The following is an 85,129-nucleotide window of genomic DNA, read 5'->3' as shown; positions in this document are numbered from 1 at the left end:
AGGTCAGTTACGTGTTACTCACCCGTGCGCCACTCAGTCCGAAGACTGCGTTCGACTTGCATGTCTTAAGCACGCCGCCAGCGTTCACCCTGAGCCAGGATCAAACTCTCCATAAAATGGCTCAAGCGTCGGTCCGCTCGCGGACCGTTCGTTGATTAGTGTTCACCCCAGGCCGAAGCCTGGTGCCTCTGAGCCTCGCGGCTCTTCACGAGTCTGGAGAAATCCCAAGGGACTTCCGCTCATACCACCCTGTCAGGTGGCCCTGCTCTCGCATCTCTTCACCTGTCATGCTGCCCGCCTCGCTTGAGGCTCAGAAAAGATACACCCCCTCCCCCATCCTGTCAACTCCCCCCATCCCTCCGCTCCACAAACGGTGAAAAGCCTGCCTGGAAAGGCCCTTCAGGTCGTCCTGGCCTCATGTCGCCAGTTCACCAGCGGGCATACTGGGGCATGTTCCGAGTTGAGGCTGCTGAAATCCTGCTGGTGCGCCTGCCGCTGAAGTTCCGCTTCGAGACGAGTTTCGGGGTGCAGACCGAGAAGCTGGTGCCGCTGCTGGTGCTGCACGGGGACGGCGTGCAGGGGGTCAGCGAGGGCACGATGGAGGCCGCGCCGATGTACCGCGAGGAAACCATCGCCGGGGCGCTGAGCCTGCTGCGTGAGGTGTTTTTGCCGCGCGTGCTGGGACGCACCTTTGCCAACCCCGAGGCGCTGGAGGCGGCCCTCGGCGGCTTTCGGGGCAACCGCATGGCGCGGGCGATGGTGGAGATGGCGGCGTGGGACCTGTGGGCGCGGACGCTGGGCGTGCCGCTGGGCACCCTGCTGGGCGGCCACAAGCGCGAGGTGGAGGTCGGCGTGAGCCTGGGCATCCAGCCCGACGAGGCCGCGACGGTGGACGTGGTGCGGCGGCACGTGGAACAGGGCTACCGCCGTATCAAACTGAAGATCAAGCCGGGCTGGGACGTAGGGCCGGTGCGGGCCGTGCGCGAGGCCTTTCCCGACATCCGCCTCACTGTGGACGCGAACAGCGCCTATACCCTGGCGGATTCGGGACGGCTGGCGGCGCTGGACGCCTATGACCTGACGTATATCGAGCAGCCGCTGGCGTGGGACGATCTGGTGGACCACGCCGAACTGCAACGCCGCCTGCGCACGCCGCTGTGCCTGGACGAGAGCGTGGCCAGCGCGCAGGACGCCCGCAAGGGCCTCGCGCTGGGGGCGGGCCGGGTTATCAATATCAAGGTGGCGCGCGTCGGGGGGCACGCGGAGGCGCGGCGGGTGCACGACGTGGCCCAGGCGTTCGGTGCCCCGGTCTGGTGCGGCGGAATGCTGGAAAGCGGCGTAGGCCGGGCGCACAACATCCACCTCTCGACCCTGCCGGACTTCACGCTGCCGGGCGACACCAGCAGCGCCAGCCGCTACTGGGAGACGGACGTGGTGAACGAAGCCCTGGAAGCGACAGATGGTTTGATGCCGGTGCCGCAGGGGCCGGGCATCGGCGTGACGCTGAACCGGGACTTTATCGCGGGGCGGGCGGAACTGGACGAGGAGTACCGGGCTTGAGCGAGCCGAACACGCGGGCCTTTGTTATCCGGGACGTGACGGACCCCTGGGCCATGCGCGCGCTGGAGGACGTGCAGGTGCAGGCCTGGGGCTACGCCGACCGCGAGGTGCTGCCCGCGACCATGTTCCGCATCGGGGCACACACGGGCGCGATTGTGCTCGGCGCATATCCGGCCCAGGGAGACGCCGCTGCTCTCCCCTTCGGCCTGGCCTACGGGTTTCCGGCGCTGCAAGGCGGACAGGTCTGGCACCATTCGCACCTGCTGGCGGTGGGGCCGGGCTGGCGCGGAAGCGGGGCCGCCGTCGCCCTGAAGCTGGCGCAGCGGGAGCGGGCCTTGGCGCAGGGCCTGACCCGCATGACCTGGACCTTCGACCCCCTGGTGGCGCGCAACGCCCGGCTGAACCTGGGCAAGCTGGGGGCGCGGGCCGTGAGCTACCACCCCGACTGGTACGCACTGGGGGAGGATCGCGAGACGGCCTTTCCCGCCGACCGCCTGGTGGTGGAATGGGACCTGACGCGGCCACACGCCGAACGACCCGCCCCCCCTGCCCAGGGCGAGCGGGCGCTGGAGGCGGCGGGGGACCTGCCCGGCCCTTCCCGACTGAACCTGAGCGGGGAGCGGGTATTGGCCGAGGTGCCGACACAGGCCGACCGCCTGCCCGAAGCGGCCCGGCTGGCCTGGCGGCTGGCGTTACGGGAGGTGCTGGGCGCGTACCTGGCACGGGGCTACGCCGTGACCGACCTCGCGCGGGAAGGCGAGCGGGCCTTTTACGTGCTGACGCGGTAGCCCACTCGCTGGTGGCTGGCCGCTGGCTGCCCTCCTGGCAGGCGCACCCAGCGGGAGGCACAAAAACAGGCACCCCAGGGGATGCCCGTTCTGCCTGCCGGAGCCTCAGTAGGTGGCGTTGAAGAAGGCCGTGTCGCTGACCCAGTCCTGCTGCGGGACGGGCTGCTCGACCGGGTTCACCACGATGCTGAGGGCCTGGGCGAGCTGCTGGCTGCCCTTGGCGTTCACCTGCGCGAACGGCTGGCCGCTGCGGAAGGAGCTGAGTTCGGAGAGGTCGAGCGGGCGGCGGCTGGCGACGACCAGCACCTTGTTCAGGCCGGGGTTGCCGCCCACGTTGAACACGAAGTTGTCGCGCGGGGAGGGGAAGGTGCGCACCTCGCCCTTGCGGACGTAGTTGCTGCCGCCCAGCCGGTTGGGGAGAATCTGGTCCACGCTGCCGTCGGGGTCCACGTAGAAGAGGTAGACGTAGGCGTTCTCGTTCACGCTGACCGAGACGCGGATGCGGTCGCCGATGCGGTAGTTCGGCGTGCGCGAGCCACTGGCGTCACGGTCCACCCAGACGCGCGCCTGGAGGCTGGTCTGGACGGGGTTCACGATGATGCTCTGGGCGCTGATGACGGGGGCGGCCAGGGCGGGGGCGGCGAGAGGCGCAAGCAGGGAAGCGGTCAGGGCGAACAGGATGGCGGGCTTCTTCATGGCGTCTCCTTCAGCGGGATACCGGGGACCGGGTTACGTCCCAGTGCGGGAAAACCGGTGGTCCGCTGCTGAAGTCAGCCTAGGCTCCCCCGCCTGACGTTGGGTGAAGCCCACCTGACGGAACGTGAGCCGGGATAGAATTGGGCCTCATAGAGGCAGCGGCCAGCCGTCGGCCGGGCGCAAAAGAGCCGGGGCGGAACACTTGAATGTTCCGCCCCGAAGGCCAACAGGTGGCAGGGATACCAGGATTCGAACCTAGACAAACAGATCCAAAATCTGTTGTGCTGCCATTACACCATATCCCCAGATCAACACAGTCCCCGCTCAGCATGTGTTGCCGCTTCTGCTGAAGCGCAAGAGAGTATAGCCACGCCGCTGAGGTGGGGTCAACCGCCGGGGGCCGCTGCTGCCCCGGCCTTCTCGATGACCGTCAATCCGGCGAACTTGAGGAGCAGGCGCTTCTGCCCCACCCCCGGAAAATACGCCAGCACCTCGCGGCGGTCCCCCTGGCCGAAGCCCTGGAGAAACACCCCCTCCCCGAACTTGGCGTGGCGGAGTCGCAGAGGCTCGGTGGTGCTGACCGCTCGCTGAAGCTCGCGGCTGGGAATGCCCAGGCGGGCGCTGACCTCGGGAAGCGAGAGGCCGTGCAGGTCGAGCAGTTCCCGCGCCTGAAGGGGCCAGGACGCGGGGAGGGCGGGCACTTCGGGCAGCGTGACGGCGTCCGGCTCGGGCTGCGGCGCGATTTGCACGCCCAGCAGGGCCTCCAGAAAGGCGCGGGTGGCGGGCTTGTCGGTGGGCCGCCGCTCGCCGCTGGCGAGGAAAGGCGCGTAGCAGCGGCTCACCGCGATGCACTCGTAGCAGCCGTGCGGTTCCTTGCAACACGTCTTGGCCGTCAGGTCCAGCGCGCGGCGCAGCAGGTCGTCCATGTTCTCGAAGGCACGGCGGCTAACGCCCAGGCCGCCCAGCCAGTCGTCGTAAAGGAAGAAGTAGTTGTCGCGGTCGGAGCGGAAAGCGCCTGCCAGATCGTTCTCGTCGCAGGCCACCCGCTCGGGGGTGAGCTTCTGGAGGAGGTGCTTGAGGGTGTGCGCGACGGCGGTGGGCTGCTCGGTGGCGCGGGCGTCCACGCCGACTTCCAGGGCCGAGGTGCGGAAGGGCGGGAGTTCGAGCGGGTCATCGTAGAGATGCTCGGAGAGCTTGTGGTCCTGCATCCTGTCCTGAATGCGGCCCCCGCAGCTCCGGCAGACCCGCTCGGTGGGGTCCGGCTCGCGGTCGCAGCCGGTGCAGACGCGCTCGAAGACCTGACGCATCATCATGAAGCCGGTGTAGCGGCGGCGAATGACCACCTCGCCGTGGCGGTAGGCCAGGGGGCCGCGTCGCACCCATTCGCCCATCTTCACCGGGCTGACCTCGATGGAATACAGGCCGCGCGTGAAGAGGTTGGCGGCGTCGAACTTTTCCACCAGAATCGCGGTCCCCGCCGGATGTTCCTCCCAGCGCGTCACCTTGTAGCCCTGCCCGTCCAGTGTGAAGACCGCCCCCTCGTGCTTCTCGGTGAGCGCGTAGTGCTGGCTGGGGGATTCGAGCGGCGCGTCGAAGGCGCGGTGGCCCTTCTGCACCCAGTCACTTTCCTCAATCACCGCGAACTTGGCGCTGCCCTCGCCGCGCAGGTTCCAATATTTGGGGCCGGGGCCAACCTCGGCGGGGAGGCCCGCCGCCTTGAACTCCTCGTTCGCGCGGGCGCGGTGGCGGGGGGAGAGGTAGGGATTCTCGGCCTCCACGACGGCCTTTTCAATCGGGCCGGTGACGAGTTCGCGGAAGTTCCCGGCGTTGGAGTAGAAGGCGTCCACCGGCTGCGGCACGCCCTGTTCGTTCAGCGCGGGGAGGTACAGCACCAGGCCCGGCGCGACCCGGCCGGCGCGGCCCGCCATCTGCCGAAAGGCCATCCGCGAGCCGGGATAGCCGTCGATGATGACCACTTCCAGGTCCCCGATGTCCACCCCGGCCTCCAGCGCGTTGGTGGCGAACATCACGCCGCTGCTGGCGCGGCGGAACTCGGTTAGGCGGCCCTCGCGGTCGGAGGTGCCCGCCATGTAGAGGTGGACGTGGCTGCGGTAAAGGGGCTGCGCGCGGTAGGTCGAGTACAGCCGGGCGGCGCGCGAACGACCCCGGAAAAAGGCCAGAACCTTAAGGTTGCGCTGGATGCTGGCACTCACCACCGCGTCCCAGAAGCGGCGCGGCTGCCCCCGGTGGTCCGCGAGGTAATAGCGCTTGCCGTGCCGGGCCGCGCCGGATTCGCTGACCTCCACCGCATCCACGCCCACCAGTTCCCGCGCGAACTCGGCGGGGTTGCCGATGGTGGCGGTGGACAGCACCACCTGGGGATTTGCGCCCAGCGCCCGCGCAAGGTCGAGGAGCCGCCGCAGCATCCCCGCCACCTCGCTGCCGAAGCCGCCCCGGTAGGTGTGCGCCTCGTCCAGCACGATGAAGGAGAGGCGACGCAGGAATTCGCGCACGCGCGGCTGGGTCAGCGACCAGTGCAGCTTGTCGGGCGTGGCCGTCACCATCCGCACGTTCTCGCGGAAGACCTCGCCGGGTTGCGCCCCCCCCTGAAAGGCCCCGATGTCCCAGCCAAACTCCCCACGCTCGCGGAAGGCGCTCAATTTGTCGCGCTGGTCCTGGCCCAGGGCCACCAGGGGATAGACGAAGAGGGCGGTGGCCTGTGGGTCGCGTTCCAGCCGCTCAAAGACGGCAGGAAAAAAGGCCCCCGTCTTGCCGCTCGCCGTCGGCGTGGTTACGATGACATGCCGACCATCCCGCATCAGGCGGTACGTCTCGGCCTGGTGGCTGAAGACCTCCGGGAAGCCGAAGCCGCGCCGCACCGCCTCCGACCAGCCCAGGTCCGCCGCCCTGAGGGTGCGGGCGGGGGCCGCCTCGTCCTCGTGGAGGAGGGCCGCGCCGCCGCCCAGGATGTCGCGCAGGAACCCCTCCAGCCGGGCATAGGGGGAGCGGGCGGGCAACACGCTGTTCAGTGTAGGGCGGGGAGGGCCGCGCGGGGGAACCGAGGTGACGATGTGGGGCCTGTGCGGGGAGGCGCGCGGCCTAGGGCGGGGCGCAGAAAGGTTGCCGCCTTTTGGCAACCTTGCCGAGCGAAGCGAGTAACGCAGAAAGGGCGGCGCGCAGTGGAGTGGACGCCTGAAACATGCGGCAACGCAACGGAGCGCCGTCCTAGCATGGGGCATGGACCCCACCTCCCGCTCCTTCGACGACGCCAAACGCCTGGGCGATGCCGGGGAGGTCGCCGTCGCGCGGCTGCTCGCCCGGCACCGGGAGGCCCTGCCCTTCCGAGACGGCACGCCCCTCGCCCGCGTGGTGGTGCGGGTGGACGGGCGGGTGCGCCGCGCCGTGAGCGAGCAGGTGCTGGGGGTGGAGGTGCGGCTGGAACCCCGCCCACGGCAGGAGCAGGTTTACGGGGATCTGGAACTCTGGAGCCAGGGCGGGGAGGGGCGTACGCTGGAGGTCAAGTCCGAGCAGTACGCGCTGGCCGACTTTCCCGCGCCAGCAGGCAGTCGCCGGACAGAGAACGTCGCCTTCGAGACGCATGACCTGATCTCGCCAGAGGCCTACGAGCAGCTCTGGGTGCGCGGCGCACGGCGGGGCGGGAGGCTGCCTCCTCCACCCGGCACGCTGGCGTTCGACGCTCCGACAGTCCCGGAGTGGTTCACCTGCGAGGGCGGCCACCTGCGCACCCGGGCCGACTGGCTGCTGCACCATTTCCAGCCCAGCGGCCTGGGCGTGATGCTCTCGCTGGGCCGCATCCGGCAGGCCCTGCACGCGGGCGGGCTGCCTGCGCCCTGGTACGCCTCCTGCACGCTGATGCGCGGCAGCCAGGCCCGCTGCCTCACGCCCGGCGGCGAGGGCATCAAGTACTACACGGTCGGCAAGCTGCTGAACGTGGCGGAGCTGGAGCGGCGCGGGTACGCTCGGCTGTACGTGTAGGCCCGCCTTCCCGGGCTACCTCACCCGATTACATCACCGAGTCGCTGTCACGGATCAGGATCGGCAGGTGGAAGGCCGCCGGGAGCCACTCTTCCTGCATGTGGATGGCCTGCGGGGGACAGGAGCGCAGACAGGCCATGCAGCTCGTGCAGGCGGAGAGGTTCAGCAGGAGCTGCACGCCCCCTTCCGGCTTCAGGTCGCGGGTGATGGCCTGGGTCGGGCAGACGTTGGCGCAGACGGGGCAGTCGATGCAGGTGTCGTCGACCAGGGGCGCGGGCCAGTGAACCCCGGCATCCGGGGCCGGGGCGGGCACCAGCGTCCGCGCCCGCCAGCGCCATTCTTCCGGGGTGCGTTCTTCCGGCTGGCTCCAGTCCACGAAGGGCAGGGGCCGCTCGGGAAGCGCCTGCGCGACCTGCTGCCGCCCCGCGCGCAGCAGCTGGGTAAAGGCCCCGCGGCGCGACACCCGCACGGCCCGGTCACGGTCTTCCGGCGTGGCCTCGCGCACCGTGACCCGTGCGGGCTGCCCGGTCGCGGCCCGCAACGCCTGCGCCTCCCCCGCCACGCGCCGGAGCCGCTCGGGCACGTCGGGCGCGCCCACGGGGCAGGTGCGGCAGTCGCCGTGCAGCAGGGTCAGCGGCGTGTCCCATGCTCCCGCCGCCGACACCAGGGCGGGCGTCACCCAGCCCAGGCAGGCCAGCGTGGGGCCGCCCGCGCCGCTCTGCGAGCAGGTGAGGCTCGCCTCCCCCCCCGCGGCCTGACCCGCGTCGCGCACGCTCTGGAGAGGCGCGGTCAGGTCGTATTCCAGCGCGCCGCTGGGGCAGACCTGCACGCACAGGCCGCAGCCGGTGCAGGCCTGGGGGTCGATTTCGATACTGCTTCCCAGCGGGCCGAGGCGAATGGCGTCGTGGGGGCAGGTGGCGTGGCAGGCGTCACAGCCACCGACCGCCTGACGCTCCAGCAGGCAACGCGGTGCCGTGTAACGCGGCAGCTGGTTGCCGTACTCGCCCAGACGGTTCAGAACGCCTTCTAACATGCGGCGAGTCTAGCGGCGGGGCGGCGGGACAAGTGGAAGTTCGGTCCGGCTGGCGGGCGCAGCCCTTCAGGGACGGCGCGTCGGCACCCACAGGGTGATGAACAGGATGCCCGCCAGCCCCACCAGCGCCCAGGCCACCTGTCCGGCCAGCACCGGAATCCGCGGCAGGCTCCAGCCCACGGCCACCACGATGCAGGCGCAGGCGATCCACTTGGCCCGCAGCGGCATCCCGCGCCCCTCGCGGTAGTCGCGCACCAGCTCACCCACGACGGGGCGCGACAGCAGCCACGCCTCCCATTTCGGGTTGCCGCGCGCAAAGGCCCCCGCCGCCAGCACGAACCACACCGTCCCCGGAAAGCCCGGCAGCAGCAGGCCCAGGAACCCCAGGCCGGTCAGCACGAAGCCCAGGACCACCCACAGCGGCCGCACGACGGTGGAAGGAGGAGAGGAGGAACCGTTCATGCGCCCAGGGTACGGCCCCGCACCGCTCAGGTCTGTGGGGGCAGGAGAAGAATGCCGTCCTCGTCGGCGTACACGTGGTCGCCGGGGTGGATGGTCACGCCCGCAAAGGAAACCGGCACGTCCCGCTCGCCCAGGCCGCGCTTGGCACTGCGGCGGGGGTGGGACGCAATCGCCTTGATCCCGATGTCCAGGCCCGCCAGTTCGCCCGCGTCCCGCACGCAGCCGTTCACCAGAACGCCCGCCCAGCCGCTGCGAACACCCATCTGCGCCAGCATCCCGCCCAGCACGGCGCAGTTCAGGCTGCCGCCGTTGTCCACCACCAGCACGCGGCCCTGGCCGGGTTCCTCCAGCGCGGCGCGCACCAGCGGATTGTCGTCCTGTATGCGCAGGGTCACGGCGGGGCCGTGAAAGCGCGGGCGGCCCCCGTACTCCCGCAAGAGGGGGGCCAGCACGGGTGCGTCCGGGTGCGCGTCGCTGAGGTCGGTGGTCGGGGTGAAGGTGGGGTCGGGCGGGGTGTCGGTCATGGCGGCCTCCTGGGGCGATTGAACCACGGCCGCCACCGTAACTCGCCAGGTGACTTCAGGAACGCGGGAAGGGCGCGTGGGTGTCTGCGTCGTGGATGCGGCCCGCGTGCCCGCTCAGGAAGCCGCCGTCGTAGCCGCGCCGCCACGCCATCAGTTCCGCCAGGATGCTCAGCGCCACCTCCTCCGGGGCCTCGGCCCCCAGGCGCAGGCCCACCGGCGAACGCAGGCGCGCGAGCTGTCCGGGCGTGAAGGTGACGCCCTGCGCCTCCAGGTCACGCAGCAGGTCCTCCGCCCGCGAACGGGGACCCAGCACGCCCACGTACTCCGCGCCCGATTGCAGCGCATGGGCCAGGCACACCCGGTCGCGGTCGAGGTGATGGTTCATCACGATGAGGTGGGCGCGGCCCCCGGGCGTGAAGCGGTGCAGGTCCTCCGGGGCGAGGTCGTGCAGGGTCGCGCCGGGAAACCGGCCGGGCGTCAGGTAGGCGGGCCGGGGGTCGATCACCTGCACGTCGTAGCCCAGCGCGTGGGCCTGGGCAGCCAGTGGCACCGCGTCATGGCCCGCGCCGTACAGCACGAGCTGGGGTGGCGGCACGTTCACGTCGATAAAGACGGGGGTGCCGTCCGGAGCGGCCAGGGTCGCGGCGCGCGGTTCGCGCAGGCCCAGGCGCTCGCGGGCCGCCTTCAGGGCGAAGGCGTGCAGTGCCCCTGCCGGCAGGGCACCCGTGACCTGGCCGTCGGGCGTGACCAGCAGGCGGCCCCGGCCCACCAGCGGCACGGCCAGCGCCGCGGACCGGCCCTCCGCCAGCGCCGCGAGCCAGCCCGCCGTCACCGGGTCCCCTGGGTCCACCCGCTCCACCCGCACGTCCACGCTCCCGCCGCAGCCGATACCCAGGCCCCAGGTGGCGTCCTCCGAGAGGTCGTAGTGGGTGAGGGCGGGGAGGCCCGTGCGAATCACCTCCAGCGCCACCTCCACCACCTCGGCCTCCAGGCAGCCGCCCGACAGCATGCAGACCTGCGAGCCGTCCTCCAGCACCAGCATCCGGGTGCCCTCGCGGCGGTAGGCGCTGCCCTGCACGCCGACCACGGTGGCCAGGGCGGCCCGCTGGCCCCGCGACAGGGCCGCAGTCAGCGCCAGCAGCAGGGCGCGCGTCTCGGCAGCGTTCACGTTCCCCAGAGTCTGCCGCGCCGGGCCGCCGGGAGCAAGCCCGGAGCTTACGAACGCCTCCGGGAACGGGCCAGACCTCCTGTCTCCCTCATCCCTGGCTCCCTTAAACCCCCCCTCACCCGCCCCACGCGCCAGCGCCGGACAATCGGCCCATGCTGGACAACATTCTTCATCAGGTGCGCCGCAGTGCCGAACGGGTCCAGCGCCGGGGCGAGGAGCTGACCCAGAGCGCGCGCCTGCGCCTGGAAGTCTTTCAGCTCGGCCGCGAGCTGGAGGGGCTGTACACCCGGCTGGGCCGCGCGTACCACGCCGCGGCCGACCTGGAGGTGCTGCGGGGCCTTCAGGACGACATCCGCCGCGTGGACGAGGAAATCAGCGCCCGCGAGCGCCTGATTCAGGAACTGGGCAGCGAGGGCGGGGAGCAGGAAACAGAGTTCACGCCCGCCCCGGTGACGGCGATGCGGGAGGTCCAGGTGCCGCCGCGCCCGTCCACCCAGACTGAGCCGAATATTCCCGCCGCCACCCCCCGCCCCCAGGAGACGACCATGACCGACCGTGACAGCGACCGCCCCGTGCCCACCACCCCCGACCCAACGGTCGAGTACAGCGACGATCTGCTGGTGCCCGGCGACGCCACCGCCAACCAGGGCGACGACCTGGGGCGGGAAAGCCGCGAAAAGGCCTTTACCCACAAGCACCAACTGGAAGAAGGCCACAACGCCAGCAAGAATCCCGATCCCCTCGACCTGTAGGCCGGAGCCGACGGGGGGCCGGACCAGGCGTGGGTCCGGCCCCGTCTGCTGCCGGGCTTGAGAGGCCCCACATCCGGCTCACCCGCCCTCTGCTGTGATGAACGCATGACGACGCAGCGGGAACCGGCGAGCGGGACATTGATCGAGGTCCGGGGGGCCTGGCACGGCGAGGTGGGCGACCCGGAACGGCGCTTCGCGGGAGTGGTCACGGCGTCGGGTCGGGCGGACGTGCGGCCCGGCGTGTCCGCGGTCGTGACCTATCATGCCGCCCACAGCCGGACACCGGGCGCGAACCAGCACGGCACCTACACCCTGGACGTGGGCGGGCACGTTCTGCCGCTGATGGGCTTTACCTGCCACGACACCGGCATGACGGGCCGGGAGGGCAACGACGACACTGCCGAGGCCACCTGGCACGCCGTGCTCCTGCCCGGTTGACCCCGGCTACAGGTCGCGGCGGCTGAACTGCCACATAGCGAGCAGCACGGCCAGCAGCGCGTAGACGGCGGCCCAGATGATCATGGCCGGCGGGGTGGGCGCGCCGCCGAAAAAGGGGTTGGCCCCGCGCGTGACCTCCCCGAGCTGGCGCAGGACATCCGGTTGCAGGTGGTAGCTGGCCCCCAGCCACAGGGCATTGGTGGGCATCAGCGTGTTGGCGACCCGGCCCAGCGTGGTGAGGGTGGGACTGGCGGCAAAGGTGCCGATGGTCGCCAGGATGCCGCCCGCGAAGCCCGCGCCGTACAGCACGAACACGCCGATGCCGTTGGCGAGGGTGGTAAAGAGCGTGCTGCCCAGCACCGTCAGGGCCGTGATCAGCATGATGGCGAGCAGGATCAGGGCGGTGGCGGGCAGGGGCGCGGGCGGCAGGAAGCCGGTGATCAGGAAAATGCCACCCAGCAGGGCCGCGCTGACAAACGCCACGTACAGGACATTCACGGCCGTGAAGCCCAGCCAGCGCCCCAGCACGAGCTGCGCGCGGCTGATGGGCCGGGCGATGATCGACTGCATCACGCCGCTCTCGATGTCGCCGCTCACCGCGCCCACCGTAGACAGCACCGCCATCAACGCGCCCAGGAAATAGACCAGGTACATGCCGAACATCGCCGCGTACATCACCGGGAGATTGGCCGCGCCGGTCACGCTGCGGCCCTCCAGCCCCGCGTCCAGGGCGCGCTGGTCCAGGGTCTGTTCCAGCCGTAGCACGCCGTACAGGTAAAAGCCCAGGAAGGCCGCCGTCAGCAGCAGCAGCACGACCACCAGCCGCTTGCGCACCGCCTCACGCAGCGACAGTTCCGCGATCAGGAGGGCATTACGCACGGGTCACCTCCCGCCCGGCGGCTGTCTCGGGCGTGTCCTCGATCAGTTCGAGGAACAGCGTTTCGAGGTCCGGGCGGCGCGGCGTGAGGGCGTACAGGCGCGCGCCGTGGGCGTGAACGGCCTCGGCCAGGGCGGGCAGCGCGTCCTCGTGGGTCAGCCAGAGTTCCACGTCGGCGCGGCCCGGCGTGTGGGTGTCGGTGTGCCGGACTTCGCCCAGGCGGGCAAAGGCGGCCAGCAGCTCGGGGGGGAGGCGGTCCACCCGCACGTCCACCGGCAGCACGCCGCCCATCAGTTCGCGCATGCTGCCCTGCCGCAGCACCTGCCCCGCCTTGACAAAGGCCACCCGGTCACACACCTGCTCCACCTCCGCGAGCAGGTGCGAGTTCAGAAAGACCGTCACCCCCTCGGCGCGCAGGCGTTCGATGATCTCGCGCACCTCCACCCGGCCAATCGGATCCAGCGCGCTGGTCGGCTCGTCCAGAAAGACCAGCCGTGGCCGCGCCAGGATGGCCCCCGCCAGCCCTGCCCGCTGAAGCATCCCCTTGGAGTACCCATCGAGGGCTTCGCGGCCCCGCCCCCCCAGGCCGACCGTTTCGAGCACCTGCGGCACCCGCACCCGCAGTTCCTCTGCCGCCAGGCCCGCCAGGCGGCCATGAAAGTGCAGGAATTCCTCGCCGGTCATCCAGGTCTGAAACCGGAACTGCTCGGGCAGGAAGCCCAGGCGGGCGCGGATCGCCGGGTCGGAAGGCAGGCCGCCCAGCACCCGGACCTCGCCGCCCGAGGGACGCACCAGACCCAGCAGCATCTTGACGGTGGTGCTCTTGCCCGCCCCGTTCGGCCCCAGGAACCCGAAGACCTCGCCCTCCCCCACCGTCAAGGTCAGGCCATCCACGACCGCCCGGCCCCGGTACACCTTGCGTAAGTCCCGCGTCTCGATGGCCGCCACTTGCCCAAGCATAGAGATCCCAGCATAGAGGGACGCGGTGAAGGTGGCGTGCATCAAAAGCTGCAATGGGGACCCGCGCGGCCCTTTTCCCCCCCAACCCCTTCATTCGGGTGATAGCTCTCTGCCACCACTTCCGAGAGAATAGACTGCATGAAATCTGTCCGCCGTCCGGGGCCGGCGAGCATACCGTCCGATGCGCCCCCACCGCTTCTGCGCGCGCTGTCCGAGGCCCGGACCGATGTGGCGCGCGCCTGGGCATACCTGGCGCTGGCCCGGCATTACCGCCACCATTCCCTGCCACTGGCGGCCAGCCTGGCGCATGAGGCATTGGACGCGGCACTCCGGGCGGCGGCCCCGGACGCGACGGTCGAGGTGCTGTCCGGCCTGGCCTTTATCGAGGTGGCGCAGGGCCGTCAGGAAAAGGCGTTCGAGCACACGGCGCTGGCCCTCGATCTGGCACGGGAACACGGCCTGCACCATCTGGAAGCCCGCGTCCGCAACAACCGCGCGATTGCCCGCCTGAACGCCGGGGACGTGCTGGGCACGCGGCGCGACCTGCTGGACGCGCAGGGCCTGGCCCGCACGCTGGGGGACGTGGTCGACCAGGCGCACGTCTACGTGAATCTCGCGTATCTGGAAAACGTGTCAGGGCACTATCCGGAGGCGCTGCACCAGCTCAGCCTGCTGGAGAACCTGCTGCCTGACCTGCCGGAGCAGGAGCAGCCCGCCCTGCGGTCCTACCTGTACGAGAACAGCGCCCTGACCTACCTGAATATCGCGCGGCAGGCCCACGAGCGGGACCGCCCGGACGTGGAGGCCCAGGCCCGCGCCAGCGCCTATGCGGCAATCCAGGCCAGCTACCGGATGCTGGCCGTCCGGCCCGATGTCCTGATGGCCCTGTCCGTGGAGGCCCACGCGGCCCGGCTGGCCCTGCTGGAAGGGGACCTGGAACGCGCCCACGAACATGCCGCCGCCTCCCTGAACCACCACCACGAGCTGGGCCAGCAGTCGTACCTGGACGCCCACCTGGCAATGGCCGAGGTCAGTGCCGCGCGGGGGCAGAGCACGCTGGCCCATCAGCACTACCAGAACGCGCTGGACCTGGTCCGCGGACAGGGCCGCGCCCGCGAGACGCAGGAGGTGCTGCGGGCCATCGCCCGGCTCTACGAGCAGGAGGGCAACCTGGCAGGGGCACTGGAAACCTACCGCAACGCCCTGGAGCGCGCCCACCGCACCCTGGAGCGGCTGACCCACATCGAGCAGCGCAACGAGGACCTCGCGCGCGAGCTGCGCCAGGCCCGTGCCGAGGCCAGCACCTGGCAGGACAGCGTGCGCCGCGCCGAAGCCCTGGCCCGGCAGGACCCCCTGACCGGGCTGCTCAACCGCCGCGGTCTGCAAGACGCCCTGGCCGAACTCGACGACGAGAGCGCGCCCTTCCTGCTGGTCATGTTCGACATCGACCACTTCAAGGCCGTGAACGACCGCTACTCGCACGTGGTCGGGGACGCGGTGCTCCAGTCGGTCGCGGGCCAGCTCGTGGCCAGACTGCCCGAGGACAGCCTGCTGGCCCGCTACGGGGGCGAGGAGTTTGTGCTGGTGCAGGAGGGCGTGGACCCCACCGAGGTCCCGGCCCTGGTCGAGGGGCTGCGCCAGGCCATCGAGGCCCACGACTGGTCCGCCCTGCTGCCGGGCACCCGCCTCACCATCAGCATCGGCTACACGCTGACCGGCGACACCGACGACCAGGCCCTGCGCGCCGCCTTCGAGCAGGCCGACGAGCACCTCTACCGTGCCAAACGGGCCGGGCGCAACCAGGTCTACCCGCCGGTGCTGGTGCTGCGGTAACTGGTGCTGGGGTAAAGGGCGGGGGCCGCACGGCGAACGTCGTCCCGTGCAGCCCCCCTGTCTGCGTCCTCAGCGGTTCAGAATCTCGTCGATGCGGTGGATCACGTCGCTGCCGAGCTTCACGCCCGCCGCCTTCACGGTGTCCTCGATCTGCCCCACGCGGGTGGCCCCGGTGATGACGCTGCTGACGCCCTTTTGCCGCAGAATCCACGCCAGGGCGAGCTGCGCGCGGGTGATGCCCAGCTCGTCCGCGATGGGCTTCAGGTCGCGGACCTTCTGGACATTCTCGTCCGTCAGGAAGTTCTGGCCCCAGTTCTCGTTCTCGGTGAGTCGCGCTCCCTCGGGGCGGCCCTCGTCGTACTTGCCGGTCAGCAGGCCCATCGCCAGCGGACTCCACACCACCAGACCCACCCCCGCCTTCTCGGTGTAGGGCAGGATCTCGCCCTCCACCCGCTCGCGGCGCAGCATGGAGTATTCGGGCTGCTCGGTGACGGGCGCGTGCAGGCCGTGGGCGCGGGCAAACTCGACCGCCTCCGCGATGCGCGCGGCGGGCCACATGGAAGTGCCCCAGTACAGCGCCTTGCCATCGCGGATCACCTGGTCAAAGGCCATCACGATCTCGTCCATCGGCACGTTCTCGTCGTAGCGGTGGGCGAAATAGATGTCGAGGTAGTCGGTGCCCAGGCGCTTGAGGGACTTGTCGATGCTCTCCAGCACGTGCTTGCGCGACAGGCCGCGGTCGTTCACGTCGTCGCTCATGGGCCAGTAGACCTTGCTGGACAGCACCAGCGTGTGCCGGGGCACCTCGCGCAGCACCGCGCCCATCATCTCCTCGGACTTGCCGCGCGCGTACACGTCGGCCTGATCGAAGAAGTTCACGCCCTCCTCGTAGGCCTTCAGCACGATGTCACGCACCATCTGCTGGTCGTTGACGTTGTGCCCGAAGGTCACCCAGCCCCCCAGCGCCACTTCCGAGACTTTCAGGCCACTTCTGCCCAGATTGCGGTATTCCATGCCCAGTACTTTATCCGGTAAAGCATGAAAGGCCAGCAGATGGAGGGGAGATTAAGAGCCTATTCGGCGGCCCCCCGGCGGCGATGTCCGGCGTACCACTGCGGCTGCGTCCCGTCCAGATCCGTCACGCCGTACAGCTCGGCCAGCTCGCCCACATCCAGAATGCGCCCGCTGTGGCGGGACACCTGCGGGTCGCGGGCCAGGGCCACGATGCCCCGCGCCGCGTAGTGGGGTGTCTCGGTCTGCCCGGCCAGCTCCTGCTCGGTGTGGTGCTGGAGCATCAGCTCGGTCCGCATCCAGCCGGGCGCGACACCCACCACACTGATGCCCCGGTCCCGGAGCTTGTGCCCCAGCGCGTAGACCAGGCGGTTCTTGGCGGCCTTGCTCACCTCGTACCGACTTGCTCTGATTCCAGAACATCCGGGAAAAACACCGGATGTTCTTCCATCGCCGCCAGCCGGTATTTTCTTATTCTCGCTTCGCTCGGGTTCGTCTCCGACTCACCTGAAGTTAGTATCGTAGGGCAGCCAGCCCGGCGGCTCGTCGGTATGCCAGGTGGTGGAGACGATCAGGCCCCGTTCCTGCTTCCCCATCAGGTGCCTCAGCGCCAGCAGGCTGGTGACGTAATCGCTGTAGGCCCCAGCGAGCAGCATGTTCCGCAGCCCCTCCAGCGGTTCGTCCCAGACCTCCGGCCCGCCGCCCGCGCCCGCCCCGCCCTCATGCGCCCCCCAGGCGTTGTTGACCAGCACGTCCAGCCGCCCGAAGGTATCCGCGATATGCCGGATGACGGCCTCCACCTGCGCGGAGTCGGTCTGGTCGCACCCCAGTGGCGTGGCCTGTCCACCCGCCGCGCGGATAGCGTCGGCCGTGTCGTCCACCGTGGTGTCCGGCAACGCCGCCACGGTGCTGTGGCCGCGCGTGCTGCGCGCCGTGACAACCACGTGTGCGCCCGCCGCCGCGAGTTCCAGCGCCGCGGCCCGCCCCAGCCCGCGGGACGCGCCCGTGACCAGGGCGACCTGGCCGGACAGGGGGAGGGGGCTTGTTGGTGTGTCCATCTGTGTGACTGCTTCCGTCATGGGTGGTCCTCCGACAGTTCTGATACCGACTGGCTCTGATTCCAGAACATCCGGGAAAGCGCCGGATGTTCTAGGCGGCCACAGGCTCAGGGGCGGCCCCTCGCCTTTCTTGCCATGAGAGACGTAGGCTCACCCGCTCGTCGTCCATCGCCGCCAGCCGGTACTTTTTGCTGCTCGCTCTCCTGCGCCGTCGTCGTGAACGGACGCCCCTGGGGACGCCACTCCTCAGCTGTGCCAGTCCGCTCGGTTGATTCCCAGGAATCAACGCAATTTGGTATGAAACAAAACGCCGGGGGCCGGGCACGCGCGCCCGACCCCCGGCCAGCCGCCGGGCTTACCGCTCGCGGCGTCCAGCGTTTTCCACCTGCTCGTCGATGGCGATGCTGGCCATCAGCACCACCTTGTCGCCGTGCTGCTCGACTTCCACGCTGCTGTTTCCGGCGGGAAAGTAGCGCTTGACGACTTCCAGCAGGTCGTTGCGCAGCGCGTCCACCTTGCCGGGCGGAATCTGGGCGCGGTCGTAGGCCAGGACCAGTTCGAGGCGGTCCTTGAGGGTGTCCTTGCTGCGCTTGCCCCTGAGCCAGGAAAACATCTCAGGCCCTCCCGCCGCCGAACAGGCGACGCCAGACGGCCCAGAACCCTTTGTCTTCCTCGATCAGCTTGGGGTAGGGCACCTCCTCGCCCTTGAGGCGGCGGGCGGTGTCCAGAAAGGCCTGCCCCGCCTTGGACTTGCCCAGCACGGCGGGTTCACCGACGTTGGTGCTGACCAGAATGCCGTCGTCTTCCGGGATGATGCCGATGGGCTTGACGCCCAGGATTTCCAGGATGTCGGCCTCGCTGAGCATGTCGCCGCTGGCGACCATCTTGGGGCGCAGGCGGTTGATGACCAGCCGGATCTCGCGCACCTGCTGGGCCTCCAGCAGCCCGATGATGCGGTCGGCGTCACGCACGCTGGAGACTTCGGGGTTCACCACGACGAGCGCGCCCTGGGCGGGGGCCGCCGCCGTCTTGAAGCCCGACTCGATCCCGGCGGGCGAGTCGATCAGCACGCGGTCGAAGCCCTCGTCCTCGATCAGCTGTCGCACCACGTCCTTGAACACCTCGGGGTCGAGGGCGTCCTTGTCGCGGGTCTGGGAGGCGGGCAGCAGGTACAGGGTCTCGACGCGCTTGTCGCGGATGACGGCCTGCGAGAGGCGGCATTTGCCCTCCAGCACGTCCACCAGGTCGAAGACCACGCGCGATTCCAGACCCATCACCACGTCGAGGTTCCGCAGGCCCACGTCCACGTCGATGACCACGACCTTCTCGCCCAGCTTGGCGAGCGCCGCGCCGATATTTGCGGTGGTCGTGGTCTTGCCCACGCCCCCCTTGCCCGATGTGACAACGATGACCTTGGCATTCATGCTGCCGAGCAGTGTACCGCGCAGGAGGGGGCGGGGCGGATGAGCCTGCCCTGGCCCCAGGGTGTGACGCCCGCCCTATCCGCCGGTGCCCCGCGCCCTGTACACTGCCCGGTTGAGTCTCGCGCCCGGCGTGTTCCCACGCGGCGGCGCTGCGTGTGGAGGAACACCGATGACGATGGAAGAAACGCTGCCCGCCGTGGCAGATAGAGTTGGGGCAGAGGCCAGTCTGGCGGCCCCGAAGGTCGGCTTCATCAGCCTGGGCTGCCCCAAGGCGCTGGTGGACAGCGAGCGCATCCTGACGCAACTGCGCGCCGAGGGCTATGAGGTCGCCCCCAGCTACGAGGACGCCCAGGCCGTGATCGTGAACACCTGCGGTTTCATCACGCCCGCCGTGGAGGAATCACTCAGCGCGATTGGCGAGGCGCTCGACGCGGGCGGCAAGGTGATCGTGACCGGTTGCCTGGGCGAGCGCCCCGACAAGATTCTGGAGCGGCACCCCAAGGTCGCGGCGATTACCGGCTCGGAGGCGATGGACGAAGTGATGGGCCATGTGCGCGAGCTGCTGCCTACCCGGCTGGACACGTTCACGGGGCTGCTCCCGGTGGCCGCGCCGGGGATGCGGCAGGGCGACCGCCTCGCCCCCAGCGTCAAGCTCACGCCCCGGCACTACGCCTACGTCAAGATCGCGGAGGGCTGCAACCACACCTGCGCCTTTTGCATCATTCCCAAGCTGCGCGGGCGGCAGGTCAGCCGCGACGCGGGCGCGGTGCTGTACGAGGCCTACCGCCTGGTCGCGGGCGGCACGAAGGAACTCATGATCATCTCGCAGGACACCTCGGCTTATGGGGTGGACCTGCGCTACCGCGAGTCGGAGTTCCAGGGCGGGCAGGTCCGCGCGCACCTCACCGACCTGGCCGAGAAGCTGGGCGAGATGGGCGCGTGGGTGCGGATGCACTACGTCTACCCCTACCCGCACGTGGACCGCATCGTGGAGCTGATGGCCCAGGGCAAGATCCTGCCCTACCTCGACATCCCCATGCAGCACGCCGCGCCCCGGATTTTGCGGCTGATGCGGCGGCCCGGCGCGGGCAAGCAGCTCGACACCATCCGCCGCTGGCGCGCGATCTGCCCGGAACTGGTGATCCGCTCCACCTTCATCGTGGGCTTTCCCGGCGAGACGGAAGAAGAGTTCCAGGAACTGCTGGACTTTCTGGAAGAGGCCCGCCTCGACCGCGTGGGGGCCTTTCCCTACTCGGACGTGGAGGAGGCCGACGCGAACGCCCTGCCCAACCCCGTGCCCGAGGAGGTCAAGCAGGAGCGCCTCGCCCGCTTCATGGAGGTCGCCCAGCGCATCAGCACCGAGAAGCTGGCCGAAAAGGTGGGCCGCGTGCTGGACGTGATCATCGACGAGTTCAACGACGACGAGGACGACCAGCCCGGCACCCGCCTGATCGGCCGTACCAAGGGCGACGCGCCCGGCATCGACGGTCAGGTGTACCTGTACGCGGGCGACTTCGCCGGGCAGGTCAAGATCGGGGACATCGTGCGGGCACGCATCGAGGACAGCGACGAGTATGACCTCTACGGCGAGGTGGTCGCCCGGCCCGAGTGGCGGCCCAACGTGCCGATGCTGGGGCATTTCGGCAAGCATTAGGCTTCCCGCGGAAGGCGGCGGGAAGCGTCGAACCGTCAAAAGGTCTGACGGCCAGAATGCAGGCCGCGGCGAAGTGCCAAGCGGTCAGACCGTTTGACCGTTAGACCCCCGCGTGTGCCCTGCCCAGGCATCGCAGCGGGCACCCCCCGCCACCAACCAGAAGAGGAGGCGCGGGGGACCGCAAGCCCACTGTCAGACGGCGCGGCCTAGACTCTGGCCGTGAGCCTTGACCTCCTCCTCGTGGTGTTCGCCGGCGTGCTGGGCCTGCTGGTCGGGTCCTTTTCCAACGTGCTGATCTGGCGGCTGCCGCGTGGGGAGAATGTCGCCTTTCCGCCCAGCCATTGCCCGCAGTGTGACCACCGCCTCGCCCCGCGCGACCTGGTGCCGCTGGGGGCCTGGCTGAGCCTGGGCGGAAAATGCCGCTACTGCCGCGCCCCCATCAAGACGCGGTATCCGCTGGTGGAGGGACTGACGGGCCTGGGCTATGCGGTCATCGCGGCGCTGTTCCCCTTCACGACCTACGGGGCGGGCACGCTGGGCCTGTTCGTGCTGTTCACGCTGCTGCTGGTGGCGAGCGCCATCGACCTCGACACCTACACCATTCCCGACGAGCTGACGCTGCCGGGGGTGGCGCTGGGCCTCGCCTTTGCTGCGCTGAACACCCGCTCGGGGGCGGCGGAGGCCGGACTCCCCACACTGGGACAGGCCCTCCAGGGGGCGCTGCTGGGGGCGGGACTGCTCGTTACCATCGACCTGCTGGGGTCGTGGGTGCTGCGGCGCTTCCGCGAGCGGCAGTACCCGGAAACGCCCATCGGCTACCAGCAGATCAGCCTGGGCCTACTGGCGGGCGCGTGGCTGGGGCCGTGGTGGGGGCTGGGCGTGGCCCTCGCGTCCGCCGCGGTCAACCTCGCCGCACGGCGGGCCGTCCGTATTCCCGAGATCGTCACGCTGGGGGGCTTCCTGGTCAGCGTGATGCTGGGGAGCACCGGCTTCGGCCCCGGCCTGATCCTGATGGTGCAGGGCGCACTCGCGGCGGCGGGTGGAGCGGCGCTGGTCGCGGGCGTCTATTGGTGGCTGCGCCGCGAACCGGAGGCCGAGGAGGACGCCCCCTTCGACCCCAGCGCGATGGGCTTCGGGGACGTGAAGCTGGCCGCCGTCATCGGCGCGTTCCTGGGCTGGGAGCGGCTGCTGGTGGCCGTGGTGGTGGCCGTCTTCGCGGGGGCGGTGTTGGGCCTGGCGCAACTCGCCCTGCGGCGCGAGAACCGCGTGAAGTTCGGCCCGTACCTCGCACTGGGGGCGGTCGTGGCGCTGCTGTGGGGCGGCGGCATCGTGGCGGCCTACCGGGGGATGCTGGGGCTGTAGGAAGCTGTCAGCCGTCCGCCCTCAGCCGCGCAGGGAAGGCATTGCCACCGCCTCCTCTTCCTCGCGCGGGGGCTGGGCCTGCGCTCCGCCCCGGCGGGGGCGGGGACCGATCGGCACCGGGACGCCGATACCGTCTTCGCCCTCTTCACGGCGACGGCGAGAGGGGGACGGCTCAGCACGCGCGGAACCCGTCCACGTCCACTTGAAGCCTGAGCCGCCGATACGGCCCAGCAGCGCCCGGAAGGAGAATCGAGTCATGGGCCACCGTACTCGGCGGCTGGCCCCGGCGTCTCCCCCTCCCCTTCCATTTGACGGTCAGCGTCGGGCACAGCGACCACCGTCACCCGCTGCCCCTGCCGCACGCGGTTCAGGCGCACGTCGGCGCACGCTGTGACCTCGACCCCGGCGGCATTCGCGGCGTCCTGGGCAACGGTCTGCACGAAGAGTTCCATGTCGCGCACGACCGGGTGCGCGATAAAGGCGTCGATGTAGCTGTCCAGGCTGAACAGCTCCAGCAGCCGCTCGCCCGCCACGTAGCGCAGTGTCAGGGTGCTGCCGGGCGCGGGGTTGTGGCTGGCAGGGCACAGCTCGGGCAGGTGCAGGACATGCTCGACGACCGTGTGCAGCCCCGGCTTCGCGTTGGGGATGGTCTTGAGGCGCTCGGCGGGAGGGGTCATCAGGCGGCGGCGCGGGCCACGTGCCGGACCCGGAAGGCGAACAGCGCGGCGATGGTGTACTTGGCGAGGATGTCCGCGAAGATGATCTGTGCGATGTCGCGGCTGCTCATGTCGCCGTAGAAGGCCAGCAGCGTGAAGATGATGGAATCGAGCGGCACGCTGACGGCGTTGCTGGTCAGCACCCGCGTCCACCAGCTTTTCTGAATCAGGCGCTGGTACACGGCGGTATCGGCCAGCTCGCCCACTAGAATCGCCAGGAACGACGCGCCGACAAAGCGCCAGGGCGTGCCCAGCAGCAGCGCGGCCACCGTGTTCACCAGCAGCGCCGCCGCGATGGCGAGGTAAACGGCCCTGAGGCCTCCCGCCCGGTGAATGCGGTCGCGCAGCGTGAAGACCGCCGCGAAGAAGATGGTCCCCACGCTCAGCAGCCCGAACACCGGCAGCGGGATGAACTGGTTCAGCGTGACGTTGGCGAGCAGGATGCTCGCGGCGTAGAGGGCAATCAGCAGCACGGGCATGCGGCCATTGGCGGAATAGGTCATGGCGTCCTCCGGCCACGGCGACAGAACAGGTCACGGGCCGCCCCAGAGGGTAGCAGAGAGGGCCGCCGCCACTGTGGCCTGTCCTCCTGGCCGTTCTTGCTGGCGCTCGCCCGGAACTGGCTGCTGGTCCTTCCCTGCTGTCCTGGGGAACCCTGGAACCCTTGCCCTTCGCGGCCACCCGAACCGAACGGGTCTGCGTGGTCCTTGGCCTGCTGGGGGCTGTCCTCCAACTGCTGGTCCTGTGGATCAATCTGGGCTGGAACGGTCCAGCGGCGGCATGAGCACCTCGGCGCGCAGGGTGCGGGCCAGCCCCCGGAACTCGGCGTCGTGGGCGGGGCTGGTCCAGGCGGGCGACTGCACCAGCAGCAGCGCCGTGACCTGCGACGGGTCGGGCAGGCCCGCGCCGGGAGCCGTCATGCGCGTCAGCGTCACGCGCGAAAGCACGTCGGGCGCGAGCAGCGGCGCGAGTTCGGTGCGGGTCCGGGCGAGGTCGAAGCCTTCCGCCACCGGCAGCTCGGCGTGCCAGTGGGGATAGAGGCAGGTGTAGTCCCACACCCGCCCCGCCCGCAGGCCCAGCCCCGCCCAGTTGCCGGGGCGCACCCGCGTAGGGTCGCCGCTGAAGCTGGCAAGGTCGTGGTGGCTGTCCACGTTCAGCACGTCCTGGCCGGGCCAGCGCTCCAGCCAGGCCCAGGCGTCCGCGTGCGAGAGGGTCACGGCCGCCGGAAGCCCCCGGTAGGCTTCCAGCGCCTCCCAGCCGGGGTAGAGGGGGAAGTCGTGTTCCAGGGCCGACCAGCCCGGCGCAGTCGGGTCCCGCTTGAGGGCGCGCTCCCACCACGCCCCCAGCCGGTCATGCTCGCGGTCGCGGGTGCCCCAGATAGGCGCGTCGAACACCAGCGGCACGCACCCGCTGAAGGCGTCCCAGTCGATGCTTAGGAGCATGGGAACCCCGGGAGGGAAAGGAAGGGGCAAAGCACGTTCCGAGTATGAGGTGACCTGAGAGCAGGAACAGTGGATTACCGGAGTAACCGGGGACGGGGCCACCCTGAAGTGTTTCCCTTGACTCTCAAGTGGCCTGAGACTTCACACTGGCATGCGGGAGGTGAGGATGAAGCTGCTCTCGATTGGACAGTTCGCGTCCCTGGTCGGCCTCAGCGTCTCCGCCCTGCGGTTCTATGCTGACAGCGGCATTCTCCTGCCCGCCCAGATCGACCAGGACAGCGGTTACCGGTACTACACGCCGGAACAGATTCCGCTCGGCCAGCGGGTCGCCGACCTCCGCAAACTCGATCTGCCCCTAAACGAATTGAACGACCTTCTCAGCGGTTCCCCGGAGCAGGCCACGACCATTCTCGAACGACATGAGCGCCGCCTGGTCGAGCAGTTTCAGAGAAAACGCGAACTGCTGCTGGAGGTGGGGGAACTGCTGAATGGCCGGCGGGTGCTGCCAAGCGTCGAAGTCCGTTACCGCCGCTGGCCGTCGCAGCATGTCCTGAGCCTCACCATGAATGCCGAAGCCGAGAGCTTCAACACCCAGTACCGTCAGAGTGTCTGGGCACTGCACCAGCACGCGCAAACTGCCGGAGTTCGGGTGCAGGGCATGGACTTTGGCCTCTACCACGCGCAGGAATATTTCAGCGGCCCACTCCAGACTGAGGTTTGTCTGCCCGTGGCCGAGCCACTGGGTGGCCAGGGCCGCATCCGCTTCATGACCCTTCCTGACACCCCCGTGGTCTGCGCCCTCCACCGGGACGACTGGCGCACATTCAGCGCCACCTACGCCGCCATCTACCTCGTGGCCAGTCAGGACGGCTATCAACCTGGTTCGTCCTACACCCTGGACACCCCAGACGGTACCGAACTCGGATTCCTGCTGACCTGAACTTTCCTTCCACGACCCGGCACTTCCCTTCCGGAGAGGTTCCTTATGCCCCTGAACGTCACGCCCGACGCACTCCTTTCTGCCCCCTTCAACCTTCAAGCCAGCGAGCTGCCCCCGCTCACCGAAGTCACCGTCACCGCCGAAACGACCGATATCCACGGTGAGGTGTGGCGCTCCTGGGCAAGCTTCAGAACGAGCGATGACGGCCAGCTCGATCTGGCCCACAGTCCTGCCTTGGACGGCAGCTACCAGGGGACCGACCCTTCCGGTCTGATCTGGAGCTTGCGACCTCGCCCTGCCCTGTTCCCGGCGTTCTTCGAGATGCCGCCAGGCGGATATGACCTGACGCTATCCCTCCTGATTGGCGAGCAGGAACAGGACAGGGCGACCACCCGGAGGCTCTCTCGCTGGCCTGATCTTCAGGTGCAGGATGTCCGCGAAAACGGGCTGTACGGTCAACTCTTCATGCCAGCACCCGGACGGGAACTGCGCGGAGCCTGTCTCTGCCTGGGGGGTTCGGAAGGGGGCCTGTATGACACCGTGGCCGCCCTCCTGGCGTCTGAGGGCTTTGTAGTCCTCAACCTGGCCTATTTCGGCGTGCCGGACTCTGGTCTTCCTGCCGATCTGATCAATCTTCCCCTTGAGTATTTCCATGACGCCATCCGCTGGCTGCGCGCCCGGCCTGAAGTGGTAGGCCGCCGCATCGGGGTCACTGGCGCTTCCAAGGGGGCAGAAGCTGCCTTACTCACCGGGTCCATGTTCCCGGAAGAAGTCGGTGCCGTGGCCGCCATCGCTTCTGGCGGCCTGGTCTTTGAGGGCATCGACCGGACCGGGCAGTTCCCAGCAGGTCAGCGGATGTCCTCGTGGTCCCTCGGCGGCGACCCCCTCCCCTACATTCCGTACCGGGCGGACTGGCAGGCGTTCTTCGCCGGACCAGGCCCCTACAACATGACGCCCATTCACCGGGAAGCAGTGGCGCGGGCTTCCAGAGAGGAAATCGGGGCGGCGACCATTCCGGTCGAGAGGATTGCTGGGCCAGTCCTGCTGGTCAGTGGCGGCGAGGACCAGGTCTGGCCTGCCACAGAATTGAGCGAGGTTGCGCAGTTCCAACGTGAACAGGCGGGGTTACCCGTACAGCATCTCGCTGACCCCGCCGCAGGACATTCGCTCAGCCTGCCTGGGCTACCCACCTACGTCTCGGTTCCCTGGACGGCGATGGGCGGTGAGGAGCAGGCCAATGCTCACTTGCAAGCGCTGGCCTGGCAGGCGAGGGTAGAAACGCTCAGTGCGGTCTGGAAGTAGAACCCGTTCCTCGGTCGCGCAGCGGCAAAAGTGACCCTTCCGAGCCTCAGGGCCTCCCAGCCTCCACCGGCGCGGCCCGCCGACTGTGGTCCGGCCTTCAGGCTGTTACACTCTCCCCCACCGCATCGAAATCCAGGCGGGCTGGGGGCGGAAGCCCAGTCGCTCGTTCAGGGCCAGCATGGGCACGTTGGTGCTGGCGTTGTTGGTCCAGATGCTCCGCGCCCCGCGCTGCCGGGCCACTTCCAGCGCGGCCAGCTTTAGCACGAGACCCAGCCCCTGACGGCGGAAGGCGCGGCGGGTGCCGGTCAGGCCGGTGTTCAGGCGGTCCGGGTCGGCGGGGTCGGTGTACAGCTCGGTCAGGGCGGCGACCTCACCGGTCGCGTCCACGGCAAGTAGCACCCCTTCCGCCAGAAACTGCGGATGCTCAACGCGCTGGCGAAACACGTCATAGAGGGTGGGGGTGGCCTCACCGGTGCGGGGCACGTCCTCGCGGGCCTCGGCAAAAGCGGCGTGGTAGGCCCGCCAGGCGGCGTCCTCGCCCCGTTCGGCCACCAGTTCCGCGAGGCTCACCACCCGCAGGCCGTCCGGCAGGCGGGCCGTCCCGGTCCAGGGGGCGGGGTCGAAGGTGCCCAGGTCCAGCACGTTGTCGAAGAAGCGCATGGCCTCGCTGAAGCCGCGCCGGGCCAGAAAGGCCAAGTCACCCGGACGGTCCTCATATGCCCCGGCCAGGACCTCCCGCGCGCCGCGGGCCTTCAGGTGGGCCTCCAGCGCCCCGGCCAGCGCGCGGCCCACCCCCTGCCCCTCCGCCTCCGGCCGCACCATCACCTCGGCCCAGTAGCGGTCGGGGTGGAACATGCCGGGAATCTGGTAGACGGCGGCCTGCCCCACCGCCTGCCCGCCGCGTTCCGCCACCAGTTGGAACAGGTGCGGGCGCAGCGGGTGGGTGCGGAGGTCCCGGACCTCGTGGGCGAGCAGGTCGGCGGTCATGGGGTGCCGCGGGTTGGCCGCGCTGATGACGGCAGCCAGGGCCGGGTAATCCGCCTCGCCCGCCTCCCGCAGGTGGACGGTCAAGGCTGCTCCCCCAGCCGCAGTTCGTAGCGCAGGTGGGTGGGGCCGCGCCGGAAGCCCAGGCTCTGGTTCATGCCCAGCATCGCCACGTTCGGGGGGTCGTTGAAGGTGCGGATCTCGCCGCCACCGGCCGCCGCCAGGGCGCGCATCGCGGCCACCTTGAGCGCCTTGGCGATGCCCCGTCCCCGGTCCTCCCGCCGCACGCCGGTCATGCCGATGTAATAGAACCCGGCGGGATTGCGCCCCAGCGTGGAATAGCCGACGTAGGGGCCGGTGAGGGGATCGTCCAGACCGGGCCGCAGCGCCACGAAGGAGAGTTCGGGCGCGAAGGTGGGGTCTTCCAGTTCCTGCTTCACCCAGGCCTCGAAGGGCCGCCGGGTCAGGGTGTTGCCCATGGGCACGTCCTGAAAGAGCAGCCAGTCGAGTTCCCACAGCCGCCGGTTCCGTTCGGGGTCCGCCGCCAGGTCCGCGACGCTGCGGAGTTCGACGCCATCCGCCGCCACGTCCGCCAGCAGGCCGTCAAAGGCGTTCAGGTCCACCTCGCGCGTGTTGAGGCGCGACTCGTAGCGCTCCCAGGCCACCCGGAAGCCCCGCCGTTCCAGAAAGGCGCGGCCCGGCGCGTGGTGGGGCTGGTCGGTCAGCATCGTCCGCACCTCGCGTGCCCCCCGCGACTGCACCCGCGCGAGCAGTTCGGCATACAGCGCGCTCCCGATGCCCTGCCCCCGCGCCTCGGGGTGAACACTGAGGTTGCCCCAGTAGCGCCACTCCTCGAAGGCGAAATCGTCGTGGCCGACGCGGCCCACGCCCACCACACGCCCGGCCTGTTCCGCGACCGCCTCGGTCAGGAAGAGGTCCGGGTCAGCAGCCTCGTCCCACACCCGCAGCAGGTCGGGTGTGACGGGCCATTCCGGGTCGGCGGCAGACAGGGCGGCGGCGGCCTCCGGGTAGTCGCCGGGTTTGCGGGGCGCGCGAAGCACGAAAGCGGGGTCGGGCATGGCCCCATCCTGAACTGCCGTCCCGCGCCATGCATCGGCCACAGCGCCTACCACCGGGGCCTATCCTGGGGCGCATGAACGAACGCATGAAGCTCCTGCTGATCGTGCCGCACCCCGACGACGAGGTGTACGGCGCGTCGGGCACGCTGATGGACCTGCTGGAGGAGGGGCACCGCTGCGGCCTCGTGACCCTCACGCGCGGCGAGGCGGGGCGCACGCTGGGCCTGTGCGACGGGCCGGAGGAACTCGCCCGGATGCGCGCGGTCGAACTGCGGGCCTGCCTGGACGTGATTGGCCTGCCCACCCACGAGCAACACGAGTTTCCCGACAAGCACCTCGCGGAGCAGCCCCTGGAGGCGCTGGTGGAGGTCGCGCGGGAGGCGATGGGGCGGCACCAACCCGAAATCGTGCTGACCTTTCCGCCCAACGGCAGCAACGGCCACCCCGACCACGTGACCACCCACCGCGCCGTGCGGGCGGCCTGGGAAAGCCTGCCGGAAGGGGAGCGCCCCCGCCTGTGGTACTACGCCAGCGACACGCCCCCCGAAAACGAGGCCCTGCGCGCCGCCTGGCTCTCTCCCAACCTGCGCCGCGACGTGGGCCACCGCGTGAGCCGCAAGCTCCAGGCCATCGCCTGCCACCGCAGCCAGGCCCTCAGCACCGTGGACTTCATCCGCAAGTTCCCCGAGCGCATCACCGAGGAGACGTTCCACGAGGTGGGGGCGGAGGCCTGAAGAAGCAGGCATGACAGATATGAAAAAGAGCCTGGGTTCAACGCCCAGGCTCCTTGCTGCGAGGGGATGATCAGGGCAGCTTCTTCGCCATCTCCAGGTGCCCGGCGACGATAGGCTGCGTCTTGGCGGCGTAGGCCAGGGCCTGGGCATCCTTGCCGATGCTGCGGTAGGTCTGGATCAGCTCCAGGGTCATGCTGTGGCCGCTGACCTGCACCTTCTTGTACATGGCGTCAAAGGCCGCGCCGGAGAGGGTGCTGAGCTTGTTGTATTGCAGGCGCTGGTCGGCCCCCGGCTTGTCGGTCAGGCGCACGCCCTTCATGGCGGCGATGTTGTTCAGTTCGGCCTGGGCCTGGGTATGCGCCGTGATCATCATCTGGGCAAAGGCGCGCACCTGGGCGTTGCTGCTCTTTTGCAGCGCCAGTTGCGAGGTCTGAATCTCGGTGAGGTTGCTCATGGTCATAACTTCCATGAACAGCACGTCGGTGTTGTTGGACACCTGGGCGGTGCTGACGGGACCCATCGGCATCCCGGCCATGCCGCCCGCCTGCGCGGTGGGGAGAACGAGGGCCAGGGCCAGCGCCGGAAGCATCAGTCTTTTTTGCATGGGAAAACCTCCAGAAAGGAACTTCACCCAGCCTGACACTCTGGCCCGCCCGGTAACAACGCTGCGCCTTCATCTGCCCCAGAGCGCCTGTGAAGGAAGCATTGCGGTTCGTGCTACGCGAGCGAGAAGGTACGTTTCCCTACAGCACCCGCCTCAATCTTCCCACTCGCTCACGGGGATGAACTCCACGCCCTCGCCCTGGGTGGCCGTGACGTTGTAGCGGGCGTCGAAGCGCACGACCAGTTCGCCGCGGTCGAAGTGCTGCGGGCTGACGACCGGTTTGCGGAAGATATATCCGCCGTCCTCGTCCACGCCGATGTGCGCGGCCTTGGTGAAGCGGAATTCCACCACGTCGCCGTGCCGCAGGGTGCGGACCCGCACGCGGAAGGTCTGGGCATCCTCCTGCTTCACGTCCGGGTTGCCGGGTTTTTTTCTGCCGAAGAGGTTGAACATGCTTGCTCCTGTGCGCAGTACGCAGGACGCGGTGCGCGGGAAAAGAAGGTTAGGCCGCGCACTGCCTCCCGCGTCCTTCTTTACACCTCTTGCAGCAGCCGCGTCAGCAGGCGCACGTGGTCGGGCCAGCGGTCGAGGCGGACGTGTTCGTGGGCGGCGTGGGCACCGTCGCCGGGGGCACCCAGGCCGTCGAGGGTGGGGGCGATGGGCGCGGTGAAGTTGCCGTCGCTGCCGCCGCCGACCACCTCGCCGCCGACCTCGAAGCCCAGGTCACGGGCGATGGCCTGTGCCTGCGCGAAAAGACGTTCCGTCTGCGGGCCACGCTCGAAGGGGGGACGGTTGAGGCCGCCCTCCACCTCCAGCCGCACCCGCCCGTCCTGGGGCTTCAGGGCGTGGATGGCCGCCGTCACGCGCTCGCCTTCCGCCAGGGTGGAGACGCGCACATCCACGTCCAGCACGCATTCGGCGGGCACCACGTTCACGGCGCTGCCGCCCTGAATCAGACCGACGCTGACGGTGGTGCCCAATTCCGGGTGGGCCAGGGCCTGCACCGCCAGCACGGCGCGGGCGGCCTCGGTAATGGCGCTCGCGCCCTCCTCGGGCTTGTTGCCCGCGTGCGAGGCGACCCCGTGAAAGGTCAGCCGGAAGTCGCCCACGCCCTTGCGGCCCACCTTCAGCGCGTGGCTGTCCGCGACGGGCGGCTCGACGACCAGCACGGCGCGGGCACCCCGGGCGGCGGCCTCGATGGCCTCACGGCTGCTCAGGCTGCCGATTTCCTCATCGGGGGTCAGCAGCACCTGCACGCCGCCGCGCGGCCACCCGCCCTGCGCCGCCTGGTTTCTTAGCGCCCGCAGGGCGTAGAAGGTGCCCACAATCCCGGCCTTCATGTCATAGGTACCGGGGCCGTACACCCGGTCCCCCTCCACCCGGAAGGGCATCTTCTCCAGCGTACTGTGGGGCCAGACGGTATCGGCGTGCATCAGCACCAGCACCGGCCGCTCCGCCCCCCCCTCCTCCACACCGAAGCTGAATTGCCGCGTCCCGCCGGGCAGAGCGCGCGCCCTGGCTCCCAGCTCGCGCGCCCAGCCTTCCACCACATCCATCACGCGACCCACGGCCGCCAGGTCGGTGGAGGGCGACTCGATCTCCACCAGGGCGCGCAGGTCAGCGAGCATGGCCTCAAGGTCAAGCTTCATGCCGCCCATGCTACCCGCCGCTCCTAAGAAAACCGCCCCGCGGGAAAGCGGGGCAGAGAGGAGCGCGGCCGTGGGTCGAGGCTTCAGGCGAGAAGGGCCACCTGCTGCGGGTCGGCCTTGAGGACCGTGCGGCCCTTGAGATACAGGTCATTCAGTGCCTGTGGTCCGAAGATGCGGGCCAGGCGGGTACTTGTGAGTTCAATCGTCCGGCCCGATACCTTCAGGCGAACAATGTCGATGGTTCCGGGCACCCAGGTACAGAGCAGTTCGTGCATGAAGTTCCCCCAGTGAAGGAGCGGAGTGGCAGAGCACGTGCAGGAGGAGGAGGAAAGCCGGAGCTTCAGTAACACCAATGTAGGTTTTTTCTCTCTGGGAAGGGCAAGAAGGGGCACCCCCCACCTTGAGCGAAGGCTCATGAGGCGGCGCGGGGCGGCAGGTTCTTGTCCCTGGAGGAAGCGGGGCACGGCCCTAGCGCACACACCACCAGTTGGCCTGAAGCCGCCGCCCCTGCTCGTAGACCAACCGGCTGTCGTCCCAGGTCGCCTGGAGGTGCGACCGCAGCGCCTCACTCTCGCGGCGGAGTTGCCGCTGGTAGCAGCTCAGGGTACGGGTGTACTGCACGTCCGTGAGTTGGGGCGGGGCGAGGTTCATCGGTGAGCAGCGTAGCAGTGCAGCCCCACGCCTGATGTCCCCCGCCAGGGTGCTCGACAGGCCCCGAATGCGCCCGGTTCTGTGCTTGACTACGCTATGTCACAGCCCCACGTGCCCGGCCCGGAGAGTCTGCTCGCCCTCCAGTTCCCGTCCGACCCGCGCGTCAGCCCCGACGGCCAGTGCGTCGCCTTTGTCCTGTCGCGGGTGGAGGAGGAAGACGCCCAGCGGCCCGACCCCGACTTTGCCCGCCCCCGCTACCGCTCGCACCTCTGGCTGTCGGACGGCGGGGCAGCCCGGCAACTCACGCACGGCGAGGGCCGCGACAGCTCGCCCCGCTGGTCGCCGGATGGGCAGACGCTGGCCTTTGTGCGCGAGGCCGGGGGAGGGGCCGGAAAGCACAAGGGCCAACTCTTCCTGCTGCCGCTGGGGGGCGGTGAGGCGCGGCGGGTCACCTCCTTCCGGAACGGCGTGCAGGACGTGCAGTGGAGTCCCGACGGGCGCTGGGTGTCCTTCCTCAGCACCGGCGACGACGAGGACAAACGCGACGAGCGCGGCGAGGCCCGCGTCATCACCCGCCCGCGCTACCGCTTCAACGGGCGCGACTGGCTGCCCGAACGCCCCGCGCGGCTGTGGCGCTACGACGTGCAGGAAGGCGAGCTGCACGAGTGGCTCGCGCCGGAGGTGGAGGTCACGACCTACGCCTGGTGGCCGGACAGCCGGGGCGTGTTGCTGGTGTCCAGCCCCAGCGAGGAGGACGCCGTGCAGTGGCGGCAGGAGGCGGACACCCTGCTGCTGAGCGGCGAGAGAACCCGCGTCACCCGCTGGAACTCGGCCATCAACACCGTCATTCCCCACCCCGACGGCGTGCGCTTCGCCCTGGTGGGCCGCCCGGAGGGCAAGGGCAGCCCGGAGGACGCGCACCTCTTCCTGGTCGAGGGGGACGGGAGCTGGCGGCGGCTAGACGTGCAGTCGGGTGAGGGGGATTGGGACCGCCCCATCGGCAACGTGGTGGGCGGCGACTGCCACGTGGGGGCCTTCCCCGACCGCCCGGTGTGGCTGGACGGCGAGACGTTGCTGGCCCTGAGTACCGTGGGCGGCAGCTGCGGCCTCTTCCGCGTGGGGCTGGACGGCACGGTGACGCCGCAGGACCACCAGCCCGAGGCGGTCATCTCGGCCTTCACCGCCTCCGGGGGCGGCGTGGCCCTGATTCGTGAGCGGGCCGACCGCTTCCCGGAGGTGGAACTGAACGGTAGGCAGGTCACGCGGCTCCACGAGCGTCTCCCCTTTCCCGCCCGGACCCCGGCGCGCGTGACCTTCGGGAACGAGCTGGGCGAGGGCGAGGGCTGGGTGCTGCTGCCCGGCGGCGAGGGGGCGACCCCCGCCCTGCTGAGCATCCACGGGGGGCCGCACACCGCCTACGGGCACGCCTTCAGCCACGAGTTCCAGCTTTTCGCGGCGCGGGGCTACGGCGTGTGCTACGGCAACCCGCGCGGCAGCGTGGGCTACGGGCAGGCGTGGTCGTCGGATATCTTCGGCCGCTGGGGCACGGTGGACATGGCCGACCTGCTGGCCTTTTTCGACGCCTGCCTCGCAGCTCACGGGCGGCTGGACGGCACCCGCACGGGCGTGATGGGCGGCAGTTACGGCGGCTACATGACCAACTGGATCACCGGGCACACGGACCGTTTTCAGGCCGCCATTACCGACCGCTCCATCTGCAACCTGCTCTCGTTCGGCGGCACCTCCGACATCGGGATGCGTTTCTGGGACGATGAGCTGGGCCTGAACTTCCACCGCAGCGCCGACGCCCTGAGGCTGTGGGACATGAGTCCGCTGAAATACGTGGAGGAGGTCCGCACGCCCACCCTGATCGTCCACTCGGTGCTGGACCATCGCTGCCCCATCGAACAGGCCGAGCAGTGGTACGCGGCGCTGCGCCTGCACGGCGTCCCCGTCCGCTTCGTGCGCTTTCCCGGCGAGGACCACGAACTCAGCCGCTCGGGCAGGCCGGACCGGCGCTTGACGCGGCTGGAGGAGTACCTGGGCTGGCTGGACCAGTGGCTGCAAGTGGCCGAAGGCAAAGGGCAGATGGCGCAGGAAGTCGGCGCGTAAGCGTATAGAGCATTTGTCAAAAAGACCCCCTCACCCCTTGCTCCGCAAGGCCCTCTCCCACCCGGGGAGAGGGTCAAAAAACGAAGCCATCTTGACGACAACTGCTCTCAGCAGCCCAAAGGAAAAGGCCGGGAGATGTATCCCGGCCTTCTGCCATCTGCCTTCCGCGCCTCTTACTCCTCGTCGCGGCGCTTGTTGCCCCAGCCGCGGTCGGCGCGGGCGCGGGGACGGAACTCGCGGTCGCCGGAGCTGTCGCGGTCCTCGCGGGGGCGGAAGCCGCCCTGCCCGCCCTGACCCTGACGGTCATCACGGGGACGGAAGCCGCCTTCCTGGCGGTCGCCACCACGGAAACCGCCACGGTCGCCGCCGCCCTGGTAGCCACCACGGTCTTCACGCGGGCGGAACCCGCCGCCCTGGCGGTCCTCGCGGGGACGGAAGCCGCCACGGTCGCCGCCGCCCTGATAGCCGCCGTCGCGGTCGCCGCGGAAGCCGCCACGGTCGCCACCACCCTGGTAGCCACCACGATCTTCACGGGGACGGAAGCCGCCTTCCTGGCGGTCGCCACCACGGAAGCCGCCACGGTCGCCGCCGCCCTGGTAGCCGCCGCGGTCTTCACGGGGGCGGAACCCGCCGCCCTGGCGGTCCTCGCGGGGACGGAAGCCGCCCCCCTGGCTGCCCTGGCTCTCGCGCAGTTCGCGCATCTCGCGGCGCAGGCCACGGATTTCCTTGCCCTGGGCCTCGAGCATCTCCTTCATCTCGCCCAGCAGTTGCAGCAGGTCGTCGGCGTCGATGTACTCGTCCTCGCCTTCCTCGCCGCCTTCCTCACCCGCGCCCACGTTGCCGCTGTCGAGCGCGGCGAGGTGGCCCTCCTGCTGCGCTTCCTGAGCGTCCAGCACCGGGTCCTCGTCGGGTTCGCCCGCAAGCTCGGGCAGGATATCGCGCAGTTCCTCCGGGGTCTCGTTCGCTTCCGGGTTGTGCTGCCTGGTGTCGTCGGTCATGCTGTTCCTTTCCCTGCGCCCTCTGCGCGTTCTGGGCCACTTGGCCCCCGCGGACGCGCAGGCGTACCCCGCAGTCTATCACTCCGCTTCCTGTGGGGCGCACCGCGCGGCAAGCGGTCACGGTCCCGTCACCCCACACTTCTATACTCGCCTCCATGAAGCGTGCCCTCTCCCTCCTGGTCCTCATGGCAACCGCCACGGCGTGCGCGCAGGGAACGACCCGCGCGGTGAACATCGGCCTGGGCTACATCCCCAACGTGCAGTTCACGCCCTTTTACGTGGCCGACAAACTGGGCTACTACCGCGCCGAGGGGCTGAACGTGAAGTTCCAGCACGGCTACGTCTCCGAGCTGATGCCGCTGCTGCTTCAGGGCAAGCTGGACTTCATTGTGGGCGACCCCGAAGACGCCATCTTCGCCCGCAACCAGGGCGCGCCCGTGAGGTACGTCATGGCGATGTACCAGAAGTCGCCGGTGACGGTCTTCAGCCTCAAGCCGCTGCGCAGCGCCGCCGACCTGAAGGGGCAGACGGTCGGCATTCCGGGCACCTTCGGCAGCAGCTACGCGGCCATCCGCGCCCTGCTGGACAGCGCGAACCTGCAAGAAGGCCGCGACGTGCGCCTGGCCTCCATCGGCTTCACGCAACTCGACGCGGTACGGGCCGGGCGAGTGGACTCGGCCGTGGGCTTCGTGAACAACGAGGTCGTGCAGCTTCGCGCCGCCGGGCAGAAGGTCAACACGCTCGACCTGTCGGGCGCGTACCCGATGGTCGGCGTGGGCCTCATCACGCTGGACAAGACGCTGGGCGGCGACCTGGCCCGCAAGGTGGTCCGCGCCTCCCAGCGGGGCCTGAAGTTCACGGTGGCCGACCCCGCCCGCGCCTTCCAGGTCGCGCAGCCGATCTTCGGCAAGGGCGGCGGCACCCTCGCCATCCTGAACGCCAGCACGCCGCTGATTCAGAGCGCCTACACGCGCGCCAACGGTCTGGGCGCAAGCGACCCCGCCGCCTGGCAAAAGGCCGTGGCCGCCCTCGTCAAACAGGGCAGCCTGCCCGCCGGGATGAAGGCGGAGAACTTCTACACCAACAGCCTGGTCAGCAAGACTGTCCGCTGAGGCACGGCACAAGGAGCACAAGGAAGCGAGGAGGGGCCAGGCCATTCCGGCGTCCCCTCCTCGCTTCCTTGCTGCGGTTTCCCTGGCGTTACTTTCTGTCGCCCTTCCGGTCATCGCCGTTGCGCCCACCCAGGGCCTGACTCACATCAGCGGGGGTCTGGTACTCCTCGTCGGGAAGGGCGTCCAGAGCGGCGCGCACCTCGTCGTCCGCGCCGTTCTTCCCGGCGGCGTCCAACAGGTCCTGCTTGCTGGCCGGGTAGTCCACCCCCTTGAGGTGCTTCTGAAGCTGGATGGGGTTGATGCGTTTCTCGCCGCCGTCCCCGTTGTCCCCGTCGTCCTGGCCGCGTTCGCCACCCTTCGCGTGGTCGCCCCGCTGGCTGCCCTTGTGGTCGCGGTCGGCGTTGCGCCGGTCGTCCTTATCGCCTTTATCGCCGTCCCGGTCGTTCCCGCCGTCCTCGTGGCCGCCCAGGGCTTGGCTCACCTCGGCGGGCGTCTGGTATTCCTCGTCGGGGAGGGCATCCAGAGCCGCGCGCACGTCGTCGTCCGCACCGTTCTTCCCGGCGGCGTCCACCAGGTCCTGCTTGCTGGCGGGGTAGTTCACGCCCTTGAGGTGCTTCTGGAGCTGGATGGGATTGATTTTTGCCATGTCCTGATTATCTGGAGACAGGCGAGAGAATACCGCCCGCCGACCTTCACGGCGGCTTATGCTGCCGCCCGCCTTTTCGTTCATCTCCGCACCGGAGCCGACGCCGGCCCTCAGCTTTCCAGCGGCTCCAGCAGCCCGTTTTCCAGCACGAACGTCAGCGACAGCGTCTGGTAGCCCTGCTGGTCGAACAGCACCGTCACCTTGTCGCCCTCGTAGCGCAGGATCTGGCCCTCACCGAAGGTGGTGTGGGCCACACGGCTGCCGGGGACGAAGGGCACCTCTTCCCCGGCTGTGGCCCCGCTCACCAGCCCCGCGTCACAGTGGTCGCAGTGGTCGCAGGGGGGGCGGTAGCTTTCACCGAAGTAGTTGAGCAGGTACTCGCGGCGGCAGCCCGGCGTGTCGGCATACCCGCGCATCATCTCCAGGCGGGAGCGCTCGTAGGTGCGGCGGTGTTCCTGGGCCAGCGCGGCCTCGGCGGCCACCTCCGGCGTCTCCTGGCCCTCCACGGCGACCACCTGGCCGCCCGGCAGCACCTCCAGCGCGCCGACCTCCTCCAGGCGGCTCACGGCGCTCAGCAGGCGCGTCTGCGACAGGCCGGTTTCCTCGCGCAGCTCGGCGGGGTCCACAGGCTCATCACGCTCCTGGGCGGCCCGCAGCACCTGCTCGACCTGATCGGCGTCCACGAGGGCACTCCCCGCGAAGAAGCGGCGCAGGTTGAGGTCCGCCGGCGTGAAGAAGAGGGTGGCCTGGGCCGGTTCGCCGTCGCGCCCGGCCCGCCCGATTTCCTGGTAGTAGGCGTCGACCGAGCCGGAGATGTCGAGGTGATGCACGAAGCGCACGTTCGGCTTGTCGATGCCCATGCCGAAGGCCGTGGTCGCCACGATCACCGCCAGGTTATCGGCCATGAAGGCGGTCTGCACCTCCTCGCGGGCCGCCGCGGCCATCCCGGCGTGATAGGCCGCGGCCCTCACGCCGCGTTCCCGCAGGTCGTGCGCGACCTCCTCCGCGCCCTTGCGGGTCGCCGCGTAGACGATGCCCGGCCCCTGGGCCTGGGCGACCTCCTCCAGCAGGGCCGCGCGCTTGGTGCCCGCGTCCTCGAACAGCCGCACGGCGAGGTGGATGCCAGGACGGTCGAAGCCGCGGACCAGCACGCGGGCGTCGCGCATGCCCAGCCGCTCGACAATCTCGGCGCGCACGGGCGGCGCGGCGGTGGCGGTGAGGGCCAGCACGGTGGGATGCCCCAGCGCCTCCACCACCCCCCCGAGCCGCAGGTAGTCGGGCCGGAAGTCGTGGCCCCACTCGCTGACACAGTGGGCCTCGTCCACCACGAACAGCGAGGGTCCCGCCGCCCGCAGGCGTTCCAGCGTTTCCGGGTTGCTGAGCTGCTCGGGGGCCAGGAACAGGAACTCCAGATCACCCTCCTCCAGCGCCTCCCAGGTCGCGTCGCGGTCGCCGGGGCGAACGGTCGAATTGATCAGGGCCGCCTGACCGGGCACGCCCTCCTCCAACGCCTCCACCTGGTCGCGTTGCAGGGCGATCAGGGGCGAGACGACCACCGTCGGCCCGTCCAGCGACAGCGCCGCGATCTGGTAGATGGCCGACTTGCCGCTGCCGGTGGGCATGATGGCGAGGGTGTCGTGGCCGCGCAGCACGGACTGGATGGCTTCCTTCTGCGCGTCGTGGAGCTGATCGTACCCGAAGACCTCGCGGGCAATCTTCTGCGCCCGCTGCATGTCCTTGGTGGGTCTGGTGGCCCTGCCCCCGGCGGGCGGGGAGGGCGGGACGCGGGCCGCGGTGGCCCGAGCAGGTCGGACCTCAGCCTCCACCCCTCCAGCTCTGGCCGGGTGGGGGCGGGGTGTTCGCGGTGCAGGGGCGGGGGCCGGGGCGGCCACGCGGGGTTCCACTGCTTTCACTGTGGCGGCCTGGGCGTCGGTCGGCTCGGGTTCCGCAGAGGGAAGCTCAACTCGGATGCGCCGGGGGGCCGGGCGCGTCGTCCGCCGCCCACCTCCGGCCGTTTTGCCCGTGGCAGGTTCGGCCGCGCCGGGCAGGGCCGCCGGGGAAGCAACGGGAAGAGGTTGCGCTGCTTTGGAGGCGGATCGCCTGATCTTGGGACTTCTGGGCATGGGGATTTCCTTTTCCGGATGGCCGCTCTCCTACCCTCACCGGACAGATGAAGGCAGGAACAGGCACCACGGCAGAACGGCAGTCTGGCAGCCGCACCGGGGCGAACTCCCCCAACACCACAAAGGGGCATTTAACTTACGGTGGGTTCTCCCTCGCGGCGGGTGAATGTTTCTTCAGGTTCGGTCCCCTTCACAGCCAGCGGCGCTTGCGGCTGAACCACAGCAGCAGCGCGGAAATCAGCACCAGCAGCACCAGGACCACCTCGAAGCCGTGCCACCCGGTCTTCTGGAAGGTGGAATCGAAGTTCATGCCGAAGACCCCCGCGACCAGTGCCCACAGGCCCATCAGCACGGTGGCGATGGTCAGCACCCGCATGGTGTCGTTGGTGCGCTGGCCCAGGCTGGACATGTACAGGTCGAACGACCCCAGGACCGCTTCCCGCACGCCCTCGACCGACGTGACCGCCCGCTCGAAGCGTTCCTCCAGGGCATCGAAGTACGCGGCGGCCTCGGGATCGGCCAGCGCCTTGAAATCCGGGCGGCTGAGGGTGCTGTATACGTCGCGGTGTTCGGCCAGCAGGCGGCGCAGCTCGCTGACCCGGCGGCGGGCTTGCACCAGGTCACTCAGGAACTCCCGGCCGGAGGGCTGGCGCAAGATGGCCTCGTCGAGCCGGTCGAGGCGGCCTTCCAGGGTTTCTGCCTCGTGCAGGAAGCTGTTCAGGTGCCAGTTGAGCAGCGCGGCCAGAAACGCCTCCGCCTTGAGCCGCCCCACCTGGCCGTTGCCCCGCTGCTGCTGCGCGAATTCCTCCACGAAACCCACATTCTCCGGATGCACCGTCAGCAGGTAGTTGGGGCCGACCACGATATTCAGCTCGTCCCCGTGCAGCCGCCCGTTCTGCTCGCGCACGGCCCGCACGTCCACGCGGAAGGTTTCGCCGTAGCTGTCCACCCGTGGCTGGGGGGCCGGATCCGCCAGGTCCTGCACCGCCCGCTGATCCAGGCCCAGCAGCTCGGCCACGCTTTTCAGCTCCCCCGCCCGCTGCCCCGGCACATCCACCCACAGAAGCTGGTCCTCGCCCAGCCCCGCCACCAGCCCCGCGCTGAGCTGCACCTCCCGGTCCTCGCCCCCCGCATCGAACAGCGTGACGCTCATGCCGGGGTCGCCGCCCCCACCCTCACGGGAAGGCGCTTGGGCCGCCGGGGACACGGCGGGTCCGGTTCCAGTCAGGCCGGGGGAAGTGGTGGGCATTCACACATTCTGCTGCTCACCCCATGGGGCCTGTATGTGGGGCCGGGCAGGAGAGCCTTTACGGGAAAGAGGGGCCGCTGGGGGAGGTTCCCGCCTGCCTCCGGGCACTGTGAACGCCAGCCGCTCTCGCCCCGTTCGCCCCGCGGTCAGCTCCCCTAAGCAAGGTGGCCTAGCGGGGGCATCCCCGCTTCCTCACGGCCCCCTCACCTGCTACGGTAGGGGCAACACCGGAAGGAGGTGCTGTGCATGACCGACAACAACATTGTCCGCCTGAACGCGACCGAACGAGGAACTCTCGCCCCCGCCCTGAGGAGTCAGCGTGCCGCACCCCACCCCTTCCCCTTCTTCCCATCTCGCGCCCCAGCCCTGCGCGCCTAGCGCCCCCAGAGGGCATCCTTGAGGGCTGGCCGCTCCGGCTGGCCCGCCGATGAACTGGCCGACGAGGACACCTTTGAGCGCCGCCGCAAGACCCGGACCCGCCGGCCGCAGGGCCGCAGGCGACTGGAAGACCTGACCGCGGGCGAGACGGGCACGCCGCCCGAGGGCGTGATTCGCTTCCTGCTGGACCGGGGCCACATCACCGAGGTGGTGGCCGAACTCAAGAGCGGCAAGGAGGCCACGGCCTACGTGGCGCGCGGACCGCGCGGCAGCGTCCTGCTGAAGCTCTACCGCGATCTGGAGGCCCGCTCCTTCAAGCAGGACGGCGTGTACCGCGAGGGCCAGGTGATTCTGGACAAACGCGCCGCGCGGGCGATGCAGGCCCGCAGCCGCAAGGGCCTGGAGATGCTTCAGGCGGGCTGGGTCTGCGCCGAGTACGCCCACCTGTGGCACCTGTGGCGCGCAGGCCTGAACGTCCCCGAGCCGCTGGTCGGCCCCGAACCCACCGAGTACGGCCAGACCGTCCCCGCTGTCCTGATGCGCCTGATCGGCAGCGAGGACCACCCCGCCCCCCGCCTGAGCGACGCCCGCCTCAGCCCGGCAGAGGCCCACAGCGCCTGGCAACAGGCTGTGCAGGGCATGGCCGACCTGCTGCGGCTGGGCTACGCCCACGGCGACTACAGCACCTACAACCTCTTGTGGTGGGAGAACACCGTGATCCTTATCGATTTTCCGCAGCTCACGACCCGGCAGAACCCCAACTTCCAGCAACTCCTGCGCCGCGACGCCGAGAGCCTCGCCACCAGCTTCCGCCGGCACGGCCTCACCGAGAGTGGCGAACAGACCCTGCGCGAGGTGCAGCGCCGCGCGGCGGGACCGGGACCGACCCCGCGGGTGCTGCTGCCCTGAGAGCGGTCAGCGGTCAGCCGTCACCAAAAGCTCTTTTCGCTGATCGCTAACGGCTGATACGGATTCCGATTGAAGGGTGTTGAAAACACCCGGAAATCCGACCGGAGGGAGAAGGAAAAATGACGGATTTCGGGAGATGGATGAACAGGCGGTGCCCTTCTGACTGTTCAGGAATCGGACGGAATCCGTATGCTCGCTCTAAGCTTCCCCCATGCGCGCCCTCGAAACCTGCCTGTATGTGGACGACCTGGACCGGGCCGAGACCTTCTATTCGGAGGTGCTCGGCCTGGCGCTGTACGGCAAGGTGGCGGGGCGGCACCTCTTTTACCGGCTGGAAGGGGGCATGCTGCTGATCTTCGACCCGCGCGCGAGTGCCCAGCCGGGCGACGTGCCCCCGCACGCGGGCAAGCCGGGCGGTCACGCCTGCCTGGGCATCGCGCGCGAGGAGACGGACACCTGGCAGGCTCGGCTCACGGGGCACGGCCTTACGGTCACGCGCTACGCCTGGGGCGACCGGGGAGAGAGCCTGTACTTCATGGACCCCGCCGGAAACGTGCTGGAACTCGCGCCCGCGAGCATCTGGGGTCTTCCGGGCTGACCGCACCGGGGCAGCAGAACGCCCCCAGCCGGGCAGGCGGGGGCGAACAGGGAGAGCGGAGCGGCCTCAGCCGTTGCAGCGGCCCTCGGGAACGGCGGTGGGGTTGCTCACCGTCACGTTGCCCCCAGCATCCACCGCGAGGTCGAAGTTGAGCCTGAGCTGGAAATTGTCGGCCGGTCCCTGGCTGATGAGGCGGACATTCACCGTCCCGCTGGCCGAGGCGGGAAGCACCATCGGCGCGAAATCGAGGTTGGCCTTGCCGTTGAGCTGCGCCCGGTAGAGCCGCCCCGAGGCCGCGCTGCCGCCGAAGTTCTGCAAGTTGACGTGCAGTTTCGCGGTCGTGCCCGAGGTGTCCGTGTCAATCTGCCCGACGACATGCACGTTGCCGCTCAGCGTCACTGTCTCCGAGGCGACGCAGGGGTTGGGAACGGTCAGCGTGAGCGGCACACTCAGGTTGACGTTGCTGCGTTCTGCCGAGGCGACCCCCAGCAGGCCAAGAGCCGCCAGCATCATGAACTTCTTCATGGGATTCCTCCTGAACCTCATCCCGGATACGAACTTGCTCCGGTTTCCGAACCGCCGGCGCTTTCCCGGAAGGTCCTCCCTCTCCGTTATTCCGTATTCTTGGTTCTCACTGCGTCGGTCGCTTCCCGCAAAAGGGGGGCAACCTGGTACGACGGCAGGCCAGGCGAGACTCGCGGCGAATTGTCCGGAATTCCAGAAACCAAGCTAGCCCCGTCCCTGCGCTCCCCGGATGACACGCCGGGCAAGGCGTGCCCTCCCCTTCCCTCATGGGGGCGTCAGGCAGGGCCAGGGCTGGCCGCTACTCTGGAGGCATGAAACGCCCCCTGAAGTTCCTCCTCGCCCTGCTTCCCTTCCTGCTCGTGTCGAGCGCGGCCCGGCGACGGCAGGAAGAACAGCGTGAGCGCTAAGCCCTGGCGCTCGGTGCTGTACGTGCCGGGCGACAAACCGCGCGCGGTGGACAAGGCCCGCACGCTGGGCGCGGACGCGGTGATTCTGGACCTGGAGGACGCCGTGGCCCCCGAACACAAGGATGCGGCGCGGGAGAACGTGCGGGCGGCGCTGCAAAGCCGCTGGCCCTGCCCCGTTCTGGTGCGCGTGAACGGCCTGGGCACACCCTGGGAACACGCCGACCGCGAGATGTCGCTGCTGGCCGGGGTCGACGGCCTGGTGCTGCCCAAGGTGGAGGACGCCCGCACCGTGCGCGAACTGCACCTGCGGGTGCCGCTGTGGGCGATGATCGAGACGCCCTCCGGCGTGCTGCACGCGCCGGAAATCGCGGCGGTGCCGGGCGTGGCCGGGCTGCTCGTGGGCGCGAACGACCTCGCGCGGGCGCTGCGGACCCGCCCGCACCCCGAGCGCCTGCCGCTGCTGCACGCGCTGTCGGCGGTGGTGCTGGCGGCGCGTGCGGCGGGCAAGGTGCCGCTCGACGCCGTCTTCAACGACGTGCGCGACCCGGAAGGCTTCGCCCGCGAGTGCGCGCAGGGCCGCACGCTGGGCTTTGCCGGGAAAACGGTGATTCATCCGGGGCAGGTGGAGGCTGCCAACGCCGCCTTTGGCGTGACGGACGCGGGGGCGCAGGAGGCCCGCGCCCTGCTGGCCGCCTGGGAGGAGGCGCGGGCAGAAGGCAAAAGCGTGGCGACCTACCGGGGCGCACTGGTGGAACAGATGCACGTGGATGAGGCGCGGGAAGTGCTGGACCTGTGGGAGGCAACGCGCCAGGACAGCACACTCTGACGAAGCCGGCTGAGGGGTTGACCCGGCGAGTGCGGCCAGCCGCGGCACCCCGTCACGCTCTGGCCTAAGCTAGAAGTATTACCCGGGTACTATTGCTTTCCAGTTTTTACCCGGATAATATTCCGACATGGATGACCTGACCTACACGGCCTTCCGCGGTGCCTCGCGGCTGTTCCGCGGTTCGCTGCGCGACCTGCTGATCCATCTCAAAACGCAGCAGAACACCCCCGACCCCACCTCTCCCCTGCTGCTGTTCGAGGACTGGAGCGGGCGGCAGGTGGACTTCGACCTGCGCGGCACCCTGAAGGAGGTGCTGGAGCGGTCCGCACCCACCCGCAAGGCGGGACCGGGCCGCCCGCGCCTGGGCGTCGTCTCGCGCGAGGTATCGCTGCTGCCGCGCCACTGGGAATGGCTGGAAACGCAACGGGGCGGGGCTTCCGCGGCCCTGCGCCGCCTGGTGGACGAGGCACGCAGGGTGAATCCCGACCAGGAGCGCGTGCGGCAGGCCCAGGCTGCCGCCGGAGGCTTCATGACCGTGATGGCAGGCGACCAGCCCGGCTTCGAGGAGGCCACCCGCGCCCTGTACGCCCGCGACGAGGCCGCCTTCGCCGCCCATACCGCCACCTGGCCTGCAGAGATTCGCGCCCACGCCCGGCAGCTCGCAGACCCGGCCTTCCCCACAGACAGCCCACCGGACAGCGGGCAGGTAGAGGCGCGGGGGGACTGAGGCGCTGGCCCTCCCAGCCGTCACGGAATTGGGACTGCTTAGAGCATTTGTCGTAAGATGGCTGTTTTTTTGGACCCTCTCCCCTTGCGGGAGAGGGCCTTGCGAAGCAAGGGGAGAGGGGTTCTTTTTACGTCAAATGCTCAGGTGGCCTCCGCTGTCTTCCTTCTCCCACTGGTCCGGTGGAACAGGTTCACTCCCTGTTCCACCCGAACCCATATGAGAGGAGCCTATTCCCTCCGTCTCCCCGCTTGATTTATTTTAATAAAGCGCTTTACTCTGACTAAGGCATGATTCTGACCGACCGTGAACGCGAACTGCTCGCGCTGATTCGTGAGACGCCCCTCGCCACGCCCGAGGACCTCGCCCGCCGCCTGGGCACCACGCGGGCAGCGGTCAATGTGCATGTCAGCAACCTCATGCGCAAGGGCGCGCTGTTGGGGCGGGGCTATGTGGTCGCGCCGGAGGGGCAGGGACGGGTGGTGGTGGTCGGGGGCGCGAACGTGGATGTGAAGGCCCGGACCCTCGCGCCCGCCGTGCCCGGCACCAGCAACCCCGGCCGGACCACCCAGGCGGCGGGCGGAGTGGCCCGCAACATCGCGGAGAACCTGGCACGGCTGGGGGTCCAGACCAGCCTGATCGCGGCGGTGGGCCGGGACGCGCCCGCCGACCTGCTGCTGCGACAGACCGGGGACGCCGGGGTGGACCTGCGGGCCACGCTGCGCCTCGACCAGCCCACCGGCACCTACACCGCCGTGCTGGACACCAGCGGCGAACTCCTGATCGCGGTGGCCGCCATGCAGATCATGGAAGCCCTCTCCCCCGCCGTCCTGAGCGAGCGCCGGGGCGTGTTGCGCGGCGCGGCGTGGGTGGTCGCGGACGGCAACCTGAGTGCCGAGACCCTCGCGCACCTGCTCGCCCTCTGCGCGGAAGCGAACGTGCCCGCCGTCTTCGAGCCGGTCAGCGTTCCCAAGGCGGTCCGGCTGCTTCCCGCCCTGGGCGCGGGCCAGGTGCCCCACACCGTCACGCCCAACGTGGCGGAACTGGGCGCACTGGTGGGCTGCGACGTGCCCGATACCCCGGACGCCCTGCGCGACGCCTGCGCCGAACTGCACGCGCGGGGCATCCGGACCGTGTGGGTGCGGCGGGGCACGCGGGGCAGCCTGCTCTCCGGCCCTGAGGGCGTCACCGAACTGCCCGCGCAGCCGGCCCGCGTCACGGACGTGACGGGCGCAGGCGACGCCATGCTCGCCGCCTACCTCGCCGCCCTGCTCGCCGGGGAGCCGCCCGCCGAGGCCGCCCGGCACGGTCACGCCGCCGCCGCCCTGACTGTCGAGAGCGCCGAGGCCGTCGCCCCCACCCTCACGCCCGGCGCGCTGCGGGCACGGCTGGCAGGCCCGCAGCCCTGACGGGTCCGCCCTCCGTTCCCACCCCCAACCCCCAAAGGAGTCCTCATGTCTACCTCCATCCGCCCCGAAGTCGCTCAACTCCTGGACCTCCACCCCGAGGTCGCCGCCGCGCTCGCCGCCGGGCAACCCGTGGTGGCCCTGGAAAGCACCATCATCAGCCACGGGATGCCCTATCCGCAGAACGTGGAGATGGCGCGCGGCGTGGAGGCTGTGGTGCGCGAGAACGGCGCGACGCCCGCGACCATCGCCGTGCTGGGTGGCCGCCTCAAGGTGGGCCTCACCCCGGAGGAGCTGGAGTTGCTCGCCACCGACCAGGGCGTGCAGAAGATCAGCACCCGTGACCTCCCCTTTACCGTCGCGCTGGGCGGACACGGGGCGACCACGGTGGCCTCCACCATGCGGATCACCTCGCTGGCAGGCATCCGCGTCTTTGCGACGGGCGGCACCGGCGGCGTCCACCGGGGCGCGGGCGAGAGCATGGACATCAGCGCCGACCTCACCGAACTCGCCCGCACCGATGTATGCGTGGTCAGCGCCGGGGTCAAGAGCATCCTCGACATCGGCCTGACGCTGGAGGTGCTCGAAACCCAGGGCGTGCCCGCCCTCACGCTGGGCAGCGAGGAGTTCCCGGCCTTCTATTCGCGCCAGAGCGGCTTCCCCTCGCCCCTCACCGTGCAGACCGAGGCGGAAGCGGCCCGCGTGCTGCACGCCAAATGGACGCTGGGCCTGACCGGCGGCGTGCTGCTCGCCAACCCCATTCCCGCAGAGGCCGAGATTCCCGCCGCCGAGATTACCCCCCACATCGAGCAGGCCCTGCGCGATATGGACGCCCTGGGCCTGACCGGCAAGGCCACCACGCCCTACCTGCTGGGCCGCCTGGTCGAGATCACGGGGGGCCGCAGCCTCGCCGCGAACATCGCCCTGGTGCGGCACAACGCGGCGGTGGCGGCGCGGGTGGCCAGCGCCTACGCCGCTCTCCAGAGCTGAAGCGGCCACGAGAAGTGCCCCCTCGACCACCGGGGGCACTTTTTTTCGCATAACCGGGCTTACACCGGGCGCGGCGAGTCGAGCTGGCGGCCCTCACCGCGTTCCTCGGCAGCGACCTCGGGGAGCAGGTCGGGCAGGTTCTCCCCGTTCAGGGCGCGCTGGAGACGGTCGCGGTCGAGCGCATTCTCGCTGCGGGCGATCACCAGCGCGGCCACCCCGTTGCCCACGAAGTTGGTCAGCGCGCGCGCCTCGCTCATGAAGCGGTCGATACCCAGGATCAGCGCGAGGCCCGCGACGGGAACGTGGCCCACCGCGCTGAGGGTCGCGGCCAGCGTGATAAAGCCGCTGCCGGTCACGCCCGCCGCACCCTTGGAGGTCAGCAGCAGCACGCCGAGGACGCCGAGTTGCTGCCCCAGCGAGAGGTGCGTGTTGGTGGCCTGCGCGATAAAGAGGGTCGCCATCGTCAGGTAGATGCTGGTGCCGTCGAGGTTGAAGGAGTACCCCGCAGGCACCACCAGCCCCACCACACTGCGGTTGGCCCCGGCGTGTTCCAGCTTGGTAATCAGGCGCGGCAGGGCGCTCTCGCTGGAGGAGGTGCCCAGCACGAGCAGCAGTTCTTCCTTGATGTAGCGGATGAACTTCAGGACGGAGAAGCCCGCGAGGCGCGCGATCAGGCCCAGCACCCCGAACACGAACAGCAGGCAGGTGAGGTAAAAGGCCAGCATCAGGGAGCCGAGCTGCGCCAGCGTCCCCACGCCGTACTTGCCGATGGTAAAGGCCATCGCGCCGAACGCGCCGATGGGGGCCAGCCGCATCACGAAGCCCAGAATCACGAAGACCGCGCTGTTGACGGCCTCGATGCCCGCTAGGACCGTCTCGCCCACCCGGCCTATCCGCAGCAGCGCGAAGCCGAACAGCACCGCCACCAGTAGCACCTGCAGCAGGTCACTCTGGGTAAAGGCACTCACCAGCGTGTCGGGGATGATGTGCAGGATGAAGTCGGAGACACTCTGCTCCCCGGCGGCCTGGGTGTATTTGCTGATCGCGCTGGCGTCCAGGCTGGCCGGGTCGACGTTCATGCCGTGGCCGGGCCGCAGGACATTGGCGACCACCAGGCCGATAACCAGCGCGAAGGTCGTGACCACCTCGAAGTAGATCAGCGCCTTGCCCCCCACACGCCCGACCTTGCGGGTGTCGCGCATATGGGCGATGCCGCTGACCACCGTGGCGAAGATGATCGGCGCGATCAGCATCTTGATCAGCTTGATGAACCCGTCGCCCAGCGGCTTGAGGCCCTCGCCGAGGGACGGAAAGAGAAAGCCCACCAGGATGCCCAGCACGATGGCGATGAGCACCTGGACGTACAGGCTGCGGAAGATTCTGGGCATGGCTGCACCTCACGGAAAGGGAGACGAAAGGCCGGATCTGCCGGTCCGCGCGCAGGGCTGGGCGCACCGGAAAGGGAGACGGGGAAGGTTGAGGCAGGGGTCTGCGCCGACATGCTGCCGCAACGCCGGATCAGGGCACCGACGCGCCCCTTCATCGAACCTTTAAGAAGGGAAACCGCTGCGGCAGGAGCGGGAAAATCTTTCCCCTCACCGCCCCTTATTGTCGGCAGCGTGAACGAAATTGCAGGGCGGGAGGCGGGGGTCTGCCAGACTGACGCCAGTGTTCCTGCGCCCCGCCCCCACGTCCGTCCCCGACCGCGTGTCCAGCCTGGCGCGCGAGGTGGCGCTGCCGCACACGCCCCGGCTGCTGCGGGTGCAGTCCCGGCTGTTTCTCTCGATTGCCGCCGCCTTTCTGCTGCTGGCGCTGCCGCTGGCCCTGCTGGCGACCGCCACCCTGCGCGGCGCAATTCACCGCACCTACGCCGACCGGGCGCTGCGCGAGTCGCGCCTGATCGCCACCCTGCCCCCCGTGCGGGCCGCGCTGGAAGGGGACGCGCAGGCCCACGCCGGGCTGAACGGGCTGGTCAACGGATACCGCGCGCTGCTGGGGGCCGACTACGTGGTCGTGACGGACCGGGCCACCCGGCGGCTGACCCACCCCAACCCCGCCCGGCTGGGCGAGCCGATGGTCGGTGGCGACTTCCAGAGCTTCCTGCTGGGCCGCAGCGTCACCGAGACGGTGGAGGGCACCCTGGGCCGCTCGGTGCGGGCCAAGGTGCCGGTTCTCGCCGGGGACAGCGCCGGGAACACCAGGGTCCTCGGCCTCGTCAGCGTGGGCTTTTTGCTGCCGCGCCTGGGCGACGTGTTTCAGGCGGTGGTGCGGGTGGCGCTGCCCTGGTACGTGGGGGCGCTGGCGCTGGCGCTGCTGCTGGCGTCCATGCTGGCCCGGCGGGTGCGGCGCGAGATGCTGGACCTCGAACCCGAGCAGATCGCGGGCGGGTTGCTGCACTACCGGACGGTCCTGAACGCCCTGGAAGAAGGCGTGCTGGTGGTGCGGGGCGGGCAGGTGCACGTGATGAATCCCCAGGCCCGCGCCCTGCTCGGCGTGGGCGGGAACGCGGCGGACACGTTGCCGGTGCCCCTCACGCGCCTGCTGCCCGCCACCGTGCTGGACGGCCCCGGCCCCGAATCCCCCGTCCCCGTGACGGTGCGCGACCGCCCCCTGCTGGTCGGCGTGCGGCCCACCCCCGACGGCGCGCAGGTGGTGACGCTGCGCGACCTGGCCCGCATGCGCGCCCTGGCCGACGAGCTGACCCAGGCGCAGCGCTATGCCGACCTGCTACGCGCCCAGACCCACGAGTTCACCAACCGGCTGCACACCCTGGCGGGCCTGCTGCACCTCGGGGAGACGCGGGAGGCCCTGAAGCTGATCTACGCGCAGTCGGACCGGCACGCCGCGCACGCCGACGCCGTGCGGGCGCTGCGCCACGTGCGCCTCGCCGCCCTGGTGCTGGGCAAGTACGAGCGGGCCGCCGAGCTGGGCCTGACCCTCACCCTCGATCCCCTCACCGCGCTGCCGGACCACCTGCCGCCCGGTGTGCTGGACCTGATCGAGCTGGGCGCAGGGAACCTGCTGGAAAACGCCTTCGAGGCGCTGGACGGTGGGCCGGGCGGCGAGGTGTGCCTGCTGATCGCCCACGACCCCGAGGGGCTGGTCGTGGAGGTGCGCGACAGCGGCCCCGGCGTGCCCGCCCACCTTGCCGCCACCCTCACCCAGCGGGGCGTGAGCAGCAAGGGACCGGGGCGCGGCGTGGGCCTCGCGCTGGTGCAGGCGCGCGCGGACGCCCTGGGGGCGACCCTCATGCACGACCGGGTGCCGGACCTGGGCGGCCGCCCCTGGACCCGCTTTACCCTGGAGATCCCGCTATGACGCCCATCCGCACCCTGATCGTCGAGGACGACCCCCGCATCGCCGCGCTGCACCGGGGTCTGCTGGAAGGGGCCGGGGACTTCGAGGTGCTGGGCACGGCGGAGACGCTGCGGGTGGCGCGGGCGATGGCGGGCACGCTGCACCCCGACCTGCTGCTGCTCGACGTGTACCTGCCCGACGGGCGCGGGCTGGACCTGCTGCGCGAGTGGCGTGCCCGCGCCGAGCGGGTGGACGCCATTCTGCTCACCGCCGCCAGCGACATTCCCAGCGTGCAGGACGCGCTGGCGCTGGGAGCCGCCGACTACCTGGTGAAACCCTGCACGCCCGAACGCTTCGCCCTGGCCCTCGACCGCGTGCGCGAACGCGCGGCCCTGTGGGGGCAGGACGCCGTGCGGCAGGGGCACCTCGACGCGCTGTTTACCCGGCCCCCCGCGCCCGCCTCCGGTCTGGACCCCGGGACCCTCCACCGCGTCCGCGCGGCCCTGCGCGGCGGGGCGTACAGCGCCAGCGAGATCGGGCAGGCCCTGGGCCTCAGCCGCGTCACCGCCTGGCGCTACCTCGAACATCTGGTGGAGGCGGGCGAGGCCCGCGCCGAGCCGGACGCGCGGGGCATCGGCCGACCCGTGAAACGCTACCGGCGGGCATGATGGAGGCAGGCTGTCCCTGCAACGGGAACGCGGCGCAATAGGCACGGGAGGCGGGTGGTACGCTCGGGGGTGGTTATGGACTCTTATGACGTGTTGGTGATTGGCGGCGGCCCCGCCGGGTACGTGGCCGCGATTCGCGCCGCGCAACTGGGCTTCCGGGTGGCCTGCGTGGACGCCTTCGAGCGCAACGGCAAGGCCTCGCTGGGCGGCACCTGCCTGAACGTGGGCTGCATTCCCAGCAAGGCGATGCTGGATTCCAGCGAGAAGTTCGAGATGATCACGCACGAGGCGGCCGACCACGGGATTGAGGTGGACGGCGCGCGCGTGGACCTGGGCCGGATGCTGAGCCGCAAGGAAAGCGTGGTGGACAAGCTCACGGGCGGCATCGCCTACCTGTTCAAGAAGAACAAGATCACCAGCTTCCACGGCCTCGGGCGTCTGGTGCGCCAGGATGGGGACGGCTGGATCGTGGACGCGGCAGGCACCGAGGTTCGCGCCAAGAACGTGATCGTGGCAACCGGCAGCCAGCCCCGCGCCCTGCCCCTCGCGCCGTTCGGCGGGAACATCGTGGAGAACAGCGGCGCGCTGGCCTTCGAGCAGGTGCCCGGCAAGCTCGGTGTGATCGGCGCGGGCGTGATCGGTGTCGAACTCGGCAGCGTGTGGCGTCGCCTGGGCGCGCAGGTGACCATCCTGGAGGCCCTCCCCGGCTTCCTGCTGGCCGCCGACGACGCGGTGAGCAAGGAGGCCCTCAAGCAGTTCCAGAAGCAGGGCCTGGACTTCCACTTCGGGGTCAAGATCACGGACGTGAAGCAGGACGAATCGGGCGTGACCGTCACCTACGAGGAAAAGGGCAACGCCGTGACCGCCAGCTTCGACAAGTTGATCGTGTCCATCGGGCGCGTGCCCAACACACAGGGCCTGGGCGCGGAGGCGGTGGGCCTCAACCTCGATGAACGCGGCTTCGTGAAGGTGGACGCGCACTACCGCACCAACCTCCCCGGCATCTACGCCATCGGGGACGTGGTGGGCGGCGCAATGCTGGCCCATAAGGCCGAGGAGGAGGGCGTGGCGGTGGCCGAGCTGATCGCCGGGCAGGCCGGACACGTCAATTACGACGTGATTCCCTGGGTGATCTACACCAGCCCCGAGATCGCCTGGGCGGGCCTCACCGAGAAGGGGGCCAAGGAACAGGGCCTCAAGGTCAAGACCGGCCAATTCCCCTTCAGCGCCAACGGGCGCGCGCTGGGCCACGGCGACTCCCGCGGCTTCGTGAAGGTCGTCGCCGACGCCGACACCGACCGGATTCTGGGCATCCACATGGTCGGCCCCAACGTCTCCGAGCTGATCGGGGAGGCCGTGGGCATGATGGAGTTCGGCGGCAGCGCCGAGGACCTGGGCCGCACCGTTCACGCCCACCCCACCCTCAGCGAGGTGGTCAAGGAAGCCGCCCTGGCAACCGACAAGCGCGCGCTGCATATGTAAGGAGCGGGCAGCTTTCAGTGGTCAGCAAAAAGAGTGGGCGGGAGAGCTTCGGCCTCCCGCCTCTCGCTTTTGTCCTCATACGGATTCCGTCTGTTCCGTTGACCCATCGGAACAGAGCCGATGGGCAAGCTCCACGTCCGGAACCCGTTTTTCTCCCACTCGCTCTGCTTGGATGGAATCACTGCGTCAACGATTCCATCCGAGTCCGTCTCAGGCGGGCTGCTCCGCGTCCAGCGCCCGCACCCGCCGCGTCGCCTCCGCGAGGATGGTCTGCACGTCCCCCGGCGTCTGCGCCTCCACATAGACTCGCACCACCGGCTCGGTGCCGGAAGCCCGGAACATGGCCGATGCGCCGCCTGCCAGCAGCAGCTTCACGCCGTCGGTGGTCTTCACGCCCTCCACCGGGTGTCCGGCGACCTCGGTGTATGTCTGGGCCTGCGTGAGCAGGGCGTTCTTGTCGAAGGCGGGGCTGAGGTGCAGGTCGCCCCGGTCGTAATGGTGCCGGAAGCCCACCTCCGCCTCGATGCCGGCGAACAGCTCGTCCAGGCTCTGACCGCTCGCGGCGACCGCCTCGATCATCAGCAGGCTGTTGAGCAGCCCGTCCCGCTCGGGAATGTGCCCCCGCGACGAGAGGCCGCCCGACTCCTCGCCACCCATCAGCACGGCGCGGCGCTCATCCGTCTGGCCCTCCAGAAAGGCGTCGGTGATGTACTTGAAGCCGACCGGGGTTTCGAGCAGTTCCAGGCCCAGCCGCTCCGCGAGCAGTTCGATGATGCGGCTGCCCGACACCGTCTTCACAACCCGGCCCCGCAGACCGCGCCCGTACAGATGCCGCAGCAGCACCGCGAAAATCTGGTGGCTGTTGAAGAAACGTCCTCCCGCCGTGACGGCCCCCACCCGGTCGGCGTCCCCGTCCGTGACCACACCCAGCGCCGTGCCCGTCTCGCCCGCCAACACGGCCATCAGCTCCCCGAGGTTCTGGGGAATCGGCTCGGGGTTCACGCCGTGGAACAGGGGATCGGGCCGACCGTGCAGCTCCCGCAGGTCGAGGTTCAGGCCCGCGTGACGGGCGTAGCCGGTCAGCCAGCCACTCCCCGCACCGCCCATCGCGTCGTGGATGACAGTCCCCCGGTAACGCCGCAGCGCCTTCAGGTCGAGCTGCCGGTCGAGCTGCGCGTAGTACGCCTCCCGGATATCGAAGGGCTGAACCGTGCCATGCGGCCCGTCGTACACCTCCGGTTGTGCGAGGGCGCGCTCGATGTCGGCCACCAGGGCCGGGGTGGCGCTGCCGCCGTAGGCCCCCTTGATCTTGTAGCCGCTGTACTCCGGCGGGTTGTGGCTGGCCGTGATCATCACGCCGCCGGCGGCCCCGTGATGCACCACCGCGAACGACAGGGCGGGGGTCGGCAGGAACTCGCTCGCCAGCAGCACGTCCAGCCCACCCTCCGCCAGCGCCTCCGCGGCCACCCGCGCAAACCCCGCGCCCTGAAACCGCGTGTCGAACCCCACCACGACCGACGTTCCCCCGGCCGCCCGCAATGCCTGGGCATGGGCACGCGCGACCTGCCGGACGTTCTCGTAGGTGAACTCCTCCGCGATGATGTCCCGCCAGCCGTCTGTTCCGAATGTGATGGGCATAGGTCAGTTCGCTCCGGTTGCCGAGTGTAGCAGGGTGGCCCCACTTCCCCTGTTGACGAAAGGGACGCCCTCCGCTATTCTTCCGTGCGTGCCGGAAACGGTGCCCCTTGAAAGGCGGCGAGCGCAAGCGAGCTGAAATGGTGTGGCCCCATCGTCTAACGGTTAGGACACTACCCTTTCAAGGTAGCGATACGGGTTCGAATCCCGTTGGGGTCACCAAACAGAGCCTCCGCTTCGGCGGGGGTTTTTGCTTGTGGCTGGCTTCCGTCCGGCCAGGGCTGAGCGCTCCCTATACTGTCGCGCGTGACCTCTTCCCCGGCCCCCACCTTCACCCCGCCCCGTTGGGTGAGCTGGCTGCTCGCGCTCGTGCCCGTCTTCCCGCCGCTGTATCTGGCCGCCCTGGGTTGCTTGGGCCAGTTGCGGACGCTGCCCCTGGCGGCGCGTTCCGTGCTGTTCTTCTTCGCGGCCACACAACTGGTCGCCGCGCTCTTTACCCCCCAGCCGCTGCTCTCGCTGGGGCTGGCGGCTGGGCGGACCCTGCTGATTCTGGCGATGATCGCGGCGGGCGTCTACCTGCGCGACAGCCGCAACCTGAGGCCCTTGCTGTGGGGACAACTGGTGATTTTTGCAACGGCCTGGGGCTACACGTTGTACACCCAGGGCTTTGCCGGGGTTCAGGAGCGGCTAGGCCACCCCTACTACTACATCGTGTCGCTGGGGCTGGTCGCGGTGGTGGCGCTGTGGCTGGTCGTGTTCTGGAAGGGTGGGGCGAGGTGGTGGCGCTGGCCCGCTGGCCTGCTGGCCCTCGCCACCTTTCTGGCAGCGGGCAGCCGGGGACCTCTGCTGGCGCTGGGCGTGGGGAGCCTGGCCGCTCTGGCCTTCGGGGGCCGGCAGCGCCGCTGGTGGGTGCTGGCCCCGGCCGCGCTGGTGCTGGCCCTGTCGGCGGCCACGACCACCTGGAAGCTGCCCCTGGAACCGGTCGAGCGGCTGCTCAACGACCAGACGAGTGGGCGCGAGTACGTCTGGCGCGACGCCGTGCTGGGCTGGCAGACCTCGCCCGTGGGTGGTGTCGGCCCCTACCAGGGCGGGCCTTACCTCACCTACCTCTTCAAGGACGGCTGCCAGCTCACGCCCACCCTGCAACGCAACAAGATCGAGTGTCCGGAAAGCCTCAGCCGCTGGTCGAGCGTGTGGCTGATTGCCCACAACGCCTGGCTACACTGGCTGCTGGAAAGTGGCCTGCTGGGCCTGCTGGGCCTGGCCGCCGTGATGGGCTACGCCCTGTGGCGGGCAGCCCTGCTGGGCGACCCCCTCACCCTGGCTCTCCTCTACGGCTTTACCGCGATGAACGTAGTGGATGTGGTCATTGCGCTGCCCAGCCAGCACTTCGCGGAGTTGTGGTGGGCGGGGGTGGGGCTGGTGCTGGTGGATAGGGTACGGGTCAATGAAAGGAGAGCCGCGTGAGTTCAGAAGTTCCCAGCGTTGACGCTGGTCTCCCCCACGTGCAGATTCAAAGGCTCAGCGGCTTTCGTGGGCAGGAAGATTGGGGCCGCTGGACCCTGGGGAAGGTCGCAACTGCGGGATTGACGGCCCGGCAGAGCCAACTTGCTACCATTCACCTGAAATTTTCCCTGCCTTACCCGCAGCAATTGCTGAACCTTGCCCTGAATGACATACCACTGGGAAAGTTCGAAAGTGCCCGTAGTCACCAACTCTACGACATCTCCCTGCTTGCCCGGCTCAAAGCAGGGGATAACACCATCAGTCTCCTCACCAACAAAAGCAACCTGAGTCCGGGTTTAAAACTCTTCGCGCCAGAGGATCTGACCGATATGGCTGTTTCTCTGAACGAGATGACATTTTCAGGGATCCAGCCCTTCACACACAGCAGTGCGGGGCTTCTGTATGGTGCGTCGAAAATGGACTATCCGGCAGTCTATCTGCTTGTACCCGGGGGGCAGGTGGACCTGCTTTCCCAAATCAACGGCTCCCAGGTACTGAAGTATCGTCTGCTGAGTGCAACAGATGGGCAGACCTTTGAGTTCCGGCTCGATGACCAACCCCTCCAGAGGGTTCGTGCTGAACGGCGCGGCACCCTGGTCAGTGGCAACTTGACGCTGGAGCTGGATGGCAAACTGCACCATTTAAGTGTGACGGCAACTTCTGGCATGCAGCAGACCATAAGGGTGCAAGACAGTGTTCAAAGACTTGAAGCGATCAATGGCCCTGTTCCTTATTACATTCAGGAGCTGCGGCTGTTCCCTCAGGGCAAATGGACAGCTGTGGAAAAGCCCCTGGCAGGCTTGGGGGTACTCCTCTGCCTCCTGGGGCTTTTCGCATTTCTGTTCGGTTTCCGGCCATCCTCACAGCCTTCCAGTTCGTCAGCCCTCTAAAACAAGCCGTTCCCGGAGTTGTTGCCACCGCTCCGTATTTAAGCTCACGTCCCCCGGCAGCGTCACACCTGCCTGTGCCCGGGTCCCTTCCTGCACATCCGGCTTGCGGCGGCGGGCGAGGTCATACACACTCTTGCGCTCGGTGACGATGTGCAGCACCTCATCCTCTATGTCGGAGGCATGCTGCACCGCCAGCGCAATTTCGGGCGCGATGATGTCCACGTAATCCTGGCCGGTATACACGTCGCTAAAGGCCACTGGGTAGGCAAACTCCCGGGGGCGGAAGCTGGTACGGATGATGAGATGGCGACTAGCTGCGCGGGCTGCCTCTTCCGCTACTAGCTTGGTCAGGGCGTAGTAGTTGACCACAGGACCAGGCGTATCCGTCTCGCGGTAGCCGCCCTCGTTGCCGCTGAAGACGTAATCCGTGCTGATATGCACCAGCTTCGCACCGACCTCGTTGGCGGCCTGCGCCATGTGGCGGGTCCCAACGACATTGGTGTTCCAGCAAGCCTCGCGCTCCCGTTCGGCGGCCCCGACGTTCGTATAGGCCGCCGCATGCAAAATCACGTCTGGCCGCTCCCGCCGGACCACCTCCAGCACCTGTTCGGCGTTGGTCAGGTCCATCTCGCCCGAAGTCGGCGTGACCACCTCAGGCAGCAGGACGCGCAGTTCAGTGCCCAGCCGCCCGCTGCCGCCTGTCAGAAGAATCTTCACCCCCGGTCCTCATCCCACAGGTCTTCCCCGAAGAAGTTCCAGGGGAGGCGGCCCTCGTTGGGGTCCTCGATGTTGAACTGGGCGTCCATCGTATAGAGCAGGGTGGCTCCCTGCTCCCCCGCCTGATAGCCGTGCGCGACCCCGCTGGGAATATGCACCAGCATAGGCTGTTCGCCGCTGAGGACCAGCTTGCGCTGCACCCCCAAGGTCGGGCTGCCCTCGCGGCAGTCCACCAGCCAGATCATCAGCTGGCCCTGGAGTACACACCAGATCTCGTTCTGCTCTTCCTTGACGTGGATGTGAAAGGCGTTGATGCGCTCCGGCGCGGCCCAGGACACGCTGATCTGGCGCGGTACCAGCCCGCCCGGCAGGTTCTGCACGCCCTGCTCGTCCAGGCGCAGGTATTCCATGAACGCGCCGTTCTCGCTGCGGTTCTTGCGGAGGGCCTGGAACCAGACCCCCTCGATCTGAGGCGCAGGAGGGTACGTTTCAAAGCCCAGGGCCGCGGCGTACTTGGGGGCGAGTTGAATCTGATGGTCAGGCATGAAACTTCTCCCGGCTGATTTTCAGCAGATACTGGCCGTACTGGTTCTTGGCGAGACGCTGCGCTTGCTCAAGCAGCGCCTCGGTCGTGATCCAGCCGTTACGCCAGGCGATCTCCTCGGGGGAGGCGACCTTGAGGCCCTGGCGATGTTCGATGGTCTGGATGAACAGGCTGGCTTCCAGCATGCTCTCGTGCGTTCCCGTATCCAGCCAGGCAAAGCCGCGGCGCATCAGTTGCACATCCAGCCCACCTTCTTCCAGGTAGATGTTGTTCAGATCGGTGATCTCCAGCTCTCCCCGAGGCGAGGGGCGGATGCCGCGCGCCAGCTCGCAAACACGCTCGTCATAGAAATACAGCCCGGTAACAGCGAAATCCGACTTGGGCTGAGCAGGCTTTTCCTCGATGGAGAGTGCCCGGCCCGTCTCGTCGAAGTCCACGACGCCGTAGCGATCGGGGTCACTCACCTGATAGGCGAAGACCGTGGCCCCGGCCGGCTTCTGGTGCGCTGCCACCATCAGGTCCGAGAGGTCGTTGCCGTAAAAGATGTTGTCCCCCAGAATCAGGGAACTGGGGTGCCCCTCCACGAACTCCTCGCCAATCAGGAACGCCTGGGCCAGGCCCTCGGGCTGGGGCTGCACCGCGTACTCCAGCCGCAGGCCCCACTGCGAGCCGTCACCCAGCAGTTGCCGGAAGCGGGGGGTGTCCTCGGGTGTAGAGATGATCAGAATCTCACGTATGCCGCCTAGCATCAGGGTGGTCAGCGGGTAGTAGATCATCGGCTTGTCGTAGACGGGGAGCAGTTGTTTGGAGACGGCCAGTGTGGCCGGATAGAGCCGCGTGCCGCTCCCGCCCGCCAGGATGATGCCCCGCCGCGGCTTCCCCTCCGCCATACGCTCTGGCGTCGCCGTCACTGCTGCGCCGCTCCTGCAAGCCGCTCGGCGTACTGCCGGTTGTAGTACTCGCGGAACTCGCCGCTGCGAATTGGCTCCCACCACCAGCGGTTGCCCTCGTACCACTTTGCGGCCTCTGCTACCGCCTGCCGGGGGTCGTACTTCGGCTCCCAGCCCAGTGCCCGGAGCTTCTCGACGTTCATGGAATACCGCCGGTCATGCCCTGGGCGGTCAGCCACGTGCTTGACCAGGCTATGGTCCTTACCCAACGTCTCCAACACGAGATCCACCATCTCCAGGTTGGTCATCTCGCGCCCAGTACCGACGTTATAAACCTGCCCGATCTCGCCCCGTAGCAGCACGGTCTCGATTCCGGTGCAGTGGTCATACACGTGGGCGTAGTCACGCATCTGCTTGCCGTCACCATACACCGGCAGCGGCTCGCCCAGGATCGCGTTGGTCGAAAAAAGCGGCACGGCCTTTTCAGGGTACTGGTACGGCCCCACGTTGTTCGCGCCGCGTGTGATGGTCACGGGTAGGCCATAGGTGATGGCGTAGGCCTGCACGAGCTGGTCAGCCGCTGCTTTGCTGGCAGCGTAGGGACTGCGCGGTGCGAGTTCGTCTGTCTCCACACTCTGATGCCCATCGCGGATGTGCCCGTACACCTCATCCGTGCTGATGTGATGCAGCCGGATGCCCAGCTCGCGGGCCACTTCCAGCAGAACGTGAGTGCCCCGCACGTTGGTATCGGTGAATACCAGCGGTCCCAGGATGCTCTGGTCTACGTGGGTTTCGGCTGCAAAGTTGACGATAAGGTCAATGCCGTTCTCCTGGCAGGTCCGGCGCACCAGATCCATATCTCCGATGTCACCCACCACCAGCGACAGATACGAGCTGCCCCACAGGTTATGCAGGTTCTCCTTGCGGCCTGCATACGTGAGCTTGTCGTAGACCACCACCCGGCTTTCCGGATGCTGCTCCAGCCAGTAGCGTACGAAGTTGCTGCCGATAAAGCCGCAACCGCCGGTAACGAGGAGGTTCTGAGGTCCTGTTCGTGTCATAGGTTCTCCAATGTTAAGGCCATAACCGCTCTTTCTGGGTCTTCACCCCGCTGTTTGGCCGCCTCGGCTGCCGTAAGAATGGATTCGAACTCTGCCCGGAACCGTTCCGGACGAAACTTCTCGGCATGCTGCCGGATAGTGTTTGCGTCAAACAGATGGGCTTTTTCCTCAAAGATACTGACAGCCCGCGAGAGGCTCTCCACGTTCTGCTGCCCGAAAAATACCCCCGTTTTGTCGGCAATCACGGTCTCCAGGCTGCCGCCCTTGCCATAAGCAATTACTGGGGCACCTGCCGCCTGTGCCTCAACCGGAACGATACCGAAATCCTCATCGGCAGCGAAGACGAACGCCCTACAACGGGCCATGTAATCGGCGACCACTTCATCACTCTGACGGCCCAGCAACTGCACGTTTGGTCCGGCCAGCGCCCTGACTTTCTCAAAGTCTGGCCCCGTTCCGATCACTACCAATGGCTTGCCCAATCGGGTAAAGGTCTCGACAATAAGATCAATCTTCTTGTAGGGCACAAAGCGGCTCATGGTGAGGTAGAAGTCCTCACGGGGACGGGTATGGTCAAAGCGCCCAACATCCACCGGTGGATACAGCACTCTGGCTGGTCGCCGGTAGGTTCGCCAGATGCGCCTCGCCACATACTCGCTGTTGGCCAAGAAGACATCCACCCGGTTAGCTGTTGAGCTGTCCCAGATGCGGAGATAGTGCAGCGCAATCTTTGCCAGGGTCGCCTTGACGCCGCTGGTCAGGTTGGCTTCCCGCAGGTACTGCTGGTAGAGGTCCCAGGCGTAGCGAATAGGCGAGTGCACATAGCTGATATGGAGCTGCCCTGCTCCCACCAGAACACCTTTGGCGACTGCGTGGCTGCTAGAGATGATGGTGTCATATCCAGTCAGGTCGAACTGCTCCACTTGATAAGGCATGAAAGGTAGATAGGTGCGGTAATTACTGATGCCCCTGGGCCAATGTTGGATAGGACTGGTGTGGATCTCAGCCGCCTCCAGCGGCGTCCCCATAAAGTCTTCGGTCTTGTATACAAGTGTATAGACAGGAGCGGGGCGAGTGAGCAGCATTTCAGCAAGGACTTTTTCAGCGCCCGCATTGCCCCCCGAGAGCCAATCATGCACAAGTACAGTTTTGTTCATCCTTTCACCAAAACTCTTTCTATAAATTCTATTATTTTTCTATTTATTATAGTCGAATCAAAGTTATTGATAGCGTATAAGTAGGCATTGTTAGCAATCTCTGCCCGGTACCTCTCGTCTCGCAACAAAAACTTGATATTTTCTTTTAACATACCGTGATTATCGACATTGTATAGTATACCCGTCTTTCCATAATCGATAATCTCTCTAGGACCATCTCCAGCGGAAGCAATGACTGGAACCCTACATAACATTGCTTCAATGATAGTCCTTCCTAATGCCTCTTCTCCCTTGCCCGCATGAACAATAATATCACAACATCTAATATAGTCGCCGACATTTTCCTTAAATCCTAATAGTTTTACTCTTTCCTGAATACCTTCTGCCTCGATGAATTCCTCTATCTCTTTCAGGTATTGCGACTCCCCTTCAGCAGAGCCAACAATAAGCAGAGTTGTATCATCTACTTCTTTAATAGCCTTAATAGCTTCAAGCTGGTTTTTTAGAGGTGTTATACGGCCGAAGACACCAACACAGAAGGGTGTTGAGATACCTAAATCCTCAATTTGATTTTTTTTATTTAGACTGTCCAAATCTATACCGTCATAAACTGTATCGATTGCTTGAGTACCCCATATTATATATCGTATAGATGAGCCGATTCGATAGCCTAATTGCTCTTGATAAGACCGACGACTTGCTTCGGAATTTGCTATTACCCCATCAGCAAAAACGGAGCCGAGAAGTGCAATCAAATTACTCTGCATTCTTGAATAATAAGATGCACCTAATATATCTCTTATATGCCAGATTAATTTATTATTGCTAAAGGCTTTAATGATACTCCCCAGGACTAGAGCCTTCTGGGTATTAGCGTATATTACGTCTCCCTTCTGCAGATATACACGTATCTTAAAAAATAGGTTAAAAAAAGAAAGAGAGAGGAGCATCTGACTCAGCGTCCCCGAGTTATGATGAATTTCTCCAACGCCTCTCGCTATAATAATATGATTTTTAATACCTTTCAAGGAAAGAATCTTTGTGAGAGGGCCTTCATTAAATGCCACTACCTCACACTTCATACATGCGCTAAGCCCTTCAACAATACCAATAAGAGATACCTCAGCACCACCAATCTGGGATGTATGGTTAATAAATATGATTCGCCCTTCTGTCTCTATTTCTTGCTTGCAGGATTTCATAACCAAATTACCTGCAGATATTCGTACTCGCCTCGCTTAATAGACATAATAGAACGACCTAATTGCTGATACATTACCGGTAACAACCAGAGTTTAGTTGTTTGTCTGAAAAATCTTCTAGTAGAAAGAGTAATGTATCTGGCCTTTAATAAGCTTCTTCTGCCAACACTTCCCCCTTCCTTATGGAGAACAAGTGCATCAAAGGCTGCTCCTAGGGAGTGGCCATGTCTTTTTGCTCTTACGCAAAATTCAACATCCTCCCAGTACATTGTATATCCTTCATCAAACAGGCCTATATCTGAGAATATCTCACTCCTTACCAACATACTAGCCCCACTAATAAATGTCATGCCAGCAGCATCTTCTTTAAGATTAAGTTGTGTCGTACCATTGAAAAAATTAACGAAACCACCGCCTAATAGTTGAAGGTTGTAGGGGAAGGCTATGTCTCTAACCGTACACCCAACAATTTTAGCGCCAGTATCGTTAGCATAACTAACCATTTTACTAAGAGTATCTGGTAGAACCAAGGTGTCATTATTAAGAAGCCAAACAAAACTGTAGTTGTGTATCAGCGCATACTTAATTCCAAGATTACATCCATAGGAGAATCCACCATTTATATCGCTCTCAATTATATTCACCCTAGGAAAGTGCTCCCTTATTTCTTTTATCGAATTATTGGTGGAATTGTTATCTACAACTATAATATCATTAATGTCTACACCACTCTTACATAAAGAGTAAAGGCATCCTATAGTGTCTGCATACCCATTCCAGTTAACTATTACCGTGGCAGTTTTATTAGATTCAAGCATTGTTTCTCCTTTTAAATATGGCAGCAAGAAAAATAGTTGCGCGGTAAGCATATTTTCTGGGCATTAAAATCCAGGTTATGTTCGATATCACACCATTCATAAAGAAACGCTCTGAAAATATAATCTTTATACGCTCAACAGTACTACATCTCTCTAGTAAGGCAAAATGTCTTAACTTTCTACCAACCTCGCCAGCAGGATATATAGCAGCAAGAGCAGAAGCAGTAGCGTACATTTGACCCATCTCTCGCACCTGCTTTTCGGGATAGCTCTTACCAGAAAGCAACTCCACCATCTTGCGCATTCTAGATACTATGCTTATTTCCTTAGCCCCTACCGCATTACCTGAATGTTGTCTATAGAGAACAGTTGGCTTCTTAGTATAAAAAATTCTTCCGCTTATACATGCTACAAGTGCAAGCCAGTGATCATGCATTGTGGCCATCGAAGGTATTGGTAATGCCTCCCTTATCAAAGCGCGATTCACCAGCGTCGTGCATCCGACGACTACATTTTGCGCAAGCAGGAGGTTCAAACTTTGGCACCATTCAGGATTCAAGTTCTGATACCTCCACATAGATGGAGCTATAGTTTCCCCAATCCCATCCACAAGAACTAAGTCGCTGTGAACCAAAATAGGAACACTGCTTCCATACTGACTTTCACCATTTCTAATTATTCGTAAAAGCTCTTCAATTTTATTGTGTAACCATATATCATCTTGATCTGATAGAAAGACGTAAGGCGAGGTGGTCTCACTTAAGAGGTAGGAGAAGTTAGCCCTAGCGTTTCCATAAGATGGAGCATCCAGAATACGGATACGATGGTCAAGATGTGACCATTTCTGAAGAATGTCACCTGTTCCATCAGAAGAACCATCATCATGCACTAGGAGTTCACCATCACCTAATTGATTCAGTATGCTCACTATCTGCTGCTCCAAGTAAGCGGATCCGTTATAAGTCGCTAGCACGACTTGGTAAAGTGGTTTAGTCATCTGCTCCCTTTCCAAGATAGCCATAACGCCCCCGTTTCGTCAGTTTACCCAAGAAGTAAAGACACAACGCAGATAGTAAGAAGTAAGGGGCTCTAGCGGAGAATAAGCCAGCCGTTCTAAGCTGATCCAATAGCAATACATATATCGTAGGGAAGAGCAAAATCCCCATAACGCTTCCCCTCATATATAGTCTATAAAGGAAATCGCTATATATAAAGGTTAGTAGAAGTATAAAGACACCCCATATGCCGGCATCTAGATATGTATAAGCATATATACCCAGAGTATTGTAGGCTGGGTCTCCACCTAGCTCCTTTACATAATTAAAATCATCTTCTCGTGTATTAATCGGTATTTTTCCGAAGATACCCTCATAGACAGTCTTAGTACCAATTAATTTACTTATGATTGGTAAATTAAATGTGGAGCTAAGTGTCCAGTATAGTGGCTGCCTAGTCTCGTCGTTTACTACCACCTTTGCACCCTGGTTAAGAGATATAGAATAATAGTTCAGCAGTATTCGCGAGCCCTCATCTATTCCTCTAGCATTGAATCGAGATGCCTGCAAAAATGACATACCTGCTATTAAAACAGCAAGGCCAGACACCATCAGCATAATCGCCCTGCTACTTTTTCTGATTCCTAGACAATAGATAATCACTGACACTATCAAAGGTTCCAGAAAAAGCGTTCTAGCTCCATATAGACCACCCGCCATGAGTACTACAATTAAACAGAAAAATATAAAAAGGTATTTCGTTAATTTATAACCGCTCATTATCAGTGGAATTATAAACACAGGTAGAAAGAAGTTGATAATTATTAGTTGCCTGATAGACAAAGGACCCTGCCGTTGCAAGTAAGTTACTACATCTGTAGAACCAAATTTGTGAATAGCCTCATATAATCCTCCGTAGAAAGGAATTATCCTTACTATTATCCATAAATCTGATATTACTATTAATAATATAATTATGTATGAGGCACATACCTGCGCATTTGAAAATTTATTAGTAGAAGCATTAGATCTAGCAGCAGGAAAAACTTTATTCATTACTATATAGTAAATTAGGTATAGCAAGAGTGGACATAGGACATAAAAGAGATAATTAACTTCACTTACCGCTCCGTTATTAGTTAGAAGGATAGCCAAAGCCGACTGAAAAGATATTAATATAAGCGGGTTAAATATAAATCCCATATTACCCCTCATAAGATACCCACAGCTAACATTAATTGAAATTCACCATATATTAAACTCTTAAGCATTATTATATCTCCTATAAGCTTTAAAGTATATCAAGGATAGGATGATAAGGGCTAAAAACTCAGGAAATATCATAGCTATTATCATACCATCTCCTCTATACCTAGGCACTAGCAAAAATATCAAACACAGCGTTATAAAACTTATCATAGTATAAATAAAAGTTACAATTTTATCTCTAGCGAGTGGTATTAAAAAATGGTACACGAGTACTGTATTAAACGCGGTAAGAGGGAACAGCACCATAAGCCAGCGTAGGTAATGAACACTTTTGATGTAGCTCTTCCCAAACAACAAATGTACAGCAAAAGGGGCGAGCAACCAACCAGCTACAAATCCTAGCAATCCTATAAGAGAGTAAAATAATAAAAAGCGTTTGACTAAAGTAAAACCCTTTTGGTGACTCTCTGCAAAAGCCCTAGCAGATCTAGGAAGAAGAAGCTGGTTTAAAGGGCCCAACAAGCTAACTCCAGCCCTTGCTAAACGATCTGCGTTTCCATATACAGGGACCAAAGCAGGCGGGGCAAAGAAACCAAACATAAAGGTTCCAGCCGCGGTATACAGGCTAGTTAATAGTGTAAAGCCCGAAAGGACATAACCCTCTCTTATGGCTTCAAAACCACCCCAAAGAGACAACGAAAATCCCCCTATGCTTTTCCACATACGAGATATAGTTAAGAAGTTTACTACTATCAGGGTCAAGGCCTGCAGCAATAACACTAAATAGGCATCGGAATTCCCTCTCACAAAAATAAGTATAGACAGGATATATACTACCCTTCCTATCATATCTATTATTGAGAACTCCACCATTCTCTCAACAGCCTGATAAAACCAAAGAGGACTAAAGCTCTGAGTAATTGCCCACAATAAAGCCAACCATGCAAATGACTGGTAATTAACTATCGCGGGCTGGTGGCTAACCAAATAAGTTATCAGAACAGCAAACAGTGAGAGAAGAATCTTTGCGCTTATAACGTTACCTACATCACGACTTACCTGCCCCACATCTCCTCTTAAAATAGCAATCTTCCGGGACAGGGACAATGTGAAGCCAAAGTCCAAAAGCAAAATCAACCAAAGCCCTAAAGCCTGAGCAGAAAGCAGAGCACCCCAAGTTAAAGGCTGAATAACACGAGTAAGAAATGGTAACAAAATAATAAATGAAAAGCCACGCAAAAAAAATGCCCCATAAACAGCGAGTGGAGTAAAAGCCCTAACAGCTGATGGGGATTTGAAAAAGCTTGAGAAACTCAACTTAAACCCCAATCTAACACTATCACAATTCTATAGCTCTTTTTCATATAACCAATCCTAGTAAGCACCCTTTCCCATAAGTACAACCCGTACTGTCTGAAGCAATATCACAATATCTAGCCACGGCGTCCAGTTAGTAATATAGAAGCGATCCATAACAAGACGTTCCCCAAAAGTACTGGAATTGCGTCCAGAAACCTGCCAGTAGCCAGTCATCCCTGGTCTAACTTGAGCGATAAAGTGGACCATTGTGCCCATTTTTTCCTGCTCACGTGGTAGATACGGGCGTGGGCCAACAAGACTCATATCTCCAAGCAGAACATTAAAGACCTGGGGCAGCTCGTCCAGACTGAATTTTCGCAGAATGCCACCGACCCGGGTCACTCGCGGGTCATCTTTCAGCTTGTGGTAAGTGTCATACTCCACACGCAATTGGGGATCGGCCTCCAACAGATGTTGAAGGCGCTCCTCAGCGTTCTGATACATACTGCGAAACTTGTAACAGCTAAATAGCACCAGATCTCTTCCTAACCGTGGAGCCTTGTAAAAGACTGGCCCAGGACTATCCAGCCGAATCAAGATGGCAATAATTAGGAGAAGAGGAGCCATCAACAACAGCCCCACCAAGCTCAGTATAAAATCCAGCGTTCGCTTGACAGCCCGCGCTCGCACGCTCCTGAGGTTATTTTTGATTTCGAGGCTCGCCACACTGCCGATGTTGTGGGGCTGCAGGGCCTGATTGGGCACGCCAAACAGGTCAGGGACCACCCAGGTGATAGGAAAGGCTGCGTAGACGCTGTTAATTACCCGCTGCTGCGTCTCAGCACGTGCACCCGGAATAGAAATTAGCGCTTGCTCGGTGGTGGGGTGTAGCAGGGCCTGCTCGATGGGACCCGCCACGGGCACCCCTTCCACCATTATTCCCTGAAGAGCCGGATTGTCGTCGTAGGCGACCACCGGGTTCAAGCCATAAGCGGGATTGGCGCGCAAGTGGGCGATATTCAGAGCCGCAGTACGACCAGCACCGATCACACTGATATTACGTCCGTACTGCCCCAGCCGAATCAATAGAGCACGCACGCCGTACCGCACCAACAGGGCCAGCACCAGAATCAACACCCACTCCAGCATCACACCCGTCACACTGGGAACGAAGCGGTTGATAGCAAAGGACGCTGCCAGTTGTGCCCCGGCCACCTGTACCGTCCCAACCACATGCAGCCGCAGTTCCGTTTGTGGTGAGCGGCCATAGCCAGGGTAAAGGCCCTGGTAGGCCCGCCACAGCAGCCACAGCACCAGCCAGATCAGGGTGGACTCCAGCAGAAGTGGGGGGCGACTCAGAAAGCGCAGCAGCAAGAAGGTCAGGACATATGCGAGCAGCGCACTGAAAATGTCCCCCAGGACCAGCGCAAGAGACTGGGGTAAGGCCGAGAGGCGCAGAGGTGCGAGCCGTACACCTGGTCCCGTCGGAGCGGAGGGTGCCCCGGCTGTCTCTGAGGACAGGCGCAGACCCATGGCCTAGCGGGCTTCCTTGACCCGGGGAGCATACCCGTATCCGTAGAGCTTGGCTTCCTGAGCCGAGACTGCCACCTTGTTGAGAATAAAACCCAGGACCGGCAATTCGGCACCACGGGCACGCCGCAACACCTGACGTACGTTCTGCAAGCTGGTCTGCCCAGCCTCCGCCACAATCAGCACGGCGTCCATATGTTTGCCCAGCACCAAGCCATCGGCCAGGGCCAGCAGGGGCGGGCTATCTACCAGCACCACGTCGTAGCTCTGGCTCCACTGCCGCAGCAACTCGCCCAGGTCAAGCCGGTTCAGCAGGACCAGACTGTCGTGAATTCCGGGACCGGCGGGCAGCACGTGCACATTCGGCTCGGCCTGCATCACCTGCACATTCTCCGGGTTACGCAGGGCGTCCTGGAAGGTGCGTGCCCCACCCACCCCCATAAGCTGGCACCAGCTATGCTCGCGCTCGTACTTGTCCCAGACTTCCTGCTGAGTGCCGCGCCGTAGATCAGCGTCAATGATCAGCACCCGCTGCCCACTGGTGGACAGACCATCGGCCAGGGTGGCAGTCAGGCTGCTTTTGCCCTCGCCAGGCGAGGTGGAGGAGATCATCACCCGCTGCCCGGGTTGGTTGCCCAGCCGGGTCAGGAGGTTGACGCGCAGAAAGCCGACGGCTTCGTACAGTCCGGCCTCCCGCGCAGCCCGGACAATGCCGTTAAAAACAATGTCCCGTTTGCGCAGGCGGGGAATCACGCCCAGGGTGGGCAGGCCAAAGGTCAGCAGATCATCCTCGTTACGCACAGTGCGGTCCAGCACAGTCCGTAGGGCGGCGATCCCGCCTCCCAGCAGCAACACCAGCAGGCCAGTCAAAACCGCATTCCGCAGCGGCCTGGGCGAGACAGGTCTCAGGGGCGGCACAGCCGGAGCGACTCGCTCCAGCGAACCTGCCGTTCCCTGCGCCTGGATGGCGGCCTGGGCTAGGTTGCGCTCGACCGTGGCCCGCGCCGCGATAAGCGTCTGCCGCTCCAATCCACTGACCGAACCGCTGTTCAGTTGGCGGTCGATCTCAGTCATCTGGGCACGCAGGCCACTCTCAGCCCGCTCCACATTGCTCAGGGCGCGCCCCTTGTCCCAGTTCAGCAGGGCCTCGGTGGTGATGTCGGTCAGGAGCGTGGCTGCCTGCGCCGTCGGTCCCTGAGCGGTGATGGTATAGATACCATTGCCCCCCATATCCAGACGGGAAGCCAGATCGATTGTCGTGACTTTGCGCTGCCGCAGTTCCTTCTGGAGGTCATCGGCGAGTTCGCTCCGAACCTCCGGCGCAAGCCGGGTGTCCGTGCGGACCCGGCGAATCACCTCACCCAGCACCACCGGTCCCTGGAGGGCCTCCTGAAGGGCACCCTCGGGGAGGGGCGGTGCCGTGACCAGGGTTCCGCCCAGCGAACCCACGTTCCCATTCCCATTCCCGGTCGTGATCAGGCTGGATGACGCCTCGTAGACAGGGGGTTGCAGCCGGGACCAGAAGTAGACCCCCAACGCCAGGATGGCGGCGGTCAGCAGAATCCAGGGCAGTTGACGGCGAATACCCCGCCAGAGGGTACCCAGATCAATCTCGGTTTCGGTGTCCTGCCGGGGCAGGTCAAGTAGCTCTTGCTCGGACGAACGGTATGAGGTCACGCGAAGCGCTCCAGTTCTGGGTGGGCCTTGAGTTGCTGAACGACTTTCTTGATGTCCTGGGTGCGGTCCTTGCGAACCACCAGGGTCACCTCGTCGGTCCGGACGATCACCACGTCTTCCAGGCCGATGGTGGCGATCAGATCGTCGCCCCGAGTGGTATACAGGATGGCCCCATCGGTGTCGAGGCCAATGTGACGACCGACGGAGACGTTCTGCCCTGCACCTCCCAGCAGGCGTTCCAGGGCATTCCAGTCCCCCAAGTCGTCCCAGCCGAACTCTGCGGGAATCACGGCCACCCGGTCGGATTTCTCCAGAATGGCGTAGTCGATGCTGATCTTCTGAAGGTGGGGAAAGACCTCACGGACACCGCCACCAGAACGGCCCCGCCGGATGGCCTGCGAGAGCTGCGCGTACATCGCTGGCTGGTACTCCTCGAAGGCGGCCAGAATCGCCGGAACCTGCCAGAGAAACATGCCGCTGTTCCAGCTATACCGCCCGTCGTCCAGAAAGGCCTGGGCCGTGGCGGCATCAGGTTTTTCGGTAAAGCGGCCCACCTCGAAGGCAGGCAGTTCGCCCCCCAGAAGTTCCTCACCCCGCTGGATATATCCATATCCCGTGGCCGGAAAGGTCGGGGTAACGCCGAGGGTCACGAGCCGCCCGGTGTTCCGGGCCACCTCGATGCCGCGGCGGACCACCGCATCGAAGGCCTCCGGCTGCGTGATGCGGTGGTCCGCCGGAAAGACGCCCATCACCGCGTCCGGGGTGTCCTGTGCGACCCGGAGTGCGGCGTACAGGACAGCGGGGGCTGTGTCCCGTGCCACCGGCTCGACAATCAGGTTCTCGACGGGCATGTCCGGCAGTTGCTCCAGCACCTGCGCGCGATACTCGCCCCCCGTGACCACCATCACGTGTTCGGCCCCGCCACTCAGAGCGGCCAGGCGGTCACTGGTGGCCTGAAGCAGACTGCGGCCCGTCTCGTCCAGGGTCAGGAACTGCTTGGGACGGTGCTTGCGCGACAGCGGCCAGAAACGCTCGCCACTGCCGCCCGCCAGGATCACGGGAACCAGGGGAATAGACGTCATGCCTCTCCCCAGAGAGAGAACGCTGACCGCATCCGCCAGGGAGACTGGGAGTCAAGGGGGGACAGGCCCCACACTTGAAAAGCAAATTGTTGGGCCATGAGAACTCCAGGGGTCATGGGGATAGCTCCCTCTTCACTTTCTCAGTCTACCCCCGACGGAAGGCAGATGCGGTGAAGAAACAGGAAACGGTCAACGGGCAGGGGAGCAGCATGGTAGCAGGCAGAAGCCGCGCAGTCACTTCAGAGGGTTGCGTAAAGGGGCCTTCAACCTCATGAGAAGGCGAACTTCTTAGAATGGGAAGTCATGAAAGCCATCATCCCTGCCGCCGGACTCGGCACCCGCCTGCGGCCACTCACTTTCACGCGCCCCAAACCGGTCCTGCCGGTCGCGGGCGCACCTATCATCGTCCATGCGCTCCGCACCCTGCTGGCGGCCGGGATCACCGAGGTGGCGATCATCGTGTCGGATGCCACCCGCGACGAGATCGCGCACACGCTTGAGCAGGTGCCCCAGGTTCAGGTCACGTTGCTCAACCAGCACGAGCAGCTCGGGCTGGGGCACGCGGTGCAGACGGCGCGGGAATGGGCCGGGCAGGACGACTTCTGCGTGTACCTCGGGGACAATCTCTTCGAGCACGGGGTGACGCCCTTTATCGAACGGTTCACGCAGGAACGCCCCGCGGCCGTGATCGCCCTGGTCGAGGTGGCGGACCCCACGGCCTTCGGGGTGGCGGAGCTGGACGGCGACCGCATCACCCGGCTGGTCGAGAAGCCGAAGGTGCCGCCCAGCAACCTCGCCGTGGCGGGCCTGTACTGCTTCACTCCCCAGGTCTTCGACGTGCTGGAGGGAATGCCGCCCTCGGCGCGCGGCGAGTACGAGATCACCGACGCGATCCAGGGGCTGATCGAGCGCGGCGAGCAGGTCCTGGGACAGCGGGTGTGCGGCTGGTGGAAGGACACGGGCCGCCCCAGCGATCTGCTGGACGCCAACCGCCTGCTGCTGGAACAGATCACGGAGGACGTGCAGGGCGAGGTGACCGACTCGCGCCTGTCGGGGCGGGTGGTGGTGCCCGCCTCGGCCCGCGTGGTCCGCAGCAAGATTGTCGGGCCGGTGCTGCTGGGCGAGGGCGTCGTGATCGAGGACGCCTACATCGGGCCGTTTACCAGTATCGGGCCGCGCAGCGTCGTGCGCCACGCCGAGGTCGAGCACAGCGTGGTGGACGCCGAGGCCCGCATCGAGGACCTCCACACCCGCCTCCAGGACTGCCTGATCGGCGTCCGGGCACAGGTCCGGGGCGGGCGCAAGACGCCGCGCACGCACAAGCTCACCCTCTCCGACGCCAGCGTGGTGGAACTGGCGTGACCGACCCCGCCTTCCTCCCGGCGAACCTGCCCGCCCCGCCGGACGACGGGGCCTGCGCCCACCTGCCGGGAATGCGGCTGCCCGCCCTGTCCCTCCCCGCGACGGACGGCGACGCGGTGGATCTGGCGACGTTGCCAGGCAGAACCGTGCTGTACGTCTATCCACGCACGGGCAGGCCGGATGAGCCGCTGCCGGAGGGCTGGGATCTGATTCCCGGAGCGCGGGGCTGCACACCGCAGTCCTGCGCCTTCCGCGACCACCACGCCGAGTTGCGGACGGCGGGGGCGCGGGTCTTCGGCCTGAGCACCCAGGACACGGCCTACCAGCGGGAGGCGGTGGAGCGGCTGCACCTCCCCTTCCCGCTGCTGTCGGATGCAGACCTGCGGCTGGCGGGGGCGCTGGGCCTGCCGACCTTCGGGGCCGCCGGGGAGACCCTCCTGCGGCGGGTGACGCTGATTCTGCGGGAGGGCGTGGTGGAACACGTCTTTTACCCGGTGTTCCCCCCTGACCGCAACGCGGCGGACGTGCTGGCCTGGCTGGCTGCCCACCCGGTTTGACCGTGCCGCCGTCCCGGTGCCGGGGCGCGTGGGGGCCTATCATGGGAGGATGACCGATTCTCCCCATATTCATCTGGGTTCGCTGCTGCGCACGTCCGCCGACGCGCATGCAGAGGGCGAACTCGACCACCTCAGCTACGAGCAGGGCGGCCAGCAGCAGACCCTGCGCTTTGCGGAACCCGCCCCCTACGAGGTGGACGTCAACGCGCTGGGCGGGCAGGAGATGTACCTCCAGGGCCACTTCGAGCCGACGCTGGTGATGGACTGTGCCCGCTGCCTGCGCGACGTGGAGGTGCCGCTGGAGCTGAAGCTGGGCACCCTGCTGCGCTACGACCCCGCCGTGGACGCGCCCTATCTGGAGGAGGCCGACACAGGCGAGGAGGTGCTGGTCTTCGGGGACCCCGACCTGGACCTGAGCGCCTACCTGGCCGAAACGACGCTGCTGGCCGCCCCCCTGAGCGTGCTGCACGCTCCCGACTGCAAGGGACTGTGCCAGGTCTGCGGCCACGACCTGAACGAGGGGCAGTGCGAACACATGGCGCAGGTGCCGGTCGAGGAAATCGACGACGAGCTGGGCACCCCCGAGGGGTCGGCACACGCCCGGCAGACCCCCTTCGCGGCCCTGCGTGACCTCCAACTCCCGGAGGACTGACGTGGGGCCGGAGCAGACGCCACCCGAGCTGACCCACTTCCGGGACGGCCTCCCGTGCATGGTGGACGTGACCGAAAAGGCCGCCACCACGCGCACCGCCACCGCCGAGGGCTGGGTGCGGCTGCCGCCGGAGGCCCGCGCCGCCCTGGAAGCCGGGACCAACCCCAAGGGCGATCCGCTGACCGTCGCGCGGCTGGCCGGTCTGGCGGGGAGCAAGCGCACGGCCGAGCTGGTCCTGCTGTGCCACCCCATTCCCGTGACCGGGGCCGATGTGCAGGTCACGCTGGAGGAGGCGGGCGTACGTATCGTGGCGACTGTGCGGACCACCGCCCCGACCGGCGTGGAGATGGAGGCCCTCACCGCCGTGTCGGTGGCCGCGCTCAACGTGTACGACATGCTCAAGGCCGCCAGCAAGGCCCTGGAAATCACCGGGGTCCGCCTGCTGGGCAAGACGGGCGGCAAGAGCAGCGACTACCGGGCGGCAGACCGTGAAGTCTAAACCGCAGGTCAGGGCAGAACCGGAAACTTTCCGCCTTCGTTCAACGTAGAAAGACCATATGGGCGTGAAGTGGGGTGAACCCTGGCTGAATCTGCTGCACCGCGAGGCGGAGGGTGACCTCACGCCCGCCGAGCAGGGGCAACTGGCCGCGCTGGAACAGGACCACGCCGGGGCGGTCGCGCAGGCCAGGCAAGCACTGGCACAGGGTATCGCCGCCCTCACCGGGCTGCCCCCGCCCCCGCTGCCCCACAGCCTCGCGGGGGAGGTGGCGTCGGACGTGGCCTGGGCCGCGGCCATCGGGGCCAGGCCCGTGCCCCCTCTCCCCTCCCCGGTCGCCGGGCAGGTGGCGGCGGAGGTGGCCTGGAGTCGGCGGCTGGAACGGGCGAATGTTCCCCCCCTGCCCCGCAGTATGGCGGCAGACGTGGCGGCGGAGGTGCAGGGGTCGGCCTGGCTGGGGGCACCCCCGGCCTTGCCGCGCAGTGTCGCCGCTTCCACCGCCTCCGAGGTGGCCTGGGCGGCGCGGCTCCCGGCCCCTCCCCTGCCGGCGTCGGTGGCGGTCCCCCTGGCCGCACGCATTGCGCGGGAAGCGGTGCAGGACGTTCCTGCTCCTGCCGCCCCTCCTCCCACGACACGGCTGCCAGTGGACCAGCCCCCGGTCCGGCACAACCCCGCACCGCTGCTGCTGGTCGGGGGCCTGCTGGTGGGGCTGACCCTGCTGGGGGTCACGAGTGCCTGGCCGAATCTGGCGGCGGGCGCGACCGTGCTGCAAACGCTGGTGGCGCAGGTGTCGCCGCTGGCGGGCGTCGGGCTGGCGCTGCTGCTGGCCGTGAGCCTGCTGGTCGCGTGGCGGCCCACCCCGGCGGTGCAGCGCCTCGGCACGCTGGCCTTTGGCCTGTCGGCGGTCCTGACCCTGCCCCCGCTGTATGAGGCCGTGGGCCGCAGCGGCGTCACGGTGGGGCACGACGTCACGGTGCACGGCCGGGTACCCGGCAACGTGATCGCGGTGGGCGGCAACGTGACCCTCGCGCCGGATGCCCAGGTGCAGGGGGAGGTCATCACGCTGTTCGGGGACGTGCGGCGGGACCCGCAGGCGAGCGTGACGGGCCGGGTCAATACCCTGCTGGGCCACGCGGCGGGCGACGCCACGGCCCTCCAGACCGCACCCCCGTCGGGCCTGAGCCTGGCGACCGCCTCCGCCTTCCGGCCGCTGCTGGGGTGGCTGGGCGGCGCGGCCTGGAGCCGGATTTTCGTGGTGCTGACCGGGGCCATGCTGCTGCTGCTGTTTGTGGTGGGTGCGGCTCCCCTGCTGGCGCGACGGCAGCGGCACGCGCCCCTGCGGACCCTGGCGCTGGGCGTACTGGCGCTGGCGGTGCTGATCGGCCCCGCGCTGGGGCTGGCGCTGGCGGGATTGCTGGTGCCCGCGCTGGTCGCCAGTGCCTTCGCGCTGCTGCTGGTGGCGACTGGCCTGAGCGTCAGCGCCTACGACGCGGGCCGCGCCCTCGCCTTCGCCCTGCGGCTGCCCGCCCCGGACGCTGTGGGCGCACTGCTGGGTCTGGGGGCGGTGGCCGCCACCCTCAGCCTGCCGCCCCTGGCCCTCACCTGCGCGCTGGTGGGCGGGGCCTGGGGTACAGGCACCCTGCTCCTGACCCGCTCGGGCCGCGAGGAGCAGAAGGTGGCCGAGCCGTAAGCCCCGAACACCCTTAACAGGACGGCGGGCCGGAGGAGAAAGTCCCCGGCCCGCCGTGATTGAGAAGCGCTCAGCCCAGAATGCGCTTGAGATGCAGGTAAATCTCGTACCAGTCCTGCTTGTCGCGGGGCCGCTTGCCACGCAGCTCGATGCGGGACAGGGTCCGGACCCAGTCGGGCGTGATCTGGCCACCCAGCGTGGGGTCGGCCACCAGATCGGCCAGCCCCTTGGGGAGCGCGCCCTCGGTGGAGTCGCCGTAGAACTCGACGCCCTCCAGCAGATCGTGAACGGTGATGGTGTAGGCCCCCGCCAGCGTCTGGAGGGTTTCCAGGCTGGGATTGGTGCGCCCACGCTCCAGATCGCTGAGGTAAGGCACGCTGATCCCGGCGGTTTCCGCCACGTCCTTGAGCCGCAGCCCGCGTTCACTGCGCAGTTCGCGGAGTCGTTCGTGCAGTTTCATATTCACCTCCTTGGCTGCGGCGTCGCCTCGTGTATCGCCCGCCGCTCCGGGGACCGGGCCAGGCGTTCAGGCCGCCTGGGGATGCGTTTGCCTCCAGGCAGAATCCGCCACCCTTGGTTGGAGTGTAACACCGGCTTCCGGTACGGTCAATACAGAATAAAGCCTTACTCTTCTTGCTACCCCCAAGGCACTCTGCTACTATCGTAATCAAAGCAGCCGTTCGTTCCCAGCCCGTACTTTTCAGCTCGCCGCCCGCAGGAGGGCCACCCATGCGCGCACTGGACATCATCGCCGAGAGCATCCGCGTCGGCTACGTTCACCCCACCACCGTCCTGAACACCCTGATCGAGGCCGAGAACGAGGGCGGCCTGGGGGCAGTGCGCCGCATCGAGCGGCACCTCAGCCTGGGCCTCCGTGCCCTGCGCGACCGCCAGCACCCCCACAGCAGCCTCGCGCAGACCTGGCTGGGGAGCGCACGGGCCTACCTGATTACCCAGGCCGAGCGCAGGCAGGCGGTGTAGCGGGCGGGAGCCGCCGGGGGCAGAAAGCAAAGGGCAGAGCGCCGGGAATGGCCTCTGCCCTCACTCTTGGCTCCCGGCCCTTAGCCCTCCGCCTCCAGGCCGTAAATCTCCCCGTACTTCTGGTGCAGGTAGGCGATGTAGGGGTCAGCCGTCAGGCCCTGGCCCGTGGCCTGCTGGGTCAGCTGGGTGGGGGTGAGGCTGCGGCCATACTGGTGGACGTTCTGGGCGAGCCAGGCGAGCAGCGGAGCGTAGTCAGCCTGCTTGATGCCCGCCGCGATGGACGGGTCCTGTTTCGCCGCCTCCAGGAGCTGCACGCTGAGCAGGTTGCCCAGGGTGTAGGTCGGGAAGTAACCGATCAGACCGGACGACCAGTGGATGTCCTGCAAGACGCCCTGGGCGTCGTCCGGGGGCGTGAGGCCCAGGTACTCCTGCATCTTCGCGTTCCAGGCCTCGGGCAGATCCTGCACCTTCAGGCGGCCTTCGAGTAGGGCGAGTTCCAGCTCGAAGCGCAGCATGATGTGGAAGTTGTAGGTGATCTCGTCGGCCTCGACGCGGATCAGGCTGGGATGCACGCGGTTGACGGCGCGGTAGAGGGCCTCCGGGTCCAGGCCCGCCGTGACCTCGGAGGCCACTTCGGCGAGTTGCGGGAAGTAGCGTTCCCAGAAGGGCCGGGAGCGGGCCAGCAGGTTCTCGAACATGCGCGACTGGCTCTCGTGGACGCCCAGGCTCGCGCCGCGCGACACCGGCGTACGCTCCCAGTGCGGGGCCACGCCGCGCTCGTACATGGCGTGCCCCGTCTCGTGCCAGGTGCCGAACAGGCAGGCGGGCCAGTAGTCCTCCACACGGGTGGTGATGCGCAGGTCGCTGCGGCTGAAGTTGGTCTGGAAGGGGTGGGCGCTCTCGTCCTGCCGCGCGAAGGTGGACCGGAGGCCGAAAGCCTCCCCCGCCACGCGCCAGGCAAAGGCCTTCTGGGCCTCGGGCGCGAAGGGGCGGGTCAGCACGCTGTAGTCGGCCGCGTCCCCGGCCGCCACGATGCGGCGCAGCAGCGGCAGCGTGCGGTCGCGCAGGTCCGCGAAGACGGGCTGCACCTGCGCGGCGCGCATTCCCGGCTCGTACTGGTCGAGCAGCGCGTCGTAGGGATGCTCCTCGTAGCCCAGCAGGTCTGCCTCGCGCCGGGCCAGGTCCATCATCTTTTCCAGGTGTGGCGCGAAGGTGGCGAAGTCGCTGCGCTTCCGCGCCTCCAGCCAGGCGTGATGGGCCTCGTTGCGGGCGCGGGTGGCCTCCTCCACGAAAGCGGTGGGCAGGCGGGTGGCCTTGTCGTGCTCGCGGCGCGTGACCCGCACGATGGCGGCGTCCGTCTCACCTTGCCCTTCGCCCGCCGCTGCGAGCAGCTCGGCGGTGCGGGCGTCCGTGAACAGTTCGTGGGCCAGGCCCGCCAGCGTCGCCATCTGGAGGCCGCGCACGCGGGCCGCTTCCCCCGGCATCTGCGTCTCCTGGTCCCAGGACATCAGTCCGGCCGCGGCGTACAGGTCGCTCACCTGGCCCAGGCGGCGCTTCAGTTCTTCCATTCCCATACCCGCAGCCTAGCGCCCGGAGAGGGGGTGCGCGGAATAGGCCATTCGGCGTGCCCCCTACTGCCAGCGCTCCCGGCCTTCAGCCACCTCCCCCAGCAGCCGGGGCCGCACCTCCCCGATGAGGTACAGGCTGCCGCAAACCACCCCCAGGCCCCCAGGCGGCAGCAGGGCCAGGGCCTCGGCGGGAGTATCCGCCAGCCGCAGCGGCAACCCCGCGAAGTGCGGCGCGAGGTCGGCGGGGGCCGCGGCACGGGGACTCAGGACCGCGCGCGTCAGAATCACCTCCGACGCCAGCGGGCGCAGCACCTCCGCCACCCCCGCCACGTCCTTGTCGGCTGCCGCGCCAAACACGACCGGCAGGCGCTCTACACCCAGGCCACGCAGCGCCTCCACCAGTGCCCGCGCCCCGTCCGGGTTATGTGCCCCGTCCAGCAGCACGCGACCACCGAGCCACGGCAGCACTTCCAGGCGGCCCGGCCAGCGCACCCCCGCCGCCCCCGCCCCGATGGCCTCCGCGCCCACACCCAGCCGCCAGGCCGCCGCCGCCGCCAGCGCCGCGTTCCGCGCCCCGTGCTGGCCCAGCAGCGGCGTGTGGAAGGTCAGTGCGGCTCCGGGCAGGTCCATCTGCACCGTCCAGCCCTCCCAGCCCAGCGGAGTCGTCTGGAGACACACCTCCCGCCCCAGTGCCCACAGGTCTGCGCCCACGGCCTCCAGCAGGGGCAGGAGGTCTGCCGTCACGCCCGTCACGGCGGGGCGACCTGGCCGCAGGATGCCGGCCTTCTCACGGGCGATGGCCTCCCGCGTCTCCCCCAGAATCTCGGTGTGGTCCAGGGCCACGTTCGTGATGATGCTCAGCCGGGGGTCCAGGACATTGGTGGCGTCCAGCCTCCCCCCCAGTCCGACTTCCATCACGGCCCACGTGACGCCCGCCTCCGCGAACAGCAGGCCGCCCAGGGCCGTCACGATTTCGAAGAAGGAGGCTTCCACCGCCTCAGCCTGAGGGCGGACGCGGCGCAGGGCGTCCAGCACCGTCTCCTCCGGCAGTTCCTGGCCGTTCACCACGAAGCGCTCGGAGAAGCGCGTCAGGTGCGGGCTGGTAAAGAGGCCGGTGCGCTCGCCCGCCGCCGTCAGAATGGCCGCGAGGGTGGCGGCCGTGCTCCCCTTGCCATTGGTACCGCCCACCAGCACGGTCCGGAAGTCGGCCTGTGGATTCCCCAACCGTGCCAGGAGGGCCTCTACCCGCGTGAGGCCGGGATGCACCCCAAAGCGTTGCCGTGCGAAGAGCCAGTCCAGTTCCGTCATGGCGGCAGCATAGGTGCAGGCGGGCCGGGAGCCAAAAGAAGGCCGGGGACAGCCCCAGCCTTCCGGTCTTGCCCTGACTCAGGCCTCCGGGGTGAAATACGCCTCCAGCGTCGGCACAAGCTGCTTCTTGCGGCTGATACGGCCTCCCAGATCGGCGCGCCCCTCTGCCACCTCCACGCCAAAGGCCTCGCGCAGCACCTTTTCCTCGGTGGCGGACAGCACCAGCGTCACGTTCGTCTCGTTCAGGATATCCACGACCGACAGCAGCACGCCGTTCAGGCCGTCCTCCGCGCGGGCCTGGTCCATCGCCTGGAGCAGCTCGGCCTGGCGGCCCAGGACGTAGCCGGGATTGGTCGTCTCGATCACGCCGATACCCCAGCGCTGGGGCTGCGTGGCCTCCCCGAACGGGAAGACCTTGTAATCCATCTTCAGGAGCGTCGCGGCGGGCGTGTCCCCCAGGTCGCTCTTGGCGGCGAACATCGCGAGCGCGTAGGCCTCCACATCCTCCACCCCCGCGACCGGGGCCAGGAACGCCACCGCCTCCCGGTCCTCCGGCGTGGTCGTCGGGCTGCGGAAGTGCAGGGTGTCGCTGAGAATCGCGCTGAGCAGCAGCCGGGCGTCGGCCCGCTCGACCGGCAGATTCGCCTCCCGGTGCAACTTGAGCAGGATGGTCGCCGTGCAGCCCACCGGCTCGAAGCGCAGATAGGGGGGCTGCGCCGTCGTCAGGTCGCCCAGCTTGTGATGGTCGACCACCCGCGTCACCGTCAGGTCCGCCAGGTTGGGGGCCGACTGCGCGCTCTCGTTGTGGTCCACTAGGGCCACAGCGGTTCCGGCAGCCAGCTCCGGCAGCAGAGGCGGTGCCTCCACCCCCGCCTCCCGCAACACGAAGGGCGTCTCGAAGTTCAGCTCGCCCAGGCGGTAGGCCTGCGCGGGGACACCCTGGCGGGTCAGCAGGCGGGCATAGACCAGCGCGGAAACGATGGCGTCGGTATCGGGGTTGGTATGTCCAAAAACAGCCAGCATGAGAGGGATTCTAGAACACCTGCCCGGCAGGGGCCGAACCGCACAGGAACTGGGCAACAAAAAAGAGGCCCCGGAGGGCCTCCTCAAACCACTTAGGTTTAGAACTTGAAGGTGTAGCTGACCTTGAAGCCCTGGGCGATGTTGCTGCCTTGGTTGGTGTAACCGGCGTCACTGGTACCGTTGGTCCCAGCGGCCCTGCTCGGGGTGCGGTCGTTGTAACGGAAGATGCCGTAGTTGGCCGTCAAGCCGTTCCAGTCAAGCTGGGCGAACACGCCCTGGAGAGTACCGGAGCGAGTACCGAAATTACCGCCGGTGTAGGGGTCGCTCGCGCCACCCAGGGGGCTGGCGTAGAAGCGGTCGGCACCCGCGCTGTAAGTTGCCGAAGCACCGCTGGCGCTGCTGGCCGTGGTCGGGCCTGTGGTGCCAGCTACGTTGAAGCCCTGGTAGTAGGCGTAGCCGACGCTGGCCTTCATGTTGGGCACCAGGAACTGGTTCAGCGAGATACCCGCCTGGCCGAACAGCTCGCTGGCCGTGGTGTTGGTGTTTTGCACGCTGCGGCCCACGTTGCTGATGCGGTTAGCGAAGTTCACGAACACGCTGGGCTGAAGCGGGATGGCCGTCAGCGGCTGGGTGCTCAGCTTCACACCGTACTTGACCGTGTTGTAGGTACGAGCATCGTCGGCAGTGGGATCATAGTTGGGGTTGTAACCCGCCTCACCCGGCTGCTTCGGGTTCGTCAGCGTGCCATTGAAGTCAACCGGAGTACCATTCTGCGTGGTGAACAGGTGGTAACGGGCGAAGGGCTGAATCTTCACGCCGGCGAAGGTACCGGTGTAGTCGCCGTAAACCTGGAAGTCGTTGATCCGGTCACCGTAGAAGTAGGCGTCCGCGACCGTGAAGTTCAGGCCCTTGACCAGCGCGTTGGTAGCCGCACCATCGTGATTCAGGACCGCGCCATACGTGCTCGACCAGGCAAAGGGCACGTTCGCGATGTCCATGTAGGGGCTGGTCAGGTTGTACTGGAAGCCGCTCGAACCCGGACCGGCGAAGTTCAGATCGGCATGAATCAGATCGTTGTTGACCGTGGAGCGGTTGTAGAAGCCAACCAGCTTGAGGCCACCAAGTCTGACCCCAGCACTTACGCCGAAGTTGGTGTTACGGTCAGCGTCAGCGCTCTTGATGTAGGGCACGTAGCTGTCGCCGTAGGCACCCAGGGCGATCGGGCCGACGTTGGTACCGATAGCAGCACCGAAACCGACCTGGTCGGGAGCGTAGGGCATGCTGGACTTGTAGCCCTGCGCGCCGAGGTAGTAGGGCGCGTCGTTGGTCGACATGCCCGCCTTGCCATCGGCGAAGTCCGGATCAATGGCGCGGAAGTTGGCCCCGAACTGCACGAGGCCCAGGTTGGCCTTGCCCTCGGTGAAGAAGGCCTGGTCGCGGTTGGCGAAGGCATTCTGGAAGGTGCCGCCGCCGGTCACGAAGTTGGCAGGGGTCTGGGGGATGCTGGCAACGTAAGCACCCGTCAGGCTGAAGGGCGCATTGCCTTCGGTGTCACGGCTGCCGAAGCCCAGGTCGTAGTCCACGCCGAACGCCGTGCGGTTGCCGTCGTTCTGCGCGAAGGACAGCCCCACGGTGCCGACGCTGCCAGGGTTCATGCTGGCGCGCAGACCGTAGTAGTTGCCCACGAAGCCAGGAACCGAGCCGGAACCCACCGCCGCAGTGGCGCTGCCGTTGGCGCGCACGCCGGTGGCCGCCGCCTGACCGGCCACGATGGTCAGCTTGGGCGAGAAGGGAAGCTGGGTGGCCGTCACGTTGGCCACCACACCCCGGCGCAGCGTGGGGGTGAGGGTGCCCTCGTTGGCGTTGTCGTTCGCGAACAGGTAGTCGTTGAACTTGAAGCTGCTGCGGTACGACTCGTAACGCACGTCGAACTTCTGGCCCGCGATCGTGCCGTCGGCGGTCGCGTTGTCCACGAACACGCCCACGCCGCCGCCGTTCAGGTCAAACGTGTTGCCCGCGTAGAAGTTGATCGCCGCGTTGTTCACCTTGACCTGACCGTTGGTGGTGGTCAGGTTCTTGGCCGTCACGCCGAACACGATGTAGCTGTTCTGGGTGTAGGGGCCGGAGTTCGTATCCGTGCAGCCGGTGTTGTTGCCGCTGGGCGAGTAGAAACCGCCGGGGCAGTTCAGGCTGCTGCCGCTGACGGCGCTGCTAAAGGCACCGTCAGCGAAGGTCTGGCGGGTCAGGCGGTCCACGTCGAAGTTGGTGGTGCCAGCCACCAGGCCCAGGCGACCATACTGCGCGTTGATCGTGCCGGTGATGCCGAACTTGGGCGCGTTCTCCAGATTGGTCACGCGGGTGTCGATGGTACCTACGCGGCCCGCGAGCGCGTCGAAGTCGCTGCGCTGCACGAAGTCGGCCTGGGCGCTCTCGACGGCGCTCACACGGTCCTGAAGGTTCAGGATGTCCTGGTTCAGCAGGACGGTGAGGTCGTTCAGCGCGGCGATGCTGCTGGCGTTGTCGTCGATGTCGGCGCGCAGGGCGTCGTAGTCGTCGGCGCGGGCCGTCAGCTCGTCGATCTGGGCCTTGAGGTCGGCGATGGCCGCCGCGTCACCGTTGGCGGCGGCGAGTTCCTCAACGCGCGCTTCCAGGCGGGTGAAGTCGTCGCGGCTGACCGCGTTCTCTTCCAGGTCGCTGACACGAACGCCCAGGGCCGTCAGGTCGGCGGCGAGTTCCTGAATGGCGTTCTGGAGCGCTGTCAGGTCGTCCTGGGTCAGCGTGCCGGCGGGCACTTCGCCCTGGCGCATCTGGTCGAGGAGGCGCGCGATGATCACGGCGGCCTCGTAGCGGGTCAGGTTCTGCGTGCCACGGAAGGTGCCGTCCGGGTAGCCGAGGATGATGCCGCGGCTGACCAGACGGTCGATGGCGTCCTTGGCCCAGTGGCCGGCGGGAACGTCGGTCAGCGTGGGCACCTGGGGTGCGCTCGCCGGAGCCGTGGTTGCCGGGGCCGTGGTCGCCGGAGCCGTCTGAGCGGCAGCGGCACCAAAGGACAGCGCGGCGGTGAGAATGAACAGGCTCTTCTTCATAAAACCCCCAAAGGCGTCGCGCGTCCGAAGCACTTCCGGCACTAAGGTTGACGGTGGGGCGAGTTGCCGAGTTTCCTCTCCCGGAGCAGTTCACCTTCCGCGTTCTTCCGCGCAACCTGACTCCCGCTGCCTATGGCCCCGGAGAGATCAGATCAAGCGGATGATACAAGCGTGAAGAAGCATGGGTCAACCCTGAGATGAGGATAAAGGGGTCTCATTGACAGATACGGCGCTTTTCTGATCAAAGCATGAAGAAAGGGGGAGGTCTTCGTGCATAGCCTGAGCCGGAATTCATCACGCTGGAGCCTCCACCGACGCTCCGGCCGCCAGTGCCGCCTGGAACCAGGCTGGGACTGCCTGTTGAAAGTAACGCTCGGCCCAGACCTGTGCCCACTGCTGAAAGGTTCCGGCTGCAATAGCACGACTTGCCCGCTCGACCAGGCGGTGAAGGTAACGCAGGTTGTGCAGCGACAGCATCCGGGGAGCCAGCATCTCCTCGGCACGCAGCAGGTGTGCCAGGTAAGCGCGGGTGTAATGACGGCAGGCATAGCAGTCACATTCGGGGTCAATCGGCTCCAACTGCCTGCGGGGAGCACTGGAGTTCAGATTGAGCCGCCCCTCATCCGTGAGCGCGTAGCCGAAGCGGCCTGTCCGTGTGGGGTACACACAGTCGAACATATCGACCCCTAGGGCAATGCCAGCAATGAGGTCCTCGGGGTGACCCACACCCATCAGGTAACGGGGCTTGCCCTCTGGCAGACGGGCCGCCGTAAAGGCCACAGCCGGGTACATCTCCTCCTTGCTCTCCCCGACTGCCAGGCCGCCGATAGCGAACCCTGGGGTGCCGAACGGCAACGTGAGATCCAGGCTGTGCTGCCGGAGGTCCTGATGCACGCCCCCCTGCACGATGGCGAACAGGGCCTGGTCCTCCCGCGACTTCACAGCCTGACAGCGCTCCAGCCAACGAATGGTCCGCTCCAGGCTCTGCTGGATGTAGTCCCGCTCGGCGGGGTAGGGCGGGCACTCGTCAAAGGCCATGATGACGTCAGCCCCCAGGGCTTCCTGCACCCCTATGCTCCGCTCCGGCGTGAGCAAGACCATGCTGCCGTCCAGATGGCTCTTGAAGGTCACGCCCTCCTCGTTGATCTTCCGCATGTGCCCCAGGCTCATAACCTGGAAGCCTCCAGAGTCTGTCAGGAAGGGGCCGGGATAGGCCGTGAAGCCGGGCAGACCCCCGTGGGCGGCCACCAGCTGCTCTCCGGGGCGCAGCATCAGATGGTAGGTGTTACCCAGAATCATCTGCGAGCCGATTTCCAGCAATTCCTGTGGGCTGATGCCCTTGACGGTGCCCTGCGTTCCCACGGGCATGAACATCGGCGTCTGAACCTGTCCGTGGGGTGTTTGAAAGGTAGCCACCCTGGCGCGGCCATCACGGTGTTGAATCTCGAACTCGAACATTCCGGCATTCTGCCTTATTTACTTGAATACGCCAGCGACCGTACTTTCAAACTCTCGTCTTATAGTTTTGCCCTGTTCAACTTCCAGGGAACAGGAACAACAGCCCACAAAAAAGCCCCCACCGACTGAGGGTGGGGGGGTGGGGAATGGAGCGGGAGACGAGATTCGAACTCGCGACATCTACCTTGGCAAGGTAGTGCTCTACCAGCTGAGCTACTCCCGCACAGTGTTGTGCAGAGAAAGGGAAAAACCCCCGCGCTGACCGACTTTTCCGGGACCCTGCGGTCCGAGTATCATAGGCGCTGCCGTGTTTCACGACCCTGTTCGGCATGGAGAGGGGTGGTTCCGCGGCGCTGTGGGCACGGGGGTGTCTGGTGTTGTCATGGGGATGGCAGCGTGAGGCGAAGGGTGGGAGTGAAGGGTCCACCCCGCTCCGCGGGGTGGGGATGATGGCAGAGGACGGTCAAGACCTCGTCTGATGAGGACCAGTCAACTGAGGGCATTGCTGCGCTTACATTTCTGGCCTCTGTACCCGGTGGTCTACCGGGAGACTTACCTTCTGAGAAGTGGGAGAACTCATCTTGGGACG

Annotated in this window: 81 protein-coding genes, 3 tRNA genes and 3 rRNA genes; 32 read left to right on the top strand and 55 right to left on the bottom strand. The window is 66.4% G+C overall.

What is annotated here, in order from left to right; genetic code table 11:
• Positions 1-116, bottom strand: a 16S ribosomal RNA gene (locus tag ABEA67_RS14560); the annotation flags it as partial.
• 334 nt (positions 117-450) lie between these two features.
• Here ABEA67_RS14560 and menC point away from each other — a divergent pair.
• Both menC and ABEA67_RS14550 read left to right on the top strand, forming a co-directional pair.
• The gene (menC, locus tag ABEA67_RS14555; RefSeq protein WP_345466473.1) at positions 451-1,560 is read left to right on the top strand and encodes an o-succinylbenzoate synthase; all 1,110 of its coding nucleotides are present in this window, start codon (positions 451-453) and stop codon (positions 1,558-1,560) included.
• A gap of 53 nt (positions 1,561-1,613) precedes the next feature.
• Positions 1,614-2,348 (top strand): acyl-CoA acyltransferase, encoded by a 735-nt coding sequence (locus tag ABEA67_RS14550; protein ID WP_425557204.1) that lies wholly within the window; start codon positions 1,614-1,616, stop codon positions 2,346-2,348.
• Positions 2,349-2,453: 105 nt separating this feature from the next.
• On the opposite strand, the gene ABEA67_RS14545 is transcribed toward ABEA67_RS14550, so the two are convergent.
• From ABEA67_RS14545 to ABEA67_RS14535, 3 genes are all read right to left on the bottom strand, one after another.
• Positions 2,454-3,044, bottom strand: coding sequence for a DUF4384 domain-containing protein (locus ABEA67_RS14545; RefSeq protein WP_345466469.1), 591 nt, complete (start codon positions 3,042-3,044; stop codon positions 2,454-2,456).
• Positions 3,045-3,275: 231 nt separating this feature from the next.
• A tRNA-Gln gene (locus tag ABEA67_RS14540) sits at positions 3,276-3,349 on the bottom strand.
• Positions 3,350-3,430: 81 nt separating this feature from the next.
• Positions 3,431-6,064, bottom strand: a complete 2,634-nt coding sequence (locus ABEA67_RS14535) for a DEAD/DEAH box helicase (RefSeq protein ID WP_345466467.1) — start codon at positions 6,062-6,064, stop codon at positions 3,431-3,433.
• 217 nt (positions 6,065-6,281) lie between these two features.
• On the opposite strand from ABEA67_RS14535, the gene ABEA67_RS14530 reads away from it, so the two are divergent.
• The gene (locus ABEA67_RS14530) at positions 6,282-7,040 is read left to right on the top strand and encodes a hypothetical protein (RefSeq protein WP_345466465.1); all 759 of its coding nucleotides are present in this window, start codon (positions 6,282-6,284) and stop codon (positions 7,038-7,040) included.
• Between the two features lie 28 nt (positions 7,041-7,068).
• Here the strand turns inward: ABEA67_RS14530 and ABEA67_RS14525 are convergent, their stop codons facing one another.
• The 4 genes from ABEA67_RS14525 to ABEA67_RS14510 all read right to left on the bottom strand — a co-directional run bounded on the left by ABEA67_RS14525 (position 7,069) and on the right by ABEA67_RS14510 (position 10,227).
• Positions 7,069-8,073 (bottom strand): 4Fe-4S dicluster domain-containing protein, encoded by a 1,005-nt coding sequence (locus ABEA67_RS14525; RefSeq protein ID WP_345466463.1) that lies wholly within the window; start codon positions 8,071-8,073, stop codon positions 7,069-7,071.
• A gap of 66 nt (positions 8,074-8,139) precedes the next feature.
• Complete coding sequence (locus ABEA67_RS14520) at positions 8,140-8,535, bottom strand: YbaN family protein (RefSeq protein ID WP_345466461.1); 396 nt, start codon at positions 8,533-8,535, stop codon at positions 8,140-8,142.
• A gap of 26 nt (positions 8,536-8,561) precedes the next feature.
• A complete protein-coding gene (rraA, locus tag ABEA67_RS14515) occupies positions 8,562-9,059 on the bottom strand; it encodes a ribonuclease E activity regulator RraA (RefSeq protein WP_345466458.1) in 498 nt (165 codons plus the stop codon).
• A gap of 55 nt (positions 9,060-9,114) precedes the next feature.
• Positions 9,115-10,227 (bottom strand): XdhC family protein, encoded by a 1,113-nt coding sequence (locus ABEA67_RS14510; RefSeq protein ID WP_345466456.1) that lies wholly within the window; start codon positions 10,225-10,227, stop codon positions 9,115-9,117.
• Between the two features lie 152 nt (positions 10,228-10,379).
• Here ABEA67_RS14510 and ABEA67_RS14505 point away from each other — a divergent pair, with 152 nt between their 5' ends.
• Both ABEA67_RS14505 and ABEA67_RS14500 read left to right on the top strand, forming a co-directional pair.
• Positions 10,380-10,979 carry a hypothetical protein gene (locus ABEA67_RS14505; protein WP_345466454.1) on the top strand — a complete coding sequence of 200 codons (600 nt, stop codon included), beginning with the start codon at positions 10,380-10,382 and terminating at the stop codon, positions 10,977-10,979.
• 105 nt (positions 10,980-11,084) lie between these two features.
• The gene (locus ABEA67_RS14500) at positions 11,085-11,417 is read left to right on the top strand and encodes a hypothetical protein (protein WP_345466452.1); all 333 of its coding nucleotides are present in this window, start codon (positions 11,085-11,087) and stop codon (positions 11,415-11,417) included.
• Positions 11,418-11,423: 6 nt separating this feature from the next.
• Here the strand turns inward: ABEA67_RS14500 and ABEA67_RS14495 are convergent, their stop codons facing one another.
• Positions 11,424-12,296, bottom strand: a complete 873-nt coding sequence (locus tag ABEA67_RS14495; RefSeq protein WP_345466450.1) for an ABC transporter permease subunit — start codon at positions 12,294-12,296, stop codon at positions 11,424-11,426.
• Positions 12,289-13,254 carry an ABC transporter ATP-binding protein gene (locus ABEA67_RS14490; protein ID WP_345466448.1) on the bottom strand — a complete coding sequence of 322 codons (966 nt, stop codon included), beginning with the start codon at positions 13,252-13,254 and terminating at the stop codon, positions 12,289-12,291. The genes ABEA67_RS14495 and ABEA67_RS14490 overlap by 8 nt, the downstream gene beginning before the upstream one ends.
• 138 nt (positions 13,255-13,392) lie before the next feature.
• On the opposite strand from ABEA67_RS14490, the gene ABEA67_RS14485 reads away from it, so the two are divergent.
• Positions 13,393-15,087: a GGDEF domain-containing protein gene (locus ABEA67_RS14485; RefSeq protein WP_345466446.1), complete on the top strand. Its 1,695-nt coding sequence runs from the start codon at positions 13,393-13,395 to the stop codon at positions 15,085-15,087.
• A 69-nt stretch (positions 15,088-15,156) separates the two neighbouring features.
• Here ABEA67_RS14485 and ABEA67_RS14480 read toward each other — a convergent pair whose 3' ends face one another.
• The 5 genes from ABEA67_RS14480 to minD all read right to left on the bottom strand — a co-directional run bounded on the left by ABEA67_RS14480 (position 15,157) and on the right by minD (position 18,580).
• Positions 15,157-16,101, bottom strand: a complete 945-nt coding sequence (locus tag ABEA67_RS14480) for an aldo/keto reductase family protein (RefSeq protein ID WP_345466443.1) — start codon at positions 16,099-16,101, stop codon at positions 15,157-15,159.
• Between the two features lie 59 nt (positions 16,102-16,160).
• The gene (locus tag ABEA67_RS14475; RefSeq protein ID WP_345466441.1) at positions 16,161-16,490 is read right to left on the bottom strand and encodes an SDR family oxidoreductase; all 330 of its coding nucleotides are present in this window, start codon (positions 16,488-16,490) and stop codon (positions 16,161-16,163) included.
• A 111-nt stretch (positions 16,491-16,601) separates the two neighbouring features.
• Positions 16,602-17,177: an SDR family NAD(P)-dependent oxidoreductase gene (locus tag ABEA67_RS14470; protein WP_345466439.1), complete on the bottom strand. Its 576-nt coding sequence runs from the start codon at positions 17,175-17,177 to the stop codon at positions 16,602-16,604.
• Between the two features lie 334 nt (positions 17,178-17,511).
• A complete protein-coding gene (gene minE / locus ABEA67_RS14465) occupies positions 17,512-17,769 on the bottom strand; it encodes a cell division topological specificity factor MinE (RefSeq protein WP_345466437.1) in 258 nt (85 codons plus the stop codon).
• Between the two features lies 1 nt (position 17,770).
• Complete coding sequence (minD, locus tag ABEA67_RS14460) at positions 17,771-18,580, bottom strand: septum site-determining protein MinD (RefSeq protein ID WP_345466434.1); 810 nt, start codon at positions 18,578-18,580, stop codon at positions 17,771-17,773.
• Between the two features lie 175 nt (positions 18,581-18,755).
• On the opposite strand from minD, the gene rimO reads away from it, so the two are divergent.
• Together rimO and ABEA67_RS14450 are read left to right on the top strand one after the other, a co-directional pair.
• Positions 18,756-20,234, top strand: coding sequence for a 30S ribosomal protein S12 methylthiotransferase RimO (gene rimO, locus ABEA67_RS14455; protein ID WP_425557203.1), 1,479 nt, complete (start codon positions 18,756-18,758; stop codon positions 20,232-20,234).
• 219 nt (positions 20,235-20,453) lie between these two features.
• The gene (locus tag ABEA67_RS14450) at positions 20,454-21,596 is read left to right on the top strand and encodes a prepilin peptidase (protein WP_345466430.1); all 1,143 of its coding nucleotides are present in this window, start codon (positions 20,454-20,456) and stop codon (positions 21,594-21,596) included.
• A gap of 21 nt (positions 21,597-21,617) precedes the next feature.
• Here the strand turns inward: ABEA67_RS14450 and ABEA67_RS14445 are convergent, their stop codons facing one another.
• The 4 genes from ABEA67_RS14445 to ABEA67_RS14430 all read right to left on the bottom strand — a co-directional run bounded on the left by ABEA67_RS14445 (position 21,618) and on the right by ABEA67_RS14430 (position 23,754).
• The gene (locus tag ABEA67_RS14445) at positions 21,618-21,854 is read right to left on the bottom strand and encodes a hypothetical protein (RefSeq protein WP_345466428.1); all 237 of its coding nucleotides are present in this window, start codon (positions 21,852-21,854) and stop codon (positions 21,618-21,620) included.
• Complete coding sequence (locus tag ABEA67_RS14440; protein WP_345466426.1) at positions 21,851-22,273, bottom strand: hypothetical protein; 423 nt, start codon at positions 22,271-22,273, stop codon at positions 21,851-21,853. Before ABEA67_RS14440 ends, ABEA67_RS14445 begins: the two co-directional genes overlap by 4 nt.
• Positions 22,273-22,815, bottom strand: a complete 543-nt coding sequence (locus ABEA67_RS14435) for a VUT family protein (protein WP_345466423.1) — start codon at positions 22,813-22,815, stop codon at positions 22,273-22,275. Before ABEA67_RS14435 ends, ABEA67_RS14440 begins: the two co-directional genes overlap by 1 nt.
• Positions 22,816-23,061: 246 nt before the next feature.
• Positions 23,062-23,754: an arginase gene (locus ABEA67_RS14430; protein WP_345466421.1), complete on the bottom strand. Its 693-nt coding sequence runs from the start codon at positions 23,752-23,754 to the stop codon at positions 23,062-23,064.
• 166 nt (positions 23,755-23,920) lie between these two features.
• Here ABEA67_RS14430 and ABEA67_RS14425 point away from each other — a divergent pair, with 166 nt between their 5' ends.
• Both ABEA67_RS14425 and ABEA67_RS14420 read left to right on the top strand, forming a co-directional pair.
• Complete coding sequence (locus ABEA67_RS14425) at positions 23,921-24,694, top strand: MerR family transcriptional regulator (protein ID WP_345466419.1); 774 nt, start codon at positions 23,921-23,923, stop codon at positions 24,692-24,694.
• Positions 24,695-24,739: 45 nt separating this feature from the next.
• Positions 24,740-25,996 carry an acyl-CoA thioesterase/BAAT N-terminal domain-containing protein gene (locus ABEA67_RS14420; protein WP_345466418.1) on the top strand — a complete coding sequence of 419 codons (1,257 nt, stop codon included), beginning with the start codon at positions 24,740-24,742 and terminating at the stop codon, positions 25,994-25,996.
• Between the two features lie 105 nt (positions 25,997-26,101).
• Here ABEA67_RS14420 and ABEA67_RS14415 read toward each other — a convergent pair whose 3' ends face one another.
• The gene (locus tag ABEA67_RS14415) at positions 26,102-27,067 is read right to left on the bottom strand and encodes a GNAT family N-acetyltransferase (protein WP_345466415.1); all 966 of its coding nucleotides are present in this window, start codon (positions 27,065-27,067) and stop codon (positions 26,102-26,104) included.
• Entirely contained in the window at positions 27,064-28,059 is a 996-nt protein-coding gene (locus ABEA67_RS14410) for a GNAT family N-acetyltransferase (RefSeq protein ID WP_345466412.1), read from the bottom strand. The genes ABEA67_RS14415 and ABEA67_RS14410 overlap by 4 nt, the downstream gene beginning before the upstream one ends.
• 74 nt (positions 28,060-28,133) lie before the next feature.
• On the opposite strand from ABEA67_RS14410, the gene ABEA67_RS14405 reads away from it, so the two are divergent.
• On the top strand, positions 28,134-28,793 hold the full coding sequence (locus tag ABEA67_RS14405; RefSeq protein ID WP_345466410.1) for a PIG-L deacetylase family protein: 660 nt from the start codon (positions 28,134-28,136) through the stop codon (positions 28,791-28,793).
• 70 nt (positions 28,794-28,863) lie between these two features.
• Here the strand turns inward: ABEA67_RS14405 and ABEA67_RS14400 are convergent, their stop codons facing one another.
• The 5 genes from ABEA67_RS14400 to ABEA67_RS14380 all read right to left on the bottom strand — a co-directional run bounded on the left by ABEA67_RS14400 (position 28,864) and on the right by ABEA67_RS14380 (position 31,697).
• Complete coding sequence (locus ABEA67_RS14400) at positions 28,864-29,397, bottom strand: DUF4142 domain-containing protein (protein WP_345466408.1); 534 nt, start codon at positions 29,395-29,397, stop codon at positions 28,864-28,866.
• A gap of 153 nt (positions 29,398-29,550) precedes the next feature.
• Positions 29,551-29,850 (bottom strand): hypothetical protein, encoded by a 300-nt coding sequence (locus ABEA67_RS14395; RefSeq protein WP_345466406.1) that lies wholly within the window; start codon positions 29,848-29,850, stop codon positions 29,551-29,553.
• Between the two features lie 80 nt (positions 29,851-29,930).
• A complete protein-coding gene (locus tag ABEA67_RS14390) occupies positions 29,931-31,055 on the bottom strand; it encodes a M20 family metallopeptidase (protein WP_345466404.1) in 1,125 nt (374 codons plus the stop codon).
• Positions 31,056-31,129: 74 nt separating this feature from the next.
• Complete coding sequence (locus ABEA67_RS14385) at positions 31,130-31,321, bottom strand: hypothetical protein (RefSeq protein ID WP_345466402.1); 192 nt, start codon at positions 31,319-31,321, stop codon at positions 31,130-31,132.
• A gap of 193 nt (positions 31,322-31,514) precedes the next feature.
• On the bottom strand, positions 31,515-31,697 hold the full coding sequence (locus ABEA67_RS14380) for a hypothetical protein (RefSeq protein ID WP_345466400.1): 183 nt from the start codon (positions 31,695-31,697) through the stop codon (positions 31,515-31,517).
• Positions 31,698-31,793: 96 nt separating this feature from the next.
• On the opposite strand from ABEA67_RS14380, the gene ABEA67_RS14375 reads away from it, so the two are divergent.
• Positions 31,794-33,809, top strand: coding sequence for a S9 family peptidase (locus tag ABEA67_RS14375; RefSeq protein ID WP_345466398.1), 2,016 nt, complete (start codon positions 31,794-31,796; stop codon positions 33,807-33,809).
• 173 nt (positions 33,810-33,982) lie between these two features.
• On the opposite strand, the gene ABEA67_RS14370 is transcribed toward ABEA67_RS14375, so the two are convergent.
• Positions 33,983-34,807, bottom strand: a complete 825-nt coding sequence (locus ABEA67_RS14370; RefSeq protein WP_345466396.1) for a hypothetical protein — start codon at positions 34,805-34,807, stop codon at positions 33,983-33,985.
• A gap of 155 nt (positions 34,808-34,962) precedes the next feature.
• Here ABEA67_RS14370 and ABEA67_RS14365 point away from each other — a divergent pair, with 155 nt between their 5' ends.
• A complete protein-coding gene (locus ABEA67_RS14365; RefSeq protein WP_345466394.1) occupies positions 34,963-35,919 on the top strand; it encodes an ABC transporter substrate-binding protein in 957 nt (318 codons plus the stop codon).
• Positions 35,920-36,007: 88 nt separating this feature from the next.
• Here ABEA67_RS14365 and ABEA67_RS14360 read toward each other — a convergent pair whose 3' ends face one another.
• The 3 genes from ABEA67_RS14360 to ABEA67_RS14350 form a co-directional block, all read right to left on the bottom strand.
• Entirely contained in the window at positions 36,008-36,565 is a 558-nt protein-coding gene (locus ABEA67_RS14360; protein ID WP_345466392.1) for a DUF2795 domain-containing protein, read from the bottom strand.
• A 110-nt stretch (positions 36,566-36,675) separates the two neighbouring features.
• A complete protein-coding gene (locus ABEA67_RS14355) occupies positions 36,676-38,391 on the bottom strand; it encodes a RecQ family ATP-dependent DNA helicase (RefSeq protein ID WP_345466390.1) in 1,716 nt (571 codons plus the stop codon).
• Positions 38,392-38,878: 487 nt separating this feature from the next.
• Complete coding sequence (locus ABEA67_RS14350) at positions 38,879-39,937, bottom strand: magnesium transporter CorA family protein (protein ID WP_345466387.1); 1,059 nt, start codon at positions 39,935-39,937, stop codon at positions 38,879-38,881.
• Between the two features lie 246 nt (positions 39,938-40,183).
• Between ABEA67_RS14350 and ABEA67_RS14345 the strand changes: the two genes are divergently transcribed.
• From ABEA67_RS14345 to ABEA67_RS14335, 3 genes are all read left to right on the top strand, one after another.
• The gene (locus ABEA67_RS14345; protein ID WP_345466385.1) at positions 40,184-40,315 is read left to right on the top strand and encodes a hypothetical protein; all 132 of its coding nucleotides are present in this window, start codon (positions 40,184-40,186) and stop codon (positions 40,313-40,315) included.
• An 18-nt stretch (positions 40,316-40,333) separates the two neighbouring features.
• Positions 40,334-41,224 (top strand): RIO1 family regulatory kinase/ATPase domain-containing protein, encoded by an 891-nt coding sequence (locus ABEA67_RS14340; RefSeq protein WP_345466383.1) that lies wholly within the window; start codon positions 40,334-40,336, stop codon positions 41,222-41,224.
• 211 nt (positions 41,225-41,435) lie between these two features.
• Positions 41,436-41,822 carry a VOC family protein gene (locus ABEA67_RS14335; protein ID WP_345466381.1) on the top strand — a complete coding sequence of 129 codons (387 nt, stop codon included), beginning with the start codon at positions 41,436-41,438 and terminating at the stop codon, positions 41,820-41,822.
• A 66-nt stretch (positions 41,823-41,888) separates the two neighbouring features.
• Here the strand turns inward: ABEA67_RS14335 and ABEA67_RS14330 are convergent, their stop codons facing one another.
• Positions 41,889-42,347: a hypothetical protein gene (locus tag ABEA67_RS14330; RefSeq protein ID WP_345466378.1), complete on the bottom strand. Its 459-nt coding sequence runs from the start codon at positions 42,345-42,347 to the stop codon at positions 41,889-41,891.
• A 396-nt stretch (positions 42,348-42,743) separates the two neighbouring features.
• Between ABEA67_RS14330 and ABEA67_RS14325 the strand changes: the two genes are divergently transcribed.
• The 4 genes from ABEA67_RS14325 to ABEA67_RS14310 all read left to right on the top strand — a co-directional run bounded on the left by ABEA67_RS14325 (position 42,744) and on the right by ABEA67_RS14310 (position 46,700).
• Positions 42,744-43,580, top strand: a complete 837-nt coding sequence (locus tag ABEA67_RS14325) for an HpcH/HpaI aldolase/citrate lyase family protein (RefSeq protein ID WP_345466376.1) — start codon at positions 42,744-42,746, stop codon at positions 43,578-43,580.
• A 127-nt stretch (positions 43,581-43,707) separates the two neighbouring features.
• Entirely contained in the window at positions 43,708-44,307 is a 600-nt protein-coding gene (locus tag ABEA67_RS14320) for a DUF2239 family protein (protein ID WP_345466374.1), read from the top strand.
• Positions 44,308-44,594: 287 nt separating this feature from the next.
• Positions 44,595-45,713, top strand: a complete 1,119-nt coding sequence (locus tag ABEA67_RS14315; RefSeq protein WP_345466373.1) for a PfkB family carbohydrate kinase — start codon at positions 44,595-44,597, stop codon at positions 45,711-45,713.
• Between the two features lie 45 nt (positions 45,714-45,758).
• Positions 45,759-46,700: a pseudouridine-5'-phosphate glycosidase gene (locus ABEA67_RS14310; RefSeq protein WP_345466371.1), complete on the top strand. Its 942-nt coding sequence runs from the start codon at positions 45,759-45,761 to the stop codon at positions 46,698-46,700.
• 59 nt (positions 46,701-46,759) lie between these two features.
• Here ABEA67_RS14310 and ABEA67_RS14305 read toward each other — a convergent pair whose 3' ends face one another.
• Positions 46,760-48,088: a dicarboxylate/amino acid:cation symporter gene (locus tag ABEA67_RS14305; protein ID WP_345466369.1), complete on the bottom strand. Its 1,329-nt coding sequence runs from the start codon at positions 48,086-48,088 to the stop codon at positions 46,760-46,762.
• Positions 48,089-48,368: 280 nt separating this feature from the next.
• Between ABEA67_RS14305 and ABEA67_RS14300 the strand changes: the two genes are divergently transcribed.
• From ABEA67_RS14300 to lpdA, 3 genes are all read left to right on the top strand, one after another.
• Positions 48,369-50,018 carry an ATP-binding protein gene (locus tag ABEA67_RS14300; RefSeq protein ID WP_345466367.1) on the top strand — a complete coding sequence of 550 codons (1,650 nt, stop codon included), beginning with the start codon at positions 48,369-48,371 and terminating at the stop codon, positions 50,016-50,018.
• On the top strand, positions 50,015-50,665 hold the full coding sequence (locus tag ABEA67_RS14295; protein ID WP_345466365.1) for a response regulator: 651 nt from the start codon (positions 50,015-50,017) through the stop codon (positions 50,663-50,665). The genes ABEA67_RS14300 and ABEA67_RS14295 overlap by 4 nt, the downstream gene beginning before the upstream one ends.
• 75 nt (positions 50,666-50,740) lie before the next feature.
• On the top strand, positions 50,741-52,147 hold the full coding sequence (gene lpdA, locus ABEA67_RS14290) for a dihydrolipoyl dehydrogenase (protein WP_345466363.1): 1,407 nt from the start codon (positions 50,741-50,743) through the stop codon (positions 52,145-52,147).
• Between the two features lie 210 nt (positions 52,148-52,357).
• On the opposite strand, the gene ABEA67_RS14285 is transcribed toward lpdA, so the two are convergent.
• On the bottom strand, positions 52,358-53,785 hold the full coding sequence (locus ABEA67_RS14285; RefSeq protein WP_345466361.1) for a phosphoglucomutase/phosphomannomutase family protein: 1,428 nt from the start codon (positions 53,783-53,785) through the stop codon (positions 52,358-52,360).
• A gap of 144 nt (positions 53,786-53,929) precedes the next feature.
• Here ABEA67_RS14285 and ABEA67_RS14280 point away from each other — a divergent pair.
• The 3 genes from ABEA67_RS14280 (at position 53,930) to ABEA67_RS14270 (ending at position 56,178) form a co-directional block, all read left to right on the top strand.
• Positions 53,930-54,004 (top strand) — tRNA-Glu (locus tag ABEA67_RS14280).
• 84 nt (positions 54,005-54,088) lie between these two features.
• Positions 54,089-55,249: an O-antigen ligase family protein gene (locus ABEA67_RS14275; RefSeq protein ID WP_345466359.1), complete on the top strand. Its 1,161-nt coding sequence runs from the start codon at positions 54,089-54,091 to the stop codon at positions 55,247-55,249.
• On the top strand, positions 55,246-56,178 hold the full coding sequence (locus ABEA67_RS14270) for a hypothetical protein (RefSeq protein ID WP_345466356.1): 933 nt from the start codon (positions 55,246-55,248) through the stop codon (positions 56,176-56,178). Before ABEA67_RS14275 ends, ABEA67_RS14270 begins: the two co-directional genes overlap by 4 nt.
• Here ABEA67_RS14270 and ABEA67_RS14265 read toward each other — a convergent pair.
• The 13 genes from ABEA67_RS14265 to ABEA67_RS14205 are packed head-to-tail and all read right to left on the bottom strand — an operon-like array spanning position 56,167 to position 70,359.
• Positions 56,167-56,895, bottom strand: coding sequence for an SDR family oxidoreductase (locus tag ABEA67_RS14265; RefSeq protein ID WP_345466353.1), 729 nt, complete (start codon positions 56,893-56,895; stop codon positions 56,167-56,169). The two genes, ABEA67_RS14270 and ABEA67_RS14265, sit on opposite strands and share 12 nt — an antisense overlap.
• On the bottom strand, positions 56,892-57,440 hold the full coding sequence (locus ABEA67_RS14260) for a dTDP-4-dehydrorhamnose 3,5-epimerase family protein (protein WP_345466351.1): 549 nt from the start codon (positions 57,438-57,440) through the stop codon (positions 56,892-56,894). The genes ABEA67_RS14265 and ABEA67_RS14260 overlap by 4 nt, the downstream gene beginning before the upstream one ends.
• Entirely contained in the window at positions 57,433-58,350 is a 918-nt protein-coding gene (gene rfbA, locus ABEA67_RS14255; protein WP_425557202.1) for a glucose-1-phosphate thymidylyltransferase RfbA, read from the bottom strand. Before rfbA ends, ABEA67_RS14260 begins: the two co-directional genes overlap by 8 nt.
• Positions 58,347-59,390, bottom strand: coding sequence for a dTDP-glucose 4,6-dehydratase (rfbB, locus tag ABEA67_RS14250; RefSeq protein WP_345466349.1), 1,044 nt, complete (start codon positions 59,388-59,390; stop codon positions 58,347-58,349). Before rfbB ends, rfbA begins: the two co-directional genes overlap by 4 nt.
• On the bottom strand, positions 59,387-60,547 hold the full coding sequence (locus tag ABEA67_RS14245; protein WP_345466347.1) for a glycosyltransferase: 1,161 nt from the start codon (positions 60,545-60,547) through the stop codon (positions 59,387-59,389). The genes rfbB and ABEA67_RS14245 overlap by 4 nt, the downstream gene beginning before the upstream one ends.
• Positions 60,544-61,749 (bottom strand): glycosyltransferase, encoded by a 1,206-nt coding sequence (locus ABEA67_RS14240; protein WP_345466345.1) that lies wholly within the window; start codon positions 61,747-61,749, stop codon positions 60,544-60,546. Before ABEA67_RS14240 ends, ABEA67_RS14245 begins: the two co-directional genes overlap by 4 nt.
• Entirely contained in the window at positions 61,746-62,567 is an 822-nt protein-coding gene (locus tag ABEA67_RS14235; RefSeq protein WP_345466342.1) for a glycosyltransferase family 2 protein, read from the bottom strand. The genes ABEA67_RS14240 and ABEA67_RS14235 overlap by 4 nt, the downstream gene beginning before the upstream one ends.
• Entirely contained in the window at positions 62,560-63,564 is a 1,005-nt protein-coding gene (locus tag ABEA67_RS14230) for a glycosyltransferase family 2 protein (RefSeq protein WP_345466339.1), read from the bottom strand. Before ABEA67_RS14230 ends, ABEA67_RS14235 begins: the two co-directional genes overlap by 8 nt.
• On the bottom strand, positions 63,557-64,765 hold the full coding sequence (locus ABEA67_RS14225; protein ID WP_345466337.1) for an O-antigen polymerase: 1,209 nt from the start codon (positions 64,763-64,765) through the stop codon (positions 63,557-63,559). The genes ABEA67_RS14230 and ABEA67_RS14225 overlap by 8 nt, the downstream gene beginning before the upstream one ends.
• A gap of 60 nt (positions 64,766-64,825) precedes the next feature.
• Complete coding sequence (locus ABEA67_RS14220; RefSeq protein ID WP_345466335.1) at positions 64,826-66,088, bottom strand: oligosaccharide flippase family protein; 1,263 nt, start codon at positions 66,086-66,088, stop codon at positions 64,826-64,828.
• Between the two features lie 57 nt (positions 66,089-66,145).
• Positions 66,146-67,603 carry an undecaprenyl-phosphate galactose phosphotransferase WbaP gene (wbaP, locus tag ABEA67_RS14215; RefSeq protein ID WP_345466333.1) on the bottom strand — a complete coding sequence of 486 codons (1,458 nt, stop codon included), beginning with the start codon at positions 67,601-67,603 and terminating at the stop codon, positions 66,146-66,148.
• A 3-nt stretch (positions 67,604-67,606) separates the two neighbouring features.
• Complete coding sequence (locus tag ABEA67_RS14210) at positions 67,607-69,277, bottom strand: tyrosine-protein kinase domain-containing protein (RefSeq protein ID WP_345466330.1); 1,671 nt, start codon at positions 69,275-69,277, stop codon at positions 67,607-67,609.
• The gene (locus tag ABEA67_RS14205) at positions 69,274-70,359 is read right to left on the bottom strand and encodes a mannose-1-phosphate guanylyltransferase (protein ID WP_345466328.1); all 1,086 of its coding nucleotides are present in this window, start codon (positions 70,357-70,359) and stop codon (positions 69,274-69,276) included. Before ABEA67_RS14205 ends, ABEA67_RS14210 begins: the two co-directional genes overlap by 4 nt.
• Before the next feature lie 303 nt (positions 70,360-70,662).
• Here ABEA67_RS14205 and ABEA67_RS14200 point away from each other — a divergent pair, with 303 nt between their 5' ends.
• Genes ABEA67_RS14200 through ABEA67_RS14180 form a run of 5 tightly spaced genes read left to right on the top strand, consistent with a single transcriptional unit; the run spans position 70,663 to position 75,116 of the window.
• Entirely contained in the window at positions 70,663-71,721 is a 1,059-nt protein-coding gene (locus ABEA67_RS14200; protein ID WP_345466326.1) for a glucose-1-phosphate thymidylyltransferase, read from the top strand.
• The gene (locus ABEA67_RS14195; RefSeq protein WP_345466324.1) at positions 71,718-72,278 is read left to right on the top strand and encodes a peroxiredoxin; all 561 of its coding nucleotides are present in this window, start codon (positions 71,718-71,720) and stop codon (positions 72,276-72,278) included. Before ABEA67_RS14200 ends, ABEA67_RS14195 begins: the two co-directional genes overlap by 4 nt.
• Positions 72,279-72,327: 49 nt before the next feature.
• Positions 72,328-72,930, top strand: coding sequence for a DUF177 domain-containing protein (locus ABEA67_RS14190; protein WP_345466322.1), 603 nt, complete (start codon positions 72,328-72,330; stop codon positions 72,928-72,930).
• Position 72,931: 1 nt separating this feature from the next.
• Positions 72,932-73,429 carry a cyclic pyranopterin monophosphate synthase MoaC gene (gene moaC, locus ABEA67_RS14185; protein WP_345466320.1) on the top strand — a complete coding sequence of 166 codons (498 nt, stop codon included), beginning with the start codon at positions 72,932-72,934 and terminating at the stop codon, positions 73,427-73,429.
• A gap of 58 nt (positions 73,430-73,487) precedes the next feature.
• Positions 73,488-75,116, top strand: coding sequence for a polymer-forming cytoskeletal protein (locus ABEA67_RS14180; protein WP_345466318.1), 1,629 nt, complete (start codon positions 73,488-73,490; stop codon positions 75,114-75,116).
• Between the two features lie 70 nt (positions 75,117-75,186).
• On the opposite strand, the gene ABEA67_RS14175 is transcribed toward ABEA67_RS14180, so the two are convergent.
• Complete coding sequence (locus ABEA67_RS14175; protein WP_345466316.1) at positions 75,187-75,576, bottom strand: helix-turn-helix domain-containing protein; 390 nt, start codon at positions 75,574-75,576, stop codon at positions 75,187-75,189.
• Between the two features lie 269 nt (positions 75,577-75,845).
• Here ABEA67_RS14175 and ABEA67_RS14170 point away from each other — a divergent pair, with 269 nt between their 5' ends.
• The gene (locus ABEA67_RS14170) at positions 75,846-76,097 is read left to right on the top strand and encodes a hypothetical protein (RefSeq protein ID WP_345466314.1); all 252 of its coding nucleotides are present in this window, start codon (positions 75,846-75,848) and stop codon (positions 76,095-76,097) included.
• Between the two features lie 80 nt (positions 76,098-76,177).
• Here ABEA67_RS14170 and ABEA67_RS14165 read toward each other — a convergent pair whose 3' ends face one another.
• The 8 genes from ABEA67_RS14165 to ABEA67_RS14130 all read right to left on the bottom strand — a co-directional run.
• Positions 76,178-77,671, bottom strand: a complete 1,494-nt coding sequence (locus ABEA67_RS14165) for a carboxypeptidase M32 (RefSeq protein WP_345466312.1) — start codon at positions 77,669-77,671, stop codon at positions 76,178-76,180.
• A 57-nt stretch (positions 77,672-77,728) separates the two neighbouring features.
• Positions 77,729-78,973 carry a bifunctional folylpolyglutamate synthase/dihydrofolate synthase gene (locus ABEA67_RS14160; RefSeq protein ID WP_345466309.1) on the bottom strand — a complete coding sequence of 415 codons (1,245 nt, stop codon included), beginning with the start codon at positions 78,971-78,973 and terminating at the stop codon, positions 77,729-77,731.
• A gap of 78 nt (positions 78,974-79,051) precedes the next feature.
• Positions 79,052-79,996 (bottom strand): manganese-dependent inorganic pyrophosphatase, encoded by a 945-nt coding sequence (locus ABEA67_RS14155; RefSeq protein ID WP_345466307.1) that lies wholly within the window; start codon positions 79,994-79,996, stop codon positions 79,052-79,054.
• Between the two features lie 98 nt (positions 79,997-80,094).
• Positions 80,095-83,082: an S-layer homology domain-containing protein gene (locus ABEA67_RS14150; protein ID WP_345466305.1), complete on the bottom strand. Its 2,988-nt coding sequence runs from the start codon at positions 83,080-83,082 to the stop codon at positions 80,095-80,097.
• 294 nt (positions 83,083-83,376) lie between these two features.
• A complete protein-coding gene (gene tgt, locus ABEA67_RS14145; protein WP_345466303.1) occupies positions 83,377-84,540 on the bottom strand; it encodes a tRNA guanosine(34) transglycosylase Tgt in 1,164 nt (387 codons plus the stop codon).
• Between the two features lie 147 nt (positions 84,541-84,687).
• A tRNA-Gly gene (locus tag ABEA67_RS14140) sits at positions 84,688-84,763 on the bottom strand.
• Positions 84,764-84,790: 27 nt separating this feature from the next.
• Positions 84,791-84,907: ribosomal RNA gene (rrf, locus tag ABEA67_RS14135) — 5S ribosomal RNA — on the bottom strand.
• A gap of 92 nt (positions 84,908-84,999) precedes the next feature.
• A 23S ribosomal RNA gene (locus ABEA67_RS14130) occupies positions 85,000-85,129 on the bottom strand; the annotation flags it as partial.

It is taken from the genome of Deinococcus carri (assembly GCF_039545055.1).
In the GTDB taxonomy this organism is placed as follows: Bacteria; Deinococcota; Deinococci; order Deinococcales; family Deinococcaceae; genus Deinococcus; species Deinococcus carri.
The sequence above is the reverse complement of the archived record's forward strand: the minus strand, read 5'-3'. Positions and strand labels throughout refer to the sequence as shown.

Coding starts and splice junctions, on each gene's coding strand:
- ABEA67_RS14360 (WP_345466392.1), bottom strand. CDS start 36,565: ATGGCAAAAATCAATCCCATCCAGCTCCAGAAGCACCTCAAGGGCGTG.
- ABEA67_RS14385 (WP_345466402.1), bottom strand. CDS start 31,321: ATGCACGAACTGCTCTGTACCTGGGTGCCCGGAACCATCGACATTGTT.
- ABEA67_RS14505 (WP_345466454.1), top strand. CDS start 10,380: ATGCTGGACAACATTCTTCATCAGGTGCGCCGCAGTGCCGAACGGGTC.
- ABEA67_RS14315 (WP_345466373.1), top strand. CDS start 44,595: ATGATTCTGACCGACCGTGAACGCGAACTGCTCGCGCTGATTCGTGAG.
- ABEA67_RS14180 (WP_345466318.1), top strand. CDS start 73,488: ATGGGCGTGAAGTGGGGTGAACCCTGGCTGAATCTGCTGCACCGCGAG.
- tgt (WP_345466303.1), bottom strand. CDS start 84,540: ATGTTCGAGTTCGAGATTCAACACCGTGATGGCCGCGCCAGGGTGGCT.
- ABEA67_RS14500 (WP_345466452.1), top strand. CDS start 11,085: ATGACGACGCAGCGGGAACCGGCGAGCGGGACATTGATCGAGGTCCGG.
- ABEA67_RS14425 (WP_345466419.1), top strand. CDS start 23,921: ATGAAGCTGCTCTCGATTGGACAGTTCGCGTCCCTGGTCGGCCTCAGC.
- rfbB (WP_345466349.1), bottom strand. CDS start 59,390: ATGACACGAACAGGACCTCAGAACCTCCTCGTTACCGGCGGTTGCGGC.
- ABEA67_RS14170 (WP_345466314.1), top strand. CDS start 75,846: ATGCGCGCACTGGACATCATCGCCGAGAGCATCCGCGTCGGCTACGTT.
- ABEA67_RS14245 (WP_345466347.1), bottom strand. CDS start 60,547: ATGAACAAAACTGTACTTGTGCATGATTGGCTCTCGGGGGGCAATGCG.
- ABEA67_RS14470 (WP_345466439.1), bottom strand. CDS start 17,177: ATGACGGAAGCAGTCACACAGATGGACACACCAACAAGCCCCCTCCCC.
- ABEA67_RS14350 (WP_345466387.1), bottom strand. CDS start 39,937: ATGCCCACCACTTCCCCCGGCCTGACTGGAACCGGACCCGCCGTGTCC.
- ABEA67_RS14240 (WP_345466345.1), bottom strand. CDS start 61,749: ATGAAATCCTGCAAGCAAGAAATAGAGACAGAAGGGCGAATCATATTT.
- ABEA67_RS14430 (WP_345466421.1), bottom strand. CDS start 23,754: ATGCTCCTAAGCATCGACTGGGACGCCTTCAGCGGGTGCGTGCCGCTG.
- ABEA67_RS14160 (WP_345466309.1), bottom strand. CDS start 78,973: ATGACGGAACTGGACTGGCTCTTCGCACGGCAACGCTTTGGGGTGCAT.
- ABEA67_RS14370 (WP_345466396.1), bottom strand. CDS start 34,807: ATGACCGACGACACCAGGCAGCACAACCCGGAAGCGAACGAGACCCCG.
- ABEA67_RS14445 (WP_345466428.1), bottom strand. CDS start 21,854: ATGACTCGATTCTCCTTCCGGGCGCTGCTGGGCCGTATCGGCGGCTCA.
- ABEA67_RS14320 (WP_345466374.1), top strand. CDS start 43,708: ATGGATGACCTGACCTACACGGCCTTCCGCGGTGCCTCGCGGCTGTTC.
- ABEA67_RS14295 (WP_345466365.1), top strand. CDS start 50,015: ATGACGCCCATCCGCACCCTGATCGTCGAGGACGACCCCCGCATCGCC.
- wbaP (WP_345466333.1), bottom strand. CDS start 67,603: ATGGGTCTGCGCCTGTCCTCAGAGACAGCCGGGGCACCCTCCGCTCCG.
- ABEA67_RS14435 (WP_345466423.1), bottom strand. CDS start 22,815: ATGACCTATTCCGCCAATGGCCGCATGCCCGTGCTGCTGATTGCCCTC.
- minD (WP_345466434.1), bottom strand. CDS start 18,580: ATGAATGCCAAGGTCATCGTTGTCACATCGGGCAAGGGGGGCGTGGGC.
- ABEA67_RS14285 (WP_345466361.1), bottom strand. CDS start 53,785: ATGCCCATCACATTCGGAACAGACGGCTGGCGGGACATCATCGCGGAG.
- ABEA67_RS14490 (WP_345466448.1), bottom strand. CDS start 13,254: ATGCTTGGGCAAGTGGCGGCCATCGAGACGCGGGACTTACGCAAGGTG.
- ABEA67_RS14410 (WP_345466412.1), bottom strand. CDS start 28,059: ATGCCCGACCCCGCTTTCGTGCTTCGCGCGCCCCGCAAACCCGGCGAC.
- ABEA67_RS14335 (WP_345466381.1), top strand. CDS start 41,436: ATGCGCGCCCTCGAAACCTGCCTGTATGTGGACGACCTGGACCGGGCC.
- ABEA67_RS14200 (WP_345466326.1), top strand. CDS start 70,663: ATGAAAGCCATCATCCCTGCCGCCGGACTCGGCACCCGCCTGCGGCCA.
- ABEA67_RS14305 (WP_345466369.1), bottom strand. CDS start 48,088: ATGCCCAGAATCTTCCGCAGCCTGTACGTCCAGGTGCTCATCGCCATC.
- menC (WP_345466473.1), top strand. CDS start 451: ATGTTCCGAGTTGAGGCTGCTGAAATCCTGCTGGTGCGCCTGCCGCTG.
- ABEA67_RS14545 (WP_345466469.1), bottom strand. CDS start 3,044: ATGAAGAAGCCCGCCATCCTGTTCGCCCTGACCGCTTCCCTGCTTGCG.
- ABEA67_RS14330 (WP_345466378.1), bottom strand. CDS start 42,347: ATGAAGAAGTTCATGATGCTGGCGGCTCTTGGCCTGCTGGGGGTCGCC.
- lpdA (WP_345466363.1), top strand. CDS start 50,741: ATGGACTCTTATGACGTGTTGGTGATTGGCGGCGGCCCCGCCGGGTAC.
- minE (WP_345466437.1), bottom strand. CDS start 17,769: ATGTTTTCCTGGCTCAGGGGCAAGCGCAGCAAGGACACCCTCAAGGAC.
- rimO (WP_425557203.1), top strand. CDS start 18,756: ATGGAAGAAACGCTGCCCGCCGTGGCAGATAGAGTTGGGGCAGAGGCC.
- ABEA67_RS14525 (WP_345466463.1), bottom strand. CDS start 8,073: ATGTTAGAAGGCGTTCTGAACCGTCTGGGCGAGTACGGCAACCAGCTG.
- ABEA67_RS14390 (WP_345466404.1), bottom strand. CDS start 31,055: ATGGGCGGCATGAAGCTTGACCTTGAGGCCATGCTCGCTGACCTGCGC.
- ABEA67_RS14230 (WP_345466339.1), bottom strand. CDS start 63,564: ATGACTAAACCACTTTACCAAGTCGTGCTAGCGACTTATAACGGATCC.
- ABEA67_RS14440 (WP_345466426.1), bottom strand. CDS start 22,273: ATGACCCCTCCCGCCGAGCGCCTCAAGACCATCCCCAACGCGAAGCCG.
- rraA (WP_345466458.1), bottom strand. CDS start 9,059: ATGACCGACACCCCGCCCGACCCCACCTTCACCCCGACCACCGACCTC.
- ABEA67_RS14235 (WP_345466342.1), bottom strand. CDS start 62,567: ATGCTTGAATCTAATAAAACTGCCACGGTAATAGTTAACTGGAATGGG.
- ABEA67_RS14530 (WP_345466465.1), top strand. CDS start 6,282: ATGGACCCCACCTCCCGCTCCTTCGACGACGCCAAACGCCTGGGCGAT.
- ABEA67_RS14225 (WP_345466337.1), bottom strand. CDS start 64,765: ATGGGATTTATATTTAACCCGCTTATATTAATATCTTTTCAGTCGGCT.
- ABEA67_RS14375 (WP_345466398.1), top strand. CDS start 31,794: ATGTCACAGCCCCACGTGCCCGGCCCGGAGAGTCTGCTCGCCCTCCAG.
- ABEA67_RS14405 (WP_345466410.1), top strand. CDS start 28,134: ATGAACGAACGCATGAAGCTCCTGCTGATCGTGCCGCACCCCGACGAC.
- ABEA67_RS14150 (WP_345466305.1), bottom strand. CDS start 83,082: ATGAAGAAGAGCCTGTTCATTCTCACCGCCGCGCTGTCCTTTGGTGCC.
- ABEA67_RS14165 (WP_345466312.1), bottom strand. CDS start 77,671: ATGGGAATGGAAGAACTGAAGCGCCGCCTGGGCCAGGTGAGCGACCTG.
- ABEA67_RS14380 (WP_345466400.1), bottom strand. CDS start 31,697: ATGAACCTCGCCCCGCCCCAACTCACGGACGTGCAGTACACCCGTACC.
- ABEA67_RS14395 (WP_345466406.1), bottom strand. CDS start 29,850: ATGTTCAACCTCTTCGGCAGAAAAAAACCCGGCAACCCGGACGTGAAG.
- ABEA67_RS14400 (WP_345466408.1), bottom strand. CDS start 29,397: ATGCAAAAAAGACTGATGCTTCCGGCGCTGGCCCTGGCCCTCGTTCTC.
- ABEA67_RS14550 (WP_425557204.1), top strand. CDS start 1,614: ATGCGCGCGCTGGAGGACGTGCAGGTGCAGGCCTGGGGCTACGCCGAC.
- ABEA67_RS14205 (WP_345466328.1), bottom strand. CDS start 70,359: ATGACGTCTATTCCCCTGGTTCCCGTGATCCTGGCGGGCGGCAGTGGC.
- ABEA67_RS14345 (WP_345466385.1), top strand. CDS start 40,184: ATGACCGACAACAACATTGTCCGCCTGAACGCGACCGAACGAGGAACT.
- ABEA67_RS14365 (WP_345466394.1), top strand. CDS start 34,963: ATGAAGCGTGCCCTCTCCCTCCTGGTCCTCATGGCAACCGCCACGGCG.
- ABEA67_RS14155 (WP_345466307.1), bottom strand. CDS start 79,996: ATGCTGGCTGTTTTTGGACATACCAACCCCGATACCGACGCCATCGTT.
- ABEA67_RS14175 (WP_345466316.1), bottom strand. CDS start 75,576: ATGAAACTGCACGAACGACTCCGCGAACTGCGCAGTGAACGCGGGCTG.
- ABEA67_RS14260 (WP_345466351.1), bottom strand. CDS start 57,440: ATGCCTGACCATCAGATTCAACTCGCCCCCAAGTACGCCGCGGCCCTG.
- ABEA67_RS14420 (WP_345466418.1), top strand. CDS start 24,740: ATGCCCCTGAACGTCACGCCCGACGCACTCCTTTCTGCCCCCTTCAAC.
- ABEA67_RS14520 (WP_345466461.1), bottom strand. CDS start 8,535: ATGAACGGTTCCTCCTCTCCTCCTTCCACCGTCGTGCGGCCGCTGTGG.
- ABEA67_RS14310 (WP_345466371.1), top strand. CDS start 45,759: ATGTCTACCTCCATCCGCCCCGAAGTCGCTCAACTCCTGGACCTCCAC.
- ABEA67_RS14480 (WP_345466443.1), bottom strand. CDS start 16,101: ATGGAATACCGCAATCTGGGCAGAAGTGGCCTGAAAGTCTCGGAAGTG.
- ABEA67_RS14190 (WP_345466322.1), top strand. CDS start 72,328: ATGACCGATTCTCCCCATATTCATCTGGGTTCGCTGCTGCGCACGTCC.
- ABEA67_RS14485 (WP_345466446.1), top strand. CDS start 13,393: ATGAAATCTGTCCGCCGTCCGGGGCCGGCGAGCATACCGTCCGATGCG.